The sequence below is a fragment of the Ilyomonas limi genome (assembly GCF_005233845.1).
Lineage (GTDB): Bacteria > Bacteroidota > Bacteroidia > Chitinophagales > Chitinophagaceae > Ilyomonas > Ilyomonas limi.
Map to the genome: position 1 here is coordinate 115343 of NZ_SZQL01000011.1, position 104132 is coordinate 219474.

Genomic DNA, 104132 nt, shown 5'->3' on the forward strand with positions numbered 1-104132 from the left:
TATAAACTGAAGAAGAAAAATAAGTAGTAACGATGTTTCCTCATTTTTTCTACATTCCTTTTTCCCATCATTGTTGCGATTGCTGTTGCCGGCAACAAAAAATTTTTTACCGGTAAAAGCAATATGTATCAATCATTTTAATCCTTATCTTGACCGCCAAAATCCACATCTAAAATTGCTATATGAATAATCAAAACCAATCTTCGCGAAGGAAATTTTTACAACAAATCGGCGCTACTTCTTTACTCGCGGCCGCATCGCCACTCAGCAGTTTAGCTGCAAAAGAAAAAGCAGAAGAACGCATATTACATTACGAAAGAAAAATATCGCCCAACGATAAAATACGCCTTGGCGTAATAGGCTTTGGCGTGCAAGGTCACTTCGACCTGCGCGAAATGCTGCGGGTGCCCGGCATCGAGCTGGCAGGCATTTGCGACTTATATACCGGCAGGCTCGAAAATGCAAAAGAGCTATATGGTAAAGATTTGTTTACCACCCGCAACTACGAAGATATCTTAAACAAAAGTGACATTGATGCAGTGCTTATTGCTACTACCGATTGCTGGCATGCGCATATAACCGAGGCAGCTTTGAAAAAAGGAAAAGCGGTGTATATAGAGAAACCGATGGTAAAGAAAATAAGTGAAGGTTATGGGGTAATAGAGACACAGAAAAAAACCGGGAAAGTATTGCAGGTAGGCAGCCAGCGCGTTAGCAGCATCACGTACGCCAAAGCAAAAGAACTGCTTGCCGCCGGCGAAATAGGCAAACTGAATATGGTGAATGCTGTGTATGACCGCCAGAGTTCCATTGGTGCGTGGGAATATACCATTGCACAAGATGCATCGCCCGAAACGCTGGACTGGAATAAATATGCGGAAATTGTGGGCAACGTACCTTATGACCCTAAAAAGTTTTTCTGGTGGCGCGCTTATAAAGAATTTGGCACCGGGGTAGCCGGCGACTTATTTATACACCTGCTGAGCGGAACACATTTTATCACCAACTCCAAAGGACCGGAAAGCATTTACAGCAGTGGGCAACTGAGCTACTGGAAGGATGGCAGAAACATGCCCGATGTAATGACCGGCATTATGCAGTATCCCGATTCGCCGGAGCATCCGGCATTTCAACTGACCTTACAGGTAAACTTTATCAGCGGCACCGGCGGGCAGGAAAGAACCCAGTTTGTTGGCTCGGAGGGCGTGATGGTAGTAGATGGTAATAATTTACATATTTCGCACAGCATTATGCCCGAAGCACCTGGTTTTGGCGGCTACGATTCGGTATTTACGTTTCCTAAACAAATGCAGGAAGACATGACAAAGGCATATAATGCCAAATGGACCGATGCACAAAAACAACGCCCAAAGAAACCGGATGTGAACTTTAAAGCACCCGATGGCTACGATGAGCACCTGGACCATGTAACCAACTTTTTTGATTCGGTGCGCACAGGTAAACCGGTAGTGGAAGACGCAGTTTTTGGCTTCAGAGCAGCAGTGCCGGCATTATCGTGCAACGAAAGCTATTTCCAAAAGAAGATTATCCGCTGGGATCCGGTAAATATGAAGCTGGTATAATGTTGCTGTCACATTCTGTTTTAACCGGCATTTCAAAGTATGAGGAAAACAAATCTTCAAATTATTTATATCAATTAATTCTGTAATCAAAATGTGGACTTGTCATGCTGAGGTACGAAGCATCTGTGAATTGTAATTAAATCGCTTTTGAATTAGACTTGGATCTACAGCAATGTTCAGGTGCCTTCTTCGTCAGCATGACAAAAACCACTTACCACTGATGGGTGTCTTAACCATTAACTCATCAATAAAACCTGCTATATGAAAAAATATTTCCTTCTTTTAACCCTCTTTTTTTTCGCTATTGTTTCTGTAAAAGCACAGCTTACCAATACAAAATGGAAGGCTACCATTCAGGCAGATGAAACATTGGACTTAGAATTTCAATTTGGCAAAGACACGTTGAATGTCATCAACCTTGGAGAAGCATCTGTTATTGAAGTATATACTTATACCACTGCGAACAGCGTGATTACTTTACATAAAGTGTACGGGCAAAGCGAATGTGATACAGCTACTACCGGACAATACAAATATGCCATAAAAGAGCATGCAATCAGTTTTATGATAATGGAAGATGCTTGTGAGCAACGAGCAGCAATATTGAATAATAGCCAATGGACGAAAGTAGAATAACTGCTGCTCATTTTTATAGTCTTTTTTTACAGTAAATTACCTGGCGTTTTGTATTTTCGGAATAAACAAGGTTTAAAGTTCGTCATGCCATAACAAAAGCGGCAGACACATCTCCTGTACTACAACAAGGCAGCGATCTCTCCCGTTCGTTTAAACGGCGATGCAGATTGAATATCAGATAGAACCGCCAAACAGCTTTACTATTAATAGCAAAATCTTTATAGCAACCCTGCAGGTACTTTTGTTGTAGCTGCCCAAACCTGCCAGCACAAAACATAAAAATAAATTTAAAGGCAACCTTTTTACAAAGCTTGCGTATTTGCAAAAGGAATACAGTTCTGCCTTATCTTTATAAAGTGAGATAGAACTTGTACAATTACTGTTACTGTTTAGTCTTTGCCATTGTATGCTTGTTTAGCCCGGAATAATAAACCAATTGCCTGTTTATAAAATTGAAAAACGAGACTCATGATTTTACCAGTACAAAGAGGTATTTGAAGCATTTGCATTAAATAAATTTTCTCTTTATTATAAAACCACTTAATCATGATACTATGAAAAAGATTACCCTCCTCTTTACGCTTGCGTTCATTGCAATCTCATCAGCAAGTTTTGCAAAAAGAATTATTATTAAAGTTTCCAACTTCCAGTTCTCACCGAGTAGCGTCAATGCTAAAGTAGGTGATACCATCATATGGAAATGGGTAACCGGTAAACATACTACTACATCATTGTCCATCCCTGCAAACGCAAAAGCCTGGGATAGGCCCATAGATGTGGACCATAAAAGTTTTAGATATATACTAAAAGTAGCGGGAGTTTATAAATATGATTGTACCATTCATGCTTCGGTAATGAAAGGCACTCTAAATGTAACAAAACGGCTGACTGCGAATTTAGATAACTTTACCATCAATGGAGACAATGCTCAGGCAATGCTCAAGTGGAACACTACCTCTTCTGAAGAGGTGTCTTATTTTTCCATACAAAGAAGTACCGATGGAAACAACTTTACCGAAATAGCCAAAGTAAATGCAAACACCTCAAATTTGTACAATTTTAAAGACAGGGATGCACTGCAGGATAAATACATCTATTATCAGGTAGCCATGGTGGATGTAAATGGCAACCGGCAATTATCACCTATACAAATGTTTGCCAACACGCGTGCTATTACTCCAAAACTCATCACCAGTCTCAGTCCCAACCCTATAAGCAGCCCGGGACATTTGATGCTGCAGTTTAATGCAGATAAAGATGGAACCATGCTGGCAAAATTGTATAATCAAACCGGGCTTCTAATTAAAGAAGAAAAGCTAAGTGCCGTAAAAGGGTTGAACAATGGGCACTTCCACATGGGCAGCCTTGCACCCGGCACCTATTATATTGTTTTCACGTTGGGTGATATTACAGAAAAGCATGTCGTCGTCGTACAATAATAACTGTAATTGGAAAGTATTATTAAAGGAGATATTCATTGATTTACTGCCGGGCATTTTTACCCGGCAGTACTATTTACAATAAGAAAAAGTTTTTATTCTGTTAGATATTTACACCCAAAGGCAGGTCTTGCATTATTACCAGGAAAATGCAAGGATGAATTTATTGCCACCTGAAATGAAAATAATTTTTTAAGCCTCGAAGGCACAGAAAACTTCACTATACTCCTATAAGCGTCACATTATCCGCCGCCTACTTTATCCTGCTCTTCCGTTTCGTTGTAGCCGGTAACCGGCGGCATATATTTTTCTTCTGCCATCTCTTCCCTCTCCTTAATATCATCGCGGTCTGCATTATTGCTGTTTAAACCGTTCTTACCAACATTGTTATTGCCTGTTAAATAGTCCTGCAATTGCTGCAACCCCTCCTCCCAGCCTTGCTTATGCGGCTGCACGTGCTCCTCGCTTTCAAAGCCGGCTTGCGTTATCCGGATGGCAGCATGGCTGTTATCGCCCTCAAAATGTACTGATAATTTATAAGCTGCATTTTCCTCTCGCTCTAGTTTCAAATGCCAGTTCCAGGTGTACTCCAGTAAGCTATGTTCTTCCACTTTCTCGTATCTGCCATCAATGATAAGGCTGTTATTCTCAAAAACATATTTTACTTCACCACCTTCTTTTATATCATTTATTACATCTGCCAGTTTTTTACCCATTGGCTTCCACCATTGTTTTAACTGCTCGGGTTGTGTCCACGCGTTATACGCTGCTTCTTTTGAACAGTTCAGTTCTTTTGAAATGGTGAGGTTTGATGCATTATTTGCCATTTGCTACTATTTAGAAGAAACCATCTTCAAACATCATGCAAGGATGTGGCAACGACATTTGTATATGCAACGGTTGCAGGTTGTACAGTTTTGCATTTGAGGGCTGTTCAATATTATCTGATTGAAAGCCAATTACTGTGGCCTTTATGCAGCTCCCGTTTTCAATGCCAAAGGCAGCTCTGTATCTCTGGTTCACAACCATTTCGGGCAAGCACAAATGTGAAGGATTCGCCAATTCTCGCCCGCTAAAAGCAATATACAAACAACAAAGTGTTGATTAATGATCAACTAATTTCAACCAGCTTCATCAGGAGTTTACGGTAGGTTGCCGGCAATTAAACAAGCCATTAGCATGCAGGCAAGAATAACTTCCTTATCTTTGGGCGCAATATTTACCGTATATATTCTAACGTTTGAATTATTATGCACATACAACTCTTACGTGTAAAACTCCAGCAAGTAATTGTATCAGAAAGCTCCAGAAGCTATCCTGGCAGTATTGCTTTGCCCGATGAACTAATAGAAGCTGCCGGTCTCAAACTCTTTGAGCAGGTTCATGTAAATAATCTTAGCAATGGCAGCCGTATTGTAACCTATGTAGTGCGCAGCAAAAAAGAAGGATTTGTTTCACTCAATGGTGCTGCTTCGTGGTTGTTTAATAAAGGCGATCAGATACACATTTTAGCTTACGGCTATTTCAATGAAGAAGATGCCGAACGCTTTGAGCCTAAGATCATCTATACCAACGAACACAACAGGGTTGTAGAGGCGAAGGTTTATGCTTTTTAATGTAGAAAAAGCGATCATACAACGGATAACAGACTGGCACAATTGGCCATTTTACCTTTTTTATTTTCCTCTTGGCTACGCGTGGGTGTGGTATTATATAAAAACACGCTCGCTATGGTTTTTTACGGCCTCCAACCCAACATTGACATTCGGAGGTTTTGAAGGAGAAGCTAAAAGCGAAATGTACACACAATTGCCGTCGGAACTATATCCCAAAAGCATTTTTATATCTCCTGCCTTACCTTTTGCTGATGTAACGCCACAATTGCTTCGTGCAGGTATCCGCTATCCGTTTGTAGTAAAGCCGGATGTAGGTATGAAAGGATTGTTGTTTAGAAAAATAGTAAACGAGCAACAGTTAAAGACGTATCATTCAGCCATGCCGGCAACCTACATCATCCAGGAGTTTATTGATATGCCATGCGAAGTGAGTGTTTTTTATTGCAGAAAACCCGCAAATTGCAAAGGCAGTATTACCGCTTTTATAGAAAAAAAACTATTGGAAGTAACGGGCAACGGCTCCTCTACACTTGAAGCCTTGATCAGTAACAATGCTGAAGCAAAGGAGTTTTTAAGTACCATCAAAAAGCAACATGCAAAGGATTTACAAACGGTTTTACCTGCAGGTGAAACGTTTTGCATATCGCATATTGCCAATTTGTATAATGGCGCCCGCTTTGTTGATCTTACCAGCGAAGTAAATGATACTTTGCATCAAATTTTTGATACTATTAGCCATCAAACGCAATTCCTGTACGGACGTTACGACATCAAGTGCCAGTCTGTAGAAGACATGCTGCAGGGGAAAAATTTTATTATACTCGAGTTTAACGGGGCAGGCTCTGTCCCCAATCATATTCATGCAGGCAAGTACAATCTGCCGCAGGCTTACAAAGAAATTTTAAAACATTGGAAAGCGATGTACGAAATAAGCCGCGATAACTGTAAAAACGGCATACCGTACTGGGGTTTTTTAAAAGGCTATCGTTTTCTGCAAAACTCTAAACGGTACTTCAACAAGCTAAAGCAGTTGGATAAAGAACTGGATTTGAATGTCAGGTGATGCATATAGCTGTTACTGTAATTCATGATTATACTTTTGATACTTTTTTGCAATGCACTTCTTTTATTTTTTAACCTAAAAATCTTTGAGGTGCGCTATGCTAGTACTGCAAAGAACAGGAAGATATAAGAGCGATACCGATTCAACAAGTCCGGTACAAAAACGATTGGTTTAATAAAAACAAATAGTCTTCGTAATCTTTATAAATTTTACATCAATTATCATTTAAAGAACAGGCAGGTCGGAAAGACCCGCCTGTTCTTTTTTCTTCCAGGCTTGCTGCGTTACCACTTGCGAAGAACAAAATGTAAGAAATGTAAATTATTCATTTAGAAATAATGTAACCAGCGTTGTTACAAACGAAATAAAGCAATCTGTAATTTTTATCTCTTTTCAATATTTCTTACAATATTTCTTGATCCCAAATAACTGGATATGTGGTAAACTGTTAAAAAAGCTGGCATATAGAAATCACCGTTTTTTACTATGGTTTACGGAGGAAAGTCAGCGGGCTATCGGTACCGTTAAGTGTTAAATACAGTGCATCGGTGCCACTGGGCTCCACACCTGTAGTGTAAATATATGAGTTATTGGTACTCAATTCTCCTTTGCTTAAATCCCGGTCTTCTGCCACTTGTCCATCCACCGTCCGGCGGTAGTGGGCTCTGGAAGGATGCGTTTTGATTACTTTAGATGCCGCATCTACTTCCACCGTGCCATGGGTAACTGATTGCTGGTAAGTTTGTACACCACTAGCTACAGTTCCCGAGGTAAAATACTGGGTATAAGTGCCATCGGCATTAAAAGTGAATGCAAAAGCATACTCCACGCCATTGCCGATATATTCTCCCGGATTTTGGCTCCAATATTCAGTCATTGAAAAATTTCCAAACATCCAGTTGCCTCTTAGTTCTGCAGGCACATCAGTACGCGGTCCAGCGGGACTATCTGCATCTGATTTTGAACACGCAGTAATTGTCAATGTTAAAGCAACAGCTAATAACAAAATAAGTTGTTTCATGTTTTGTTTTTATAGGGTTTAATGGTAGTGCAAAGGTGTGGTATAAACAGGGGCAAAGGCAAGCTGCTGAGTAATTAATTGAAAAAGATAGTGGATGAATTGAAATAATACCGCAGGCCTGGAGATTATAAGTGTACAGCGCTTGCAATTGCGTTATCCTTCATCACCGGCATATTTATCGGATGGTGAAGAACACGGCAAAGCCATGAAGCGCCCTTATCTTTCCTGCAATCCCTCACCTACTCTTCCACGCCTGCTTCTATAGTAGAAGGATGCGCCGCATCGTGCAAAATAGTAATGCGCTCTTTCTTATAGTCGCTGTCCGCTGCATCGGGTATATTTATAAACTGCTGCGGGTTACGGTCTACCAGCGGAAACCAACTGCTTTGCACCTGCACCATAATGCGGTGACCTTTCAAAAAAGTATGCGCCACATCATTTAATTGCAACGTTACTTTGGTAGGTTCGTTGGGCGTAAAAGGTACAGGATTTTCAAAACTATTGCGGAATTTGCCGCGCAATACTTCCGCTCTTACCAGTTGTTGGGTGTTGTTGCTATCGGGCAGTACATCAATCACTTTCACTACAAAATCGGCGTCGCTGCCACTCAGGCTTACATACAGGTTGGCCATAATAGGTCCCAGTACCGTTTTATCGTTTTGCAACACTTCGCTTTGATAATATACAACATCATTGCGCCCCGAGGCAAAGCTTTGGTCGGCAGCCATATATTCATTAAGGCGGTCAGCACTGCGTTGGTTAATGTAAGGGACAGGATTAGCCGGATCGGACGTATATTCATCTTTGCCCTTTAGCTTACCTTTTTGCAATAGTAATTGATGGTTGTAATTCAACCACCAGGTTTCATGCGCCATACCTTTTGGCGGCCATGCCTTAAATCTTTTCCACTCGTTACTGCCGGTTACAAAAATGGTGGCTTCCGTAGTATCAAAACTGCCTTTCTCTTTAAGATAAAAATTGAAGAAATTAAATTCTATCTGCTGAAATGCAGCATTCAAATCCTGGCCAAACTGATAGCCCGCAAATTGGTTCCATTGCTTTTTTTCCCATGCGCCGTGCGTCCAGGGAGCCATTATCAAAAAGTTATTATTATGGAGGTTTTGCTGTTCAATGGCTTTGTATGTATGCAATGCGCCAAAGAGGTCTTCCGCATCAAACCAGCCGCCTACCACCAGTGTAGCAGGGTGAATATTTTTTAAATGCGGACGAATGTTTCTTGCCTGCCAATACGCATCCTTGGTAGCATGCGCCAGGAATTCATTCCATATGTTGGATGTATTACGAAAGTACAAATCGTTGAAGTGGTGCAATGCGCCTGTTTGTAAGTAAAAATCATACACCTCATTGATGTTAAGTGTTGAATCTACAGGCGGGTTTTCTGCTCTTGGGCCATTGCGTGGTGCATCAAAAAAGTTTAGAAAGCTAAAATTATCCATCAGGAAAAAAGCACCGCGATGATAGGCATCATCCCCCTCAAACTCGTCTGTTACCGGTGCCTGCGGCGATGCCGCTTTGAGGGCCGGATGTGCATTGGGCAAAGCCGCTGTGGCATAAAAACCTGGATATGAAATACCATATATACCAGCCTTACCATTGTTGTGGCTGATGTTTTTTAACAGCCAGTCTATCGTGTCGTACGTGTCGCTGCTTTCATCCACCTGCTTGCTGTCTTTTTTATCATCAATAGCAGGTGTCATCTCTTCAAATTGTCCTTCGCTCATATGCCTGCCGCGTACATCCTGATACACAAAGATGTATTTTTCGCGTGTGAAAAGCGGGTTTGGACCAAGGCGTTTTCTATAAATAGCCTCGCCATAAGGCGCTACCGAATAAGGCGTTCTGTTGATGAGAAAAGGATATGATTGAGTAGTATCTTTTGGAATATAAACACTGGTAAACAACTTCACCCCATCGCGCATAGCAATACGCACTTCTTTTTTGGTGTAATTGTCTTGAATATATGCTGAATCGCCTGCAAGAGGCTGCGCAAAAGATGGTAAACAAAGAATAATAAGGAAAGAAAATAACAGATATTTCATACGGATAAAGGTAATGACTACAGGTATTGAGTAGAACTGTGAACCCATATTATTGCGGGCGAAGTACTCTGTAAATGGCAGGACAATCAACACAAGCCATCCATATTGATCTTACATCAACCGGGCAAAGCTCCTTCACTCCGCTGGTAATACTAATAATCAGTAAATTTTGAAAACTGAATTCATTTTAATAAAAGCACTCCCATACTGCCTTTGCACCAAAAATGCAATCTATTTTCATCCTACATTTGACTGCATGAATACACCATTGCAGGCTGTGCATCACATCGCTATTATTTGTTCGGATTACGAAGTCTCCAAACGTTTTTATACCGGAGTATTGGGTTTGCATATCATTCGCGAAGTATATCGCGAACGCCGGCAATCGTACAAACTGGATCTGGCAATTGGTGACCATTACATAATAGAATTGTTTTCATTTCCGTATCCGCCGCCACGCCCATCCACACCCGAAGCTTGCGGACTCAGGCATCTTGCATTTGCAGTAAACAACTTAGACGCAGCTATTCAGCATCTCCATAACAACGATGTTGCAACTGAACCGGTACGGGTAGATGAATATACCGGCAAACGATTTACTTTCTTTAAAGATCCGGACGGTTTGCCACTGGAGTTATATGAAGTGTAAATCTTATTTTATGGCATGGAGCTGCTAATGGAAGTGAGTAAGATGTAAGATAATAATGTATGTGTGATGAATTTTTTGTAAAGGTACATTGCAGATTATCTTATTAATAATACTTTACTGAAGATTATTGGGAAACGCATTTGCCTATTGCAAAAATAGCAGCATCCATTACTCCATACAGCGGTGCCCATTCCATCCATACCGAAAATTGCAATTCTGTAAATACATAAGCGCTTTACTACTATTGGTATAATAACGGTTGTTTTTGGCCACACCCATTTCAGGTTTATCACACTGCCCGCTACTATAAGTATAATACTTTTACTTAATAATTATTTCTTTGATAATATGCTGCTTAATTAAGCATCACATAAGCCCAAACTTCTCCAACTTTAAAAATCCGTTTTCCAACTTTGAAACTGGCTTGGTGCTAATTTTTTCGTAACGTATTCAGTTTCAACATTAATCTTTTTGGCATTTCTGTTGTCTATTACAGAGTCTTTGATATTGGATTCCGGGGGAAGAGTATTTCTATACTGTACCCTCTTTTTTTATCTGTTAAATCTATTATCAATTAAATATTTTATCACTGCTTTCCAATTCGTATCAATTCTATTAAACTACGAACAGGAAGTACTTATCAGGTTATCGTTTTTACACTCTTATAAAGCAAAAAAAACACCAGTCGTTTTTTTTGAAGCAGGCTGTAGAGTAGATGTTTAGTGCTTAGCGCAACCATCGAACACCAAAGGCGCCAACACTCACCAGAGTACCTGTACATAATTGGGGGGTTTAAGTGCATATACTTTTGGGTCACAAACCCATATAAAGGAACGTAACTAAAACACAGAATAAACCGCTGAAGCTATTAGCTATAAAAGAATGCCCGTTTATTACAACAGATTTATCCGTTTTATTCTTTTCTATCTTTATTTATCCCAACAATCTCTCAAATCTTCATCAAGGAAACATTCTTCGTCAAAAAGTTTTCGAAAACGAAATCTTTGTCCGATACCGGACAAAACGGAAGCGTCCATTTAAATTAAATGGATGATAATGAACTATTTACCGGTGGCACGCCGGTTGAATAATCTGAGCAAAATAGAAATAATGGATACGGCGCTTCCCAATACAGTAATACAACAGCGTAACAGAAAAAAGGTATATTTAGTTGTTGACGTGCTGCTTGTCCTTTCAATTTGCATCTGGCTCGTACGGTTCTCTTTTGCATCCACCATCAGCCGCTCTGCTTTCACCACTTCAACTGTTGAAGTAGGCAGCATCGAAAATACATTGACTGCTTCTGGTCAAATTTTGCCTGAATTTGAGGAAGTAATCACAAGTCCTATTTCAGCTTCTATACAAAATGTACTATTAGATGCCGGCAGTGCGGTAAAAGCCGGGCAAGCCATTCTTACATTAGACAAAACCGCCACCCAAACAGAATATGAAAAACAGAAGTTTCAGTTAGAAAGCAAACGCAACAGCATACAACAATTAAAAGTAGAATTAGACAAAAGTTTTTACGATATAAAATCCAACAACGATATTAAGCAACTGCGGATCAACAGCTTAAAAGCAGCCGTAGAAGATGCCAAACGCCTGTACAAGGCAGGTGGCGGTACAAAGGAAGATGTAGAACGGGCCGAACTGGATTTAAAAGTTGCCGAACTGGAAAAAAAGCAATTGGAGAATGAAATAAAAGCAAAGCAAAAAACCATGCAGTTGGAAATACGCGAATCGGAAATTGCCGCCGCCATACAGGAAAATGATTTAAATGCTTTAGGAAGAAAATTACAGATGGCAGATATTGTTGCCAACCATGCCGGTGTAATAACGTGGGTAAACAAAAATATTGGCGTCAGCATACAGGAAGGTGAATCGCTGGCACGCGTAGCCGACCTCAGCAGCTTTAAAGCTAACGGCACTATTTCCGATACTTATTTAGATCAACTGCACAACGGCATGCCTGTTATCATTCGCGCCAATGATATGGAGGTACGGGGTATTATCAGTACTATTTATCCATCTGTCCAAAATGGCATTGTTTCCTTCGACATACAGCTCAATGACCGCAACAACAAGCAGTTGCGACCAGATATGAAAGTGGATGTGTACGTAGTAACGGCTGCTAACAACCATACCATGCGTGTGGCCAATGGTGCTGCATTTAAAGGTGCACCAATGCAAGACATTTTTGTACTGAAAGGGGATAAAGCAGAAAGAAGAACGGTGCACATCGGCATGAGCAACTTTGATTATGTAGAAATAAAGGATAATGTGCAACCCGGCGATGTGGTGATTACTTCGGATATGAGTGATTATAAAAATGCAAAAGAAATCACCATTAAAAAGTAATACATGAGACAGCTACAATTGATATTTTTTTTATTGTTCCAGTTGCTGCTGTGCAAGGGTTTCAGCCAAAAAGATAATGACACGGTACAGCTAAGCCTGCAGCAAATAGTGCAGATGGCAAAAAATAAATCCATTGCATCGCAACAGGCAATCACCAGCCGTGAAACACGCTATTGGGAATGGCGAACGTATCGCTCTAACTATAAACCACAGCTTTCTTTAGAAGGTATTCTGCCGGGCTACAACAAAACTTATCTGCAGGTAGTGCAGCCCAACGGAACAATTGAATTTCAACCTATACACAACAACAATTCATCCCTCAACCTTTCTTTCAGCCAAAGCATTGCGCAAACGGGTGGTACCATTTTCGGCACCTCGCAGTTGCAGCGTTTTGATGACTTTGACCGGAAGAATACGTTGTACAACAGTATGCCGTATGCTATTGGTTACAACCAGCCTATTTTTCAATTCAATAGCTTGAAATGGGACAAGAAAATAGAGCCGCTGAAATATAGCGAAAGCAAGCAGGCTTTTACAGAAGATATGGAACAAATTGCCGTAACGGCAAGTGGCTATTTTTTCGACCTTTTACTGGCGCAGGTAAACCTGAAAGCTGCCGAAACTAATTTAACCAATACGCAAAAAATTCTGGCTATTGCTAATGAGAAATTCGACCTTGGTAAAATATCTAAAAACGAAATATTACAACTACAGTTAGAATTATTAAAGTCGCAGAAAGCAGTAGGTATTGCCAAGCGCGATATGGAAATTGCTACGTTAAATATAAAAGCATACACTGGTATGCAGGGCAACAGCAAAATAGAACTGATGGTTCCGGAAGGTGAAATTAATATGCAGTTGAGCACCGATAAAGTATTGGAAGAAGCATACGCCAACAGAAGCGATGCGATTGCCTTTATGCGCCGCATTGCCGAGGCAAAAAGAGATGTAGCAAAAGCAAAAGCCAACAGTGGTATCAATGCGTCTTTAACGGCTAACTTAGGCTTTTCGAAAAGTGCTGCCACGGTTGGCAAAGTGTACCGCTCGCCACAAGACCAGCAGTTGCTGCAGCTTCAGTTTGATATTCCGGTACTGGACTGGGGCAGGCAGAAATCGCGCACCAAAACCGCCGAAGCCAATTTGAAATTAACGGAATATTCGGTAGCGCAGGACAAGCAAAATTTTACACAGGAAATCATTACGCAGGTAACGCTTTTCCAGATGATGAAAGACCAGGTAGCACTATCGGCAAGAGCAGACAGTATTGCTACTGAAAAGTACGGTATTGCCAAAGACCGTTATGTGTTGGGCAATTTAAGCATCACCGATTTGGGGATTGCTTTTGAAGAAAAAGACCAGGCGAAAAGAGATTATGTAGCGGCGCTGCGCGACTTGTGGAGCGCTTATTATGAGCTCCGGTATTTATCCCTGTATGACTTTGAGAAAAACCAAAAAATTATGTACAAATAAAAATGCCATTGCGAATGATAGCGAAGCAATCTGTGGATGGTATTAAAATCAAAATAAGTCATCAGAGGATTGTATTCGTGCTAAATTTTATAAAGATAGAATTAAGCCACTCATAGTGATTTACAGCTTAGCATAAATTGCTTCGCTATCGCTCGTAATGACGAAGATTGTCAAATTACAAAAGCAACAATTCATTCTAAATATTCATTAGTTCACAACAACTATTCAACTAACAATTTTACAAACAAAAACAAATAATTTATGATACAGGTTCAACAACCCACCATGCAAACAACTACTGCAATTAACGATAAAAGAGAAGCTATGATACACTTGCAAAACGTTGAAAAAGTGTATCGCACCGATACGATTGAAACACTGGCTTTAAGCAATATCAATCTCCATATTGCCAAAGGCGAATTTTTGTCTATCATGGGTCCATCGGGCTGCGGCAAAAGTACCTTGCTCAATATTATAGGTTTGCTGGATGCAGCTACCAAAGGTCAGGTGCTGATTGATAATCAGGATACTACCCATTTATCGGATAAAGCCATGGCGCAGTTTCGCAATAAAAAAATTGGTTTCATTTTTCAAAGCTATCATCTCATTAATGATCTTGCTGTGCAGGACAATGTAGAGCTTCCCCTGCTCTACCGCAGCAGCTCGGCAAAAGAAAGAAGGCAACGCTCTGCCGAAGCTTTGCAAAAAGTAGGCTTAAGCAACCGCATGAAACATTTTCCAAAACAGCTTTCGGGCGGACAAAAGCAACGCGTAGCCATTGCCAGAGCGATTGTAGGGCAGCCAGAGATTATACTGGCGGATGAGCCAACCGGCAACCTGGATAGTGCCATGGGCGATGAAATCATGAACATCTTACTGCACCTTAACAGCACTGAAGGTACAACCATAATAATGGTTACACACGATGAATACATGGCAAAGAAAACACATCGTTTAGTGCGCTTGTTTGATGGCTCGCAAGTGCAGTAAAATAGATGACAGATGATAGCTGATAGATGACAACGTGTATGATGCTGCAACTGTTCTTCACCTATAGTTAATAATTCAACATTTATAATTCTTTTTATATGCTTAAAAATTATTTTAAAATAGCCATAGCGGTACTAAAGCGAAGGAAATTCTTCACTTTTATTTCTTTGTTTGGCATTTCCTTTACGCTTACGATACTTATAGTTTTAACTGCATTTGTAGACAATATAGTTAGCGCCAATTATCCTGAAGTAAACCGGGATCGTTCGCTATATATTATTTCCATTCAACAAAAAGATACCGTGCACCAGGGGCAAATGACGGGACCAGCGAGTTATTATTATTTAAGTCATTATGTAGAGACTTTGAAAACACCAGCGATGGTTGCTATCTCTTCCATGTTTGCTCCAACCAATGCGTATGTAAACAATCGCAAACTAGTGCTAAATATGAAGTACACCAACGATGCTTTCTGGAAGGTGTTGCAGTTTCAATTTCTGGAAGGTAAGCCATACACGCAACAGCAAATTGAAAACGGCGAGCATATTGCTGTAATAACGGAAGATACAAAGCAGCAATACTTTGGCGATGTGCCTTCGGTGGTGGGTAAATATATTGAAGCAGACAATGTGCAGTACCGCGTAACAGGCGTTGTAAAAAGTGTCCCTGTTATCATGCCTGTAACTTATGCTGACATCTTTGTACCTTATACATTTTCCAAAGCAGACTGGAGAACAAAAACATACTCAGGAAGCTACACTGCTGTTTTGCTTGCCAATTCACCATCAGACTTTAAGAAAATACAAGCGGAGTATGCCAATGTTGTTGCTAAAATTCCGCCGGAAAACAAAGATTTTAATGTGCTGGTAAGTTCTGCAGATACCTATCTCAAAAGTTTTTTAGCTATCAGTAATAAAGGCAACGGTGTAGAAATATTAACTACGGTTATTCTTGTATTTGCATTGTTTGTTATGCTGTTGCCTACACTCAACCTCATCAATATCAATATAAGCCGTATTATGGAGCGCTCGTCTGAAATAGGCGTACGCAAAGCATTTGGCGCCTCTTCCAAAACACTGGTTATACAGTTTATAGTTGAAAATCTTATCCTCACCATTTTCGGTGCGGTGCTTGGCTTGCTGGTTTCGTTTATTATAATTCAGATGATCAACAACAGTAATCTTATTGCAAATATTCACCTCACCATCAACTTTACAGTACTGTTTTATGCGTTGCTTGCATGTCTTGCTTTTGGCTTATTCTCAGGCGTTTACCCTGCCTGGCGTATGTCGAAAATGCACATAGCAACTGCATTAAAAGCACAATAATATTCACCTTAAAAAAGATTATATGTTCAGGCATTTATTTAAACTGATATGGAACAAAAAGAAAGAAAACTTTCTGATGATAACAGAAATGCTGGTGTCGTTTCTTGTAATATTTGCAGTGCTTTCTATGACGGTTTTTTATTATCACAATTACCGGCAGCCAATGGGCTTTGATTATGAGGATGTATGGGTGGTAAATTATTCAGCGCCACAAAGCGCGCAGCGCGGCGATTCTGCCATGTTGTTCAGGCAAACGATACGGCAAATGCTACTCTCTATGCCGCAGATAAAAAAATTAAGCTTTGCAGGAAGTAATGTACCGTTTGCTATGAGCACTTCCAACTCAAATATCGATTATAATGGCAAGTCAGTACTTGCAAACATTTATGATTCAGAAATCAGCTACGCCAGCGTACTCAATATGCACCTGAAAGAAGGACGATGGTTTACACAAGCTGATGAAGTATCAAAATATCCGCCGGTTGTCATTAATGAAATGACGAAAGAAGCCTTGTTTGGCAAGGATCAGGCAGTTGGAAAACTAATAGGAAAGGACAATCCTTTAAAGGTGGTAGGTGTTGTTCAAAATTTGAAAGATAAAGGTGATTACCAGCCGGTTGAATATGGCATGTACAAACTAATGGATACTGGTTCGTATCACCATGCAAGCACTATTTTGTTGAAGGTGCAGCCCGGTACAGACGCTGCTTTCGAAGGCAAGATTTTCAAACAACTTTCTAATGCAATTGGCTCAAGCATCGAAATAGAACATCTGGATAAAAAACTCGCTTCAAAAAACAAGATATTTTTAGTACCGGCTATTATTGCGACAATTGTAGCTGCATTTCTCATCATCAATGTTGCGCTTGGTTTGTTTGGTGTGTTGTGGTATAATATCAATAAACGCAGAAGCGAAATTGGCTTGCGTCGTGCAGTGGGCGCTACGGGTAATTCCGTTTCAAAACAGCTTGTTGGCGAAGCACTGATGCTCTCTACGTTTGCGCTCATTATCGGTTCGTTTTTCGCTGTGCAGTTTCCCTTGCTCAATGTGTTCGATTTACCTGAAGGTGTTTATATTATTGCAATGGTTTTATCCATCTTATTTATTTACTTTCTTGTAATTATTTGTGCATTATATCCAGGCAGGCAGGCGGCTGCAATTTACCCTGCTACTGCATTGCACGAAGATTAGAAAAATTGCTTATTTTACCTGCTGATTTCCACCGCGGAGAACAGGAGTAAATAGAGTTTACGCAGAGTACATAAATTTTATTAACGGCTGTTTAAAATCAGTAAGTTAAAAACCAGTGATTACAGCCGTCTTGCCGACGAAAGGAGGCATCTCTGCTTTTTTAGTTCGTTATCGTTGCGGGGATTTCTCCCGTTGGTCGAAATGACGAAACCCTGATTTATTAGCTCTATAAATTTAAACAGCTTCTAATCTTTTAAAATACTCAAAAAAATCTCTGCGAAACCTCCTATAACTCCTGTTCTCCGCGGTGAACCCAAAAAATTAAACTTGCTGTTGTATGATACTGATTATTGATGATGATATTGCTGTACGAACTTCATTAATTCTGTTGTTGGAAAATGAAGGCTACCGCACGGCTACTGCCGATGGCCCGGAAAAAGCATTAAAGATCTTGTTTGAAGAAAAGCCGGAACTCATCATTTTGGATTTAAATTTTTCTTTAGCCACTTCCGGCGAAGAAGGTATGGAATTACTGAAAAAAATACGGCAAATTAATGGCGCTATTCCGGTGATTTTAATTACCGGCTGGGGAAGTATTGAATTAGCCGTGCAAGGCATGAAACTGGGTGCCAACGATTTCATCAATAAGCCGTGGAGCAACGAACATTTGCTGCAATCTATTAAGACATTATTGAATCTTACCGGCAAAAAGAAAGAACATCATTCACGCAAGCAGTTAGACAATTTATACAACTTCCAGCACATCATTGGCGAAGACCTAAAAATGTTGAATATTTTAGAAACCATTGGTCAGGTTGCCGGTACCGATGCTTCGGTATTGATACGTGGCGAAAGTGGTACGGGTAAAGAATTAATTGCAGAAGCGATTCACCAAAACTCATTGCGCCGCAACAAACCTTTTATTAAAGTAAATCTCGGCGGCATTAGTTCTTCCTTGTTTGAAAGTGAAATGTTTGGTCATGTACGCGGTGCATTCACTGATGCAAAATTTGACAGAACCGGACGTTTTGAAATGGCAAATAAAGGCACTATTTTCTTAGATGAAATAGGTGATTTGGATGCCGGCAGCCAGGTAAAATTATTGCGTGTATTGCAAGACAGAACGTATGAAGTACTCGGTAGCAGCCGTACTAAAACAGTAGATGTGCGTGTAATTTGCGCTACGAATAAGAACCTGGATGAGATGATACTGGAAAATACTTTTCGCGAGGATCTATTGTACCGTATCAACCTTATTACTATCCATCTGCCGGCATTGCGGGAGCGCCCGAAAGATATTCCTTTACTGGTGAACTTCTTCGTCAATAACCTTCGTGAAGTATATAATCGTCCCAACTTAACCGTAACGCCCGATGGGATGAAATGGCTGCAGCAATTGCCTTTACCCGGCAATATCAGACAGTTGAAAAACTTAGTAGAACGCTCTGTTTTAGTAACCAGAAAAAATGAATTAAATGCAGAAGATTTCAAAGCCCAGTTAGAGCAATCTCCACAAAAGAAAGGTACTGTTCAGTTGCCCGGAGTTGGTGCCATCACATTGGAAGAAATGGAAGTGCAAATGATTAAGAGAACCATGGCTTATTACAACAATAAAGTATCTAAAGCTGCTACATCGCTGGGGCTTACGCGTAGTGCCTTGTACCGCCGGCTCGATAAATATAACATACCTTATGATGAAACTGCGGACTAAGTATTTGTTCTTTGTTGCACTACTACACCTCGTAGCACTGGTGCTTAGTTTTTATGTCTTTCAGGAGAATAAACTATACTTTATTGTTTCAGAAATTTTCATTTTTATTTCTGCAGCTATTGCATGGAGTTTTTATAAAGAATTGATAGCGCCACTGAGGCGATTGATGCAAGGCATAGAAGCTATAAAAGACAGGGATTTCAACGTAAAATTTTTGACAACCGGTAGTCCGGAAATGGGCCAGTTGATTAATGTATATAACACGATGATTGATGAATTGAGAAAAGAACGCACGCAACAGGAACAGCAACATTTTTTCCTGGAAAAACTGATTGCTACTTCTCCAACCGGCATTATTATTCTGGATTATGACAACCATATTCAACTGGTAAATTATAAAGCACTTACGATAATAAAACTGCCGGAGAATAAGTTGATTGGGAGAACAATGAATGACATCAATCATCCAATTATTAATCAGGTAAAAACACTGGAATCCGGCGAATCAGTTACTATCAACCTTACCGGTATTAATATGTACAAAGTGCAAAAAGCACAGTTTATTGACCGGGGCTTTGCAAGAAGTTTTATTATGATAGAAGAGCTGACCGAAGAAATAGTAAGTGCTGAAAAGAAGGTATATAGTAAGGTCATCCGCATGATGGCGCACGAAGTGAATAATTCTATTGGTCCGGTTAATTCTATTCTTCATTCTGCTTTAAACATGCAACAGTTATGGCAACAGCCGTCAACAGCCATGCTTAAAGAAGCTTTATGTACCGCTATCATGCGTAATGAAAACCTGAATGTATTTACGAGAAATTTTGCCAACCTGGTAAAACTGCCAGAGCCGATAAAAAAGCCCATAAGCGTGCATCAACTGGTACATGCCATAGCGCACCTGATGGAAATAAGAGCGGCAGAAAAAAACATTCGATTCCAAATTCATCTGCCGGAGCAGGATTTTATTATTTATGCAGACGAAGCACAAATGGAACAGGTGTTGGTAAACATTGTAAAAAATGCTATTGAAGCTATTGACGAAGGAGGTATTATTACCTTTATTGTAAAGGACAACAAGCTGATAATTGCCGATACCGGCCAAGGTATTGATGCCAATCATCAGCAATATATCTTCTCCCCTTTCTTCAGTACCAAGAAAGACGGGCAAGGCATTGGACTAACGCTGGTAAGAGAAGTACTTACCAATCACGGTTTTCATTTTACTTTAGAGAGAAACGTTGCGGCATTGCAAACGGAGTTTATAATAGATTTTAGCAGGCACAATTAATATACAATTGGCAATCGGGCTATAACGCATTCGCAATTAGCTCTAGAATTCTTATTTAACAAGTAAACTTTCTTTTGAAGCAGCTACTATTTTCCCCGCTTTACTATATCCATCCGCAATGGCATCGCCCATGCCATAGTTGAAGTTGTGCTGGTTTGCCCGGCCAGCAGTTACCAACCCATCAAATTGTTGTAAAAAATCAGCTATATCTGTTTTTATTTTTTGAAAGCCTAACTCCGGAATTTCATAAGCATTTCTCAGGCGAATAATCTTTGTATCCTTTACAACTATATTATCTCTGCGCGAAAAAACGGTTAAGTCTTTTTTGGCAATTTCAACAATAGCATCATCCGTCAATTGCCATACTGTTTCTTTTTCCGAAGTCCAGTATTCCAGCATTACAATATCATTTCCATCTATATTTCTAAACCGGTTAAAATTGGTGATACGTGTAGCTTTCAATTGTTTACTATACAGGTACACCGTATTATCTTCCAAAATGTAGCAATGTTCCAGCAGCAAAAAAACACAAATAAGCGAGCGGTAATTAATTCTGGCAAGACTCTCAAATATTGGTACCGGCACCTGCGGTAACAGCCGTATTAATATTGTTTCCGGAATGGTAGAAACTACATAATCGTATGCTTCCACACTGCCATCTGCCAGTTGAATACCCGTTACTTTTTTACCTTCCGTTGTAAATCCTTTGATGTTAACCGAGAAATAGAATTGTCCGTCATTTGCTTCAATCTTTTGCTGCATTGCTTCCCACAGCATACTAAAGCCTTCATCGGGATAATACGACTTTTTATAAGTGACTGTGTTCTTTTTAGTGAACATGTTTCTTAGCTTTTTCATCATACTGTTGCCCTTAAATCCTATCAGGTTTTTAAAGAAAATGGCATCTATTTCTTTGCAGGATTTACCCCATAATTTCTCCGTATATTCCTGAAAAAAAGTAGTGAAAATATAATTGCCGAATGTTCCTTTTACAAATGATTCCACATCTTCTGCATTGCTGCTTTTTCTTTTCCTATTTATAAAAGAAATTGCAGCCTTGCAACAGGCCACCAGTCCAATGCTTTTAATGATATTTATGCCATCGGGCGGATAATTGTAAAAGCTGTTATTCATGTGTATTCTTGAGAGCCTTTCATAATGATGCATTTTTACACTGTCAAAGATTTCCTGCATAAAGGCTTTCGCAGCGGGATTCATGTTTTCTCCTATAAAATGTGGCCCCAACTCGGTGCGGGCATGCCATAGCCAAACGCTTTTAGCAAGTCCACCCACTACTTTATCTTTCTCATATATGCTTACGGCTATTCCGTTTTTGCACAGTTCATGTGCCATTGCAAGACCGGCCGGACCTGCCCCTATTATTGCCACTTTCATAGTTGTACCAGGGTTTAAAAGTTTACAATGTTTTGGTTAAGTAGTTCAATGTACGTTAGTTATAGGTTTATATATTACTTATTTACCTAAATTATATTACAATTCACCTATCTTCTTTATAGATTCTTTTATTTTTTTGCAAAGTATAAAAAATGTTAATTACTTTTAACAAGCTATTCCCACACTGCTTTTTGTATAAATGTGACACCCGGTTGCTGCAGTAGTACACCCTGACTGTTTTTTGCTCTAACGATATGCAAAACCAATAGCTTAAATATGCAAATACACACTCCCGCAACACCCAAAACCGTATTAGTTACCGGCGGTGCCGGATTTATTGGTAGCCATCTGGTACGTAAGTTTCTTAAATCGGGCGGTACCGTTCATGTTTTTGATAATATGTACACCGGCAGAATGGATAACCTGCCTGAGCATCCCAACTTGTTCTTTCACGCAGGTTCCATCATGGATTTGCCTGCGCTTGAACGGCTGAAAGCGTGCAACTTTGATGTGATATTTCATCTTGCCAGTGTAGTGGGTATGCGGCTCGCTACCAAATACCAGCAATTGGTGTATGATACAGCAACCATTGGAACATTAAATGTATTGAACACATTTAAGAATGTACCCATTGTTTTATTTTCTTCTTCGGCAGTATATGGCATGGATAATAAATGTGCCGTAAAAGAATCTACACCCGTAGATTTTGAACAGTTATTGCAATACGATGGCGGCAAGCTGGGCTATGCCTGTGGTAAATACGAGATGGAACAGATAGGCAGAAGAGCCGCCCAAAACGGCAGAAAAGTATTAATTATTCGTCCGTTTAATGTTGTGGGGAAACGCCAGTTGGGAACGTATGGCATGGTGATTCCAACCTTTATCAATCAGGCTTTACAAGACAAACCCCTCACCATTTATGATGATGGTTTTCAGGTACGCTCATTCAGTTATATTCAAACGTTTGTAAGCTGTTTATGTAAATTAATGGAGCATGATGAAGTGTGGACTGCCGATAAAAATATTGTAAACATCGGCACCAATAAAGGTCATTCCATCAACGATTTGGCAGGCATTGTTTTGCAGGAAACAAAATCGCATTCGCTCGTTAAATATCATTTATACGAAGACTTTTTTCACAACCATAAAGATGTGGTGTACCGCGTGCCCGATACGGCTTATGGCGAACAGTTTTATGGCAAAGTAGAATGGCCAAGCTTACGGGAAATTGTAAAAGATATTTTGCAGAATTTTACTGTAGAAGCAGCTAAAACGGAAACTCAATTTTCTGCCTCTTAATCATTTTTATTTGGAATAATAGTGATTGCTATAAACACACTTCCATTTTTATTAACCTTTTATTAAACCCTGTTTCTTATACCAGTACTATGATGCAAACTGATTTCCTCATTTTAGGTGCCGGCGTTACCGGATTGGCAGCCGCCGTAGAGTTGGAAAAGCAAGCCATTGTGCTGGAGAAAGAAAGCACACCAGGCGGGCTTGTTCGCTCTAAATGTTTTAATGGCAACTACTGGTTTGATAATGTGCTGCACATCCTTCATTTTAAAGACAAAGTAATTCAGGAGCGCATTACGACGATGCTTGGCGAGGTATTACAACCCTGCCCGCCGGTAGCCTGGATTGAATGCAAAGAAGGGGTTGCATTATATCCATTCCAGTTAAATATCGGCGGCTTAAATGTAGCAGCCAGAAACCGCTGTATTGCCGACTATGCAAGAGTTTATTTCCATAAACATGAAAACGAAAAGGCAACTAACTATGAGGCATACTTAAAAGCTACTTTTGGTGATGCCATGTGCGAGCTGTTTTATTTTCCTTATAATGAAAAGCTGTATAAATATCCTTTACATAAGATTGCAGCCGATGAAATATTATGGAATATTCACCGCCCTTCTTTTGAAGAAATTTTACAAGGAAGCTTTCAACCCAATATGTTGCGCACCACTTACAACAGCAATGCCTTTTATCCGCGCCCACCTCAAAATGCACCGTTGAGAGGTATGGAAATGTTATCACAGGCTTTAGCTAATAACGTACACAACTTACAACTCAATACAGCGGTTACGCATATTGATTTACCAACTAAAACAGTGCATACAACACAAAATGGTATAAAAAAGAAATATGTGTTTACTGAACAATGTTTATCTACTTTGCCACTGCCGCAACTAATGAAACTGTGCAGTGATGTACCACAAAGTTTATTAAACGAAATTGACAAACTGGAATATACCAAAGTGTTTTCAATTGCGTTGTGCATTAAAGGTGAACGTCCAAAAAATCCCGGGCACTGGCGCTATTATACCGATCCTGAACTACCATTTACAAGATTGATTTTTATGACAGAATTCGACACGCACAATGCGCCGGAAGATGGCTGGGGATTGCTCGCAGAAATAACCTGGAACAGCAGAACGCCCGAGCAGGATAAGACAGCTCTTATTACAGAATTGATTGCGGCATTACACAAAATTGACTTGCTCAATGAACATACAGCAATTATCAGCACACATGTATGGACGGCAGATCCAGCCTATGTTATTTTCACTCCTGAAACACAAAAAATTGTTCAGCATTGTTTTGATTTTTTAGAAGCATATGATATAAAAAGCCTTGGGCGCTATGGCAATTGGGAGTATTCTTCTATGTATCAAAACATCAAAGCAGGCTTTAACTGGGCACAAAAAGTAACTTCAAAAGTAACGGCATGATATACGCATACCTTTTCTTTTTGGCTGCACTTTTTATGGGTGCATGCTTTACCTGGCTGGTAAGGCTTTACGCACTAAAAATGAACATTGTAAACAAGCCAAACCCTATTGTACCGCAGCATGTAAAACCCATTGCTTACCTCGGTGGTGTAGGCATTATGACGGGTGCTATCATTATGATTGTATGCAGCTATCAGTATGACATACCTTTTCATAAACTACAAAAGCCTTTTCCATCGGTAGCTCCGTTGATAGCTGGCGCCATTGGCTATCTTGCCTGGGGGGTGTACGACGATTTAAAACAATTAAAACCCTTACCTAAATTTCTGGGTCAGTTGGTGCTTGCCACGATGTGTGTAGCTTTAGGTATTCAAACTACTTTGTTTAATATAGGATGGATTGATTTCTTGTTTTCTGTATTCTGGATCGTGCTTATTGTAAATGCACTAAACTTTACTGATGTATGCGATGGATTAGTTGGCACAATTTGCGTGGTCTCTTTTTTCATCATTGGTTTTCTAAAACCTGAATTAAGGATATTTTGCTTTTTGATTGCCGGTACAACAGCAGGTTTTTTATTTTTTAATTTACCAAGAGCTTCCATTTTTTTAGGCGATGCAGGCTCGCATTTACTCGGGTTTTTGATAGCAGCTATTGGCATATTCGGCAGCCAGCATGCTACTGCGATAGATGCCGCCGCATGGCTGATGCTGATAGCCAGTGTTCCTCTTTTTGAGTTATTATTTATTACTTCGGTACGAATAAAAAAGGGGCTGCCGTGGTGGAAAGGTAGTCCCGATCATTTTTCGCTGCGGCTGCAAAAAGGCGGCTTTACCAGGATACAGATAAATATAATAGCCGGTGGAATAAGCACGCTGGTAGTGAGTATCGCCTGCTTCTTTTCTGCTTTTGAAATATGGGTAAAAGTGGTATCGCTGGTTATCATTTTCCTCATGTATGCAGTTGCATGGAAATTTTTGCTGAAGTGGGAAGTAACAAAATGAACGTCATTGCGAGAGATAGCGAAGCAATCTGTGGGTTATAGTAAAACAGAATAAATCTTTAGTAATTGATTGTAAAATCTACAAAGTTCAAAATAAGCCATCTATATTGATTTACAGCTACCCACAGATTGCTTCGCTATCGCTCGCAATGATGAAGTCCTTTGAATAACAATAGTAAATACGTTTACCAAAATAATTTAATTACTCTCCAGTTAATTTAAAATGATCATGTACAAGTACTAACAAAAATTAATTATAAACTATGCAACTATGCTTTACCGTAGATTGGGAAGATTGGTATCATGGGTTAGGTATGCCGGTAACTGAATGGAAACATCTCGAAAGACGCATTAAAATCGGGCATTACAAACTGCTGGAATTTCTTGCTAAACATAATGTAAAAGCTACTTATTTTTTGCTCGGTATGACAATGGAGGAATTTCCGGAACTGGTGGCAGAAATAAAAAACGAAGGACATGAGCTGGCTTGCCACACCTATTCACATCCATTTCTTGCACATATTACGCCCGAAATGTTCAGGGCAGAAATACAACAATGTAAAACGCTTATTAATCAATTGGGTGAAAGCTATCAAGGCTTTCGTGCGCCTTATTTTTCTATAAACCAGAACAATATCCGGGTGCTGGATATTTTAAAAGAAGAAGGATTTGTATATGATTCCAGCATTTTTCCGGGCAATACATTTCGTGCGGGTATTACCGGCTTCAATAAAGAAATACACAAGCTACCGAGTGGTTTAATAGAATTTCCCATCAGCAATTTTCCGGTGGCAGGACTGCAATTTGGTGTTGGCGGTGCGTATTTCAGAACGCTTCCTTATTATTATTTCAAACAGCGGCTGCAACGTTTATTGCAACATCGTCCTGCACTTTTTTATTTCCATCCGTGGGAGTTTGATGCAAAACAACCATACATCAAAGGACTGGCACATCGTGCGGTACACACGCATTATCATAACCTCCACAAAACAGAAGAAAAGCTGGAAAGGTTATTTAATGATTTTCAATTTGTGCCTTTATCAGCCATACTATACAAAGCAAAAGAGCAACATTATACCGTCACATCAACCGAAAAAGCAACTTATAATTCAGCATAAATTTGCTCTAATTGCCGGATGTTTTTGCTAATATTATGCTTTGCCATTACATACTGTTTTCCCTTATCTCCAATACATTTCGCGCGTTCTTTATCTTTTATTAACGCAGCAATGATTGCTGAATATTCCTCCTTCGTAAGGCAGGCAAAACCATTTTCATTATTATTAATTACATCATTATTGCCATCTGTTTTACTTACAATACAGGGCACGCCTTCCAGCATTGCTTCAAGCAACGCATAAGACAAGCCTTCATATAACGATGGCAGCAAAAAGAGGTCTATTTGCCGCAAAAAATTGAGCGCTAAAACAGCATCACCTTTGTTGATGAGATGCACCTTATCTTTTATACCATATTGCTTTATTCTATCGTCCAGTTTTGCACGTAAATGGTCGTGAAAGCCGGCGCCTAAAAAATAAAAATGTGCATCGGGAAACTGTTGTATCGTATCAAAAGCAATATCTGCAAAAAGCAACGGATTTTTTTGATAGGTGATTCTGCCAATGGTGCCAATTTTAATATTGCCCTGCAACAAGCCCAGCGTATCAGGTACTTGTGGCGGAGCAGATGGAATAAACAAAGAGTTGGGTATAATAAAAATATCTTCGGCTTTAATGCCAACGGCATAGATAAAACGGTTGGCTTCTGTATGCGAAATACAAAGCAGTTTATAGGTAAATTTTTTCCCTATTAATTCAAGCAGAAAAAAGAGCCACCGCTTAAAGCCGGTAAACGAAAGATAAGAGCCGCCATGCGGCGTAAAGAGCGATTTACAACCTTTTGTTTTTGCAGCAATACGCCCTATAAAGCCTGCTTTGGAACTATGCAGGTGTACCAGTTTCGGCTTTTCTTTTCCAATCAATTTTCGCAAATGGAAAATAGACAATATATCGGTAAAAGGATTGAAACCGCGCGACATGCGAACGCGATAATGCTTTATACCTTTCTCTTTGCAAAATTGCTCAATGGAAGGCTCGGAGGATGCAAGCACAATCTCAAATTTATTGCTGTCAATATGCTGAATTACCTGGCGAATGTACGTTTCCACACCTCCAACCGATTGGGTGATATGCATTACTTTTATTCTTTCCATGTAATTCTACATTTTGGTTTTAAAGGGTTTATTGATGTAAGTATTAATCTACAAGCAATGAATAAAAATACGTAAGAAAGAAGAATAGCAATGAGAAAGAACTAAACAATTTGATTACTTGTGAGCAAGACGAAATCAGCATTATTCCATCTTGTTCACCGGCCTTTTCTTTTGCCCCAGATACAAACCAATAATCACAAATAAAGTACCTACAACCGTATATACGGTAATTGGCTCATTTAATAAAATAGCGGCATATACAAAACCAAATACAGGGCACAAAAACAGCCACAACGAAGCCCTTACTGCATCTACTTTTAAAAGATACAACCAAAGCTGAACCGATATAATGGATACAGGAATAACGAGCCAGCCTTCGGCTCCCCAAAATTTACTGTCAAAATAGTTGATGGTGTTGGGGTGATGCATTAATAAAGAGAAAGGCAGCAGCAATATGCCGCCAATAAATACCTGCCAGCCATTTATAACTATCGAAGGCAATTGCCACTTTGTTTCGGCAAAATAAATAACACCGGCAGAGTAACATAACATACTCAATAGCATTAAAATCAAACCCTGTACGGTAGCAGTGCTGTTTTGCAGCAGCGGATATGTAGCAATGATAACGCCTGCCATACCCAAGGCAATACTTAGCCATTGCACTGCTTTCACTCTTCTGCCCGTCCACACAGCGGTAAGTACACTAATCATCAATGGATTGGTAGCAGGCGCCAGACTGCCAATACCTGCCGACACTTGTTTGAGTGCAATAATATACAAGCCCAAATACAGCGTGGTATTTAACGACCCAAAAATAACAAGCTGTTTCCAGTCCCCTCTCTTCGGCAGTTTTTTTCTGGCAAACAGGTACGCATATACCAGCATGATTGTACCTGCCAGCAAGAAGCGCACATTGAACAACAGCAACGGCTCTACAGATTGAATGCCTATTTTTCCGGCAACAGAAGCGGATGCCCAGAGCATGGAAAAAAGCAGTCCGGTAATAATAAACGGAGTAGTGCTGTGTAATGGGGATGATTTCATGCAGGTATTATATTCAAGTAAAGCACATATATGCACTTTATTGGCTTAAGGCTGCGAAATTAATAGTAGCAGAGATTGCACAACAATTAGTTCTTGTAGTGTTTGTGTAAAAAATGAAATTTTTACATTTTCGTCCTTTACATAAACTATAAACATTTAATAGCTAAAAGGTTATATAAGCTGCTCTACTCTTGATAACTTTTTAATATATTTGTAGCCATAAAGCGCCACATAAAGAAATGAAGAGCCAATTACACAAGAGAATTGTTTATAAACCAATATATCAGGATAAGACATTTTTTAGTAGTCTCGAAACACAGCCTGCCTATTTAAATTCTTCTGAAATTATAAACATGAAGGCACAATTAAGTAAGTTGCCTGCGATGTATAAAAACAAATAATGTTTGACTGGAATGCTGCTTAACTACCAAAACATATTAAAAAACTGCTGTATATCCATATCATGAACAACAGCACTAAGGCAAGCGGCAAATACGTATAAAATAGTATATACCTACATCTTGCATTACATTTCAACTAAACCAAAACAGTAAACCGTATTCAATTTTAAAAAATAAACCCATATGCACTTACAAAAAAACAACCTGGATGCCTGTAAAAAAAAACGGAATAACCTGTTGCTTACATTGAGACACTTACTTCTGTTGACATGTTTTTGCCTTCTAACCGCGCTGGCGCATGCCCAGCCACCAATGCGGCATAAGCCAGTATCGTTAGACCCCCTGAAAGACAAAATAGAATACCAGCATTTTACCATACGCCTGATACCCACTATTGACGGTTATTACGGATTTGACATTCTGCGCGGAGAGAAACTGGTGCTGCACCAAACCGAAAACCCATTGCCAAATATCAGATTGATTGAAAAAGCAGATGCTTACCTGGCAGCCAAATGGCTGATAAATGAATACCAGAAATCAGGTCATTTTCCGCGTGTATTTCCTCCAGGTTTTGAAAGGCAGTTTCATTCTTCATCACACTAAACCCATTAAACCATAGCTAATGAAAAAAATATTACTCGCACTTAGTTGTATTGCTTGTTTTTTTACGCTCCATGCACAGGTGTTGTACGGTACCGCCTCCGACGGAGGTACCAATGGTAAAGGCACTATTAATACATTTAATACGAATGCAGGCATCCTCAACGCCATATTTACTTTCGACTCGCCCGACGGCGCGCATCCTCAATTTTCTGGTTTGATAAAAGCCAATGATGGTAAGCTATACGGCATGACGCGGTATGGTGGCAGCAACAATTATGGTGTATTGTTTTCTTACGAACCCACAAGCTCAAAATATACGCTGCTGAAGGACTTTGATGTTAGCAGTGGCACCTACCCTTACGGCAGTTTGATGCAGGCTAAAGATGGCAAGCTGTATGGTATGACTACCTATGGTGGGAATAATAATGCCGGTGTTATTTTTTCGTTCGATCCTGTTAGTGCTGTTTATACAAAATTGAAGGATTTGGATATAGCTAATGGTGCCTGGCCTTACGGACATCTGATACAGGCAACCGACGGCAAGCTGTATGGGTTGACCAGCTATGGCGGCAACCGCAATACGGGCGTTATTTTCTCTTTCAATCCTTCCAGTTTAGTTTATACCAAGCTAAAGGATTTGGATGGTGGCAATGGCGGTAGTCCTTACGGAAGCCTTATGCAGGCAGCCGACGGCAAGCTGTACGGCATGACAGCTTACGGTGGCAGTAAGGGGGAAGGCGTTATTTTCTCTTATGATCTTACCACTGCAACTTATAGCAGGCAAATAGATTTTGATGGCTCCAACGGCGCATACCCTTACGGTCATCTAATCCAAACCGCCGATGGCAAACTGTATGGTATGACTAATGCGGGTGGATACTTTAATGATGGCGTTATCTTTTCTTTTAACCCTTCTACGTTCACTTATACCAAACTGAAAGATTTTGATATTGCAAGTGGCGGCAATCCCTATGACGGTTTAATGCAGGCAGCCGACGGCAAACTGTACGGTACCACCAGTGATGGTGGCAGCAATAATAGCGGCGTTATTTTCTCTTTTAACCCGGTTACTGCCGCTTATGTGAAACTGAAAGATTTGGATGATGCTAATGGCAGCAGCCCCCAAAGTAATTTGGTACAAACGACCGATGGCAAGCTGTATAGTATGACTACCAATGGTGGAAGCGGCGGCAGTGGTGTTATTTTCGCTTTTGATCCCAGCCAGTTAAGCTATACTAAAGTAAAGGATTTTGGTTCCAATACGGTGGGGAGCAATGTACTGGCAGGCTTGATACAAAGTGCCGGAAAGCTGTATGGCATGACGAATACCGGAGGAAACAAGGGTGCCGGTGTAATCTATTCTTTTAACCCTGCTACTTCTATGTACACCAATCTCTATTCATTTGACGGCGCCAATGGCAGCAATCCTTACGGCAGTTTGATGCAGGCTAAAGATGGCAAGCTGTATGGTATGACCTATTCGGGTGGCAGCAAGGGATATGGTGTAATCTTTTTGTTTGATACCGCTACTTCCTTGTACACCAAAGTATATGATTTTGACTACAGCAAAGGCGGCAATCCAACCGGCAGTTTAATACAAGCTACGAATGGAAAGCTGTACGGTATGACCTACTACGGTGGAAATAATGGAGCCGGCGTTGTATTTTCTTTTGACCCGGTTACTTTGGTATATACAAAACTGGTAGATTTTAATGGAACCAACGGCGCATATCCTTACGGCAGCCTGATGCAGGCTACTGATAACAAACTGTATGGCCTGACCTACTCAGGCGGCAGCAAAGGCTTCGGTGTTATTTTTTCGTTTGATCCTGCAACTTCAATATATACCAAACAAAGAGACTTTGCAGGCACCAATGGCAGCAACCCAACAGGCAACCTGTTACAGGCTGCAGATGGTAAGTTGTACGGCATGACCAGCTTTGGCGGCAGCAGTGATAAAGGCGTTATTTTTTCGTTTATTCCTACTACTTTAACATTTGCCAGGCGCAAAGACTTTGATGGTATTAGTGGCGGCAACCCACACGGCAGCCTTATGCAGGCGGCTGATGGCAAACTGTATGGTGTAACCAATGCAGGCGGTAATAATAATGCTGGTGTTATTTTTTCATTTGCACCTGCAAAATCTACCTATACAAAATTGCAGGACTTTGATGGCACAAACGGAAGCGCTCCACAATACGTTACTTTAACCGAAGCAACCTGCGCAGGTACTACATTTTACCGGGATGCAGATAGTGATGGTTATGGCGATATAAACAACAGTACGGTAGCTTGCGTCCAACCTGCGGGCTATGTAGCAGATAGCACCGACTGCAACGACAGTGATGCCAATGCAAATAAAGCTATAACCTGGTATATTGATGCGGATGCAGATGGCTACTCAGGAGACAGCACCATGCAATGCAGCCGCCCTGCTAATGGATTTTTGCTTGCAGAACTAACCGGCGGCACCGGCGACTGTGATGATAGTAATACAGGCATTCATCCTGATGCCACCGAAATACCTGGTGATAGTATTGACCAGGATTGTGACGGATTTGACCTGAAGACCTGGTATGCCGACGCGGACGGCGATAGCTATGGCAATGCTAATACAGTAACTACTGCCAACGAACAACCAACCGGCTATGTTGCAAACAGCACTGATTGTAACGATGGGGATGGTACCATTTATCCCGGCGCACCCGAATTATGCGATGGAAAAGATAACAATTGCGATGGCACTGTTGATGAAGGCTGTGCAGTACCGAAGTTAAGAATTAATGATGTATCGCTAACAGAAGGCAACAGCGGTATGCAGAAGATGACTTTTTCAGTTACGCTTTCGGTTACTTCAGCACAAACGGTAACGGTGAGTTACAGAACAAGAAATGGAACAGCAACTGCACCTGATGATTACGAAGCACAATCAGGCATGCTCACCTTTGAGCCGGGTGTAAAGAAGCAAACCATTTCTATTATCATCAACGGCGATGCGATTGTAGAAGGTGATGAAACCTTCAATGTGCGTTTGGGCAATCCTGTAAATGCAACTATTAGCAGAGCATTGGGCACTGGCACTATTCTCGATGATGAAACTTCTTCTACTTCACCTGTAGGGCGTAATAATGGCGGTAGCACTTACGTGGTAAGTATATCTCCAAACCCCGCCAATAATGTTCTCAACGTGAAGTTGGATAGCTTTAGAGGAAAGGTTATTCTGCAACTAACAAACCTGCAAGGTAAAGTGCTTAAAGAAGCTAAACTGCAAACAATGGGTAATGAGTGGCATGCCCAGCAACGCTTTAATGTATCAGACATGGCAAGCGGCACTTACCTTATAGTGGTGCTGGATGAAGAGGGTAATAAGCAAACAAAGAAAGTAGTAATAGCTCACCGGTAATACAGGTAAATTATTTAATAAAAAAACCAAAGGCTACTTCTTATTGAAGTAGCCTTTGGTACTATTACAATATACACATAAAAGTACGGTATTTTAAATGAAGGAATCTCCTGAACAACCCGCTGAGAATACCGAACTATTTATTTCCGTCCAATCCGGTACAACCTGCCACCGTCGGTTACTGCATACAAGGCGCCATCCTTACCTTCCGTAACTGCTCTAAACCGCTGTCCTTCATTGGCTAATAATCTTTCCTCACCTACAACTCTGTTATTATCAATCACCAGCCGTACAATGTGAGTACCACTTAGCGCACCAATAAATAAGTTATTTTTCCACTCCGGTATGCTATCGCCACTATAAAACGTCATTCCGCTGGGCGAAACAACAGGGTCCCAATAATATACCGGCTGCTCCATTCCTTCGTGCTGCGTAATACCATCCCCTACTTTTTTACCGCTGTATTCAATTCCGTAAGTGATGGTTGCCCAGCCATAATTTTTTCCAGGCTCTATCCTGTTTACCTCATCTCCACCCCGGGGTCCAAATTCGGCCTCCCAAAGGTCGCCCGTTGCAGGATGAATGGCAAGGCTCTGCACATTGCGGTGTCCATAAGAGTACAACTCAGGGCGTGCATCATTTCTGTTTAGGAAAGGATTACCAGCCGCCGGCTTACCGTCCGTCGTTATACGGATTACTTTACCTAAAGCCGAGTTCAACAATTGCGCCTGTGGCCTTGTTTGTAAGTCGGAGCGTTCGCCAGTACTAATGAACAGGTTGCCTTTGCCATCAAAAAGAATTCTTCCACCGTAGTGTAAAGTACCATTATAAGCCGGTGTTGCTCTATAAATAACAGTAGCATTTTCAATCTGTTTTTCATTAGCAGCTAATTTTCCTTTAGCTATAGCAGTCAGGTTGCCTTCTGGTGTCTTTTCCGAAAAAGCCCAGTACACCATCCGGTTACTCTCAAATTGCGGATCAATAGTAACGCCCAGCAACCCACCTTGTCCGGCATTAACAACGGGTGGCAAACCAGTAATCGGTTCGCTCAGCTCGCCGGTATTTGTTGCAATCCGCATAGTACCTTCTTTTTGCGTTATCAGAAACCTGCCATCCGGGAGCTGTGTAATTCCCCACGGGCTGTTTAGCTTATCCGTAAGCACTTTTCCTTCATAAGGTGTAGTTGTTTTAACACCGGGAGCACGGGTTTGTCCTTTAAAAGCAGGCTTGTAGCTGGAATTGGGTGCTTTTGTTTCTACCGGCGGGTTATTAGAAGCCGTATCTACCGGATTATTATCAGCCGTTTTATTACCGGCTGTTTTGTTGCCACAGGCAAATATCAATAAGGGAGCAATTAAAAGGAAAAATAGTTTATACATGTTAATTTGTCTTTTGATGAAATGATTGATTAATAATCAACAGATAATGTACCATTATTTAAAATTTATATGACCGTTTATAAAATAGAAAATATAGAATGGCAACCCGCTAATCTGTCACATGTTTTTTGCTTCTTATTCCCGTATAAAAGCGCTCTGGGAAAGAGAGGAACATACGGTTACAAAAAGCAGCATAAAAATTGGGTTGTAATAGCCTGCTATTATTTATTTAAACTAAGTATTTTAAATATGTACCATTTTTACGAACTTATGATTTAGCACAAATGGTGGTGTCTGTTGCAACTGCATATTTCTCCAACCAGCAGTTGTAATCCTTCAGGATAATAGGCATTCTTAAACGGTTAAAAGTCTATTGTATTAAGAATTAAACGATTTGTTAATATAAAAAAACATTTTTACGTTTACACATCCAAAATTAGCTGATGTTTTTAACATGCCCCATTAAGACTGAGTCCCCGATTTAAAGATACCATGACAGCTAAACAATCGTTTTGTAAGTGTGCTTTTCCGGAAAGAATCTGTTAATACGATTATGATGAAGAATTCGGTATTTAGACTAATATTATTCAGTTTAGCAGGCATAAAAAGGACGGTCTTTCTCCTCACGCTGTTGCTGGCAATAAGCTGCTGTTATAGCCAGCAACATACTACTGCAGTAAAAGGAATACTTGATTTACGGAATCGTAGCTGGGCAAAAAACGGCATAATCAATTTAGACGGTGAATGGGCATTTTACTGGAATAAATTATACACACCAGCTTCTTTCGATTCTGCTCAACTTACTCCATCTGTTTATGCTGTAGTTCCCGGCTTTTGGAATAGTATTATTCCCAACCAGAGTTGGTTCAAACCTGCTTTTGGTTATGCTACGTACAGGTTGAAAGTATTGTGCCCGCCATCGGATAAACAGCTTGCATTGGAATTTCTAACGATAGCATCGACCTATAAACTATTTGTAAATGGAAAGCAGTTAACCGAAATAGGCAAGGTAGGCACCAGCGAGGCAACTACCACACCGGCTTACCAACCCATGCTTATAACGGTAACGCCAGTAAATAATACATTGGATATTGTAATACAGGTTGCCAACTTTAACTACAGTATTGGCGGTCTGTGGGACGTTATACAACTGGGCACACAGGAACAAATAATTATTTACCGGATAAAAAATATAGCACAGGATTTTTTTATTACAGGTAGTTTCTTCCTTATTGGTATTTTTTATTTAGTGATTTACTTTTTCTTCAGGCGGGGAAGATCGCCCTTATATTTTGCATTATTCTGCATCTTAATAGGCTTTCGTCCGCTTGTAACAGGCGAGTTGGGTATTAACTATATTACTAGTTTAAGTTGGCAGTTTATCAAACATGTTGAGTTTTTATCGGTATATTTAACAGTTCCGGTGTTGTCTCTTTTTTCATATGAATTATTTCCCAGGGAATTTTCAAAAAAGATGCTTCGTTATATATTATTCATCAGTATCCCCTTTATCGTTGCAGCCATATTTACATCGCCGTTTATTTTTCGCTACACATTAAGACCTTTCCAGTTATTTATGATACTTACATCCTGCTATGGCTTGTATGTGTATATGTGTGCAGTTAAACACAGCAGAGTTGGCAGTGTTTATTTTCTTGCGGGGTTTATTATTCTTTTTATAACCATTATTAACGACATCCTTTATACAACCCTTATTATACATAGCATTAACCTGTTGTATGCCGGACTTTACATTCTTGTTATCTGCCAGGCAACTACAGTGGCAAAGCAATTTTTTCAGGCATTTATAAAGATTGAGAAACTGAATAAACAACTGGAGCAGATAAATAGTGAGCTTAACACAAAAAATGATATGATCAATGAAACGAATGAGCAGTTGAATAAGTTGAATGCAGAACTGGATAATTTAGTATTCAGAACATCGCACGATCTGAAGTCGCCTATTACTTCCATGCTGGCTATGACGGAAGTAATAAAAATGGAAGCAGATAAGGATAAAAAAAATGAGTATGTTGATTTTCAAAAAAAGATCATATTACGGTTGGATGCTTTAATAAACGAAATACTGCAGTATGCAAAAAACAAAAGTACTGCTCTGCAATATGAGCCCATAAACCTCGAAGAATTTATACAGAATGCTTTGCAGGATCAGCTCTTTTCTTATCGTTCAGAAAAGATAAAAAGAATGATAGAAGTAAGCCAGCCATGTGTATTTAAAACAGATAAGACAAGATTAAGTATGATCATAAACAATTTAATCTCTAATGGATTAAAGCATCACAATAAAGAGCAGGAAAACCCTTATTTAAAAATTGTGGTACACGTTACCGAAAAGGAGGCAACCATAGAAGTTACTGATAACGGGCAAGGCATTGCACAAGAACACCTCGATCATATTTTTACTAAATTTTACAGGGTAAATACAAAATCAGCCGGTTCGGGCTTCGGCTTGTATATCGTAAAAGAAACAGTAGAAAAACTGGGTGGTACCATCAGGGTAGAGTCCCAGGTGGGTGTTGGTACCAGTTTCTTTATTGTTATTCCAAATGCCGCATACAGTTAACTATTTTGCTAATGCATAAGTATTTATTTATTACTAAAAATAAACAATACGGCATACCAACTTTCATCTTTAATATGTTTTTCTGATTGTTTTACCTTATCCTGGCAAGTTTTGATGACGCTGTGTAATTGTAAAACATGCTTTTTACCGGGTTGAATGTATATTTAATTGATAATACACATCTGCCGTAATATGATGGCCGTAATATATCTGCTCCAAAATATGGTAAAGTGCCGGGTCATACATTTTTAAATCATCTGGTGATTGTATATGCACCTGTCCGTCATCAAATGCATCGTTCGACCAAAACCACCATTGCGTACCTTCTGCCCAATACTCTGCTACCGTATTAATAGCATACTGATTTTTGTACATCCCCTTCGATTTTGCAGCTTCGTAAGCCTGTTCAATTTCAACATAGAGTGCGGTATCTACCGTAGCCAATGCGCTCATTATATTATGGCTAAATTCGTGCACCAAAATATTTTCGCCATAATACTTTGTACCGGCATACCCCAGCAGGTTTTCTTCGGCGCAAGATACTACGTTGCCGCCCATACCTCTGGCGCGTTGATTCCAATATTGCTTATCACTCATACTGCCAATACCATTAACCTTATCATAGTTTTCCCGCTCAGCTGGCGTAAGCCTTGTGTCATTGCGTTGGGGCTTTTTCCAGTCACGTCGTTCCGGCAAATCCGTTTCCATTTCTGTTTCAGCCATTACCAGCACACGCGACTTTCTTTTCACTAATTCCGCTCTGATAGCTGGTCTTTTCATCAGCATATAATTCACAATATCACGAGCCACCAATAACGCTGCATCAGGTGCTTTTCCTGATGAAACGATTGGAATGCCAAAAGCATCTGTATATTTTTTATAGAAAGTATCAAGCTGCAGTGAATCGGGCGGAGATGTAATCATTGCCTGCCGATAACCTGATATTAAAGGCTTAATGGTTATAAACGTGTTAGCCTGAGGATCGAACTGTTTATAGATCGTTTTACCGCCGTAATCAAGACTGTCTTTATAGGAGATTATTTTTTTGAAACCACCAATTAAATGTTTCTCTTCATCATAAATACTTTCTTCCTTCCGTGTTAAGCGGTTTTGAGTATCACCACTCACTATTATATGCCGGCGCAAATTGCCTACTATATCATATTCCTTTAGTTCAACAGGCACACTATCCTTATTATAAGTTACTTCTCTCCTGCCGCCATAAGGCTCAAATGGTCCGTATTCAACGGTCGTTTTTTGAGCGGCAGCATTTATTGGTAATAAATAATAAAAACCGATTAGAAAAAGAATAAATAATAACCAGATGTTTCCTTTCATACCCATCATTAAAGCCTTAAAGCAAATATCTGCATTCTTCGGCGTACAATGCATCCCTAAAAGTCTAAACGATCAGTGTGCTCTCCTAATCTCCTATACAAAGCCCAAATCTTAAATATTACTTCTTACATATTCACCGCACAATTAGTTATCATCACTTGACAATCCATATAAATCTCTTATTTTCAGCCCCTAATTGCCTCCATATATGCCACAGTATATTTTAGCTTTCGATCAGGGCACTACCAGCTCCCGCGCTATTGTATTTGATAAAAACGGAATGATAAAAAGCATGGCGCAAAAAGAATTTACCCAAATTTTTCCGCAGCCAGGCTGGGTAGAACACGATCCTAATGAAATATGGAGCACACAACTGGGCGTATCCGCCGAAGCCGTTACCAAAGCAGGTTTAACGGTAAAAGATATTGCCGCCATTGGCATCACCAACCAGCGCGAAACAGTTGTTGTTTGGGATAGAAATACCGGTGCACCCATTTGCAATGCCATTGTGTGGCAGGACCGCAGAACCGCACATTATTGTGATGAGCTAAAACAACAAGGCCATTTACCTGTTGTACAGCAAAAAACAGGGCTTATTATTGATGCTTATTTTTCTGCTACCAAGCTCAAATGGATCTTAGATAGTGTGGATGGTGCACGCGACAAAGCAGCACAGGGCAACTTATGTTTTGGCACCGTAGATAGCTGGCTGATATGGAAGCTTACAAATGGCACCGTGCACGCCACCGATGTTACTAATGCATCGCGCACCATGCTGTACAACATTCATACACTTAGCTGGGACGAAGAATTGTTGCGGCTATTTGATATACCTGCCAGTGTGCTGCCACAGGTAAAAAGCAGCAGCGAAGTATATGGCTACACGCAGCAAATATTATCAACACACAACATACCCATTGCAGGCATTGCCGGCGACCAGCAAGCTGCTTTGTTTGGACAAATGTGTACCAAGCCGGGTATGGTAAAAAACACCTATGGTACAGGTTGTTTTATGCTGATGCAAACCGGCGAAAAACCGGTTACTTCCAAAAACAATTTACTCACTACTATTGCATGGCAAATTAACGGCTGTACACAATATGCACTCGAAGGCAGCGTGTTTATTGCCGGTGCTGTTGTGCAATGGCTGCGCGATGGCTTACAATTGATTCGTACATCAGCTGAAGTAGAAACGCTTGCCAACCAGGTTTCTTCCAGCGAAGGCGTGTATGTAGTGCCTGCCTTTGCGGGTCTCGGCGCACCTTACTGGAATGGTCATGCACGTGGCACCATTACCGGCATTACGCGCGGCACTACAGCTGCGCATATTGCAAGGGCTTGCATCGAAAGCATTGCTTTTCAAACGATGGATGTGTTACAAGCTATGCACGCCGATTCCGGTGTTTCCATTCAGGAGCTGCGGGTAGATGGCGGTGCTACTGTCAATAACCTGTTAATGGAGTTTCAAAGCGATTTACTGGGCACGCCGGTTATTCGCCCAAAAATTACCGAAACCACGGCATTAGGCGCAGCTTATCTCGCGGGACTGGCAGTGGGTTACTGGCAAAATCTGGAAGAAATACAACAGCAGTGGCAAGCGGATACTGTATTTCAGCCTTACTCAACGGATACACAGCGGGAGGAATGGTCGCGTGAATGGCAGCGTGCCATCCGTGCTGCACAAGCCTGGGCAAATGATATGGGTGGATAAATGTTCTTGCGTACTTAATTATTACGACGGTAAAATATTCAACAATGCATCTTACTTTTTTAAACCACAATATACCTTTTCTATTCCTTACTCCACTTGTGGGGAAGGGTTAGGGATGGGGCACTCACACCTATGCTTCGCGACCAAATGCTCACTCAGCTACAGCAAACGCCCCAATGGGACATCGTTATTATTGGCGGTGGCGCTACCGGTTTGGGCTGTGCGGTAGATGCGGCAAGCAGAGGTTTTAAAACATTGCTGGTAGAACAACACGATTTTGCAAAGGGTACTTCTTCACGCTCTACCAAACTGGTGCATGGCGGCGTGCGCTATCTGGCACAAGGAAATATCAAGCTGGTAAAAGAGGCATTGCGCGAAAGAGCTTATTTACTGCGCAATGCACCGCATGTAACATCAACTATGGCTTTTGTTGTGCCAGTGTATAGTTGGTGGGATAAATGGTTTTATGGTATTGGTTTAAAAATGTACCAATTGTTGGCAGGCAAGCTATCCTTAGGCAAAACAAAATGGCTGAATAAAAGAAAAACATTGCAGGAATTACCAGGTATTAATGATGAAAAATTGAAAGGTGGCATCCTGTATTATGATGGACAGTTTGATGATGCGCGACTGGCAATTGACTTAGCCAAAACAGCCATTCAGCAAGGCGCAACGGCGATTAATTATTGCAAAGCACAATCATTTATTAAACAAGATAACCGCATTACTGCTGTTGTAATAAAAGATGAAATAAACAACAACGCTTATACAGTAAAAGCCAAAACATTCATTAATGCTACCGGCGTTTTTGCCGATGCCGTAATGCAAATGGATGAGCCACACAAAGACAATCTCATTGCGCCATCGCAAGGCATACATGTAGTGGTGGATAGGAATTTCTTCTCTGGTAATAATGCTTTGATGATTCCAAAAACAGATGATGGACGCGTACTATTTGCCGTACCGTGGCATAACAAAGTTATACTCGGCACTACCGATACACCTGTCAAACATATTAGCATCGAGCCAAAACCTCTGGAAGAAGAAATTGGCTTTATACTGCACCATGCAAATAGATATTTAACTAAAACAATTACAAGAAAAGAAATCAGAAGCGTGTTTGTTGGATTAAGGCCTTTAATAAAGAAAGGCGGTAACGCTACTACTTCCTTATTGAGCAGAGATCACACCATCTTAGTTTCAAAAAGCCGGCTTATAACAGTAAGTGGCGGTAAATGGACTACTTACCGCAAGATGGCAGAAGATGTAATTGATAAAGCTATTCAAATTGCACAGCTTCCACAAAAGACTTGTATTACCAGGCAGCTTTCTATTCAGGCGTCACGTATAGAAGCAGCAACTAACAGCAAAGATTTTTTACATGCCGGTTTTCATTATACAGCACAAGACATTCAATATTTTGTAACAGAAGAAATGGCAATAAAAGTAGAAGATGTATTGGCACGAAGGACAAGAATATTATTTTTAAATGCTACCATAGCAAGTACAGTTGCACCTATTGTAGCACAACAAATGGCCAATCTGCTACAGCGAGATGAACAATGGGTACAAGACGAGATTACAACATTCACGCAATTAGCCAATCAATATCGCCTGGCGGATGCATGAATTATAAGGAATAATAACTAATCACTTTAATAACTGCATATCAAAAACCAAACTGAATATGACTCCTTTTGTAAGCGAATTTATAGGTACTGCTGTACTGCTCACGCTGGGCGATGGGGTAGTAGCTAATGTTGTATTAGCTAAAACCAAAGGCTTTAGTGGCGGTCTGACAGCTATTACTTTTGGCTGGTCCATTGCTGTATTTGCCGGTGTGCTGATCGCAGCCAAGGACAGCGGCGCGCACCTCAATCCGGCGGTTACGCTGGCGCTTGCCGCTTTGCACAAATTGCCCTGGGATCAGGTACCGGTTTACCTTGCCGCACAACTGCTGGGCGCTATGGCAGGCGCCCTCCTGGTGTGGCTGTCTTACAAGCAGCATTTTGATGAAACCCCTGATGCTACTACCCAACTGGCTGTGTTTTGCACCGCACCATCTATCCGTAATGCAACACATAATTTTATTACTGAAACAATAGGCACTTTTATTTTTATGTTAGCCGTTTTGTATATCATACCACCATCGGATAGCTTAGGCTCTTTGGACGCGTTGCCGGTTGCGCTAATTGTATTAGGTATTGGTTTAAGCCTTGGCGGCCCAACAGGCTATGCTATTAATCCGGCAAGGGATTTAGGTCCACGTATCATGCATGCCATTTTACCTATCAAAAATAAAAGAGATAGCGATTGGGCATATAGCTGGATTCCGGTTATTGCGCCAATCATAGGTGCACTTTTGGCTGCTTATGTGTATTGGCTACTACATTAGTTTTACGATTACAAATACGTTCTATTATCTTAATAAACTAAAAAGGCTCGCATGATTACGAGCCTTTGTTATATATAATCGACTGCTTGTTTGTGTATGGTTACTATGATATTTGAATAAGGTCAATTCCAAATGCAAAACGAAATTAAACAATTACTGGCCGGTTGCCAGCCACCTTGCAACTTGCTCACCTAATTGCTCAACAGCCATTTGTTCATAACGCTCATTATCTTCCTTAGTCAGTATATCTTTCCATCTGCCATTGGTGCCTTTATTAATGAAGGTTTCAGAGCCGCCATCCCATGCTGCACCGCCCAGTGGAACAGTTTTGGCACCATTCTTTTTCATGTAATCAAAACTGCAATGCTTTAATATATCGTTCCATTTATTTTCATCAATATCAATCTCCAGAAAGTTAGCTATTTTCTCAATCTCGCGGGGCATGTTTTCTTTCAACTGCGCAAAATGTACCAGCATTACATTGGGTAAATGACGTATGCTCCACCAGCTACGGATATGCTCCCAAAAAGGCCAAAAAGGATAGCCATCTTTATCCATCCAATCACGGAAATACTGCGCAATATCGGGTGTTGGTTTTTCCAGTTTTGGACCTACCCTTCCTGGAGTTTCATTGATTAACTTGTAAAATAGTTCGTTACCATTGGCGTGATGGTTATATAAACTCCACACTACATCTCTGCCATCCCGGCCGATGTAAATGTATTTGGCTTTTTCAGAAAAAACGAGTGCATCTACCGGTAGGTGTGTTTTAACAAAACGGCGATGCGTTTGGCTTTCCAGTGCATCCAGCTTTATGTGGGCTTCGGGTATGCGAAGATCGAGCCAGGGCGACATATTAGAAACATCTACATCGGGCACACCATTAAAAATAAGCTGCGAAATAATTTGCTGCATCCAGGTAGTGCCCGATTTTCCATATGTTGCAATGATAATGTCGTCTGCTCTGAAATTAAAATGGTTCCAGATAGTAGAATCAAAATGGTGGCTGCGAAGTTCACGTTTCTTTCTCGGCAAGGCGAGTGTTTCTGCTGTCATAATTTTAAAAGGGTTTAGTTTTTTTTGTTTAGTCAAAGATGCAATAGGAAAGCAGCGGATGAAAAGCAGATTCGGATTTACGAACAGAAAAGGAGGATGAATGGCAGAAAAGAATGAATGAACTGCAATAAAAAACATAACAATATGACTCTTATTGAAATAAGAGATGCTATTGTGTTTTATAAAATTGCTTTACGGTAGCTGATTTTTCATATTTATTTACCAAAGCCAAACATATTGCCCAAGCCGCCGGTCATACCCGATAAAGAATCTTTAATGCTATCGAGCGAAATGCTATGATCGTTTGGGTCCATGGCTTTATGTGCAAACTTTTGCAAAATGCCCGGAACAGCACCGGCTATAGCACCAACTACAGCAGGTGGTAAATTAAACTTGCTTGCCAAACTGGCTGCTAATCCTCCGGTGATAGCACTGGTAGCGGTACTGCCCGATTCCACACCACCGGTAAACTTTGATAGTAGTCCGCCAATGCCACCCTGCGCTGTGCCGGCCGCATTTTTCAAATGGTCTGTTATCTGGCTCGCTACTTCTTTGTGTACGGCATCTGCTTTATCGGCAGGTACAGCATTAGCTACCTGCGGATTGTTGTCAAGATGCTCTTTCACTAAATTTAAAATTTGATCGAACATAAATTTTTTATTTATTGATTGGTAATGAGATAGTAAGTCCACATAAAACGCACCAAATTAAAATAAGCAACAGCAGGAAAAATAATTGTACATTTTTATAGTCAAATGGCAGGAAAAATTTTACAAGGAAAAGCGGCAAGCAGGCGTTGCAAATAAAAAAGCTGGAAAGATTTTTGCACACTATGGTAGCATTTTAAATACTTGTGTGATGCCGGTAAAATAATGTGGAAAAAGAAATGTTGTTGAAAAAAATAGAGTAATAACACGTTTGCGTAAAAGCTTTTTACAATAGCAATAAGCCACTTACGATATTAAACTATTAATGCGTGCTTCGCTTACCAAACAACTGTTTTACATCAATATTTTAAAGCTTATAAGGGATTAAATACTACTTTTATCCCTTCGTAAAAGGATACGTACCCACAGTATTTTTCTATCAATATCAACAATAACAATCAACACAATTAACTGTTTGTATGGTGCGTGCAGAGGAATGGCTGAAACACTTTGTTTGCCTGATAGCTTGTGTGATCATAAGCTTTATGGCGGCAGCACAAACGGCTGATTTTACAGCAACACCCACCAGTGGCTGTTCCCCTTTATCGGTCATTTTTACAAACACTTCCACTGGTTTTTCTGCAAATGCTACTTACAACTGGGACTTTGGCAATGGCAATTCTTCTGCTTTAAAAGACAGTGTAGGCGCACAATACAAAGACGAGCATGATTATACCGTAACACTTACTGTAACAGATAACAATCAAACCTACACCAAAAGCACAACCATTACAGTATATAAAAAACCTCTGGTTGATTTTTCGGCAAATACATTAAACGGTTGTGCACCGCTGCCGGTTACTTTTACCAGCAACTCCACACCCGGTGATGGTACTATTGCAAGCTATTTCTGGGACTTCGGCGATGGTGCTACAGCATCTGGCACACAGGAAACGGTGCATACTTACCAATCGGCAGCAACTATTTCGCCCAGCCTTACGGTGACTAATAGTTTTGGCTGTTACAGTACCGCAAAAAAGACAGATTTGATACAAGTGCTTCCCTCTGTTAATCCGGCTTTTACCGCCTCGCAAACGGTATTGTGTACGGTAAATGATGCGGTCACTTTTATCAACAACAGCACCGGTGAGGGCACGCTCAGCTACCATTGGGATTTTGGAGACGGACAGACTTCAATAGACAAAGTGCCTGAACACCTGTACAGCAGTAAAGGCACTTACAACGTAAAGCTGGAAGTAACCAACAGCGATGGCTGCACAGCAGATACGGCAATGCCGGCCTACATTAATGTAGCCAACTACAATGCTGATTTTGAAGTACCGGCACTGGCATGCGAGCACACCAACATAACCTTTACTGATATAAGCAACCCGCAGCCTACTTCTTACACACAGCAGTTATGGATAGTAGATGGGCAACAATTCAGTATAGATTCCAGCCAGTTTTCTTACAGCTTTACAGCAGGGCAGCATACAGTACAATTGATAGATGTTTTTGGCACTTGTAAAGACACCGCTATAAAAAACATCACTGTACTGGAAAAACCAGCCATAACCGGCTTTGTGGTGAATATACAAAATACATGCGGTGCCCCGACAACTGTACAATTTAAAGATACAACAGCAAACATCACAAAGTGGGAATGGGATGTGGATAATACCACAAACAGCAATTTTGAACCAACCAATTTTACATCGGCTACCTCCTACACCTATACTGCCGATGGTACTTACTATGCATGGCTGCGCACTACTAATGCTGCCGGTTGCACCGCCGAAATAGTACAACCAATAACCATTAAAAAAGTGAGTGCAGATATTCATAGTTCGGCGGGGCAATATGGGTGTGATAGTTTAACCACCACTTTTTCAGCCCTTTCATCGCAGGTAATAAAAGAAACCGTCTGGAACTTTGGTGATAACACACCTACCACAACCGATAAAACGCCAGAGCATGTTTTTAAGCAGCCGGGCGATTATCAGGTTATCCTCAATTACAAAACTGCCGATGGCTGCAGCGGCGTGGCTACTTATACGGTACACGTTACGCCCAGACCAAAATTTGACTTTACTGCTGTGCCCGGCACTACGGTGTGCGGCAGTACGCCGGTGAGCTTTAATGTAACAGGCAGCAATCTGGATGGCAACTATTTCTGGAATTTTGGCGATCAGCCGGGCTATCGTCCCGGCACTATTGATCAATCACACCAATACAGGTACGATTCTACGTTTACGGTTTCATTGGTTATTACTAAAGAAGGCTGCAGCGATACCGTTACTAAAAAAGATTATATTACGGTGCTGCCACCTTTCCCCAATATCCACAACCAGGCACACACCTGCGAAGGCACCCGTGGCCTGGTTACCTATGAGGATACAACAAAAGCAACTAACTGGAGCTGGGACTTTGGTGATGGTACACCAGCTTACACATACAATAGCCCGCAACAAATTATTCAGCATACGTATTCCAAAAGTGGTACGTATATCGTTAAACTAACAGCAAAAAGCGGCAACTGCACCGTAACAGATTCTGTAAATACATTTGTCTTGCTCAGGCAATCGCCGGTTTTAACTTCTACACTTACAGAGCTTTGCGGCAGTGATAACCTGCCGCTGGTTGTATCTGATGTAGAAACCAATCCCGCTGCTGTATTTTTTGGTTTTAACCACGACTACAATATGCTCTATGCGCAGTACCGGGACAGCAGTTTATTTGCAGGCACCTATACTTCTCCTGACGATGTATGGCGCAATACCTTTCATCTGGATTTAACTGATTTAGATAATACAAAAAAAGACTTGCGTATTATTACTACTTCTTATTATTTTAATTGTCTGGATACCACCAATTATATCCCTATAAAAATAAAAGGGCCAAAAGCAGGGTTTGAAATACAGAACAATGACAACTGTTTTAAAGATCCGCTCACTTTTACAGATACTTCTAAAAGTAGCAATGGCGCTGCTATTGTTAAATGGGAGTGGAATTTTGGCGATGGCAATACTACTGCAAAAATAAACAGCAATCCATTTGATTATCAGTACCAAACGCCCGGAACGTACAATATATTGCTTAGAGTAACAGATAAAACCGGCTGCACCGATACTGCACAGCACACCATCAGGACAAACTTTCCGTTGGCAGCTTTTGAGATGTCGGAAAACCCGGTTTTGCCAGATTCAAATGTTTATTTTTATAATCGCTCTGTGATCAGCGATACCAACAACTACAACAACAGCGCATTTACCTGGATGTTTGGTGATGGCACAATCATTAAGAATGTTTATCGGGATTCTATTCCTGTACACCACTATGCAACAACCGGTGTAGATACCGTGATGCTGATAGCAAGAGATAACCTTACAACATGCAGCGATACCGCTGTACAATTGTTGTATGTAAAAAACCTCAATCTTAATTTTACCTATACTACTGAGTTCGTCAATCCGGGCAGCGGTTGCCCACCCATAGTAGCAACATTTACCAGCACTACTGTAAATACCAGCAGCATCAGTTGGGATTTTGGAGATGGCACTACCATTGGCAATAATGGTGTTCCACAACACACCTATAATAAACCCGGCAAATACAAGGTAACATTGTATGGCTATTTCAGGGATGGAACGGTGGATTCTGTTTTTCAATATATTACCATCCAGGGTCCGTATGCTACGCTAAGAGCAGATAAGCAATTTGTGTGCGGTGCACAACCCATTATGCTTACTGCACAGGCATCAAACGCTACATCTTATACATGGGATTTTGGTGATGGTACGCTTACCGGTGCTGCCGATACTTTTGCAGTACACAACTATCTCACGCCAGGTATGTACACGCCATCGCTGATTGTAAAAGACAGCAACAACTGCTCTTTTCCTTTTTTCCTCGAAAAACCTATTATTATTGATACGTTGCATCTTGCCATACAGACCAGGCCCGAAGTTGTGTGCGATTCATCCATTGTTTTGTTTACGCCGGATATAATAAGTGTGGCAAAAGATGTGGCAAAAGTGCCATTACAATACCATTGGAGTTTTGGCACCGGCAAAGTAAAAGATACTGCAAACACAGAAAGCCCGGCTTTCCTGTACAGCAAAACCGGTACTTACCCGGTAACATTGAGTGCAGCCTCGCCCTATGGCTGCGCCGCTGAAACCAGCGTTGATATTGTAGTAAATCCAACACCTAAGGCGGGCATCAAAGGTCCCGCATCGCTGTGCCAGGATGATTGGGGCAATTTTATTGGCAGCGCTGATATATCCAACAACTCCCTTACCTGGGAATGGCATTTCCCCAACGGCAGCACTTCCGCAGAACAAAAACCTGCGCAGCAGCAATTTATACACTCCGGCACCGATCCGGTAATGCTGGTGGTAAATGAAAACGGCTGCTACGATACTGCTTATAGCCCGCTTACGGTATATGCCAAACCCCTTGTTAATTTACAACCTGTGCGGCCGCAAATCTGTGCAGGTCAATCTGTGCAATTAACGGCGCACGATGGTATTAGTTACAAATGGACACCCAATAAAAGTATAAACGATAATACCATTGCCAATCCGTTCGTAGCGCCCGATAGCACTACGTTGTATAAAGTGGCTGTGACCAACAGTAATGGATGTGTAAATACCGATTCGGTAATGGTGCGGGTAGTACAACGGTTTGCAATAACTGCCATGCCGCTCCTGTATGTATGTCGCGGCAGCAGTGCGCAATTAAATGTATCGGGCGCCGACATATACCAATGGATTGAAGGCAGCGGACTGAGTAACACCAATACTTCCAACCCGGCTATTAATACTACCACTGCTCAAACCTATAAAGTGGTAGGCTACGATAGCAGCCACTGCTTTACCGATACGGCTATTACCGAAGTGCGCATTGTTGAATTGCCAACTGTAAATGCCGGTAATAATATCAGCACTTTTGCCGGCTCACCGGTAACACTTGCACCTACCACCAGCCCCGATGTAACCGGCTGGAACTGGCAACCGGAGATGTATTTAAGCTGCAGCAATTGTCCTTCGCCGGTAAGCATACCGCAGGCTAACATAACGTATGTAGTGCAGGTAAATAATGAATACGGTTGTGTGGCAAAAGATAGTGTGCAGATAAACGTATTGTGTAAGCAAAGTCTGATACAAATTCCATCGGCATTTACGCCTAATGGTGATGGAATTAATGAGCGTTTTAACGTTAGAGGGAGTGGGATTAAACAAATTAACCGCTTTGCTATATTTAACCGGGATGGTCAAATGTTGTTTGAACGTACCAACATGAGCGCCTACGATGAAAATGCCGGCTGGGATGGTACCTTTAAAGGTAAAGCGGTAGCTCCCGGCACGTACGTGTATATAGCATCTATTGTTTGCGCCACCGGCGAAGTATATCACTACAAAGGCACCGTAGTATTGATAAGGTAAATTTTTCTTCCCGCCTTCCACAGCCTGTATAGCAGGTAAGACATGCTCAGCATGACAAGGATAAAAGTGATTTCAAAATCAAACTGTTCCATTAAGCATCTTTCCAAAACATTTCTATTCTCCCCGAAAAAGAAAAATAATACTTGTTATAAAGCTCTGGTATGCTTCTGTTTATAAAACATTGGTTTAGTGCGGGAGAACTCCTCCCCAATCAGGAATTAATAATACCTGAAAATAGGGTTTGTAAAATATTTTTGTTTGCTTTACAGTTATTATACGAGAAAGTTATTGCATGAAGCAGTTGGTACTAAAAAGTAGTTTATGTTGGCTGTTCCTAATGATCTGTTGGCTGTCGCAGGCACAGAAAGGCACTACTATTACCCTGAAGAAACCCGGCAAATACGAAAACCGAACCCTGCCTGCCGAGCAAAGTGACACCAAAAAGTTTGGTCCGGTAAGGCATGCTTTGCAGAATATGTACACACATTACAATTATTATTTTAATGCCAATGCCCTTCTCAACGATATTGTGGCACGCGCCAAAGCAGCCAACAAAGACGATTATACAAAACTCCTTCCCTTTTACAATTATTCGCTCAATACTACTGCACAAAGTGGCAGCGATATAGATTCTGTTATTTACCACTGTACCGCCGGCGTGTTGCTCCACGACCTGCGCAACGACTGGATTGATAACTTATATTTTTTGCTGGGTAAAGCCTACTTCTATCGCAAGAATTTCGATTCTGCTATGAACGCTTTTCAGTATGTGAACTATGCGTGGGGACCAAAGGACGATGGCTATAATTTGCCCATCGGCAGCAATGCTACCAATAAAGGCGAGCTGACGATTGCGACAAAGGAAAAAACAGATGTATGGCATAAAACTGCCGTAACGCCACCCAGCCGCAACGAAAACTTCTTATGGATGGCGCGTACCAGCATAGAAACCGGGAATGCCGGACGTGCCGGCGGTTTGCTGGAAATATTGCGCAACGACCCCAAATTTCCGGAGCGATTGCAACCCGACCTGCACGAAGCATTGGCTTATTTATTTTATAACCAAAAAAGATACGACAGTGCTGCTACACACCTCGGTGAGGCGCTGGACAATGCTAACAATCAATTGGAAAAAGCGCGCTGGGAATACCTGATGGCGCAAATGTATCATCTTGCCGGCAATGATGAAGAAGCAGTAAAATACTTCAACCGCTGTGCCGACCATACACCAGATCCCATTATGGAAGTGAATGCCTATTTCAACAGCATTAATATAGGTAACGATAGCACTGGTGCCACTACGCAGCAAAAGCTGGATGCGCTGCTGCGTATGGCTAAAAAAGATAAATACGTGCTATACCGCGATATTATCTATTATGCCGCAGCGCAGGTAGAACTACAACTTGGCAACAACGATGAAGCCATTGCATTGCTAAAGAAAAGCATAGCAAATAATGTGGATAATCCCGACCAAAGAAGCAAATCCTTTTTGTTGCTTGCCGATGTGGAATACAACCAGCGCAAATGGATGAATGCCCATAACTTTTACGACAGTACGCAAGCTGCAGGCAACCTAAGCGATTCATTGGAGATGGATCGGTTAAGCACCCGGCAGCCGGCAATGGCAAGCATTGCAGGTTATCTTACTGCTGTAGATAAGGAAGATAGTTTGCAGCAGGTAGCGGCTATGCCCGAAGCGCAACGTACTGCTTACCTGAAAAAAACACTGCGGCAGATACGCCGCAGCCAGGGATTGAAAGACGAGGACAATACGCCCAACATCAATCCTGCAGTACAATTGCAAACACAGGCAAATTTGTTTGATAATACAGCGGCGTCCAAAGACTGGTATTTTAATAATACTGCCCTCAAGAGCAGCGGTTTTGGTGCATTCAGGCAACAATGGGGCAACCGGCCGAATGTAGATAACTGGCGCCGCCAGAGCGATATTACCAGGATGGCGATGCAACAGCCCGGCTCGCCGGATGGGGACACAGACAGTACTGATGCGGAGAATGGTGATGAGAATGGAGAAGAAGCAGCCCCTGCAATGGCCAACTCTATTGAAGACCTGGAAGCCGGACTGCCTTTAACACCCGAAAAGCTGCAACAATCCAATGAAAATATAGCAAAAGCATATTTCCACAGTGGGGAAGTATTTCAAAACGAACTGCAAAACTTTCCGGCTGCTATTGAGATGTATCAGCAGATGAATACAGTAACCGATTCGAGTGAGTATCGTGAGCAATCGCTTTTCAACTTATATTATTGCTATAATAGATTAGGTAAAAGAGCCAGCGCAGACTCTGCCTTAGCCGTTTTACAAAGAGATTACCGTAATGGACAATGGCTGGCAAAACTGAAAAACGGCAGCATAGCACCCTCAGAATCAAGTGAAAAATCGCCTGCTACACAGCAATACGAAAAAATATATAACGCGTTTATTGAAGGCAATTTTAATGAAGCTCAAAAGCAAAAAGAAATAGCCGACAGCCAGTATGGAAATAGCTATTGGACCCCGCAATTGCTGTACATTGAATCTATTTATTATGTTTCGCAGCGGGAAGACAGCAGTGCGCTGAAGCAACTGCAAAACCTGCAGGATCAGTTTCCTTCCTCACCGCTGGTAGAAAAAGCCCAAACAATGGCAGATGTCATCAGGCGGCGCCCACAGATAGAAGCCTATCTTACCAAACTGCAAATCAAGCGGAACGTAGATACTACTACCAGTACTGTTTTAGTAAATACTACACCGGTAGAAGCTCCCATCAAACAATCGGTGGAGTACAAGAAACCCGATTCTGTAATTTCCAAACCGGCGAACAAACCAGTGGCAGTAAATTTAGATACAGTTGCGGTAAAAGCACCGGAAGTGGCTAAAACGTTCTCCTTTAATGCTGCCGACTCGCAGTACGTGGCGCTGGTGCTGGATAAAGTAGCGCCGGTGTATGCTACCGAAGCCAGGAATGCATTTAACCGTTATAATAAACAAACGTTTTACAACCAAACAATCAATACCAGTTCTGTAAAGCTGGATGACCGCTACAATATAATGCTGATTGGCCCGTTTACCGATGCCGCAGCAGCATTGGATTATATAGATAAAACGAAGCCACAAACGGCGGGTCGCATCTTGCCCTGGCTTACCGCCGATAAATACGGCTTTTTGATGATAAGCCCGTCCAACTTCAGGCTACTCAACGAGAATAAAGACCTGGATACTTATAGAAGTGTAATACAGAAAGCCATTCCCGACAAGTTTTAGCCTGAAGGCATAGTTTTTAAAACAAGTGGTGAGCCATTTCTTTGGCAAGAAACTTGAATGCTTATCGCTATAAAACCATGGAGGTAACTTATGAACACCGATTTTAATCTTGAACACAAGGAAGGCAAAGTAGCTACAGCTATTGAAGAGCAAACTGCCAAAATTCCTTCCGACGTATTTTTGTGGGCTGCATTAGGCTCAATGGCGGCATCGGCTATATTGCAATTTACTTCTTACAAAAAAGAGAGTCTTTTTGTTGGTCAATGGGCTGCTCCCTTCCTGCTGTTGGGTATTTATAATAAGCTGGTTAAGCAATTGGGTCACGACGAAACAAACCGGTAATTTACCCCCGCAAAACTTTTTGAAATGTTTAAATCCTGTATGGTGTTCAATACCTTATAGGATTTTTTTATGGATAAAAGTGAAAGGGGCTTTTATTTAAAAATGAAGGGAATCACTGGTGCTTCGTTCTTTATGCGAGTACCCTTTTTTGAACCACAGAGTAAAAAGAGTAAGACACAGAGGAACACATCGCAGTTTATATATTTTATAAATATGATTTAGAACAACTTAATGAGAAGATATAGCTACTATTTATCCCATCCATCCCACTAATCCCATAAAATCCCGGTTCAGACATTATTGACCCACCAGGAAAACGGCATTGCAAAACAACATTTTGCCACCTTGCCAAAACAAGCGGAACAATGGATCTTCGGTAAGATATACCATACTGCCCTCGCCCTCGTTTTGTACGCCAAATACCATCGCATCCTTCAGTTGGGGCTTTAGTTTGCTGCCTACAAAACCGGCAGTATAAGCTGCTTTTTTAATAACCCCTACATTCCATCCATCTTTCAAAAAATTAACTATGCTGCTGTTGCTTTTAAGCGTGTAATAGAAATTGGGATACCCGTAAGCCAATGGATGTGTAGTATCCATATCCAACTGGTAAATGGCACCTATGATTGTCTGGCTCAAGTCGCTTCTTTCGCGGCTGCCATATACTCTCAATGCAGTGTAATCACTGTCGGAAGCAACAGAATCCAACTGATTTTCGCGTATGGAAATATCCCAGCCATTTTTTGCCAATTGCACCACCGCATCTTCCATCGCTATTATCTTACCGCCGTACAGCACAAACTGATGCAGTTTTTCCTGTACGTTTCTGTTGCTTAGAATTGTATAGCTGCCAGCCGGAAAAATGAGTGTATTGTACTTACTTATATCCAAACGATTAAGATCATCTGCATTTAGCAACGTTATGGGATATTGCAGCGTTTGGTCAAATAAGTGCCACACTTCGCCGGCAGCACCAGCATCAACCTGCCCTCCGGTAAGCATGGCTACCTTTGGCGCGTGAATATACTGTACATCTCCCGAGCCAAAATCAGAACCTTTTTCCACAAAGCCACTTTCTACAGGTATTGCCTGTATATTGTATTTACTGCAGGCATCGTTTACTACAGCATTCCAGTTGTTTACATTATTGCCACGCAAAACAATGAGCGTACCGGCACTATAGTTTTTACCATTGTAGGTGAAAGCCTTATCAGTAAAACGTACTTTTACACCATGCGATAAAAGGTAAGCCAATACCTGGCTGGCATTGAACGAAGTATAGGGAATCAGCAAACCGTAATTACTTTCTGCACGCGTAATGTTTGTTGTTGGTAAGCTGCCGCCTACCGGCAATTTGTCTTTTATGCCATACGTTTTAATGTTATAAGCATACGGTAACGACCATGCAGTAATATCGTATGTAACCGAATCTTCCAGGAAACTTTTAGGCTCAAATAATACCCGCAATAAGGTGCTTCGCGGTTGAAAAGCGGAGATAGCAAGCTGAAAGCCTTCCTCTTTATAAGCTTCCTCTTTGCCGGTAAAATAGTTATAACCGTGGAAGTTTTTTGCGTTGGTAATGCCATACCTGATGTGATTTTTATCCAGCAAAGCAGCTATCTCCTGCAACTGATTAATATCTTTCGAAGTCATCACATAGGTTTTGTAAGGTGCATTTACCGCATTTACCGAATTGTCGTAAAACTGCTTAAACTCACTTACCAACCTTTTTGCATTCTTTGAAACAGTTTCTATAGTAGCCATACTGGTTGTGTAATGGTGCATTATACGGTCAGCCAGCGTTAAAGTGTCTTCATCTTCCAACCGAATGCCTAAGCCCGCACCAATACCGCCTTGCTCGTAGGTCATACCGATAGCGCCACTGTACAAAGGATAGGTATCGCCATAAGAGGGATAAAACAAATCAAACTCTTCTCTGGTAAAATAGAGCCAGCCATTGGCATCAAAATACTTAGCATTGTTTTTACCAACCATCACCTGAAAGTCGCGCTGCCATTGCGTTATCACTTCATGGTAAGGCTCGGCTGCCGGTGCAAAATAATAGGGCGAATTAGGGCCTTGCTCATGAAAATCCACATGCACCTGCGGCATCCATTCCTGGTACTTTTTTAGCCGTTGCTGTGTTTCCAGTTGCGTTTGCCAGGCCCAATCACGGTTAAGGTCAAAATTGTAATGGTTGGTTCTACCTTGCGGCCAAGGCTCCCGATGCTCACGCGCTTGCGGGTCGGCATTAAATTGTACACCCACTGTGGAGTTGTACCAGTTTACATACCGGTCGTGCCCGTCGGGGTTTTCAATCGGGTCTATTACCACAACCAGGTTTTTCAGCCAATCCTTTGTTTGTGTATTGCTGTCACTCACCAATGCATATAAGGTAAGCATTGCTGCTTCTGCCGACGAAGGCTCGTTGCCATGCACATTATAACTGAGCCACAAAATAGCAGGCACACCAGTAGTTTGAGGTGCAATATTGTCTTTCAGCATGCCGGTAATGCGTAGGTTATTCTTGCGTATTTCTTCCAGTCGTTGCAGGTTTTCGGGCAAGCCAATGTAAGCCAGTATTAAATCCCTTCCCTCGTATGTTTGTCCATATTTTTCCACCTTTACCATGTTGGGTTTAGCGGTAGCAACTGCACTAAAATAATCATCAATTTTATAACCTAGTGTAAAGTGCGTACCTACAGGATAACCCAAAAACTGCCGGGGAGAAAGAAGTTGCGCAGAGACAGAAAGCATACAAAAAATAAAACCGGAGAGCAATACTGTTTTTTTCATAAACAAAGCAATAAGTGAATAAGTTAAAAGTAATGGCTTTTGATTAAACAGGTTTGAAAGGAATGTAATTGGTTAAAAAACCGGTACATTCATACACGGAAATAAGAAGGCACAACATCTTTCACATCATCCATATCCCGCTTATATTTGCCCACTATGTCTGCCGAAAGTATCATTGCCGATTGGAAAAACAAACGTTTTAAGCCCATCTACTGGCTGGAAGGCGAAGAACCTTATTTTATAGATGTGGTAATGAACTATGCAGAGCACCAGCTTTTACCGGAAAGCGAAACCGGCTTCAACCTTACTGTTTTTTATGGTCGTGATGCCGATTGGGCGGCTGTGGTAAATGCCTGCCGCCGCTACCCGATGTTTGCCGAAAGGCAAGTAGTGCTGCTGAAAGAAGCGCAACAAATGAAAGATATTGAAAAGCTGGAAGGTTATGTAGAAAAGCCGCTGTCATCTACTATTTTGGTGGTAAGCTATAAAGAGAAAAAAGTAGATGCACGTACCAAATTTGCCAAAACACTTAAGAAAAATGGGGAATTTTTAAGTACTGCAAAGCTGCGTGATTATGAACTGCCTGGCTGGATAAGTCAATACATACAACAACAAGGTTTAAGCATCAACCAAAAGGGATTGAATATGCTGGCTGATAATATTGGCAGCGATTTGTCGCGCATTGCCAATGAAATTGATAAGCTGGAAATAAACCTGAAAGGCAGAAAAAACATTACGGAAGAAGATATTGAAGAATACATCGGCATCAGCAAGGAGTTTAATGTATATGAGTTGCAGGATGCGTTGGGCAGAAAAGATGTGCCTAAAGCTATTCGCATCATCAAGTATTTTGAATCAAACCCTAAAGCCGGTCCTATACAACTGATTTTACCAACGCTGTACAATTATTTCAGCAAAGTATATTCAATGTATGGCATGGAAGACAGGAGTGAAAAGAAAGTGGCGTCTTTATTTTATAATAATCCTTATGCTGCGAAGCAGGCGTTGCAAACCTTCAATTTGTACGGCTATAATGGAGTGGAAAAAGTGTTGTTGCTATTGCATCAATACAATTTGCGAAGTATTGGTATAGATAATGCAGGCACTGAAGATGCGGATTTGATGAAGGAATTGGTAGTAAAAATGGTGAGTTGATTTATTTTGGAATTAAAGAAGTACAAAAGACACAGAGAAACACAAAGGATTTGTTGAAAACTATACTGTTTTATTCTTCGCTGTTTAACAACTTTAAAGCTTGCTGTTTATCTGCTGCCAGTTGTGCTTTTAATGCATCCAAACCACTGAATTTTACTTCGCCACGGATGTAATGTTTTATAAAAACACGTAATGTTTGCCCGTAAATATCTTTATCAAAATCAAACAGGTTTACTTCAATTGTGCGCTTAGTGCCATCAACAGTAGGACGCACACCAATGTTCATCATGCCTTTGAGAGAGTGAGGAGTGGTAAGTGGTAAATTAGTGCCTAAATCACTCACAACTGACGACACATCACTCACATGCCCATTGCGCACAACTTCCGCCTCTACTGCATACACCCCATTACCGGGAATCAGTTTTTCTTTATCTGCTATTTCTAAATTGGCAGTTGGATAACCAATGGTTCTGCCCAATTGATTGCCCATTACTACTAACCCTTCAAAAAAATAAGTATAGCTCAGGAATTTATTTGCCGCTGCCACATCACTTTTCAGCAGGGCTTCACGAATGCGTGTAGAAGAAATAATTACTTCATTCAACACATGCTCCGGTATTTCCTTTACTTCAAAACCCAGTTGTTTGCCATACTTTTCCAGCAAATGATAATCGCCGCAGCGCCCCTTGCCAAACTTATGGTCGTAGCCGATAATAACGGTATGCGGATGGAATTTTTCCCATAAAAAATGTTGAATATATTCTTCGGCACCCTGGTTTGAAAAAGCCGCATCAAAAGGAATAACCACCAAGTGGTCAATACCCAACGATTGCAGCAAAGTAATTTTTTCGGGTAAGGTAGTAAGGATAGGAACGGCTAATTGCCCCTCGCGCACCACCTTTCGCGGATGCGGATGAAAAGTAATAATAACCGTTTCGCCATGTACTTTTTCAGCTTCGCTCTTCAACTGCTCAATAATTTTGCGATGACCGGCATGTACGCCATCAAACGTACCGATAGTCACTACTGCATTTCGAAAATGAGGCAAATGGGCTAAATCTCGATGTACCAGCATAAACGAAGCAAAGATAAGATGCAGCCCGCATCCCCTAAAGAGAGTTTTGCCCCTTCCCTGAAGGGAGATAGAAATAGCAAAGTATAACAATCTATCATCACTTACATTTGCAGCCATTCCTTTACTTTATTATTCATTTTTGGTCAATGGCTTACAACTATCTATATAGCCGCATTAATTACTCCCCTTCAGGGCATGGGGGCATCTATTCGCAACGTGGTGTTTCGGCACAAAAAGAAGAAGTACATGCAGCCATACAAAAACTGGATGCCGGCTTGTACCCACATGCTTTTTGCAAAATGTATCCCGATTTTATTGGTGGTGATGCTGATTTTGTAAATATCATGCATGCCGATGGTGCCGGCACCAAAAGTATTCTGGCCTATTTATATTGGAAAGAAACAGGCGATGTAAATACCTGGAAAGGCATTGCGCAGGATGCAGTAGCGATGAACCTGGATGATTTGTTGTGCGTGGGTGTGTATGATAATTTGCTGTTTTCTTCTACTATTGATAGAAATAAAAAGCTCATTATGGGCGAAGTATTGAAAGCAGTGATAGATGGTACACAGGAGTTTTTTGATATGCTGAAAAGCTTTGGTGTACACATCCACTATCTTGGCGGCGAAACGGCGGATGTAGGCGATGTAGTGCGCACCATTGCCGTGAATGGAACTATGATGGCACGACAGCAAAAAGGGAGAATTATTACTAACGAAAAGATACAACCCGGTAATGTAATTGTGGGTTTTGCATCTTATGGCCAAGCTACCTACGAAACAGCATACAACAGCGGTTTGGGTAGTAATGGACTTACCAGCGCCAGGCATGATGTATTGAGTAAATGGTATAAAGAAAACTATCCCGAAACCTACGAACCATCGCTGGCAGATGAGGTAGTGTATATTGGTAAAAATCGCATGACAGATGAATTGACTATTGATAATTCTACATTCACAATCGGCAAGTTGTTGCTTAGTCCCACGCGCACCTACGCACCGTTGATGAAAGTGTTGCTGGAAGAACAGTTTGACGACCTGCATGGCGTGATTCATTGCAGTGGCGGCGGACAAACAAAGTGCATGAAATATTTACCTGCACCGATGAAAGTAATTAAAGACAATTTATTTACACCGCCACCTATCTTTCAATTGATACAACAAAACTCCGGCGCGGATAACAGGGAAATGTACCAGGTATTTAACATGGGTCACCGCCTGGAAATTTTTACTAATGAACAGGCTGCGGAAAAGATGATTGCAACTGCAAAAGGTTTCAATATTAACGCAAAGATTATTGGCAGGACGGAAAAGAATAATGAAAAAGAATTGAGACTGTATGCTGGAGATGAATTGATTGAGTATAAGTTTTAGTAAAGTTTTTTATGCAAAAAAAGCAGCACCATTAGCGTGCTGCTTTTTTGTTAGCATCTTAGGGTACAATTTAGCTTTCTTCCACCCGAAAGGTAATTGCTTGTTTTGTTTTTGCCTCAGTTGCACGTCCGTTTAAGACAGCAGGAATCCATTTAGGCCCGCTTTTAATAACACGCACCGCTTCTGCGCCGGTTCCGTAGCCGGGATCGTTTTCTGCTTTTACGTCCGACAGATTTCCCTTGGTATCTACTGTAAACGAAACGACAACCGTATAAATTCCGGGAGGAGCTTTCTGCTCTTTAGGTAAATTTGCATTCAGGTTTCTAATCAGATAATTCTTCCAGGCTTCTGCCCCACCGGGAAATTTTGGATCTGTCAAGCTTACATCATATTGAAATGCTTTACTTTCCGGTTTGATGGTAGTATCACTTGTAACTGAACTGATGGCCGCAGTCGCTGTAATAAATGTCGTGCCACTGGTACTTGTTTCGTGCTTATCCTTTGTAATTATTTCTATCAGCCCATTTTTACCCCTTTCACCATATTTTTTTACAGCATATTCATCTTTTAAAACCGACATAGAATAAATACTATTAGGCTTTAACTTTTGCAACGCTTCTTTAGACATTTCTTTCCCATCAACAAAGAAAATGGGTTGCTTTTTACTATCTGTTTTCATTAAAATTTTATCCGCCTGAATGGTAATATTTTCCGGAGGAAACGTAACGGTCTTAGATCTCAAATCAATATCCACGCTATCCGATGTGGAATTTTTGTTTTTTTCATCACCATTTTTCAAATTAATGATGACCACGCCATTCTTACCTCTTTCACCATATTGCTTTATAGCGCCGCTGCCTTTTAGAACATTAATGGATTCTATTTTGGATTTATCAATTTTTTCTAATTCAACTGCTGAAACTTCCTTACCATCAACAAAATATAAAGGCGTTTTGCCACTGGTATCTGTTATTACAACACTTGTAGTTTCAGGTGCTGCATTGGCGTAAGCAACTACGCCCTGCAAAATAGCTCTTGCCAGTTGCTCTACTTTTTTTGCATCTGTTAACTGTTTTACATTATCAGCATTATTAATGTAGCCACACTCTACAACAATGGCAGGATAAGGATTTTTATCTATTACATAAATGCCTTGTTCCTTGCGCTGCATTATGGTGGAGCTAACCGGAAAATCATCCTTTGCCACTTGCAGCAAACTGGAACCAAGTAAGCGGCTTTGCCTGTAATTAGCATTGGATTCATCTCTTGTTATATACACGCTCACTTCATTTTTGCTGGTCTGCGGCTCTTCTGTAGTATTCACATGTATAGAAACAAAAGCATTTGGATGCGCCTGCTCAATCACATCCATTCTCATTTTTTGATCCATGGTTATATCTTCCGTTCTCGTCATTTTTACCGTAATGCCATATTCCGGTGCTAACGCCTGCACCTTTTTAGCAACAGATAAATTAATGTCTTTCTCCATGATACCATTTATACCAACTGCACCAGCTTCACTTCCGCCATGGCCGGCATCTACCAACAAAGTGAATGGAGTATTGGTGTGTACTAAACTTTGCTGTTGCCTGCTTTCTTTTAATTTAAAAGCAAATAACATAATGGTACCTGCCAGCAAAGGCAATATCATAATGCGTCTTACATAACTGTAGCTCGTTTTTGCAGATGTGGTAAGCATAAGTAACCGTCTTTTTATAGGTGAATAATTGAATGATTGCGCAGGAGAAAATATGTGTTTGCCATATTGCGATTGAAGCAACACAAGTGCAAATGCTTCTGCACTCTTGTTTTCAATAGCTTTTTCATCGGCAATAAACTCGTGTATCAGGCCCAGCTCTTTTTGTATAAGCCAGTAGAAAGGATTCATCCAAAACACAAGCGTGGTTAAGCGTAAAAACAATTTATCCCAGCTATGTTTTTGTTCAATATGCGTGAGTTCGTGCTTAAAGATCTGCCGGCCGGTTAAGTCGGTAATATCAATTGTGTTTTTCCAAAACAAATTGTTGAAAAACGAAAAAGGCGCTTGTTGTAAATCAGTATTAATAAAAAGAATATCATCAAGCTTTTCAACCGGATATATGTGCTTAAAGCGATAGAGTTTATGAATACTAAATATAAAAAACAATAGCATTAGTAACGTAATGAGTGCATACAATAGCATGATGAACAAACTCCAAGAAAATGTAAAAGCGCCGCCATCAGCATTTATTTCCACCGTATTTACAACGGCTACATTCATCAATTGAATCACCTGGCGGTTATTGCTTTGAAACTCCCATAATTCAATGTTCAGCAGAGGCAGTAAAAGGCTGAGTGCGACACTCATCAGCAGGTAAAAACGGTTATAATAATGGAATCGTTTGTTGCGCAGTACAATGTAGTAATACAGGAATAAAATGCCCGAACATATAGTGGCTTTCAACAGGTATATGAGTATGGCTTGCATATATGGCAGTTTACTTTTTCTTTAATTGTTTTAGCAGCAGTTCCAGGTCTTCGAGGCTTAGCTTTTTTTCTTCTACCAAAAAAGAAACAGCTTGCGCAAACGATCCGCCGAAATAGCCTTTTACCAAACCATTCATAGTGTTTTTAAAATAAGCCTGCTTGCTGATAAGTGGCTTATACTCGTTCATTCGCCCATATACCTCCGTTCCTACAAATGCTTTCTCCATCAATATCTTCAATAGGGTAGCTACGGTATTTGGGTGCGGTTTTGGAGCGGGCATGGCTTCTACGATATCTTTCAAAAAACCTTTTCCCAACTTCCATAAAGCCTGCATAACCTGCTCTTCGGCTTTGGTTAAACTTTTCATACAACTAAATGTTTAGTCAAAGATAAACTAATAATTTAGTTTAACAACTATTTTTTTAGTTATTAATTTTTGCCACTAAGGCGTGAAGGCACCAAATGGCTTTTACGCAAATGATTAAGACATTGTAGCGGTGCCGTAATATGGATATTAGCGCTTCCTGCTTTGGCGTAAAAATACGCTGCCTGCCGTGTAAAGCTTTTAACGTCAACTTATCTGAGTGAGGGATTCATATACTTTTATTCCCTTTATGCCTTCATGGTTTAGCGGTTTAAACATGTATCTAAAAATAAATTTTTAAAATTGCATGTATATACATATATTTGCATTGTGAAACTGGAAGACGCCATACAATCGCACAACTTTACAAGTGAAAAACAAAAAGCCGGGCTGCACATTTTATTTACAGCTTACCAGCTAAAATGTGAAGTGAGTGCTATATTGAAGCCTTTTGATCTTACTGCCGAGCAGTATAATGTGCTGCGTATTTTGAAAGGTAAGCACCCGCAAAATATGTGTGTAAAAGATATTGCCGGCCGCATGATTGAACGCAGCTCCAACGTACCACGCATTATAGACAGGCTTGTGTACAAAAAACTGGTAAAAAGAAGCCAATCGAAGGAAGACAAGCGTGAAACAATGATGATTTTAACGGATAAAGGCTTGGCATTATTGGAAAGCAGTTCGCAAAAAATGAACGAAACGTTTGACGGCATTCTCCGGCTAAGCAATGAAGAATCAAAAATCTTGAATGATTTACTGGAAAAAGTGAATAAAGAACAATAATTGTTACAAACTAATTTTATTTAAAAACAACTAAAAACAAAAATTATGGCAACTTACAAAATCGATCCCGCACACTCCGAAATCAATTTTAAAATTAAACACCTGATGATTACCAGCGTTACCGGCAGCTTTACTAAGTTTGAAGGTTACATGGAAAGCGAAAAAGACGATTTTACCGATGCGAAAATTCATTTTGAAGCGGAAACAGCAAGCATTACTACACATAACGAACAAAGAGACGGACACTTAAGATCACCTGAATTTTTTGATGCTGAAAAGTTTCCAAAAGTTACGTTCGACTCTGCTTCTTTTCAGAAAAAAAGCGGAGATGATTACACGCTTACCGGCAATCTTACCATGCACGGCATTACCAAATTCGTTACACTGGATGTAGAACTTGGCGGCGTAAATACAGACCCCTGGGGACAAACAAAAGTAGGCTTTGAAATTGTTGGCAAAATCAACCGTAAGGAGTATGGTTTGGAATGGAATGCAGCCCTCGAAACCGGCGGTGTAATGCTGGCCGATGATGTAAAGCTGCAGATAAGCGTGCAGTTGGTAAAACAGGCTTAAAAATTGAAATCTGCTACAAAAAGAGCCAGCCAGCTATGAATATCGAAATAATATCCGGTAGTCCGCGTAAAAACAGCATGACCAATCGTGTGGCGTTGTTCTTAAAGGCTTACCTGCAAAAGGTTTCGCAGCATAATATTAATATTATAGATGTACGTGATTGGGATATTCCGGTGCTGGAAACAGCATGGATGTCGCCAGAAAAAGTACCTGCAAACCTGCAGCCGCTTGGCAGCCGCATGTTTGGCGCCGATGCGTTTATTATGGTTACACCCGAGTATAACGGCAGCTATACCTCGGCGCTCAAAAACCTGTTTGACCATTTTCCAAAGCAGCAGCACAAAGCATTTGGCATTGTTACCGCATCGGATGGTGCTATGGGCGGCATCCGCGCCAGCCAGCAGTTACAGTTACTCATTCACGCGCTGTTTGGTATTGGCTCGCCATACATGCTGGTAGTACCCGGTGTAAACAAGAAGTTTGATGAACAGGGTAATTTGCTCGATCCTAATTTTCAAAAGAATATAGACATCTTTGTTACCGAGTTGTTGTGGCTCGCCGAGAGCATACACCCGGTAGTAGAGCCAGCCGAATTAGCATAAAGGATGAATAAAAATCCCTCCTGTGCAGAGGGATTTTCTTATTTGGATAATTTATATATGCCCCACTGTTCTTATTACGTACTAAGTACAATGTAACGTAAATTCTTTTAAGTTCAAGGAGTACTTAAATATAATGATAGCCATTTTATTAGCCAAGCCATCCACCAAGTTAATGAAAGTCCATCTTAGGCAAAGTTGGCGGGGCACGGACGGATGCACGGAGCGATCATGCCGCCCCTGAACCCACGAAGTGGCTCATTGAGGCAAAAGCAATCAATTATTCACGAAATAACTAAGCGAAGCGTTCTCATGAATACCATTGAAAAACATCAACCCATTCATAACTTTTTGGTTAGTTTTTTCTTTCAATGCCTGTCACGCAAGGCGTGAAGAAAAAGTCAGACAATGACTTGCTGTAAGAAGTTACTCTCACGATATTTACAAGCCCTGCTACACTGCGATTAAATCTAATTTTTAAATTTATTTATGTTACACTACAATAAAATTAGTAAAAATAGCAATGTTAATTAACAAACAAAGCAACTAAAGCAGTGGTTATAAGTTTTACAACTGATACCTTTTTTGTTACCTTTGCGCCTTCCTACACAACATGAGCGACGAAATAAAACATGAATGTGGCTTAGCCTACATTCGCCTGTTAAAACCGTTTTCCTATTACCTCAAAAAGTATGGCACTGTCATGTACGGCATTAACAAGCTGTACCTGTTGATGGAAAAGCAGCACAACCGCGGACAAGATGGCGCCGGTATTGCTGCCGTAAAACTGGATGTAGAACCAGGCTATCCCTTCTTGTACCGCACCCGCAGCAATGCCCAGCAGCCTATTGCCGATATTTTTTACAAAATTGGCCAGGAAGTACACGAACTGGAAAAATACCAGTCCGATATTCGTCAGCACCCCGGCTTAATGAAAGGTCATTTGCCTTTTATGGGTGAGTTGCTGCTCGGACATCTCCGCTACGGCACACAAGGCAGAAATATGGTAGAGTTTTGCCATCCTTTCATCAAGCGCGACAATAACCCAGGGAAAAATATAGCACTTGCTGGTAACTTCAACCTGGTGAATACAGAAGAGCTGTTCGACTTAATAAATATGGATCCGGGCGAGTTTCAAAAGCAAAGCGACCTCGCTGCCATGCTCGAAGTTATTCACCATTTTCTTTCCAGAGAAGATGACGCGCACCCTAATCATGCCAATATAGCGAATGTTTTAAAAAGGGCTACTCCTCTTTTTGATGGCGGTTATACAATTGGGGGGTTACTGGGTAACGGCTATAGTTTTGTTACCCGCGATGCGCACGGCATTCGTCCAGCTTATTACTATATTGATGATGAAGTAATTGTAGCAGCCAGTGAACGGGCTTCTATTCGTACAACATTTAATGTGGGTGAAAACGAAGTGCACGAACTGATGCCCGCACATGCATTGATTGTGGATGATAAAGGCAGCCATGTAATAGAGAAAGTACAGCCGCCAAAAGAGCGCCGCGCCTGCTCGTTTGAGCGTATTTATTTCAGCCGCGGCTCCGATGAAAAAATTTATCGCGAGCGTATTGCATTAGGCAACCATTTAAGTCATCGCGTACTGGAAGAAATTAATTACGACCTTAAAAATACCATCTTTTCCTATATACCCAACACTGCCGAAGTAGCTTTTTATGGTTTGGTAAAAGGTATGGAAGATTACCTCAACCAGCGTAAGATTCAGCGTATTCTTAGCTGGGGCGATAATATTAATCCTGAAGCGCTGGAGGAACTGGTGAACCGTAAAATACGGCAGGAAAAAATTGCCATTAAAGATGTAAAGCTTCGCACCTTTATTACCGAAGATACCAGCCGCAACGAGATGGTGCAGCACGTGTACGATATTACGTATGGTACGGTTAAGAAAGATTCGGATACGCTGGTTGTAATAGACGATTCTATTGTACGCGGCACAACTTTAAAGGAAAGTATTGTGCGGATGCTGGCAAGATTGAGTCCTAAAAAAATCATTGTTGTTTCTTCTGCTCCGCAAATACGCTATCCCGATTGTTATGGCATAGATATGAGCAAATTGGGCGATTTTATTGCTTTTCGGGCAGCCATTGCCTTGCTTAAAGAACGCAATATGATGCACTGCCTGGATGAGATTTATGAGCAATGCAAAGAACTCCAACGCAATAACCAGTTGCATACCGAAAATTTAGTGCGCTACGTGTACAAACCTTTTACTACCGAAGAAATATCCAATAAAATTGCGGAATTAATTACACCACCCGATCTGCAAATTCCGGTACAGGTAATTTACCAAACGATTGAGGACCTGCACGATAGCTGCCCAACCAATACCGGCGACTGGTATTTTACCGGCAACTATCCTACACCCGGCGGCAACCGCGTGGTCAATCGTGCTTTCATCCATTTTATGGAAGGAAAAAATATGCGGGGTTATTAATTTTTTACCGCGAAGATGCTAGGAAGCAAAGGATCAGGAAGAAATTAGACTGAATAAAACAAAAGCTCCGGACTTATAATTAGTCCGGAGCTTTTTTATTTGGAAGATTCAGTGCGTTTCATCGAAATTACAACATCTGTAAAAAACCGTGATCCAAGATATATTACCACGTAGCCAGTACCGTTACCCCGCCTTTCACCGTTTGATTGAGCTGCACCTGTACTTTAGCATCTAATGGCAGCAATACATCTACCCGGCTGCCAAATTTAATAAAACCCATTTCACTGCCCTGATTTACGATATTGCCGGGTGTGAGATAATTTACAATACGTTTGGCAAGGGCACCGGCAATTTGCTTTACCAGTAGCTCACCCCGCTCATTCTGCAATACCACGCTGTGCCGTTCATTTTCAGTAGAAGATTTTGGATGCCACGCTACCAGGTATTTTCCTTTGTGATATTTACTATACATCACCGCACCGCTTATCGGATTGCGGTTGACATGCACATTGGCAGGGCTCATAAAAATACTTACCTGTATGCGTTTATCTTTAAAAAACTCATCGTCCACCACTTCTTCTATTACCACCACTTTACCATCGGCCGGACAAATAATCTGTTCCTCATCATCGGTTAGCAAACGGTTGGGAATACGAAAAAACGAAATGATAAATAAGAATAATATTAAAGTAATGGCAAACACAACTATCGCTATAAGCGGATGACTACCGCTTAAAAAATTAAACGAAAAAAGATTGATAATGCCAAATAACAGTGCAGCAATACCAATTGATTGATAGCCTTCTTTGTGAATCTTCATGTTAAACGGTGGGTTACGCGCGCAAAGATAAGTGCACAAACCATTACATTACAGTGCAAAATAAACATACAACCACACAAACGGTGTTGCCAGTAAAAGAGAATCAAAGCGGTCTAAAAAGCCACCATGACCAGGCATTAGTTCACCGCTGTCTTTTACACCGGCTAAACGTTTCAGTTTGCTTTCCAGCAAATCGCCTATGGTTCCCGCGACCGTTGCAATAGCCGAAATTATGATTACATGTACTACCGGCAGGTGAAATGCAAAATGACTTATCAGCGTAACTATCACTATCGCCAGCAAAGCGCCGCCTATGGTGCCCTCGCGTGTTTTTTTGGGCGAAATAGAACTCAATGGGGTTTTACCAATCAGCGAACCAACAATGTACGCCATTGTATCGTTTATCCAGATAGAAGCTATTAGTATCAACGGAATAACTAAACCATTATTAGCAGGCAGCAGATACATGCTTCTTAATTTAATCATCAATGCCCAACTCACCGATATATACAGCAAACCAGCAAGTGAATACCCTAAATTTTTAAAAGTATAGGACTTCAGGTGTATAATATCTACAGTGGGTACCAGAATTATTAAAATGATCAGCATTCTCCACCCGATGGAAGTAATGGCTACAGCACCTGCAAACGGCGCTACACTGTTGGCACACAACATTAAACTCCAGCCAAGCAGCATAATGCCATACTTATGAAAAAGCGGAATTTTTTTATAATCTGTATCTATAATCCCCAGTAATTTTTGATACTCTATCCAACAACCAAAATGAATAATGGTAAAAAGCAGCAGAAAAGAGTAAAAATTAATGAGTAAGCCTGCCAGCATCACTATTACAAACACTACTGCCGTAAGTGAGCGCGTCTTAAATGTTTGCAGGTTAAATGCCATACGCGAAGGATACAGATTTTAAAATAGTTGTTATACACTGAGAGCATTAGCTATTGGTTATTTACCATAAAAACTTTCTTTATCACAAAGAAGCATCAAAAATAGCTATACAAAAAGCACGGTTACCGTTTTACTTGCTGTGGGGAAATAGTAATACGGGTATAATATTCTCTTCTATTAAGCATACATAAAAAGGAGAAGCCAACCGTTTGATAAAGGTTGGCTTCTTTTGCTCCCGAAACTGGACTTGAACCAGTGACCCTCTGATTAACAGTCAGATGCTCTAACCAACTGAGCTATTCGGGAATCATTCCCTTGTGTAAGGGGTTGCAAAAATAGGAGAATTTAAATATTGAGCAAAGGTTTTTGGAAATTTATTTACCCTAAACAAGAAATACTAAAACAAGCATTCTTACTACCTAAATAAGTAATTATTGCATTAGCAACCGAATGCGCCTAAATACCTCGTATCGCCCCATTCTGCAATTTTCAACTTTAAACCTTGAAGCTTTATAAATTGTTTTTTGAGTCTCGCAACTCGTGACTTGAACCTTAAACCTTAAACATTCCTTAGTTTCTACTGCCAAATTTGCGCATTACCCTGCTTGGCAATAATTTTGACTGTTTATAGTTAACCAATTTGTATAGACATGATGGAAGAAAAAGACACACGAAACAATGGTGCTGGCGCTGCACAAGCGACAGATTTTAATATTAATGCTGACGAAAATGCAGCAGGCACTACGCACTTGAACGATCCGGTAGAAAATGACGACCAGGTTGCTCAGTTGAAAGAAGACTTGCAGGATCAAAAGGATAAATACCTGCGCCTGATGGCAGAGTTTGACAACTTTAGGCGCCGTACTGCCAAAGAGCGGTTGGAAGAAAGCCAAATGGCGGGTAAAAACGTAATTATTTCGCTGTTAGATGTGCTGGATGATATGGACCGTGCAGAAAAGCAGATGAAAAACAGCAATGATACGGAGCAGATAAAAGAAGGCGTACTGCTGGTATTTAACAAATTACGCAATACCCTGCAGCAAAAAGGACTAAAAGCTATGGACAGCGTACAGCAGGACTTTGATGTGGAAAAGCATGATGCCATCACCGAAATCCCCTCGCCGACGCCAGACCAGACTGGCAAAGTACTGGACGAAGTTCAAAAAGGCTATTACCTCAACGACAAAATCATCAGGCACGCCAAAGTGGTAGTAGGAAAATAATGTTCCTTAACCCCTAAAGGGAATAGGAAGCTTATAAATAAAAATCAAACATAAACAATTAACACTACTCCTCTTTAGGGGAGGAGGCAAATATGGTAAAGAGAGATTATTACGAAGTGTTGGGCGTTTCCAAAACAGCATCTGCCGATGAGATAAAGAAGGCTTATCGCAAAGTGGCTATGCAGTATCACCCTGACCGTAACCCCGGCGATAAATCGGCCGAAGAGAAATTTAAAGAGGCTGCTGAAGCTTACGAAATATTGAGCGATGCCGATAAAAAAGCGAAATACGACCGCTTTGGTCATCAGGCATTTGGTCCGGGTATGAGTGGTGGCGGCTTTGGCGGTGGCATGAATATGGACGACATTTTCAGCCAGTTTGGAGACATCTTTGGCGACTCTGTTTTTGGCAGCATGTTTGGCGGTGGCGGCGGTGCCCGTACCAGTCGTGGACGTGGCAATCGTGGTAGCAATCTCCGTGTAAAAATCAAACTCAGTTTTGAGGAGATGGCCAAAGGTGTTACTAAAAACATCAAGGTAAAGAAATATGTACCTTGTAATGTGTGTGATGGTTCCGGCGCTAAAGATAAAGCCAGCATTCAAACCTGTCCTACCTGTCACGGCAGCGGCCAGGTACGTAAGGTGTCCAATACATTTTTGGGTCAAATGCAAACGGTGAGCACCTGTCCTACCTGTAACGGTGAAGGCTCTACCATTACTGCAAAATGTAGCCATTGTAAAGGCGAAGGCCGTATGTATGCCGAAGAAACGGTGAGCATAGATATACCGGCCGGCGTGCAGGAAGGCATACAGTTAAGTATGCAGGGCAAAGGCAATGCAGGCGAACGTGGCGGAGCACCCGGCGATTTGCTGATTGTGATAGAAGAAGAAGCACACAAAGAGTTGTACCGCGATGGTATGAATGTAGCATATGAACTGCATATTACCTTCCCTGAAGCTGCCTTTGGAACGCAGGTAGAAGTGCCTACCATTGACGGACGTGCTAAAATAAAGATCCCACCTGGTACTCAGAGTGGCAAGATATTCAGGCTAAAAGGCAAAGGTTTCCCCGAACTGCAAGGCTATCAGCGTGGCGACCAATTGGTGCATGTAAACATCTGGACACCGCAAAACCTTACAGCAGAAGAAAGAAGCATGCTGGAAAAAATGAACGAAAGTCCCAATTTTAAACCCCAGCCGGGTAAAAGCGATAAAAGCTTTTTCGAGAAAGTAAAAGAAGTATTCACTTAATAATAAATTGCCGGCTTACAGCCGGCTTTTTTATTTTAAATAAAGCTTTGGTCTTCCATTAAAGCGCTGACATGGTTTAGAACCCTGTCAGCGCTTTTTGCCATCCATTGTAAGCTCCGGCAAGGCAATGGCACGGCCAACTCCAAAACAAAAAGGTTCCAAACTTTTAAAAGTTTGGAACCTTTTTATAAGATCAAATGATCTTTCCATCTGGTCTATTAGAAAAACCACCGGAAAATATCCTAATAAAATACACTATTATTCAGGCATAACTATAGCACATCACTGCGCTTATCTTTAATAGTAGCTGCCTTACGGAGTGCATCCAGCATACCATTGCCTTGCTGTTGCATCAGCGTACCTTTTATGTTATTAGCGGTTTGCTCTGGCGTGCTTACTACAGTTGAGGTAGCCGATACTCCTTCGCCCTTTACCACAAATACACCACCGTTGCCGGCAATGGGTGAGCTTGCTTTGTTAAGTATTTGCTTATTAAATGAAGCACCAACTACTTTCGGTTCGAGGCCTACACCCGGAACGGCTGGCGATTGAAAAGAGAGACTATCGGCATGTTGAACGCTGGTGCCGGAGCTTTGAGCAGCCGACTCCAGTGTATTGCCTTTTATTTTAGTGTCAATAATAAGTTTTGCTTTTTTATCATTACGCACAAAATTTTCTACCATTGGTCTGGCTGTTTTTGCCGAAGCCAGGCCTTCTTTTTCAACACCCGTAATAACAGCTACTACATATTGGTCGCCCAGCTCAACGGGGTCAGACACGTTGCCAACTTTATTGCTGTAAACCCATTTGATGAAATCACGGTTTTCGCCGTCTACTGCGCTAATGGAATAATCATTTTTCCTTATGTCCTGCGATGGAACAGGTGTTTTGCCCAGCTTTTTCGCATTGGCAGTAAAAGAATTATAATCCCTGCTGTTTGCAGCAAAATTGGAAGCGGCCGTACTGGCTGCATTAATTGTTTCGGTGCTCGCTTCAATAGGCTTAGATACGTACGCTACATCATAAGCAGGCTCCATATTGCTCTGGCTCAGTACCTCTATATAATGATAACCGGAATATTGTGGAGTAGCCACCTTTACTACTTTCTTGGTACCCACCGGCTCGTAAAAAGCAGTTTGGGCAAACTCGGGACTGATACCACTGAACTGTGAGTAAGAAAAAGTGTATTCACCGGCTGTACCCTTGCTGCCCTGGTCATCACTGTACTTCTGCACCATTGAGTCGAAATTGGCGCCGTGCTGTATAGCATATACCACCGAGTCAATTCTGTTCTTAGCAGTACTGTCGGACAATGTTTGCTGACCATTCTGATCGGCTGTTTTAACAAGAATATGACGCACTCTCACTGTATCGGGCACTACGCGTTTGGCTACCAGTTTTGCCAATGTATAAGCGCCATTATCTATGTAAGGACCAAAGACACCGCCTAAGGGCAACTGCATAATAGAGTCTGCATACGGACCTGTTAAATCGTTTGCAGTAGCATATATGCCTGTATAAGGTGCACCACTGCTCTTGGAAGTAACAAATGCCTTCACATCATTAGTTGTGGCAAAAGCCTGTTTTAAGTCTTCCACACTGCTTTTTACAGCAGCGCTGTCGGCAGCAGTTGGCGCTTCACTAAAGGTGATGTAAGAAATAGTACGGGTTTCTTCTTCACGCTTAAATTGCTTTTCATGCTTTTGCACATAGGCATTAATGTCTTCATCCGTTATTTTTACCGCGCTGTCGCTAATGCTACTGTAAGGCACATATACGTATGAGGCTTTGGCAATCAGGCTATTATCGGTGTTGGCTTTTTCGGCAAGCCATTTAGGCACATATACCGATTCGGTGAGCAGGGCACTGTACTTTTGATATAATGTTTGCAGTTGTGTTTGCTCCAGGTTGGGCTGCAAATATTCTTTGTAAGCAGTTTGTACTCTCGGGTCGTCCATCCTTTTTTTCAGTTGTGCAAATTGCTGGCGTGCCTGATTGGCGTCAAATACACCGGTCTTAGGGTCGGTAAATTGCTGCTGAATCCACTGCGGAGGATTATCGCCGAAGAGTACATCGCCCATTTCATCCGGCGTAACTACCAGCCCTGCTTTATTCACTTCCTGGTTGAGCAGGGTTTGCTGTACGAGGTAATTCCACGTTTGCTCACTCAGCATACCATGCGGCATTTGCTGACCACTTTGCCGGCTCATTTGATCCATATAATCGTATTTCGCCTGGTACTCATCCCTTGGTATATCTTCACCATTTACTGTTCCCAACGTATTGTTATTAGCAAATGGATTGCCGCTGCGGAGAGAAGAATCCTGCATAATGAAAGCAATCAAAGCAAGCGCAATTATACCGAAAACGATCCATGCACCCTTATCACGAATTGTCTGAATAACTGACATAAAAAAATCCATTTTTAGAGGATGGCAAAAATAGGGGAATAAGCTATTCAAAAACAGCTATATTTTGCTCCTCGTTGCTGCAGGCAACAGTTTTAAGCCCTTTTTACAATATGTGAGTAAAAGCGAAAGGTCAGTTGTGAGTGGCGAATAGTAATCTAATTTATGCTCCGTACTGTTTATTTCGATATTGAAACTATACTGCGCTCTGCCTGTCATTCCACAATTGCCATCGACAAGGAGGCTTAAGTTTAATCGAATTTTACGATGGTTTGCGTGGAACCTGTAGGTAGCGGTGCAATCAATAGTAATGATACAGTACCAATTTCTAATAATCACTTGCAGGTAAATTCAATCCACAGGTCTGCACAAAGCGCCCGCCAGTTGTAAATAATAGATTTTCCACATTGGGCGCAATTGAGGAATGACGGCAGTATTTTGCTCACCTTATACTGAAAATTAAAGGCTTATAAAAATTGTACTTATTTAATAATAGCCTGTAGTCCAATCTCTGCGCCTTTTTGGAGCATGTATTGATGAGCTGCATCAAAATTATTCTCAATTACCCCATCCAAAATAGCTTCCCGGATGGCGTCTTTAACTATGCCTACTTTTTTGCCTGGAGGCAGATCAAATGTTTGCATAATCATTTCACCGGTGATAGGTGGCTGCCAGTTGCGGATCCGGTCTTTTTCTTCTACTTCGGCAAGACGCTGGCGCACCAATTCAAAGTTTTGCAGGTAACGTTTTACTTTTTGTTTGTTTTTGCTGGTAATATCTGCATTGCACAATATCATCAATGCATCAATATCTTCCCCTGCATCAAACAATAAACGACGGATAGCACTATCTGTAATATTTTCTTTGGTAAGGCTGATAGGACGCAAATGCAGTGCTACCAGCTTTTGTACAAAGCGCATGTGTTCGCCAAGCGGCAGCTTTAGTTTAGCAAAAATTTTGGGCACCATGCGCGCACCCACCACCTCGTGACCATGAAAAGTAAAGCCATGCCCTTCTTCAAACGCTTTGGTGGCGGGCTTTCCAATATCATGTAAAAGAGCCGCCCAACGCAACCATAAATCATTGCTTTTCTCGGCAACATTATCTATTACTTGCAGGGTGTGATAGAAATTATCTTTATGCCCCATTCCATCAATATTCTCTGCTCCTTGCAGCGCCACCATTTGCGGAAAAATAATTTGCAGCAACCCACTTTTAAATAATAACTCCCAACCAACAGAAGGCTTTGGGCTTAACATTATTTTATTCAATTCATCAGTAATTCTTTCCTGCGAAATAATGCTGATTCTTGCTGCATCTTCTTTAAGAGCTGCAAAGGTTTTGTTGGCTATAGTAAATCGTAACTGGGTGGCAAAACGTATAGCCCGCAACATGCGCAACGGGTCGTCACTAAAAGTTTGAAGCGGCTCTAATGGTGTTTGAATGATTTTTCGTTCAATATCTTTCAATCCGTTGAAAGGATCAATCAATGCACCATAATCTTCATTATTCAAACTTATAGCAAGTGCATTGATGGTAAAATCACGGCGGTTTTGATCGTCCTGCAAAGTGCCGGGCAACACATCGGGATTGCGGCTTTCGGCACGATAACTTTCTTTGCGCGCTCCTACAAATTCTATTTCAAAATCATCAATTTTTATTTGCGCAGTACCAAAGTTTTTAAAGAATGCAACAACCGGTTGTGGCTTAAAACGCGCAGCTACTTTTTGTGCCAGCACAATACCATCGCCCACGCAAACAATATCAGCATCCTTGCTGGGGCGACCAATAATTTTATCCCGCACAAAGCCGCCAATGAGGTAAGTTGGATATTGCAACTCCTGCGCTGCTGCTGCAATTTTGCGAAAAATAAATAACTCTTTTCCAGTACAAGGTATCTGCATAGCAGCAAAGATAAAGGCAGCTATATTTTGGCAATAAGAAGAATGATTTGCTTATGCTGACAAGCAAACAAATTAGCTGATAAACGGGTATGTTGAAAGCTGAATATGGTTCAACATTAAGTTAGATGATGATCAAAAACATCATAAAAATAACGAACGCGGGTGCATCCGTTTTATAATGATTTTGCCGGTTAAATAACGCCTTACAAAACGTGAGACGACATCTTAATGATTAAATACACAAATGTCGTTTCACGTTTTGCAATGGAGTAGTTATTCAAACTCTAATTCGCTTTTGTTCATATCCCAATCCATGGTAAAACGTTTTTCACTCGACTGGCGAACCCACTTTTTGGATGCAGCAGCAGAATAGTTATTGTAAATATTATTTGAAGAAGGCAATTTCTTACCGGTGTTGATACCTAAAACAACTGATGAATGTACAGATGAAACAGGTATATTTTTAATAATTGCTGACATGGTTGTTGGTTTTTAAAGTTACACAGAGCTTAGTCACATAACTGTGCCACTTTTTGTTGAAAAACGGTGAATAAGTCAGAATAAAAACGTAAAAAACTCCATTTCAATACACTTAAACTAAATTAAAATATGTTATAAAAAATCCACACTGTGGAATTTTAAAATTAAAAAGTGGTATAAAACGAACACTATCGTCCGCTTTCAGGCTGTATAAAGAGGCATTAGATAAATGCAATGCTGCCTGACAAAGCAACAATGAGTGGTGAAAATGGATCAGCGGCAAATATGAGGAGTAAGTGGTTTTTAACTGCCAAGGCACTGAGACAAAATTGTGTAACGTGTAAGGAAAGAAATCTTGAAATTCCTTGCACTCACAATAAAGAATTATAACAGTATAAAAGCAAGTAATCAACGAAACAGTTTTAAACTTTACTATTCTTCGCGTCTTAGCGAATTGGCAGTTAAAACAAAAATGCTCCGTATTAAATAATACGAAGCACTTTAATGAGTAAGTAAAGTAAACCTCAGAAAACACACTAACTGCAACCCATGCTGTTGCCGCAATTGAGGCACTTGTAGCAAGTACCACTGCGCACGGTAATATGTCCGCAAGTGTTACAAGCCGGTGCATCGCTTTGCATGCTCTTGGCAGCAGCATTAACAGCATCTAAACCAGCTTCGGTTTTTACAACTGCTTTTTGCAGCTTTTGCGGCTGCGGGGCAGGCGTAGTATTGGGCGAAGTAGCTTTTACATGAATAGTGCTTAAAGCAGGCTTTACCAATGGTTCCAGTTCGTCTTCTTCCTCACCCAGATTGGAGATTTCGGGTGTATCCAGCACATGCACCAGGTCGGTTCTGTTTAAGTATTCGTAAGCCAGGCAACGGAAGATAAAGTCAACAATGGATGTTGTTGTTTTAATGTTTGGATGATCCACCATACCGGCGGGCTCAAACTTGGTGAATACAAATTTTTCTACAAATTCTTCCAGCGGTACGCCATACTGCAGGCCTACAGAAACCGAGATGGCAAAGCAGTTCATCAGGCTGCGCAATGTAGAACCTTCTTTAGCCAAATCAATGAAGATTTCGCCTAACGTTCCATCGGTGTATTCGCCGGTGCGGAGGAATAATACTTGTCCGCCGATTTTTGCCTTTTGTGTAAAGCCCCGGCGCTTCTTGGGCAATGTTTTTCGCTCTACAATTTGCGACAGCTTACGTTTCAGGCTCGTATCACTGCTTTCCTGCATCCGTTTTTGTACCTCAACCAGCAAGTCTTCCACCGATAATTTGCTCAGGTCAACAATATTGCTCTCGGGCTGCGTTTGTAAAAGGGATGCTTCTTTCACGCTTGCTTCTTGTGCACCTGCTTCTTCGCTTTTATCCTCTTTTTTCTTCTTGTCACTTTTATTGCTTAATGGTTGCGATAATTTAGATCCATCGCGGTACAATGCATTTGCTTTCAAGCCCAACTTCCAGCTAAGCATATAACAGGCTTCTATTTCTTCTACCGTTGCCTCGTGTGGCAGATTGATGGTTTTGGAAATAGCACCGCTGAGGAATGGCTGGCAGGCTGCCATCATGCGGATGTGGCCATTGGCATGTATATAACGTTCGCCTTTTTTACCGCATTTATTGGCACAATCAAAAATGGGTAAATGTTCTTCTTTTAAGTAAGGCGCACCTTCTACCGTCATCGTGCCGCATACATAATCATTGGCAGCTTCTATTTGTTCATCAGTAAAGCCTAATGCTTCTAATAAGTTGAAATTCCAGTCGTTGTATTGCTCGGATGTAAAGCCTAAGCGTTCCAAACAAGCCTCGCCTAATGTGTATTTATTGAAGATAAATCCGATTTCAAAAGCAGATTTTGCAGCCGCATTCAGCTTGGCAATTTCTTCAGCCAGGAAGCCTTTTTCACTCAGCGTTTGCGGATTGATGAATGGAGCGCCTTCAAAATTAGCAGCACCAACTGCATATTTTTCAATAGCTGCGGCCTGTTTTTCATTATACCCCAAATTCTTCAACGCCTGAGGCACACTTTGATTGATGATTTTGAAATAACCACCACCGCTCAACTTTTTAAATTTCACCAAAGCAAAATCAGGTTCAACACCGGTCGTATCACAATCCATCACCAGACCAATCGTACCGGTTGGAGCAATTACGGTTGTTTGTGCATTGCGGTAGCCGTATTTCTCACCTAATTGCACTGCATCATCCCAGGCTTTGGTAGCTGCGGTTAATAGATAATCCGGGCAATATTTAGCGTTAATGCCTTGTGGTTTTATTTCCAAACCTGCATACGCATCTTCTGCGTCGTAGGCTGCTGCACGATGGTTGCGCATTACGCGAAGCATATCTTCCCTATTTTCTTCATACTTAGCAAAAGCACCTAAGAAGGAAGCCATTTCTGCAGAAGTTTTATAGGCAATACCCGTCATGATAGCGGTGATAGCACCAGCTATGCCGCGTGCTTCTTCGCTGTCGTAAGCAATGCCGCTTACCATGAGCATAGAGCCCAGATTAGCAAAGCCCAAGCCGAGTGTGCGGTAATCGTAGCTTAACTGCGCCACTTCTTTGGATGGAAATTGTGCCATTAATACAGAGATTTCCAGCACAGTCGTCCACAAGCGCGTGGTATATTCAAAGCCTTCTACATCAAACAAATTCGTTCCTTCATCAAAGAACTTGCGAAGGTTAACCGAGGCCAGATTACAAGCAGTATTATCTAAGAACATGTACTCGCTGCAAGGGTTGGAAGCATTGATGCGGCCGCCCTTGGGACAGGTATGCCATTCATTGATAGTGGTATCGTATTGTGTACCAGGATCGGCACAACGCCATGCAGCATATGCAATCTGCTTCCATACTTCGCGGGACGGAATCTTCTTCATTGTCTTGCCGGTAGTGCGTGCCTTTAGTTCCCAATCCCCATCTTCTTCCAAAGCCTTGAAAAATTCATTGGGTATGCGGATGGAGTTGTTAGAGTTCTGACCAGAAACAGTTGCATAGGCATCGCCTTCATAACTATTATCATAGCCCGCAGCAACCAATGCAGCCACTTTCTTTTCTTCTTCCACTTTCCAGTTGATGAACTCCATAATTTCGGGATGGTCCAGATCAAGGCAAACCATCTTAGCCGCACGGCGGGTAGTACCACCACTTTTGATAGCGCCTGCAGCCCTGTCACCTATTTTTAAGAAACTCATTAAGCCACTGGAAGTTCCGCCGCCACTCAGTTTTTCACCGGCAGCACGGATGGAAGAATAATTGGTTCCCACACCAGAACCATATTTAAAAATGCGTGCTTCACGCGTCCACAGGTCCATAATGCCGCCTTCATTCACCAGATCATCGCTTACACTGAGGATAAAACAGGCGTGTGGTTGCGGACGCTCATACGCATTAGTAGATTTCTTTAACTGTCCATCCACCGGATCAACATAATAATGTCCTTGTGGCTTGCCGGTAATACCATAGCTCTCGTGCAGACCGGTATTAAACCACTGTGGGCTGTTGGGCACGCAAGCCTGGTTAAGAATGCTGTACACCAGTTCATCGTAGAACACCTGTGCATCCTGAGATGAAGCAAAATAACCGTAGCGTTCGCCCCATACTTTCCAGCAATTCGCCATGCGGTGGGCTACCTGTTTTACGCTGGTTTCGCGACTGGTAGTGCCATCCGGCTGTGGCACACCGGCCTTGCGAAAATACTTTTGGGCAAGAATATCGGTAGCAATCTGACTCCAGCCCTTCGGCACTTCTACGTTGTTCATTTCAAACACCACTTCGCCGCTGGGATTGCGAATGATGCTGGTACGATAATCATACTCAAACTGATCGTAAGGACTTACTCCTTCTTGTGTGAAGCGGCGCTTGAATTGCAGCCCCGGGTTAGTCTGTACATTCATATCGAAAAGGTTTTGATTGTTATATTTAAATATTGTAAAAAGCAGGGTTTATCTCGCAGCATCTTTATTTGTAAACAATACAACAGACCGACGATAGAGCCACCTGACAGCGGCGTTTGACGGCAGGATAACTATAATAATTGTTTACCAATGTACTCATCTTTTTTCGCTCTAAAAAGTTAATTGGGAAGACGAAAATACCTTGCCGAAATGAGATGGCATAATGTAACTATGCAGATTGAATGTGGATAATTGTGGATAACTCAATTCTTCATATTGTAAGTATTGCGTTTGAGTCGGTGCATAACATTTTGAAGAAATTTTTTGGTAGAGGATTTGTAATGCGGCAGTATAAAATAAATGTTGAGGAAAAGGCACAACTTTACAGTTATTTACGTAAGAACTGCTTTTGTAAAGCTTAGGTTTCATAACCTTAGTAGCTAAAAAAACTATTATAAATAACTCATTATAGCAGCAGCTAAATAGCTGCACATGTAAGCACCTCCACATTTTCTACTCATACACAGTAGCTGCCACTCACCACAACATTCTCGCACTTAACCACTTATTTTACCACCCTTCACACATACTTTACCATTTGTGAAAGTATTTTAACCGCTTATATCGGATGAATAATATCCGTATCTCCAACTGTATATATCTTTACTTCATCAATCAAACAGGAGCCTGTCTCCCACTAAAATGAATGCTTTTCTGGAATTCTTATTTGCCCGTTACCGCCAAAGGGTAAAACCACCGGAAATCTCCACTCTGTAGTACACATTCTCAGTACAAGATTCAACCGAACAGCACACTAAGCTTTGCCAAACAGCAATGCTTTCCCCCACTTATTTACTATCATCCAACAACAAAATGAAACTAAACAACAGGTTGGTAGTGGTGATTACTATACTTTTATTCATCACTATCCATCATACATACAGCAAGCAGGAAACCTCTGTAAAACATACAAAGTATGCATCTGAAAAAGCGAAAGATTCAATTATAAGCGCAGACTTTTTTAGTCCCGGCAAAATCATATTTGTAAAGCTTCCATAGCGCATTTTCCACTAATAACAAGCTTGAAAATAAAGTTTCAGAAAGCACCTAAGCGGTTGTACTTGCAACGCTATGCTTATCATCAAAACAACCTGCTTCTGGTTTATTATTCCTTTAAGATTTAAACCTCACACTAAATTTATTTTGTTATGTGCTTCCAATTGTTTCTTTTAGTATTGCATAGTAAAGCCTAATTTCAATTTTCATTTATTTACTGTCCTTTCTATTGTATGACTGTTGACCTGCTTATTATTTTATTTATAGCACGCTATCTGCGCATCTCTCTTAAAACAGCAGAAAAACATCCGCTGTGGGATGAGCGATTGCGTTGGGCATTCTTTGGCGCTATAGTCTTGTTTGTTATAAGCGTGGTATATTCTCCTTCGCAAAGCCTGCTGTTGTGGGCAGCCAAGCTTGGGTTGGCAACATTGGCCTACCTGCTATATACGCAGCCAGTTTTCAAGCCGGCACGACCTGTATTTATCGGTATCAGCCCATACATCACTATATCGCTTTTTGCCAGTCTTATCAAAGTAGTTAATCACAGTTTATATGACGAATGGAAAGATTTTATAGATACTGCCGAGGTTTGTGCAGTGCTATGGGGCATTGGCACCTGGATAGTGGTAAACAAGCAAAATAAAGAGCTGAATACAGTACGTGAAAAGGTAGTGCAGGAAGAAGAAAACAGTCGTATCGCCACAGCTATGAAAGCACAACTGGAAGTGCAGGTTGCCGAAAGAACAGCCGAACTAACCACGCAAAAAGAAGCATTGGAGCATACGTTGCAAGAGTTGAAAGCTACACAGGCACAACTGATACAAAGCGAAAAAATGGCTTCGTTGGGCGAATTAACAGCAGGCATTGCACACGAGATACAAAACCCACTAAATTTCGTCAACAACTTTTCGGAAGTAAGCAATGAGTTGCTGGAGGAGATGAAAACCGAACTGAATGCAGGTAACGACGAAGAGGCAATAGCTATTGCAAATGATGTGAAACAAAACATGGAAAAAATTATTTTTCATGGTAAGCGCGCCGACGCTATTGTAAAAGGTATGTTGCAACACAGCCGCAAAAACACCGGACAAAAAGAAGAAGTAAATCTTAATTCTTTGTGCGATGAATATCTGCGCCTCAGTTTTCATGGATTGCGGGCTAAAGACAAAGCGTTTAATGCAAATTTTCAAACCCGTTTTGATGAGAGTATCGGCAGAATAAATGTGGTGCCACAGGATATTGGCAGGGTATTATTAAACCTTATCAACAATGCTTTTTATGCAGTAAGTGAAAGAAAAAAAATGGCAGGCGAAGGTTATAGCCCCACGGTTACAATAACTACAAAACGTATCAATTTACCTTCGGGGCAGGAAGGTGTTGAGATTGTAGTAGCAGACAACGGTACCGGCATTCCTGCAGAAAATGTAAATAAAATTTTTCAGCCTTTTTTCTCCACCAAACCCACCGGGCAAGGCACCGGGCTGGGCTTATCTATCAGCTACGATATTGTTACCAAGCAACACGGCGGCACTATTCAGATACAAACCAAAGAAGACGAAGGAACATCATTTATTATTCAGTTGCCATGCAGGTAAAAAGCACTCCTCTAAGCATATTTTTTAAATCAGTACTAAGCGGCTTGTATAAATCACAAAGCTTTACAATTAAAGAACCACCCAATCATGCCTTTTCCAGATATGCTTTCATGCTCGACATCTGATGCATTGTGCCCAGCAACATAATCTTCATGTGTGCCTGGATGATGGTATCGGGCGACGGATTGATAATAAAACGGCCCTCTTTGTCCTTAATGCCAATGCAATTAACGCCTGTTTTTGGCGCATAAATGATGTCTTGTATAGACTTATCCTTTAATGAATCGGGCAGCATATTATAGTCAATAGATTCGATATTGATAGCATCTGCTTCATCTCCCCAAAGGTTATTTATAAATTCAATTACATCGGGCTTTGATACTAAGGTTGCCATGTGCGCACCACCTATTTTATCTGGCAATATCACATGGTTGGCGCCGGCTGTTTTCAGCTTCTTAACAGCACTTTTTTGCCCTGCCCGGCTAATGATTTGAAGATGCGGATTGAGCGACCGGGCAGATAGTACAATGAATACATTGTCGGCATCTGTAGGCAGGGTAAGCAGCAATGCTTTTGCTTTTTGTATGCCTGCTTTTATCAGCACCTCATCATCGGTTGCATCTCCTAAAATAGATATTAAAGATGTGTGATCTTCCAGCCATTCCTTAAAATGATTTTCATCATTATCAATTACCACAAAATCGGTTTTATGTTGTCTTAATATCTTGGCTGCCTGCTGTCCGTTACGTCCAAAGCCGCAGATAATAACGTGATTGCTGATGTGTTCCATTGCATTCATAAGCTTACGGTTTTTTAAATACAAAGCCAGTTCACCACTCACCATATATCGCGTGAGCCTGCTGAGTGCATACGTGAAAATGGTGAATGAAGAAACGATAAAAATGATGTTGAAAATTTTCCCATTAGTGGTAAGCGGCTTTACTTCCTGATAGCCGATGGTGGCAATAGTAATAACGGTCATATACAATGCATCCAGAAAGTTGTAATGCTCGGTAAGCATAAAGCCAATAATACCAACAACAATGATAAGCAGGATAGTACCAAACCAAAATACTAATGTAATAGGCTTCTTCACAGCCAAAGCAGTTTAGAAACTAAAGATATTGGTTTTGGAGAAGATGTTTGAAAGATGTTGTATAACTTACACCAACTATGGCAGATGATTTGCTAATTATATAATTTTCAATTATTAAAATGAACTATCATGCAAACTGAAAACAATAAAAAAACAGAACAAGATAACAAGGATGCGGTTGTAAAACCCGATCCCGAAACACTGCATACCACTGATCCGCAGGAACACATGGAAGGTCCGTTTTCTTCGATAATGCAAGACGCAAAAGAAAGCTTTGAAGACAACGGTTCGGAAGAAGAAGTGGGAAAGACAAAAGAATAAAGGTACACTTCCATCATCGGCTATTTCATTATTACAAGCAGAGCGAAGCCTGTTGTAAGACGGGCTTCGCTCTGCTTGTAATAATGTATGCCCCAACATTTATAATTTCTTACCTATTGGCCTTTTCATGCCTGTTAATAACACTGCGGCATAAAAGAATATATTTTGCCTTAGTTTTGAAATCAATATCAACACTTTGCTGCTATATGAAAAAAACTATCTTCTTTCTTTCTTTTCTCTTTGTAAGTTTTATGTCTGATGCACAGCATTATGAGGCTAATTGGGAATCGCTCAACAAGCGTGGCATTCCTGCATGGTTTCACCAGGATAAGTTTGGCATTTTTATTCATTGGGGCGTGTACTCGGTACCATCGTATGCGCCGGTGATTCCCAACAGCGGCGAAAGCTATGCAGAGTGGTATTGGTATCGCATACGCGAAGGCAATAAACGGTTTACAGCTTTTCACGATAGTGTGTATGGCAAAAATTTTCAGTACCAGGGGTTTGAATCTATGTTCAAAGCAGAACTGTTCGATCCAAAGCAATGGGCGGATGTGTTTAAACGGTCAGGTGCAAAATATGTAGTGCTTACCTCCAAGCACCACGAAGGTTATTGCTTATGGAACAGTGCCGAAGCCGACCGCGATTGGGGGCGTGCATGGAATGCGGTAACCGGCACCCCACAGCGCGATTTATTGGGCGATTTAACCAACGCCGTACGTGCCGAAGGCCTGAAGATGGGCTATTACTATTCTTTATATGAATGGTTTAACCCGCTGTGGAGGACAGATAAACAAAAATTTGTAACAGAGCATCTTTTTCCACAGTTTAAAGACCTGGTAACGAAGTATAAACCTTCCATCATCTTCTCCGATGGCGAATGGGAGTTGAGTGATACCGCATGGAAAAGTCCGGAGCTGCTGGCCTGGTTATTTAATGAATCGCCGGTAGCAAAAGAGGTAGTGGTAGATGACCGTTGGGGTGGCAATACGAGAGGCAAAAATACCGGTGCAACTTATACCACATCGGAGTATGGCGCAGGTATGGACCCCAATGTGATTTGGGAAGAAAGCCAAGGCATTGGCCATTCCTATGGTTATAACAGAAACGAGCAATTGAATGATTATAAAACCAGCAATGCACTTATTCTTACATTGGTAGATGTGGTTGCAAGAGGCGGCAATTTATTGCTGGATATTGGGCCTGCTGCTGACGGCACCATTCCCGTAATTATGCAGCAACGATTAATTGATATAGGCGATTGGCTGCAGGTAAATGGTGATGCCATTTACGGCACCGAGGCCTGGAAGCAATCGTACCAATGGAGTGAAGGTAAAAAGCCTGAGAAAAAAGGTGAAAGTTATATGGCAGGATACAGTGCTGCAGAACTGGTAAAGCCCAAGCAGGATGCTGCACATGTTGAATACTTCTTTACGCGAAAAGGCAAAGATTTGTTTTGCATTGTGCCGGCTTATACGCCTCAGATTCGTATAAAAGATTTTAAACCTGCAGCCGGCAAAGTGAGTATTTTAGGAAGTAATAAAACAATCTCCGGCAGGCAAGCTGGTAATGATTTTATTATAGACATATCTTCTTTAAAACCGGCTGAAATTTTTACAACACCATTTGTGGTGCGGCTGCAAAATGCATTGTAAGAACAGAGATAAATTATAAATAATAAAGCCCTTCTCCTGAGAAGGGCTTTATTATTTACCTGTTTGCTGGCAGGAGAAATATATTACGGTAAAACAAAATAATGTACTTGCCAGCAAACCTTTTAAAATATAGCGAATGCAAAAAAAGCTTTATGTAGCTGGTATTACAAAGTAATGCTCGTAAAGTAATCACTAAGCACATAAAGAGTATAAATAATAAGCCACTACTCTCAAACAGATTTAAGGCAAATATCTTCTCGTATGAAAGTAAAATCCATTGATTAATAAGCTTTAAGATAATAAATAACTATTTACATTTGCTTAAGCCGAAACATTTACAAATCAAAACCCCTTCTTATGTTGAACAAATTACTTCTTCCATCTTGCTGGATCATTATTTTATTTACAAGCTGCCAAAAAGATTTATCTACCAAACAGACCGTCGCAAACAATATGCTTGCAGCAGCAGACATTCAGCCATTGAATGCTTTGACCGGCATAATAGATACTACAAACAAATGGTATGGTACCTATTCAGGGCTTTTTGAAGAGTATCCTGTTATTCCGGATGCATATTTAATACAAAACGGTGTGGCTCAACTGCCATACTTAGACCGGCAGTTTTCTTATTCTTACATATATTACGATATACCTGCTCAATATAACATCTCAGGTGATAGTATTGCATTGGAAGCAGAAGTAAAAAATCCAAGAGCCAGCAGTTTTAGCGATTACGACGTGATATTGCAACTGATAGGCGAACAGCATACGGCTGAAGTGCATTTTGTGGCAGATACAGAATATGCCTCTTACACCTCCTATACTATAGGTGATGCTCAACTCACCGGATTAACCGAACTGGTACATTATTTTGGCACTTTCCGAAAACTAAAGCTTGCGCAAAAAAAGTATTACACTGCCGTTTACATAAACAATACAGAAGTATATAGATTCAAGTACGGTAAAAGGAATAGTATCGGACGATTAAAAACAATTGGTATTGTCTTCAAAGGTTATGGAAGCTGCACGGGAGTTGGTGTAAGAAATAGCTCAAACCATAACCCCATACTCTCCGATAAGTTTAATACTGACGGACAAAGTAAGGTTACTTATTATTTTTAAGACCTGTACTACCCAGAGCAGTATAAAGCGACAAATTGCCGGTGCTTTGTTTTCATCAAACTGCAGGCTGTATATTGGTGCTATATATTACTTTGTCAATCAGGCGAGGCGATAATTTAGCAGAAAGCACGCCTAATACTGCACCGGCAAGCACATCGGAAAACCAATGCTTATTGTGGTACATGCGAAGTACAGCCGTACCTGCAGAAACAACATAGCCTGTACAACTTAATGCCGGCTGTCTGTCTTTCCATTCCTGGTGCAACAGTTCGGAACCCAAAAAGGAAGTAGCGGTATGAGCAGACGGGAACGACTTTAGCTTTCCATTGGGTCTCGGGCGCTTATAAATATATTTTAAAGGCTGCACTGCTGCATTGAGCAACACTTCTGCAACAGCCGCCTCAATAAGGTGTTTTTCCAGCTTGTCTTTATCTTTTTTATCAAGTACATCTAAAGCAAACAAAGCAACAATTGGTGCCCATTTAAGGAAAACGTCCACATCAAAATGCTTTTTCGGTTGTAGCTTTTGCAACTTTCTTTGCATGCTTACATCTGCTTTCTTAATCGGACTTAAAAAATTCATTTTCATAAGGACTGGTTTATTTTCAGTTACAGTGTTTGTTGATGAATTGTTCACTGGATGTTAAAAACTGTTTAAGGATAAGTATTTAGCTATAAAGGACACAATACTACCCTATAGAATTGAACAGACAAAGCTTGTAATAAAAAACACTTAATGCAACTACATTGCTATTTCTATTTGTAGCTTATGTTGTGAAAAAATGTAAACAGTTACACTATCCTCCTGTTGTTGCGGTGTTTTTTTAGCAATAAAACAAATAACGTACTACAACAGGAAAGCCGGACTTTTAAATCCGGCTTTTTCTTTCAACTGCAAAACAAACAACAATAAACTTATTTCTGCACAAATAAATCATCAATCATTATCTGATGATGATGTTCTATTGGATCGCCGGTTACATTATGATATACCGCACTGATAAAGATACTTTGTGCAGCACTCATTATTGCCAGCACAAACGCAATACCCAATGCTGCAACAGCAATACCGGCAACCGGATGAATGACCTCCATAGCCAGAGCAGCTACAGCCACGACCAATATAATAGCAATGAATTGCATCAGCCCAAAGGAAAACGAAGCACCTATTTTTTCGCCCCATTTTTCCTTCATCATTTGTGCCGAGCGTTTAAAGGCGTACAGGGCGTTTCCGTTTTCATAAGCAATAATGGGCACTACAAAAAACGTAGCTACATTCCAAACAATACCAATAAGCCCTATAATAATTTTACCAATCTTACCCACATTTTCCTGCATTATGCGCAGCAAAGCGCCAACAGTAGCGGCAAACAAAGCCCACGAAAAAATAGCCCAAAGGCGGCTAATGCTGTAGTTTAAACCTTCGCGCAGGTTGACCTCTTCGCCTTTAAAATACATACGGGTGCAGTGCATAAGTGCTACATTAAAAAACACTATCACAAAGTAATTGACGAAGTAAAAAAGGAATAGCAAACCATATTGCACCGCTTTGCTATAATGCCCCATACTGCTTACCTCCCAGCCCGACTTAGCTAAAGCCGCAGTAAAAAAGGAAGCTGTAACCAGGAGCAACGAAAAGCCCGATAAAATAGGGAATACAATCAGTTGTTTGTTGGCTTTCAGTACTTTAAAACTGTTCATGGCTATTGTCCAGCCATTAGATAAGCGCGTAAAGATGTTCATAGAGGTTGTTTTTGGTTGGTAAGAAAAAATAAATGTAATATTATTTATTAATAAATATACTGTAAACTTTTAATATATTTAATACATAACATCATATTGCCGGGATATACCAGCTATTAGGAGTATAAATGAATAAGTAAATATAAAAGGCTAAGGTGGAATAGCACGATATTGTATAATTGCAGCATCAGAAAAAATATCTGCAATACAGAAACACAACAACTGCTGAGTACTGCTGCAATGTGGTGATTTTAAATTTAAAAATTATTGTGGCACAAGGTAATTTTTAATAAGCTGAAGCAGTATCCGATTGTTGCATATCCCGTTCATCTAATGGCAATGAAACAGCAATAGCATTAGACTGCACATGCCTTTCTTTAGTGCCACTGGCAACAGGCTGCATTGTCGTTTTTTCAGGTGGTATTTATTTGGTGCAGAGGGGCAACAAAAAAGTGCCTTCAAGCTGTAATTGTATTTAATCCAACGGCTGTGCCGCCACGCCTTTACTTGTAATTTTTACAGGCAATATATACCCGTTCGCATCAAATTCCATTTTATCTATGCACGTTACCCTGGCATTACCATCGGTTTGCCCCAAAGGACGCCGGTGGTAAACAATATACCATTTATCTTCTTTGGGCAAATGAATAACAGAGTGATGCCCCGCACCCGTTGCTACAGTGGTATCTTGCTGTAATATTTTTCCTATTCGTTTAAAGGGTCCAAATGGTGAATCTGCCATGGCATACGCTACGCTGTAATCTGGTCCCGTCCAGCCACCTTCCGACCACATAAAATAATACTTGCCGTTACGTATAAACATAAATGGGCCTTCTACATAATGCTCGGGCGTTATTTCTTTAAAAAGTGTTCCATCTTTCATAGGCAAAAAACCGGTGAAATCGTTCTTTAAATGCACAATATTACAATGCCGCCAACCGCCATAAATAAGGTAATACTCGCCATCTTTATCTTTAAAAACAAACTGGTCAATAGGTTGCGCACCATTAATAAAAGAGTCAATCAACGGCTTGCCGAGATAGTCTTTATAAGGCCCATCGGGATGGTCGGCAACGGCAATGCCAATACCGCCTGTTTGCTGATTGTTTTGAATGTCATTAGCGCCAAAAAAGAGGTAATATTTTCCGTCTTTTTCGGTAATGGAAGGTGCCCACATGGCACGCTTTGCCCACCTGATTATAGAAGTATCTATAATGCGCGGATGTTTTTGCCAGTTGGTGAGATCGGTGGATGAAAAAGCATCCATAAAAACCTGCTGATTATAAGGTGCAGAATAGGTAGGAAATATCCAGTACTGATGATTAAAAATGGTACCTTCAGGATCGGCATACCAGCCTGTAAATAACGGGTTGCCCGATATTTTTGTTTGTGCAGATAATTGAAAACAGCAACAGCTAAACAAGCAGATAACAAGTACTTTTTTCAGGTTCATATAATTGCAAAACTGGTTATTGATGTTATATAGGAAGTGGGCAAAGTAATGCTTTTTCACCATTGAAGAGCCCCCTGGTTAATTAAGATTATTTCAAATTCCGATTTGCTAAAGGAAAATATGATAAAGTTTTCAGGCTCATTAAAACAGAATTGTAATTAATCTTCAAAGGAAAGATAGTATAGTAAATACTTAATGTAAAAAAGCTATTAAAGTAGCTTTTTACTTTACGATTGCACGGGTAACATTAAAAATATGTAACCACCTGCTTGTTATGCCTTTGAAACGCCTTTAAGTGTATCAGCCACTACTTCACATAAGGGAGTAGCAGGATGTCCTGTTAGTTTTGAAAGCTGATGGTTGTCATCAAACAAGTCGCCTCTTGATGATGAAACATCCCAGCCTGCAATGGCTTTTGCTAAATCTTCCGGCAATCCAAAAGTTGTCAGAATAGTTGCATATTTGTTTCAGGTAAATTCTTATAAGGAACGTTCTTTCCTGTTTGCCGGAGAATTTCAGCAGCCAGTTCACTTAGCGTATATGCTTCATCGCCGGCAAGCTCATATACTTTCCCTTGCTGACCTTTACAGGTAAGAACGGCAACAGCAGTTTCAGCATAGTCCTTACGTGCTGCAGAAGCAATTTTGCCATCACCTGCACTACCAAGAAAAGCACCACCCGCAACTGCGCCGGGTATTAAGCCTGTGTAATTTTCGGTGTACCATCCATTGCGGAATAGCAGGCAACATCGTTCTAATCTTCTTAAAAGATTTTCTGACAATTTACCACAAAATCTCTCAAAACCAAAACCACTCCTACCCTGCTTGTAAAGCATTGCAAAAGTGGTTTCGTATATACTCTCCTTCAAGAGAAGAGGCTTACAATGTTTCTTTCAGCCAATCAAAAAACTGCCGCTGCCATACCAGTGCATTCTGAGGTTTTAGCACCCAATGGTTTTCATCAGGAAAATATAAAAGCTTGCTTTTAATACCAAGCAGTTGTGCTGCCTGAAAAGCCTGCAAACCTTGTCCCGTAGGAACACGGAAATCTTTACCGCCTTGTACGATCATGATAGGCGTATTCCACCGGCTTACAAAGTTGGATGGGCTTTGGCTAAAAGAACGCTGCGCAACAGCGTTGGTACTATCCCAGTACGGGCCACCTTTCTCCCAGTTTTCAAAAAACAGCTCTTCAGTAGTACCATACATGCTGCGAAAATCAAAAATACCATCGTGTGCAATAAAGGTTTTAAAACGCCCGTTGTGAATACCTTCCAATGCATATACAGAAAAACCACCAAAAGAAGCACCAATGCAGCCACGGTGTGCGGTATCTACAAATTGCTCTTTAGAAAAAACATCAATAGCACTTAAATAATCCTGCAACACTTGTCCGCCCCAGTCTTTGCTCACCTGCTCGTTCCATTGCGTACCAAAACCTGGCATACCACGACGGCTGGGAGCCACCACTATATAGCCTTGCGATGCAATTAACTGCATGTTCCAGCGGAAAGAATAAAACTGGGTAAGTGGCGATTGCGGCCCACCCTGGCAGTATAACAAAGCAGGATATTTTTTAGTTGCATCAAAGTTGGGCGGATACACTATCCACATCAGCATTTGCTTGTTATCGGTAGTAGTTACAAAACGTCTTTCGGTTTTGCAAAGTGCAAGCGTGCTATACACTTTATCGTTGGTAAAAGTAAGCTGCTGCATATCGCCTTTGGCAATATCCACACTGTACAATTCACTGGCATGGTTGAAATCGCTGCGGGTAATAATGAGATGCTTGTTGATTTCACCCACAATTTCATTAACGTCAAAATCGCCTTTGGTAAGTTGTTTAATAACCGGCATTTTGCGCGTATTACCGGGATAATCCACTACAAATAATTGCTCTGTACCATTTACCGGCGCAATAAAATAGATATTGTTGCCATCGTTGCTCCATTTAAAACTACCTGCGTGTATATCATCCCGCTGCTGTGTAAGATTAACGCGCGCAGCACCATTATCCACCACAATATCCTGCTTATCACTTTCATAGCCGTTGCGCTTCATGCTTAGCCAGGCAAGTACGCCACGGCTGCTGTAGGCAGGTGCTACGTCGTAGCCCATCATACCCTCCGTCAGATTTTTAGTAGTGCCACTGGTGATGTCGTATTCATACAAATCGGTATTGGTACTAACAGCGTATTCTGTGCCGTAAACTTTTTTGGTTACATATACAATATGCTTGCTGTCGGGCGACCAGATATAATCTGCTTCATCGCCAAAAGGTTTGGTAGGACAGTCGTAAGGCTCGTTGGGCATAATGTCGGTGAGTGTGCCAGCAGGCTTTCCGTTGCTCACCGGTGCATAAAATACGTGGTTGAAAGCACCATCTTCCCAGGTATCCCAGTGGCGGTAGTTGAGGCTTTCGTATATCTGCACATTTGAGAGCGGAAGGTCATTGTAATAATCTTTGCCATATACTTTTTTTAGCTTCACGGCACTATCGGTAATTATATATTTCCCATCGGGCGAAATACGGTTGCTTGCATAGAGGCTGTCTACGTTGCTCACCTCCTGCGGCGTGCCACCACCAATAGGAATACTATACATTTTGGTGGTGCTTTTGTTGAGTGCCACATCGGGTGTGGTAACGTTGTAAATAATAGATTGTCCGTCTCTTGACAAGCCAATTGCTGATACACGACCGAGCGACCACAACAACTCGGGCGTCATCGTATTTTGCTGCGCAGAAAGTGCTGCAGGAATAAGTAGTATAATGGAAAACAATAATTTTTTCATGTGCGAAAGATAGGAATTATGGTAAAATGAAGGAAGATGAAATGGGATCAGGAGGTTGTTCATCAGGATTATGAATAAACACAAAAAACGGAATAAAAACAAGGAAATTAATGTATTAATAAAACCATTTTACAGTATCACCCAATACGTATATTAAAAACATCTTTCAATGCTTTTTTTGCTGCATGATAGCCACACATGCCATGAACGCCACCGCCCGGTGGTGTAGAAGATGAACAAATATAAATGCCCTTTGCAGATGTTTTATAAGGCGATAACCGCAAAGCCGGGCGTGTAAATAACTGGGTAATGAGTTGCGCACCACCATTAATATCACCACCAATATAGTTGGCATTGTATGCCTGCATATCCTCACTGTTCATTTCGTGTTTTGCCAATATGCAATCTTTAAAACCCGGCGCAAAACGTTCAATCTGTTGCTCGATTACCGGTGTCATATTTTTTACAGAACCATTGGGCACATGGCAATATGCCCATGCAGTTTGCCTGCCATCCGGTGCTCTCGATGCATCAAATACACTTTGCTGCGCAAGCAATACAAATGGCTTGTCGGGGTGTTTTCCCTGCCAGCTTTGTTTTTCACCAAAAGCAATTTCTTCCATTGTATTGCCAATGTGTACAGTACCTGCAAGCCTGCATGCTGCGTTTGTAAAAGGTATAGGTTCACTCAGCGCCCAATCTATTTTATACACCCCCATTCCATACCTGTAATTTTTCAGTTGCCATTTATATAAAGCAGAAAACCGATGTCCTGCAATTGCCAACAACTGCTTTGGTGTTACATCCAATAGCACTGCATGCGTAGTGGGTAATTGTTGTAAGGAAGTTACAGCAACATTCGTTTCAATCGTTCCGCCAAGCAAGGTGAAGTAGGCTCCTAAAGCATTGGCAATTTGTTGCGAACCGCCTTTGGGTATTGGCCAATTATTATTGTGTGCAGCAAGCATCAATACCAATGCAACGGCTGCTGTGGCAGGTTTATTAAGTGGCAAAATTGAATGTACTGCCATACCCGCAAACAGACTTTTTACCCTTTTTGTTTTGAATAATGTATTAGCTAAAAATGCTGCCGGCTGCAAAGCATAATAGCCAAAACGTGCCATTATCAATGGGTGCTTTGGCAAGCGCAACGGGCCAAGGATGAAAGGAAAAATGGTATCAATATTATTATACAACGGCTGCATTAATTTTTTGTATGCTCTGGCATCTATACCAAGATCTGCTGCAGTTTGTTGGATAGAAGTATGTAAAACAGTACTTGTTCCATCATCAAAAGGATGCGCTGCCGGATATGTGGGATTAATAAATTCCAATCCGAATTTATTTAATGGCAAATGCCTGAAAAACGGAGAACTCACCGCCAACGGATGAATAGCAGAACAAATATCATGAATGAAGCCGGGCAAAGTCAGTTCGGCAGAACGCATACCGCCACCAATGGTTGACTTTGCTTCCAGCAACAACACAGACAGACCTTGCTGCTGCATTGTAATAGCAGCCGCCAGACCATTTGGTCCCGAACCCACTACCACCGCATCATAATCTCTTTTTGTCAAGTGTTGAATGTTTATTGTATTAATTTTTTTGCTGCGGTTACCAAGCTTTACAAGCGTTTTAGCGCAATAAAAATTACCTCTGCGAAAACTCTGCCTTTTTGCTTCTCCCCGGTGAAAGAAAATTTATCTATACTTGCCTTCATCATTAACGCAAAAGCAATGAAAGCTGCAAGCATCAGCCAGTTAAAAGAAGAATTGAATGTACTACCGCAAAAAGAAGTAGTGGCCTTATGCCTTCGTTTAGCAAAATATAAAAAAGAAAATAAAGAACTGCTGGCGTTTCTCTTATTCGACGCGCACGATGTGGAAGGCTATTTGCAAAGCATCAAAAACGAAATAAATGATGCCTTTTGGTATTTGCCACAGCAAAACTGGTATTTTTATAAGAAAGGCTTACGCAAAATTTTACGCGATATTCAAAAGCACAGCCGGCATATTGGCACCAAAGAAGCACAGGTGGAAATGCTGCTGCACTTTTGCCAGAATATGAAAAACAGCGGTATGCCTTTTCAGCAACACACCGCTGTCAATAACATGTACATAGCACAAATAAAAAAGCTAAATATGCTGATAGACGAAGTACATGAGGACTTGCAGCACGACTATCGCAAAAAACTAAATGAGCTGTAAATTTTTACTTCTTTGGCGGCAGCGCAAAAGCTACTGCCTCGTGCTCAAAATGACCTTTGTGCGAGCCATCGCAAAAAGGCTTGTTCTGGCTTCTGCCACAACGGCAAATAGATACGACTGTTCTGCCACCCAAGTCATAAGGAGCACCAGTTTTATCCACTATCTCAAAATCGCCTTCCACTTTCAGGGAGCCATTACTATTCACTATAATTTTTGTTGAAGCCATTATATATTTTTTTGAAGCAGTAAAAATAAAATGCACGCACTAATTGTTAGTGTCCTTTTTATCAACACAAATAATACCATCCGCAAATATTTGGTTTTATTTCTGCTATACAATTACAATGAAATAAACCTATCTTCAACTTTTTTGAATAAGCGCTGGATAGAAGCACAGCTAAGTACTTATAAACATACGCGGAATTTTAATCTGCCGCTACATAGAAAACAGCATAAACGGATGAAAACATTGAAACAAACTGTTACTGCCACTAAAATTTTATCTGTAGATATTGGTGGCTCCAATATCAAAGGCACTTTGCTAAACGAGGAAGGGCAAATGATTGCCGACTATAAAAAGCTGCCTACCCCATCGCCAGCGACACCCGATAAAGTAATGGCAACCATTGAGCAGCTTTCCAAAAATTTCCCCGGTTTTGAAAAGGCTTCAGTGGGTTTTCCAGGTTATGTAAAGAATGGGGTAATCGTAACCGCGCCCAATCTGGGCTCTGAATTGTGGCATCAGATACCACTTGCCGAAAGGCTGTCGGCACTGTTGCAAAAACCAGTAAGGGTAGTAAACGATGCCGACATGCAGGGGCTTGGTGTAGTAAGCGGTAAAGGATTGGAAATAATGGTAACATTAGGCACCGGCTTTGGTACGGCGGTACTGTACAATGGACTTTTGCTGCCGCACTTAGAGCTGGCGCATCACCCGGTAACGAAAACAAAAGACTACGATACGTATATTGGCGATAAAGAAATGGAGCGCATAGGCAAACAACGCTGGAACAAACGCATGATGCGCGTAATTGATATTTTGAAGACGGTATTTAACTACGATCATCTGTACATTGGCGGCGGCAACTCCGATGAGTTAACATTTAAACTGGACAACAACATAACAATTGTAAACAATAAGGATGGCATTAGAGGCGGCGCAAGATTATGGAATCAACCGGAGGCTAAATAAGCAGCTCAATAATTGTTTTTAGTATAAAATATTGTGATCTAAAAAGTATAAAAAACGCCGTCAGGTGTTTTTATTTTTGTGGTGCTATTATGAATCATCCATTGCGCCGTGTCACACAATAGGCGATGATCGCACACTGCAACTACAGAACATAAATGGAGCATGTATGCGAGTACATTTTTACCAAAGCATATCAAGAAATTTAAGCGCACAGACAGGATGCACAGGGATAATGTAGAATAAACGGTTTAAACGACGGGCTATGAAGAACGTTTATTTGTTACAATCAATTTATCCATTTATTCTTTACTATCCTCTCCATCTCATCAATCCAACAAATCCCCCGTTCAGACTTTTAACAAACCTTGTTCAACACACCATTCGTATATTTATGCAAACGAATGTTATGAAAAAAGTTTGCTCAGCTATAGCAATAATTGTTTTTGCGCTGTGCTTCGTTAATTGGCAAACGGGACAATTTCCGGTCACCAAAACCGATGCGGAGTGGAAGCAAAGCCTTACCGCCGAGCAATATTATATTTTGCGGCAAAAGGGCACCGAAAAGGCATTTACCGGCATTTATTGGAACAATCACGATAAAGGAACGTACGTATGTGCCGGTTGCGGCGAACCACTTTTTAGCAGCGATACCAAATTTGAAAGTGGTACTGGTTGGCCTTCTTTTTACCAACCCATTAATAAAAAGGCAGTAATAGAAGATACAGACAACAGTGCAGGCATGCAGCGCACCGAAGTAGTATGCAGCCGTTGCGGCGGACACTTAGGTCATGTATTTAATGATGGTCCTCAACCTACCGGCCTGCGCTACTGCATGAACTCGGCAGCACTTAAATTCGTTAAGCAATAAAAAGGTAGCAAGCAATAACAACTCAAAAGCTTTAGCTGGTTATATCAGCTGGAGCATTTTTCATATTAGAATAATATGTAAAAGCAGCAGCTACAAAGGTTCCGATAGATAACCTCCTCGCTTATAGCTTGTTGCGTATAACAACGTGGTTTACACGAAAGTGTGCTACAACCGTAGCACGTGAAGACAGGTACAAGAGTAACAAACGATTCTAAGCAAACTTTTACCTTATCAATACCACACTACCTTTTTTGATAATAGGTTTATCTAAATAATCAATTGCTCTGATTACATAAATATAAGAACCTTCGGGTTGTTTATTGCCGGCTGCTGTGCCGTCCCACCCCTGCCCTGCCGCAGACGTACTGTACAGCAGTTGTCCCCAACGGTTGTAAATGCTAAATAGTTCCAGATTTTTTATACCTGCTAATATTGGTATCAGCCTGTCATTCAACCCATCATTATTGGGTGTAAAAGCAGTAGGTAAAAATATCTGGGGTAATGTTTTATAAACAAATACCGTCAATGTATCGTAACCAAAGCAACCATCGGCAGTAGTTCCCTTTACATGATAAGTAACAGCATCTTCCGTTCCGTTAAGTATCACTACCGGCTCATTATCTTCGGGGTTAGTCATGCCGGTAGCAGGTTCCCATTGATAAAATTCAGCGCCGGTTGCTTTTAAGTGCAGCGGCTGTTTTGTCACTATATTCGTATCGTTGCCGGCAAATACATGCACCTGGGGTATCACGCGTACCGTTACGGTATCATATACAGGTTTGGGACAACCAGTAGTAGTTGTATCGCGCACCATCAATGTATAAGTAGTGGTTTCTTGCGGACCGGCTATTGGCGTTAACGTATTGGCATTAAGCAGAGAATTTACAGGTGACCATTCAAATATACTGCCCTTGTAAGCAGCATCCAATTGAGTAGTAAAGCCATAACAAATAGGATTGGCAACTCCAGCAATAGCTTCAGGATAAGGCGCCGGTGTAATAGTAATGGCGGCGTCGGCATAACACTTTTCACTGATAGCTGCGTGCAGCTGATAAGTAGTGGCCGCTAAAGGCCTCGCGGCTGGTTCTTTGCTGGTTGCATTATCTACCGCATTGGCCGGCGACCAGGTAAAGTATAGGGCATTCGTTTGCGGACGCAACCGTACCGTATCGGTAAGACAAATAACAGAATCTTTTCTTAACTGCAAATCCACCTTGTCTGCAACATGTACCTGTATCGTGTCGGTACCAATACATCCATTGCCGTCATCAGCTGTTACACTATAAGCAGTGCTACTGGCAGGATATACCAACGGGCGGGCGGTATTGGCATTTAGCTGGTTGTAGGCAGGCAGCCAACTATAAGCAACCGGCACATCCGATGATGCCGCAAGCCGCAAGGTATCGCCTTTACAGATAAGCGTATCTTTAAAAGGCAGCACTAGCGTAGGTTTGTCGGTAATAGTTACAGGCGTTATTATTGAATCTAAACAGCCCTTGCTATTGGTAACTGTTAGCTTTACATCATATTCACCCGGAGCAGGAAATTGATAAGCAGCTGCATCAATGCTGGCTGTATCTGTAAGTGTTGCGTTATCGCCAAAGTCCCAGCGCCAGCTATTAACTACGCCATATGCGGTAGATGTAGCATCTGTAAACTGTACCGGACTTTTGTAACAGCCACCTGCTTTAGTAAAGGCAGGCTCAAAACCCGGAAATACATTCACCAGCGCAGTAGTAGAATCAGAACATTCCTGTCCACGGTTTACTACCAGCTTTACAGTATAAACACCGGTATCTTTAAAGGTATAATCGGGTGTGGGCAACGAAGAGGTATCTCCATTTACACCAAACTCCCAATAATAAGAATTGATGCCGGACGAAGTAGATTCGTTTTCAAGATGTGCGGTAAAGCCATCGCAGGTGGCGTAAGCAGCATCCAGTTCGGCGGCTGCAAAATCGCAGTTGCTTACGCGCACAATAAAGTCTTTGCGGTGCACACTAATGATGTCTCCATTACGCCATTCAGTAACACATACATTCACCACATACGCTCCTGCAGGTGGTGCCTCGCCATTTATTTTTCCGGTAGCGGGGTCAATTACAATATTACTGCCCAAGGGGCTTTCTCCACTATAACCGCTTTTGTAAGTGACAGACTGGTAAGGCGGCGCAGAGGGAGCAATGATACTGGCATCGGTAGAAGCGCCTCTGTTGTAAGCTGCACAAAAGGAGTAAGAAAGCGAATCGCCATCAGGATCGGTAGCACTAAAGTCGAGGTCTATTTTTTTGCTGGAACAAACCAGTACCGTATCCTTCAAAGCAAATGCAGCGCTTGAATTGATATCATTATTTAAAATATTGGTACCCGGAATATTACAACTATAGGTAGAGCCTTCGCCAGGTACCGGTGAACCAGGAATAGCATATTGCTGTACATTTAAAATACTATTGGAACGGCAACAGGTTTGGTAAGCTGCCACATACTCTTCGGGTATAATGGGCAAATCTACCGTAAACGTGTAGTAAGCCACCTGATAGCACACATCAGGTTTATTGATAATACAGGTAAGTGGCGTTTTAAGCTTAAGCAAAATAAAATCGCTCTGTGTTACGTCCTTCGTTAAAACAGCACCGTTATTTCTAAAAATACCTATCCGGACTACGCCAGGTAGCTGGGCAGCCTGCCCTATGGGGTTGCACTCCCTGAACAAGCGCAGGGTAATCTGGTACTTATTGGTATTGGCCGCACTGCCTGCACTTATATATTGGTAATACAGTTCTCCGCCGGCAATATGACCGGCAAATCCCCGTCCCGCACAAAAACAAACCAGCAATACTATCAGCAATCGTTTAATCAAGAGACTTGTATTAGATATACGTTATGGTATTATTTCTAGACTGATTAAAATTATAGAATAAACGTATATAAAGCGCTAAGAATGAGGAATAAATGTTTTACGAAATTATAGCAGCAGATGCCTTGGTGATTTAGCTATATTTTGCTTGCGAGATACTTAGTTTTTAGCCATTATGCTTATTAAAACAGTTCACAGCATATCCTGCTCACCCCTTGTTTCCAGCAGTTTGTTGTATATATTGTACAAATTGAAGCACAAACTCATTCACCCTATTGGTAGCTTCCCACATGCCCATGTGACCAACACCAGCTATCGTGTGCACGTGTGCTTCGGCAGGCAGGTGCACTTGTTTCAGCACATCAGATGCGGGTGCGGCTGCATCTTCCAACCCAATAATAAACAGCACCGGTACTTTGCTGTTTGCCAGTACACCCGTGCGGTCAGGACGCTTCATCATAGCCGTATAATATTGCTGCAATGCTTCTACTGTAAAGTTTTTGCCCCTTTCAACCAATGCTTCCACTTCTTCGGGATGCTCCTTTTTGAAAGTAGTACCAAACGTATTGGGGGTGGTGCTTCTTACAAATGCAGCACTTCCGTATGCCGCCATTGTACCAATGGCTCTCAGCCGCACGGCTTTCTTTTCTTCATTATCGGCAAAAGCGGTGGAATGTACAAAGCCAAAACCGAGGAGATTTTCAGGATGTTTTTGTGCAAAAGACAAGGTGATATAACCGCCCATGCTATGCCCCAGCATTATACATGTATTAATACCCGCATGTTGCAATACAGCATAGATATAATCGGCAAAATGCTCAATAACAACAGCAGACAAGGGATAGTGAATGACCTCGCTGTTGCCGCTGCCTGGCAAATCGGGCATAATGACTTTGCAATGTTTTTTCAGAAATGCTACCTGGCGATTCCATACCGTATGGTCTTCGGCAAAGCCATGAATTAATACTACCGCAATCCCTTCTCCTTCGGAGCGGTAGTAACAATTGGCAGATTGATAGGTAAAGTAATGATCCATTATGGACGAAGTTGAGCGAGTTTAGCATAGCGAAATAACATCAACAACACTAATGGTGCAATAGCAACATTTATCTCCTGCGGCAGCCAAAACCACGCCGCAAACAAGATGGCATTAATAATGAAAGCGACATAAAAATAGCGGCGCAGCCAAAGCGGGTTACGCCATAAAAAGAATGCTGCTACTACATTGGTAGGTAATGCCCACAGGAGGTTGTAATTATCCTTTGTCATTTTGTGATCGGTTCCAAACCACATAAATAGCAGCAATATTCCTAATAAACCTGTAAAATATAGCAGAAAAGAATCCAGAAAACGAGCGATGGTTTTTGCCCGCTTACCCGGCGCTAAATACAATACTGCCATTAACACACATATAATCGCAAACGTTGCCAAAGGCGCATAATTCCAACCAGCTATTATAGGCGATGGCACATTCAGCAACATACTTTTTTGCGCTACGAGTAGTTGTGTTTGATGGATAACCGCACTGTCCACTCCTTTCATCAAATAATCTGGCAAGAACATGGCTACCTTATTATCCAACGGCTTATCCAGTTTAGCGCCCAGCAAAATATCTATCCCCAGTTTACTCCACGGCTCGCCGCCGCTATCAAGATAAACATGAATCAGATTGCGTGCGGTGGTGCCTTCCGGAACCAATTGTTTGGCACCCCCCGAGCCGGGTAAGGATTCAAAAATAAGATCGCGAACACGGGTGGTACAATTATCATAGATAAAATCGTATTTATATGCGCGGTTAGCCGCCTGCATATTTGTTTCCAGCGCATGTACAATTTGCGCCTTCTGTGCGCAGGTCAAGTTGAGCACCTGCTCCGTTACGCTGCGCTGATCTTCCTTGTACTCATACATGAAATCGGGAAAATAAGCTGCCGATAAAAAGTAATCGAGCTTGCCACGTATAAATTTCATATAAAAGTTGGGGTCATCAAAGTTGAAGGTGCCATAATTGTACACGACATCCATATGCGTAATACTGTCGGTAATGCGGATGGCTGTATGCCCAAAAGTAGAATACAACTCCTGCCCCGGTGCGCAGGTAAGCAGGCTGATGCGTACGTGACAACTGCTGCTGTCTTGCGCCTGAGCTGAACAAAAGAAAGCATGAAAAAAGCAAAAGAGTAAAGCAAAACGGAGAAACTTCATACAACAAATAAATGGCAAAAGTTTGGGATTTGGATGAAGCGTTATGCAATTACAGCAACAAGCACTTACTGCAAAAAATTAATATTTGGAAGATAACTGCCTGCACTATTATTTTGCACGCGGAGAGCTGGCAGAGCGGTCGAATGCGGCGGTCTTGAAAACCGTTGACTGTAACAGGTCCGGGGGTTCGAATCCCTCGCTCTCCGCCAAAGCTCCCGCAAACTGCGGGATTTTTTATGAAATGATCATTTTGGAGAGATGCCAGAGCGGTCGAATGGGACGGTCTCGAAAACCGTTGTATGGGCAACTGTACCGAGGGTTCGAATCCCTCTCTCTCCGCCAGTAAGCATATCAAATAGTATCAAATCCTTGCAAACTCAATGTTTACAAGGGTTTTTTATTTTCAGCACTTCCAAAATATTCAATTTTTCTCAATAAAAATGCTCAAAATAGAGAACAATAATCTACCCTCGTTATTTGTTCTCGCTAATTCTGAGCCTCTTTAATTATTCAGTCGTTCTCTTTAAAATGCACCCAAGCGAGAACAAATTTTACCTCACTTTTTGTTCTCGCCAAATCGCTGAAACCCTTACTGGCATTGCGTTCTGTGGATAAATAGTACTTGTTTTTTTACAAGTTATTCAGTAAATTTATAACACATAAATGCAACAATATGAACAATTCAATGCACATTTCTTTCCAGCTAAAGAAATTCCGTACCGATGAAAAAGGCTTAAGTCCCATCTTTGTCCGCCTTACCATCAATCACCAACGCACCGAGTTTTCTATTAAGCGTTCGGTAGCTCCAGAAAAATGGCTTTCCAGTGCAGGTATTGTGAAAGGCACTACCGAAGAAGTGAAAAACCTGAATTCTTATCTTACCACTGTCCGTTTGAAATTACAGGAGCATTACAGAACATTGTTAGAAGCCAACAAAACCATTACACCCGAGATAATTAAGAATACTTATTTCGGAGTTACAGAAAAAAGCAAAACCATTGTAGAAGCTTTCCAGTATCACAATGAACAGTTGAGGCAGTTAATCAATAAAGACTTTTCCCCTGCCACATTGGTAAGATATAACACAGCTTGCCGGCACACTAAAGAATTTATGCAATGGAAGTACCAGGTATCTGATATGGAGCTAAAGCAGATCAATCACCAGTTCATAACCGAGTTTGAGTTTTATCTAAAAACAGTTCGCAAATGCGACCATAATACAACGATGAAGTACATTACCAACTTCAAAAAAATTATACGCCTATGTATCGCAAATGAATGGTTAGATAAGAACCCATTTGTCAATTACAAAATCAGCTTGCGGGAAGTAGAACGCGAATTTTTATCGGAGGAAGAATTGCAGATTATTGCAGACAAGCAGTTGCATACAGAAAGATTGGAAAACGTAAGAGATATTTTTTTGTTTAGCTGCTTTACCGGCTTAGCGTATGCAGATGCGAAGAAGCTTTCCAGCCAACACATTATTATGGGGATGGATGGCGATAAATGGATTAAGATAAACCGAACTAAAACAGATACACGCTCCAGTATTCCACTATTGCCAACCGCAGAGGCGATTATTGAAAGGTACGCTGATGATCCAAGATGCAGTGTAAATAATCGGTTATTGCCAGTGTTAAGCAATCAAAAGATGAATGCCTACCTTAAAGAAATAGCTGATTTATGTGGTATAAAAAAGAACATCACCTTTCACCTGGCACGCCACACATTTGCGACAACCGTTACCTTATCCAATAATGTTTCCTTAGAAAGCGTAAGTAAAATGCTGGGGCATAAAAGTATAAAGATGACGCAGCACTATGCCAAAATTTTAGACAGAAAAGTAAGCGATGACATGAAGATATTAAAAAACAAATTAAATAAAATTAACATGAGTAAGCAGGTCTATAAATTAGCAAAATGAGTGTAATGTGGATATTTCGTAGAAGTTGACCAGGTGATTTCGTGGCAAATTGACCACCTGTTTTGCTGGCGAAGTGTTGTATAGTTTGCTGTAAAAGCAGTTGTCAAAAATAATAAGTTTACCGGTTTATA

General features: G+C 41.1%; 76 protein-coding genes and 3 tRNA genes (1 of these 79 cut by a window edge). 46 read left to right on the forward strand and 33 right to left on the reverse strand.

The annotated features are described in order from the left end of the window. The 4 genes from FC093_RS14265 to FC093_RS14280 all read left to right on the forward strand — a co-directional run. A protein-coding gene (locus FC093_RS14265) for an MmcQ/YjbR family DNA-binding protein (RefSeq protein ID WP_137262470.1) crosses the window boundary here: on the forward strand, positions 1 to 27 show its end. The gene continues 291 nt to the left of window position 1, outside the view; only the last 27 of its 318 coding nucleotides appear in the window; its start codon lies beyond the left edge, outside the window; the stop codon is at positions 25 to 27. 155 nt (positions 28 to 182) lie between these two features. After that, positions 183 to 1583 carry a Gfo/Idh/MocA family protein gene (locus FC093_RS14270; protein ID WP_137262471.1) on the forward strand — a complete coding sequence of 467 codons (1401 nt, stop codon included), beginning with the start codon at positions 183 to 185 and terminating at the stop codon, positions 1581 to 1583. Positions 1584 to 1844: 261 nt separating this feature from the next. After that, the gene (locus tag FC093_RS14275; protein WP_137262472.1) at positions 1845 to 2219 is read left to right on the forward strand and encodes a hypothetical protein; all 375 of its coding nucleotides are present in this window, start codon (positions 1845 to 1847) and stop codon (positions 2217 to 2219) included. Positions 2220 to 2773: 554 nt separating this feature from the next. Beyond that, entirely contained in the window at positions 2774 to 3658 is an 885-nt protein-coding gene (locus FC093_RS14280; RefSeq protein ID WP_137262473.1) for a plastocyanin/azurin family copper-binding protein, read from the forward strand. A 242-nt stretch (positions 3659 to 3900) separates the two neighbouring features. On the opposite strand, the gene FC093_RS14285 is transcribed toward FC093_RS14280, so the two are convergent. After that, positions 3901 to 4485 (reverse strand): SRPBCC family protein, encoded by a 585-nt coding sequence (locus FC093_RS14285; protein WP_137262474.1) that lies wholly within the window; start codon positions 4483 to 4485, stop codon positions 3901 to 3903. 423 nt (positions 4486 to 4908) lie between these two features. On the opposite strand from FC093_RS14285, the gene FC093_RS14290 reads away from it, so the two are divergent. Next, the gene (locus FC093_RS14290) at positions 4909 to 5274 is read left to right on the forward strand and encodes an aspartate 1-decarboxylase (RefSeq protein ID WP_137262475.1); all 366 of its coding nucleotides are present in this window, start codon (positions 4909 to 4911) and stop codon (positions 5272 to 5274) included. Then, positions 5264 to 6337: an ATP-grasp domain-containing protein gene (locus tag FC093_RS14295; RefSeq protein WP_137262476.1), complete on the forward strand. Its 1074-nt coding sequence runs from the start codon at positions 5264 to 5266 to the stop codon at positions 6335 to 6337. Before FC093_RS14290 ends, FC093_RS14295 begins: the two co-directional genes overlap by 11 nt. A 484-nt stretch (positions 6338 to 6821) precedes the next feature. Here FC093_RS14295 and FC093_RS14300 read toward each other — a convergent pair whose 3' ends face one another. Beyond that, positions 6822 to 7358: a hypothetical protein gene (locus tag FC093_RS14300; protein WP_137262477.1), complete on the reverse strand. Its 537-nt coding sequence runs from the start codon at positions 7356 to 7358 to the stop codon at positions 6822 to 6824. Positions 7359 to 7597: 239 nt separating this feature from the next. Then, positions 7598 to 9418, reverse strand: a complete 1821-nt coding sequence (locus tag FC093_RS14305) for a CocE/NonD family hydrolase (RefSeq protein ID WP_240743310.1) — start codon at positions 9416 to 9418, stop codon at positions 7598 to 7600. Positions 9419 to 9674: 256 nt separating this feature from the next. Here FC093_RS14305 and gloA2 point away from each other — a divergent pair, with 256 nt between their 5' ends. The 8 genes from gloA2 to FC093_RS14345 all read left to right on the forward strand — a co-directional run bounded on the left by gloA2 (position 9675) and on the right by FC093_RS14345 (position 20407). Continuing rightward, positions 9675 to 10067, forward strand: coding sequence for an SMU1112c/YaeR family gloxylase I-like metalloprotein (gene gloA2 / locus FC093_RS14310; protein WP_137262478.1), 393 nt, complete (start codon positions 9675 to 9677; stop codon positions 10065 to 10067). A gap of 1056 nt (positions 10068 to 11123) precedes the next feature. Beyond that, entirely contained in the window at positions 11124 to 12425 is a 1302-nt protein-coding gene (locus tag FC093_RS14315; RefSeq protein ID WP_240743311.1) for an efflux RND transporter periplasmic adaptor subunit, read from the forward strand. A 3-nt stretch (positions 12426 to 12428) separates the two neighbouring features. Continuing rightward, complete coding sequence (locus tag FC093_RS14320) at positions 12429 to 13895, forward strand: TolC family protein (RefSeq protein WP_137262479.1); 1467 nt, start codon at positions 12429 to 12431, stop codon at positions 13893 to 13895. A 261-nt stretch (positions 13896 to 14156) separates the two neighbouring features. Further along, positions 14157 to 14885 (forward strand): ABC transporter ATP-binding protein, encoded by a 729-nt coding sequence (locus FC093_RS14325; RefSeq protein WP_317129049.1) that lies wholly within the window; start codon positions 14157 to 14159, stop codon positions 14883 to 14885. Between the two features lie 98 nt (positions 14886 to 14983). Then, positions 14984 to 16213: an ABC transporter permease gene (locus FC093_RS14330; RefSeq protein WP_137262480.1), complete on the forward strand. Its 1230-nt coding sequence runs from the start codon at positions 14984 to 14986 to the stop codon at positions 16211 to 16213. A 22-nt stretch (positions 16214 to 16235) separates the two neighbouring features. Next, on the forward strand, positions 16236 to 17405 hold the full coding sequence (locus tag FC093_RS14335) for an ABC transporter permease (RefSeq protein ID WP_137262481.1): 1170 nt from the start codon (positions 16236 to 16238) through the stop codon (positions 17403 to 17405). Between the two features lie 337 nt (positions 17406 to 17742). Beyond that, the gene (locus FC093_RS14340) at positions 17743 to 19116 is read left to right on the forward strand and encodes a sigma-54-dependent transcriptional regulator (protein WP_137262482.1); all 1374 of its coding nucleotides are present in this window, start codon (positions 17743 to 17745) and stop codon (positions 19114 to 19116) included. Further along, positions 19097 to 20407 (forward strand): sensor histidine kinase, encoded by a 1311-nt coding sequence (locus tag FC093_RS14345; protein ID WP_240743312.1) that lies wholly within the window; start codon positions 19097 to 19099, stop codon positions 20405 to 20407. Before FC093_RS14340 ends, FC093_RS14345 begins: the two co-directional genes overlap by 20 nt. A gap of 51 nt (positions 20408 to 20458) precedes the next feature. On the opposite strand, the gene FC093_RS14350 is transcribed toward FC093_RS14345, so the two are convergent. Next, positions 20459 to 21802, reverse strand: coding sequence for an FAD-dependent oxidoreductase (locus FC093_RS14350; protein WP_137262483.1), 1344 nt, complete (start codon positions 21800 to 21802; stop codon positions 20459 to 20461). Positions 21803 to 22078: 276 nt separating this feature from the next. Between FC093_RS14350 and FC093_RS14355 the strand changes: the two genes are divergently transcribed. The 4 genes from FC093_RS14355 to FC093_RS14370 all read left to right on the forward strand — a co-directional run bounded on the left by FC093_RS14355 (position 22079) and on the right by FC093_RS14370 (position 26655). Beyond that, the gene (locus FC093_RS14355; RefSeq protein WP_137262484.1) at positions 22079 to 23101 is read left to right on the forward strand and encodes an NAD-dependent epimerase/dehydratase family protein; all 1023 of its coding nucleotides are present in this window, start codon (positions 22079 to 22081) and stop codon (positions 23099 to 23101) included. A gap of 89 nt (positions 23102 to 23190) precedes the next feature. Next, positions 23191 to 24534 carry a protoporphyrinogen/coproporphyrinogen oxidase gene (locus tag FC093_RS14360; RefSeq protein ID WP_137262485.1) on the forward strand — a complete coding sequence of 448 codons (1344 nt, stop codon included), beginning with the start codon at positions 23191 to 23193 and terminating at the stop codon, positions 24532 to 24534. Then, positions 24531 to 25538 (forward strand): glycosyltransferase family 4 protein, encoded by a 1008-nt coding sequence (locus FC093_RS14365; RefSeq protein WP_137262486.1) that lies wholly within the window; start codon positions 24531 to 24533, stop codon positions 25536 to 25538. The genes FC093_RS14360 and FC093_RS14365 overlap by 4 nt, the downstream gene beginning before the upstream one ends. A gap of 262 nt (positions 25539 to 25800) precedes the next feature. Continuing rightward, the gene (locus tag FC093_RS14370; protein ID WP_137262487.1) at positions 25801 to 26655 is read left to right on the forward strand and encodes a DUF3473 domain-containing protein; all 855 of its coding nucleotides are present in this window, start codon (positions 25801 to 25803) and stop codon (positions 26653 to 26655) included. Here the strand turns inward: FC093_RS14370 and FC093_RS14375 are convergent. Continuing rightward, positions 26640 to 27749, reverse strand: coding sequence for a glycosyltransferase (locus FC093_RS14375; protein WP_137262488.1), 1110 nt, complete (start codon positions 27747 to 27749; stop codon positions 26640 to 26642). The genes FC093_RS14370 and FC093_RS14375 overlap by 16 nt on opposite strands. Positions 27750 to 27890: 141 nt before the next feature. Further along, entirely contained in the window at positions 27891 to 28793 is a 903-nt protein-coding gene (locus tag FC093_RS14380) for a DMT family transporter (protein ID WP_137262489.1), read from the reverse strand. A 713-nt stretch (positions 28794 to 29506) separates the two neighbouring features. On the opposite strand from FC093_RS14380, the gene FC093_RS14385 reads away from it, so the two are divergent. Together FC093_RS14385 and FC093_RS14390 are read left to right on the forward strand one after the other, a co-directional pair. Continuing rightward, positions 29507 to 29797 (forward strand): hypothetical protein, encoded by a 291-nt coding sequence (locus FC093_RS14385; protein WP_137262490.1) that lies wholly within the window; start codon positions 29507 to 29509, stop codon positions 29795 to 29797. A gap of 19 nt (positions 29798 to 29816) precedes the next feature. Continuing rightward, on the forward strand, positions 29817 to 33200 hold the full coding sequence (locus FC093_RS14390; RefSeq protein WP_137262491.1) for a choice-of-anchor tandem repeat GloVer-containing protein: 3384 nt from the start codon (positions 29817 to 29819) through the stop codon (positions 33198 to 33200). A gap of 140 nt (positions 33201 to 33340) precedes the next feature. On the opposite strand, the gene FC093_RS14395 is transcribed toward FC093_RS14390, so the two are convergent. After that, entirely contained in the window at positions 33341 to 34579 is a 1239-nt protein-coding gene (locus FC093_RS14395) for a PQQ-dependent sugar dehydrogenase (protein ID WP_137262492.1), read from the reverse strand. A gap of 553 nt (positions 34580 to 35132) precedes the next feature. Here FC093_RS14395 and FC093_RS14400 point away from each other — a divergent pair. Continuing rightward, positions 35133 to 37163, forward strand: coding sequence for an ATP-binding protein (locus FC093_RS14400; RefSeq protein ID WP_137262493.1), 2031 nt, complete (start codon positions 35133 to 35135; stop codon positions 37161 to 37163). A gap of 144 nt (positions 37164 to 37307) precedes the next feature. Here FC093_RS14400 and FC093_RS24070 read toward each other — a convergent pair whose 3' ends face one another. Beyond that, on the reverse strand, positions 37308 to 38501 hold the full coding sequence (locus tag FC093_RS24070) for a hypothetical protein (RefSeq protein ID WP_206106577.1): 1194 nt from the start codon (positions 38499 to 38501) through the stop codon (positions 37308 to 37310). 208 nt (positions 38502 to 38709) lie between these two features. On the opposite strand from FC093_RS24070, the gene glpK reads away from it, so the two are divergent. From glpK to FC093_RS14420, 3 genes are all read left to right on the forward strand, one after another. Then, entirely contained in the window at positions 38710 to 40212 is a 1503-nt protein-coding gene (gene glpK, locus FC093_RS14410; protein ID WP_137262494.1) for a glycerol kinase GlpK, read from the forward strand. Between the two features lie 132 nt (positions 40213 to 40344). Beyond that, the gene (locus FC093_RS14415; RefSeq protein ID WP_137262495.1) at positions 40345 to 41841 is read left to right on the forward strand and encodes a glycerol-3-phosphate dehydrogenase/oxidase; all 1497 of its coding nucleotides are present in this window, start codon (positions 40345 to 40347) and stop codon (positions 41839 to 41841) included. 58 nt (positions 41842 to 41899) lie between these two features. Continuing rightward, positions 41900 to 42607 (forward strand): MIP/aquaporin family protein, encoded by a 708-nt coding sequence (locus FC093_RS14420; RefSeq protein ID WP_137262496.1) that lies wholly within the window; start codon positions 41900 to 41902, stop codon positions 42605 to 42607. 153 nt (positions 42608 to 42760) lie between these two features. Here the strand turns inward: FC093_RS14420 and FC093_RS14425 are convergent, their stop codons facing one another. Further along, positions 42761 to 43663, reverse strand: a complete 903-nt coding sequence (locus FC093_RS14425) for a sulfotransferase domain-containing protein (protein ID WP_137262497.1) — start codon at positions 43661 to 43663, stop codon at positions 42761 to 42763. Between the two features lie 215 nt (positions 43664 to 43878). Continuing rightward, entirely contained in the window at positions 43879 to 44313 is a 435-nt protein-coding gene (locus FC093_RS14430) for a hypothetical protein (RefSeq protein WP_137262498.1), read from the reverse strand. 476 nt (positions 44314 to 44789) lie between these two features. Here FC093_RS14430 and FC093_RS14435 point away from each other — a divergent pair, with 476 nt between their 5' ends. The 3 genes from FC093_RS14435 to FC093_RS14445 all read left to right on the forward strand — a co-directional run bounded on the left by FC093_RS14435 (position 44790) and on the right by FC093_RS14445 (position 53364). After that, on the forward strand, positions 44790 to 49757 hold the full coding sequence (locus FC093_RS14435; protein ID WP_137262499.1) for a PKD domain-containing protein: 4968 nt from the start codon (positions 44790 to 44792) through the stop codon (positions 49755 to 49757). 337 nt (positions 49758 to 50094) lie between these two features. Then, entirely contained in the window at positions 50095 to 53022 is a 2928-nt protein-coding gene (gene porW / locus FC093_RS14440) for a type IX secretion system periplasmic lipoprotein PorW/SprE (RefSeq protein ID WP_170971094.1), read from the forward strand. A 90-nt stretch (positions 53023 to 53112) separates the two neighbouring features. Next, a complete protein-coding gene (locus tag FC093_RS14445) occupies positions 53113 to 53364 on the forward strand; it encodes a hypothetical protein (protein ID WP_137262501.1) in 252 nt (83 codons plus the stop codon). Between the two features lie 297 nt (positions 53365 to 53661). On the opposite strand, the gene FC093_RS14450 is transcribed toward FC093_RS14445, so the two are convergent. Next, the gene (locus tag FC093_RS14450) at positions 53662 to 56160 is read right to left on the reverse strand and encodes a M14 metallopeptidase family protein (RefSeq protein ID WP_137262502.1); all 2499 of its coding nucleotides are present in this window, start codon (positions 56158 to 56160) and stop codon (positions 53662 to 53664) included. Positions 56161 to 56316: 156 nt separating this feature from the next. Here FC093_RS14450 and holA point away from each other — a divergent pair, with 156 nt between their 5' ends. After that, the gene (gene holA / locus FC093_RS14455) at positions 56317 to 57315 is read left to right on the forward strand and encodes a DNA polymerase III subunit delta (RefSeq protein WP_137262503.1); all 999 of its coding nucleotides are present in this window, start codon (positions 56317 to 56319) and stop codon (positions 57313 to 57315) included. 70 nt (positions 57316 to 57385) lie between these two features. On the opposite strand, the gene FC093_RS14460 is transcribed toward holA, so the two are convergent. Continuing rightward, entirely contained in the window at positions 57386 to 58507 is a 1122-nt protein-coding gene (locus FC093_RS14460; RefSeq protein ID WP_240743313.1) for a bifunctional riboflavin kinase/FAD synthetase, read from the reverse strand. Positions 58508 to 58536: 29 nt separating this feature from the next. On the opposite strand from FC093_RS14460, the gene FC093_RS14465 reads away from it, so the two are divergent. After that, positions 58537 to 59763 (forward strand): AIR synthase related protein, encoded by a 1227-nt coding sequence (locus FC093_RS14465; RefSeq protein WP_137262504.1) that lies wholly within the window; start codon positions 58537 to 58539, stop codon positions 59761 to 59763. Between the two features lie 70 nt (positions 59764 to 59833). Here the strand turns inward: FC093_RS14465 and FC093_RS14470 are convergent, their stop codons facing one another. Next, positions 59834 to 62230 carry an N-acetylmuramoyl-L-alanine amidase gene (locus FC093_RS14470; RefSeq protein ID WP_137262505.1) on the reverse strand — a complete coding sequence of 799 codons (2397 nt, stop codon included), beginning with the start codon at positions 62228 to 62230 and terminating at the stop codon, positions 59834 to 59836. Positions 62231 to 62240: 10 nt separating this feature from the next. Then, on the reverse strand, positions 62241 to 62597 hold the full coding sequence (locus FC093_RS14475; RefSeq protein ID WP_137262506.1) for a BlaI/MecI/CopY family transcriptional regulator: 357 nt from the start codon (positions 62595 to 62597) through the stop codon (positions 62241 to 62243). 327 nt (positions 62598 to 62924) lie between these two features. Between FC093_RS14475 and FC093_RS14480 the strand changes: the two genes are divergently transcribed. The 4 genes from FC093_RS14480 (at position 62925) to FC093_RS14495 (ending at position 67013) form a co-directional block, all read left to right on the forward strand. Then, on the forward strand, positions 62925 to 63380 hold the full coding sequence (locus FC093_RS14480) for a MarR family winged helix-turn-helix transcriptional regulator (RefSeq protein ID WP_170971095.1): 456 nt from the start codon (positions 62925 to 62927) through the stop codon (positions 63378 to 63380). Between the two features lie 45 nt (positions 63381 to 63425). Continuing rightward, on the forward strand, positions 63426 to 63953 hold the full coding sequence (locus FC093_RS14485; protein ID WP_137262508.1) for a YceI family protein: 528 nt from the start codon (positions 63426 to 63428) through the stop codon (positions 63951 to 63953). 35 nt (positions 63954 to 63988) lie between these two features. After that, positions 63989 to 64555, forward strand: coding sequence for an NADPH-dependent FMN reductase (locus FC093_RS14490; protein WP_137262509.1), 567 nt, complete (start codon positions 63989 to 63991; stop codon positions 64553 to 64555). 610 nt (positions 64556 to 65165) lie between these two features. Further along, on the forward strand, positions 65166 to 67013 hold the full coding sequence (locus FC093_RS14495; RefSeq protein WP_137262510.1) for an amidophosphoribosyltransferase: 1848 nt from the start codon (positions 65166 to 65168) through the stop codon (positions 67011 to 67013). A 163-nt stretch (positions 67014 to 67176) separates the two neighbouring features. Here the strand turns inward: FC093_RS14495 and FC093_RS14500 are convergent, their stop codons facing one another. The 3 genes from FC093_RS14500 to FC093_RS14510 form a co-directional block, all read right to left on the reverse strand. After that, positions 67177 to 67833 (reverse strand): phosphatidylserine decarboxylase family protein, encoded by a 657-nt coding sequence (locus tag FC093_RS14500; protein WP_137262511.1) that lies wholly within the window; start codon positions 67831 to 67833, stop codon positions 67177 to 67179. A 48-nt stretch (positions 67834 to 67881) separates the two neighbouring features. Continuing rightward, positions 67882 to 68739, reverse strand: coding sequence for a phosphatidate cytidylyltransferase (locus FC093_RS14505; protein ID WP_137262512.1), 858 nt, complete (start codon positions 68737 to 68739; stop codon positions 67882 to 67884). Between the two features lie 232 nt (positions 68740 to 68971). Further along, positions 68972 to 69045: transfer RNA gene (locus tag FC093_RS14510), tRNA-Asn, on the reverse strand. A 344-nt stretch (positions 69046 to 69389) separates the two neighbouring features. Between FC093_RS14510 and FC093_RS14515 the strand changes: the two genes are divergently transcribed. Next, positions 69390 to 69962: a nucleotide exchange factor GrpE gene (locus tag FC093_RS14515; protein WP_240743314.1), complete on the forward strand. Its 573-nt coding sequence runs from the start codon at positions 69390 to 69392 to the stop codon at positions 69960 to 69962. A gap of 92 nt (positions 69963 to 70054) precedes the next feature. After that, positions 70055 to 71212, forward strand: a complete 1158-nt coding sequence (dnaJ, locus tag FC093_RS14520; protein WP_137262513.1) for a molecular chaperone DnaJ — start codon at positions 70055 to 70057, stop codon at positions 71210 to 71212. A 272-nt stretch (positions 71213 to 71484) separates the two neighbouring features. Here the strand turns inward: dnaJ and FC093_RS14525 are convergent, their stop codons facing one another. The 4 genes from FC093_RS14525 to FC093_RS14540 form a co-directional block, all read right to left on the reverse strand. Next, on the reverse strand, positions 71485 to 73623 hold the full coding sequence (locus FC093_RS14525) for a peptidylprolyl isomerase (RefSeq protein ID WP_170971096.1): 2139 nt from the start codon (positions 73621 to 73623) through the stop codon (positions 71485 to 71487). Positions 73624 to 74102: 479 nt separating this feature from the next. Continuing rightward, positions 74103 to 75524, reverse strand: coding sequence for a CCA tRNA nucleotidyltransferase (locus FC093_RS14530; protein WP_137262515.1), 1422 nt, complete (start codon positions 75522 to 75524; stop codon positions 74103 to 74105). A 273-nt stretch (positions 75525 to 75797) separates the two neighbouring features. Beyond that, positions 75798 to 76004: a hypothetical protein gene (locus FC093_RS14535; protein ID WP_137262516.1), complete on the reverse strand. Its 207-nt coding sequence runs from the start codon at positions 76002 to 76004 to the stop codon at positions 75798 to 75800. Between the two features lie 536 nt (positions 76005 to 76540). Beyond that, complete coding sequence (locus FC093_RS14540) at positions 76541 to 79915, reverse strand: vitamin B12-dependent ribonucleotide reductase (protein ID WP_137262517.1); 3375 nt, start codon at positions 79913 to 79915, stop codon at positions 76541 to 76543. Positions 79916 to 80788: 873 nt separating this feature from the next. Between FC093_RS14540 and FC093_RS14545 the strand changes: the two genes are divergently transcribed. Together FC093_RS14545 and FC093_RS14550 are read left to right on the forward strand one after the other, a co-directional pair. Beyond that, complete coding sequence (locus FC093_RS14545) at positions 80789 to 80974, forward strand: hypothetical protein (protein WP_137262518.1); 186 nt, start codon at positions 80789 to 80791, stop codon at positions 80972 to 80974. Positions 80975 to 81204: 230 nt separating this feature from the next. Continuing rightward, positions 81205 to 82569: a sensor histidine kinase gene (locus FC093_RS14550; protein WP_137262519.1), complete on the forward strand. Its 1365-nt coding sequence runs from the start codon at positions 81205 to 81207 to the stop codon at positions 82567 to 82569. Between the two features lie 85 nt (positions 82570 to 82654). Here the strand turns inward: FC093_RS14550 and FC093_RS14555 are convergent, their stop codons facing one another. Continuing rightward, on the reverse strand, positions 82655 to 83665 hold the full coding sequence (locus tag FC093_RS14555; protein ID WP_137262520.1) for a potassium channel family protein: 1011 nt from the start codon (positions 83663 to 83665) through the stop codon (positions 82655 to 82657). A 129-nt stretch (positions 83666 to 83794) separates the two neighbouring features. On the opposite strand from FC093_RS14555, the gene FC093_RS14560 reads away from it, so the two are divergent. From FC093_RS14560 to FC093_RS14570, 3 genes are all read left to right on the forward strand, one after another. After that, positions 83795 to 83986, forward strand: a complete 192-nt coding sequence (locus FC093_RS14560; protein WP_137262521.1) for a hypothetical protein — start codon at positions 83795 to 83797, stop codon at positions 83984 to 83986. 206 nt (positions 83987 to 84192) lie between these two features. Beyond that, positions 84193 to 85641, forward strand: coding sequence for an alpha-L-fucosidase (locus tag FC093_RS14565; RefSeq protein ID WP_137262522.1), 1449 nt, complete (start codon positions 84193 to 84195; stop codon positions 85639 to 85641). A gap of 357 nt (positions 85642 to 85998) precedes the next feature. Continuing rightward, positions 85999 to 86763 (forward strand): hypothetical protein, encoded by a 765-nt coding sequence (locus FC093_RS14570; RefSeq protein ID WP_170971097.1) that lies wholly within the window; start codon positions 85999 to 86001, stop codon positions 86761 to 86763. A gap of 55 nt (positions 86764 to 86818) precedes the next feature. Here the strand turns inward: FC093_RS14570 and FC093_RS14575 are convergent, their stop codons facing one another. From FC093_RS14575 to FC093_RS14600, 7 genes are all read right to left on the reverse strand, one after another. Further along, positions 86819 to 87352, reverse strand: coding sequence for a phosphatase PAP2 family protein (locus tag FC093_RS14575; protein WP_137262524.1), 534 nt, complete (start codon positions 87350 to 87352; stop codon positions 86819 to 86821). A 326-nt stretch (positions 87353 to 87678) separates the two neighbouring features. After that, positions 87679 to 88506 carry a DUF6159 family protein gene (locus tag FC093_RS14580; protein WP_137262525.1) on the reverse strand — a complete coding sequence of 276 codons (828 nt, stop codon included), beginning with the start codon at positions 88504 to 88506 and terminating at the stop codon, positions 87679 to 87681. A gap of 475 nt (positions 88507 to 88981) precedes the next feature. Continuing rightward, positions 88982 to 89959 carry a glycoside hydrolase family 43 protein gene (locus FC093_RS14585; RefSeq protein WP_137262526.1) on the reverse strand — a complete coding sequence of 326 codons (978 nt, stop codon included), beginning with the start codon at positions 89957 to 89959 and terminating at the stop codon, positions 88982 to 88984. Between the two features lie 272 nt (positions 89960 to 90231). Next, entirely contained in the window at positions 90232 to 90393 is a 162-nt protein-coding gene (locus FC093_RS23780; protein ID WP_170971098.1) for a hypothetical protein, read from the reverse strand. An 11-nt stretch (positions 90394 to 90404) separates the two neighbouring features. Then, a complete protein-coding gene (locus FC093_RS14590; RefSeq protein ID WP_137262527.1) occupies positions 90405 to 90794 on the reverse strand; it encodes a Rossmann-fold NAD(P)-binding domain-containing protein in 390 nt (129 codons plus the stop codon). A gap of 43 nt (positions 90795 to 90837) precedes the next feature. Next, complete coding sequence (locus FC093_RS14595) at positions 90838 to 92751, reverse strand: S9 family peptidase (RefSeq protein WP_137262528.1); 1914 nt, start codon at positions 92749 to 92751, stop codon at positions 90838 to 90840. Positions 92752 to 92888: 137 nt separating this feature from the next. Further along, entirely contained in the window at positions 92889 to 94328 is a 1440-nt protein-coding gene (locus tag FC093_RS14600) for a phytoene desaturase family protein (protein ID WP_137262529.1), read from the reverse strand. Between the two features lie 159 nt (positions 94329 to 94487). Here FC093_RS14600 and FC093_RS14605 point away from each other — a divergent pair, with 159 nt between their 5' ends. Further along, positions 94488 to 94958: a hypothetical protein gene (locus FC093_RS14605; protein WP_137262530.1), complete on the forward strand. Its 471-nt coding sequence runs from the start codon at positions 94488 to 94490 to the stop codon at positions 94956 to 94958. A 4-nt stretch (positions 94959 to 94962) separates the two neighbouring features. On the opposite strand, the gene FC093_RS14610 is transcribed toward FC093_RS14605, so the two are convergent. Continuing rightward, on the reverse strand, positions 94963 to 95184 hold the full coding sequence (locus FC093_RS14610) for a CDGSH iron-sulfur domain-containing protein (RefSeq protein WP_137262531.1): 222 nt from the start codon (positions 95182 to 95184) through the stop codon (positions 94963 to 94965). Positions 95185 to 95418: 234 nt separating this feature from the next. Here FC093_RS14610 and FC093_RS14615 point away from each other — a divergent pair, with 234 nt between their 5' ends. Then, complete coding sequence (locus FC093_RS14615; RefSeq protein ID WP_137262532.1) at positions 95419 to 96150, forward strand: ROK family protein; 732 nt, start codon at positions 95419 to 95421, stop codon at positions 96148 to 96150. Positions 96151 to 96556: 406 nt separating this feature from the next. Next, positions 96557 to 97018 carry a peptide-methionine (R)-S-oxide reductase MsrB gene (gene msrB / locus FC093_RS14620; protein ID WP_137262533.1) on the forward strand — a complete coding sequence of 154 codons (462 nt, stop codon included), beginning with the start codon at positions 96557 to 96559 and terminating at the stop codon, positions 97016 to 97018. Between the two features lie 223 nt (positions 97019 to 97241). On the opposite strand, the gene FC093_RS14625 is transcribed toward msrB, so the two are convergent. From FC093_RS14625 to FC093_RS14635, 3 genes are all read right to left on the reverse strand, one after another. Further along, entirely contained in the window at positions 97242 to 99878 is a 2637-nt protein-coding gene (locus FC093_RS14625; RefSeq protein WP_137262534.1) for a PKD domain-containing protein, read from the reverse strand. A 205-nt stretch (positions 99879 to 100083) separates the two neighbouring features. Beyond that, positions 100084 to 100911, reverse strand: coding sequence for an alpha/beta fold hydrolase (locus tag FC093_RS14630; RefSeq protein ID WP_137262535.1), 828 nt, complete (start codon positions 100909 to 100911; stop codon positions 100084 to 100086). Further along, positions 100911 to 102077 (reverse strand): Lnb N-terminal periplasmic domain-containing protein, encoded by a 1167-nt coding sequence (locus FC093_RS14635; protein WP_137262536.1) that lies wholly within the window; start codon positions 102075 to 102077, stop codon positions 100911 to 100913. The genes FC093_RS14630 and FC093_RS14635 overlap by 1 nt, the downstream gene beginning before the upstream one ends. A 121-nt stretch (positions 102078 to 102198) precedes the next feature. Here FC093_RS14635 and FC093_RS14640 point away from each other — a divergent pair. The 3 genes from FC093_RS14640 to FC093_RS14650 all read left to right on the forward strand — a co-directional run bounded on the left by FC093_RS14640 (position 102199) and on the right by FC093_RS14650 (position 104001). Then, positions 102199 to 102286, forward strand: a tRNA-Ser gene (locus tag FC093_RS14640). A 43-nt stretch (positions 102287 to 102329) separates the two neighbouring features. Beyond that, positions 102330 to 102419, forward strand: a tRNA-Ser gene (locus FC093_RS14645). A 331-nt stretch (positions 102420 to 102750) separates the two neighbouring features. After that, positions 102751 to 104001: a site-specific integrase gene (locus tag FC093_RS14650; RefSeq protein WP_137262537.1), complete on the forward strand. Its 1251-nt coding sequence runs from the start codon at positions 102751 to 102753 to the stop codon at positions 103999 to 104001. Positions 104002 to 104132: the final 131 nt, after the last annotated feature.

Bases quoted from the DNA above. Each gene is read 5' to 3' on its own strand.
- FC093_RS14490 (WP_137262509.1), top strand. From the start codon at position 63,989: ATGAATATCGAAATAATATCCGGTAGTCCGCGTAAAAACAGCATGACC.
- FC093_RS14365 (WP_137262486.1), top strand. From the start codon at position 24,531: ATGATATACGCATACCTTTTCTTTTTGGCTGCACTTTTTATGGGTGCA.
- FC093_RS14615 (WP_137262532.1), top strand. From the start codon at position 95,419: ATGAAAACATTGAAACAAACTGTTACTGCCACTAAAATTTTATCTGTA.
- FC093_RS14595 (WP_137262528.1), bottom strand. From the start codon at position 92,751: ATGAAAAAATTATTGTTTTCCATTATACTACTTATTCCTGCAGCACTT.
- FC093_RS14550 (WP_137262519.1), top strand. From the start codon at position 81,205: ATGACTGTTGACCTGCTTATTATTTTATTTATAGCACGCTATCTGCGC.
- FC093_RS14575 (WP_137262524.1), bottom strand. From the start codon at position 87,352: ATGAAAATGAATTTTTTAAGTCCGATTAAGAAAGCAGATGTAAGCATG.
- FC093_RS14395 (WP_137262492.1), bottom strand. From the start codon at position 34,579: ATGTATAAACTATTTTTCCTTTTAATTGCTCCCTTATTGATATTTGCC.
- FC093_RS14425 (WP_137262497.1), bottom strand. From the start codon at position 43,663: ATGACAGCAGAAACACTCGCCTTGCCGAGAAAGAAACGTGAACTTCGC.
- FC093_RS14370 (WP_137262487.1), top strand. From the start codon at position 25,801: ATGCAACTATGCTTTACCGTAGATTGGGAAGATTGGTATCATGGGTTA.
- FC093_RS14305 (WP_240743310.1), bottom strand. From the start codon at position 9,418: ATGAAATATCTGTTATTTTCTTTCCTTATTATTCTTTGTTTACCATCT.
- FC093_RS14435 (WP_137262499.1), top strand. From the start codon at position 44,790: ATGGTGCGTGCAGAGGAATGGCTGAAACACTTTGTTTGCCTGATAGCT.
- FC093_RS14420 (WP_137262496.1), top strand. From the start codon at position 41,900: ATGACTCCTTTTGTAAGCGAATTTATAGGTACTGCTGTACTGCTCACG.
- FC093_RS14535 (WP_137262516.1), bottom strand. From the start codon at position 76,004: ATGTCAGCAATTATTAAAAATATACCTGTTTCATCTGTACATTCATCA.
- FC093_RS14295 (WP_137262476.1), top strand. From the start codon at position 5,264: ATGCTTTTTAATGTAGAAAAAGCGATCATACAACGGATAACAGACTGG.
- FC093_RS14470 (WP_137262505.1), bottom strand. From the start codon at position 62,230: ATGCAAGCCATACTCATATACCTGTTGAAAGCCACTATATGTTCGGGC.
- FC093_RS14570 (WP_170971097.1), top strand. From the start codon at position 85,999: ATGTTGAACAAATTACTTCTTCCATCTTGCTGGATCATTATTTTATTT.
- FC093_RS14350 (WP_137262483.1), bottom strand. From the start codon at position 21,802: ATGAAAGTGGCAATAATAGGGGCAGGTCCGGCCGGTCTTGCAATGGCA.
- FC093_RS14400 (WP_137262493.1), top strand. From the start codon at position 35,133: ATGATGAAGAATTCGGTATTTAGACTAATATTATTCAGTTTAGCAGGC.
- FC093_RS14330 (WP_137262480.1), top strand. From the start codon at position 14,984: ATGCTTAAAAATTATTTTAAAATAGCCATAGCGGTACTAAAGCGAAGG.
- FC093_RS14545 (WP_137262518.1), top strand. From the start codon at position 80,789: ATGAAACTAAACAACAGGTTGGTAGTGGTGATTACTATACTTTTATTC.
- FC093_RS24070 (WP_206106577.1), bottom strand. From the start codon at position 38,501: ATGAAAGGAAACATCTGGTTATTATTTATTCTTTTTCTAATCGGTTTT.
- FC093_RS14495 (WP_137262510.1), top strand. From the start codon at position 65,166: ATGAGCGACGAAATAAAACATGAATGTGGCTTAGCCTACATTCGCCTG.
- FC093_RS14275 (WP_137262472.1), top strand. From the start codon at position 1,845: ATGAAAAAATATTTCCTTCTTTTAACCCTCTTTTTTTTCGCTATTGTT.
- FC093_RS14375 (WP_137262488.1), bottom strand. From the start codon at position 27,749: ATGGAAAGAATAAAAGTAATGCATATCACCCAATCGGTTGGAGGTGTG.
- FC093_RS14580 (WP_137262525.1), bottom strand. From the start codon at position 88,506: ATGAACATCTTTACGCGCTTATCTAATGGCTGGACAATAGCCATGAAC.
- porW (WP_170971094.1), top strand. From the start codon at position 50,095: ATGATCTGTTGGCTGTCGCAGGCACAGAAAGGCACTACTATTACCCTG.
- FC093_RS14540 (WP_137262517.1), bottom strand. From the start codon at position 79,915: ATGAATGTACAGACTAACCCGGGGCTGCAATTCAAGCGCCGCTTCACA.
- FC093_RS14430 (WP_137262498.1), bottom strand. From the start codon at position 44,313: ATGTTCGATCAAATTTTAAATTTAGTGAAAGAGCATCTTGACAACAAT.
- FC093_RS14335 (WP_137262481.1), top strand. From the start codon at position 16,236: ATGTTCAGGCATTTATTTAAACTGATATGGAACAAAAAGAAAGAAAAC.
- FC093_RS14285 (WP_137262474.1), bottom strand. From the start codon at position 4,485: ATGGCAAATAATGCATCAAACCTCACCATTTCAAAAGAACTGAACTGT.
- FC093_RS14530 (WP_137262515.1), bottom strand. From the start codon at position 75,524: ATGCAGATACCTTGTACTGGAAAAGAGTTATTTATTTTTCGCAAAATT.
- FC093_RS14475 (WP_137262506.1), bottom strand. From the start codon at position 62,597: ATGAAAAGTTTAACCAAAGCCGAAGAGCAGGTTATGCAGGCTTTATGG.
- FC093_RS14585 (WP_137262526.1), bottom strand. From the start codon at position 89,959: ATGAACCTGAAAAAAGTACTTGTTATCTGCTTGTTTAGCTGTTGCTGT.
- FC093_RS14380 (WP_137262489.1), bottom strand. From the start codon at position 28,793: ATGAAATCATCCCCATTACACAGCACTACTCCGTTTATTATTACCGGA.
- FC093_RS14630 (WP_137262535.1), bottom strand. From the start codon at position 100,911: ATGGATCATTACTTTACCTATCAATCTGCCAATTGTTACTACCGCTCC.
- FC093_RS14320 (WP_137262479.1), top strand. From the start codon at position 12,429: ATGAGACAGCTACAATTGATATTTTTTTTATTGTTCCAGTTGCTGCTG.
- FC093_RS14345 (WP_240743312.1), top strand. From the start codon at position 19,097: ATGATGAAACTGCGGACTAAGTATTTGTTCTTTGTTGCACTACTACAC.
- msrB (WP_137262533.1), top strand. From the start codon at position 96,557: ATGAAAAAAGTTTGCTCAGCTATAGCAATAATTGTTTTTGCGCTGTGC.
- FC093_RS14325 (WP_317129049.1), top strand. From the start codon at position 14,157: ATGATACAGGTTCAACAACCCACCATGCAAACAACTACTGCAATTAAC.
- FC093_RS14635 (WP_137262536.1), bottom strand. From the start codon at position 102,077: ATGAAGTTTCTCCGTTTTGCTTTACTCTTTTGCTTTTTTCATGCTTTC.
- FC093_RS14415 (WP_137262495.1), top strand. From the start codon at position 40,345: ATGCTTCGCGACCAAATGCTCACTCAGCTACAGCAAACGCCCCAATGG.
- FC093_RS14460 (WP_240743313.1), bottom strand. From the start codon at position 58,507: ATGGCTGCAAATGTAAGTGATGATAGATTGTTATACTTTGCTATTTCT.
- FC093_RS14290 (WP_137262475.1), top strand. From the start codon at position 4,909: ATGCACATACAACTCTTACGTGTAAAACTCCAGCAAGTAATTGTATCA.
- FC093_RS14525 (WP_170971096.1), bottom strand. From the start codon at position 73,623: ATGTCAGTTATTCAGACAATTCGTGATAAGGGTGCATGGATCGTTTTC.
- FC093_RS14465 (WP_137262504.1), top strand. From the start codon at position 58,537: ATGGCTTACAACTATCTATATAGCCGCATTAATTACTCCCCTTCAGGG.
- FC093_RS14360 (WP_137262485.1), top strand. From the start codon at position 23,191: ATGATGCAAACTGATTTCCTCATTTTAGGTGCCGGCGTTACCGGATTG.
- FC093_RS14445 (WP_137262501.1), top strand. From the start codon at position 53,113: ATGAACACCGATTTTAATCTTGAACACAAGGAAGGCAAAGTAGCTACA.
- FC093_RS14390 (WP_137262491.1), top strand. From the start codon at position 29,817: ATGAAAAAAATATTACTCGCACTTAGTTGTATTGCTTGTTTTTTTACG.
- FC093_RS14605 (WP_137262530.1), top strand. From the start codon at position 94,488: ATGAAAGCTGCAAGCATCAGCCAGTTAAAAGAAGAATTGAATGTACTA.
- FC093_RS14385 (WP_137262490.1), top strand. From the start codon at position 29,507: ATGCGGCATAAGCCAGTATCGTTAGACCCCCTGAAAGACAAAATAGAA.
- FC093_RS14515 (WP_240743314.1), top strand. From the start codon at position 69,390: ATGATGGAAGAAAAAGACACACGAAACAATGGTGCTGGCGCTGCACAA.
- glpK (WP_137262494.1), top strand. From the start codon at position 38,710: ATGCCACAGTATATTTTAGCTTTCGATCAGGGCACTACCAGCTCCCGC.
- FC093_RS14270 (WP_137262471.1), top strand. From the start codon at position 183: ATGAATAATCAAAACCAATCTTCGCGAAGGAAATTTTTACAACAAATC.
- FC093_RS14610 (WP_137262531.1), bottom strand. From the start codon at position 95,184: ATGGCTTCAACAAAAATTATAGTGAATAGTAATGGCTCCCTGAAAGTG.
- FC093_RS14340 (WP_137262482.1), top strand. From the start codon at position 17,743: ATGATACTGATTATTGATGATGATATTGCTGTACGAACTTCATTAATT.
- FC093_RS14560 (WP_137262521.1), top strand. From the start codon at position 83,795: ATGCAAACTGAAAACAATAAAAAAACAGAACAAGATAACAAGGATGCG.
- FC093_RS14650 (WP_137262537.1), top strand. From the start codon at position 102,751: ATGAACAATTCAATGCACATTTCTTTCCAGCTAAAGAAATTCCGTACC.
- FC093_RS14315 (WP_240743311.1), top strand. From the start codon at position 11,124: ATGAACTATTTACCGGTGGCACGCCGGTTGAATAATCTGAGCAAAATA.
- FC093_RS14300 (WP_137262477.1), bottom strand. From the start codon at position 7,358: ATGAAACAACTTATTTTGTTATTAGCTGTTGCTTTAACATTGACAATT.
- FC093_RS14565 (WP_137262522.1), top strand. From the start codon at position 84,193: ATGAAAAAAACTATCTTCTTTCTTTCTTTTCTCTTTGTAAGTTTTATG.
- FC093_RS14590 (WP_137262527.1), bottom strand. From the start codon at position 90,794: ATGCTTTACAAGCAGGGTAGGAGTGGTTTTGGTTTTGAGAGATTTTGT.
- holA (WP_137262503.1), top strand. From the start codon at position 56,317: ATGTCTGCCGAAAGTATCATTGCCGATTGGAAAAACAAACGTTTTAAG.
- FC093_RS14505 (WP_137262512.1), bottom strand. From the start codon at position 68,739: ATGGCATTTAACCTGCAAACATTTAAGACGCGCTCACTTACGGCAGTA.
- FC093_RS14500 (WP_137262511.1), bottom strand. From the start codon at position 67,833: ATGAAGATTCACAAAGAAGGCTATCAATCAATTGGTATTGCTGCACTG.
- dnaJ (WP_137262513.1), top strand. From the start codon at position 70,055: ATGGTAAAGAGAGATTATTACGAAGTGTTGGGCGTTTCCAAAACAGCA.
- FC093_RS14280 (WP_137262473.1), top strand. From the start codon at position 2,774: ATGAAAAAGATTACCCTCCTCTTTACGCTTGCGTTCATTGCAATCTCA.
- FC093_RS14450 (WP_137262502.1), bottom strand. From the start codon at position 56,160: ATGAAAAAAACAGTATTGCTCTCCGGTTTTATTTTTTGTATGCTTTCT.
- FC093_RS14355 (WP_137262484.1), top strand. From the start codon at position 22,079: ATGCAAATACACACTCCCGCAACACCCAAAACCGTATTAGTTACCGGC.
- FC093_RS14485 (WP_137262508.1), top strand. From the start codon at position 63,426: ATGGCAACTTACAAAATCGATCCCGCACACTCCGAAATCAATTTTAAA.
- gloA2 (WP_137262478.1), top strand. From the start codon at position 9,675: ATGAATACACCATTGCAGGCTGTGCATCACATCGCTATTATTTGTTCG.